Source organism: Winogradskyella sp. KYW1333 (assembly GCF_003335675.1).
In the GTDB taxonomy this organism is placed as follows: domain Bacteria; phylum Bacteroidota; class Bacteroidia; order Flavobacteriales; family Flavobacteriaceae; genus Winogradskyella.
This window is the reverse complement of record NZ_QPHL01000011.1, coordinates 1-115,343: the sequence shown is the minus strand read 5'-3', so window position 1 is coordinate 115,343 and position 115,343 is coordinate 1. Positions and strand designations below refer to the sequence as shown.

Below are 115,343 nucleotides of genomic sequence, written 5' to 3'. Positions count from 1 at the left end.
TAACTATGCAGTTGGACTTAGAAATTCGCTTTCAGCAATTGACATATTTGAGGAAAAGGGTCTTAAGGGTGAATTAAGTTCCGCATACAATAATTTAGCCAAAGCTTATTTTAAAACCAATCAAATCGACAAGGCAATAGATTTTAATTTTAAAGCTCTAGCGGTTAGAAAGCAGATTGATGATTTTGATGGTATTAAAAGTTCAACTAAAAATATAGCAGATTTATATTCACTTAGGAAAGAACATCGCAAAGCCATAGAATATTACGAGAAGGTTCTGGATCTGATTCTCCCTGATTCTGATCAAGAATTAAGAGGAGAAATATTGCCCAAACTAGGTAGCGAGTATTTAAAGTTTAAAGAATATGACAAGGCTTCATCTTTACTTGTAAAAGGTCTACAATACAATCGTAAACAAGGTAATGAAGAAGGGTTACTTAGGACTCTCAATGCTATTGGAAATTTAAACTTACAACGTAGAAAAGTAAAACTAGCAGAATTACAACTCAACGAGGCCTATACTATAGCCCAAAAAATAGACAATAAAACAGAACTTTTAGAGAATTACAAACTGCATATTGCATTAGATTCTACACGAGGTTATTTCCAGAATGCATTTTTTTGGCAGAATAAATATTACGATTTAAAAGACGAACTATCTAAAGAAGAACAACCCGTTTACCCTACAGAATTAGAATTTTTAGATATTGAAGACAATGATCCTTTTGTTGATAGCAAAAATACCATCCAACCTAATGATGGTAAAGACAATTGGTTTAGCAAGAATCCTCTATATTTATATGGAGGAATTCTTGCTTTATTAATACTCTCTGGACTATTAATCTACAGCCTTGTAGAATTATCTAGCTATAAGAAAAAAGTAAATAAACAAAAAGAAGAATTAGAACTTGAGAAAATTAGAAATGATGCAATTCTAGACCAAACGCATCATCTAGAAGAAGTAAATCAAGTTAAGGATAAGTTATTCTCAATTGTATCCCACGATTTAAAAGATTCCATTTCTTCAATTAAAGCATTTTTAGATTTATTGAAGGAAGATAGTATTTCAAAAGAAGAGTTTAACGATCTTATACCTGAGTTAAGCGAGAATGCGAATAATGCTTCAGCACTTCTTTTTAATCTGCTTAATTGGTCTAAATCACAACTACAAAATTTAGAACCAAAACAAGAACACTTCAATATTCAAGAGGTATTCCAAAATAAAATTGCCTTAGTAGAACAAAAATTAGAGGACAAACGCATTGTACTTATTGATGAATCTCAAAGAGATTTTGTTTATGCCGATAGAAGTATGATTGAAATTGTTATTCAAAATTTAATTACCAATGCCGTTAAATTTAGTAGAACAGGTGATATAATTACAGTTTCAAACCAGGATGTTAATGGCAAAGCTCTCATCTGTGTTGAAGACACAGGTGTTGGAATCTCTAGAGAAAATTTAGACAAACTTTTTAAGGCTAATAAAAACTTCACAACTATAGGTACCAAAAACGAAAAAGGTACTGGTCTAGGACTTACAATTGCTAAAGACTTGGTAGAATTGAATAATGGTAGAATTTGGGTAGAAAGCACACTAAATGTTGGTAGTAAATTCTTCATTGAACTGTCAAAACAAGCTCCTAGCACATAACTTTTAATAGATTCAGGAAATTAACTTCAAATTATAAAAGACAATCTATTGCCTAATATTATTTTTTTATTGATTTTGTTTTTAGTTGCAAAAACAAACCTCCGGAAAAACCGAAAGTAGACAAAGCTTTATCGGAATTGTCCATGATGATGCAAGGGTTATTTAACTCTGAAATTCAATCTCAATTGGACTCTACATATTTAAATATATCATTGCACATGTATCCTATCTGGGAAGATAAAGGTGATTTCTGATATGTTGAGTAAGCTTTAAGGAGTATACAGAACAAACCATATCGCCAAAGAATTTATGAGGTAAAAAGAGTTAATGATAGTACATTTAGTTCTGAAGTATATACTTTAAATGCAGACTCACATTAAATAAGCAAATGGAAGAACCCAAAAGCTTTTAGTTATATTTCAATTAATGATATTTCGCTAAAAAGTGGATGTGAAGTTATTTTAAAACATCTGGGACCAAATTATTTTTAATGGCAAAACAAGAGACAAGTCTCGGACCAGTTCATTAAGAGGTGCGTCCTATGCACATAGTGAAGTAGAAATATTAGAGGAAAAAATTATTTTGTGGGATCGTGGTCTTAATGCTGAAGGTAACAGCGTATATGGAGCAGAAAAAGATGGTTACATTTTTAACAAATTAGACTAGTGTTTAGGTAAAAACACCTCAGCCATCATACATCTTGCACTGCCACCTCCACAAGTTTCGATAGTATCTAAGGAACTTGATATAATTGGGCAGTATTTTTCAATTTTTTTAATTTGATCTTTAGACAGACTTTTATGTGCTGTACCGCTCATTACTAAATAACGCTGATCATTTTCGCCTCTTAACTGGAGCATATTACCAGCAAACAGATGCATCTGTTCTTCCGTTATAGAAATTATCTCCTTATTAGTTTGCTTTAAATGTTTAATAACATTTTTTCTCTCCTTTTTATCATCAATAGAGTTTAAACAAATTACAGTAAAGTTTTCGGCCAAGCACATCACAACATTTGTATGATAGATGGGTAAACGCTCTCCATTAACCGTTTGATAGGCATTAAAAATCACTGGGAAATATTCAAAATCTTCACAAAACTCTATAAATAATTCTTCATCTGCTCTCGGAGATAATGCACAATATGCTTTTTGATTAACTCTATCCATTAAAATACTTCCAGTACCCTCTAAAAAAATACCTTCTTCCTCAGCTGAAGTATAATCAACAATATTTTCAATTCTAAAACCTGCTTCTTCTAATTTCATGAAAATTTCATCTCTTCTCTCGAGTCTTCTGTTTTCCGCAAACATAGGATAAATTGCAACATCACCATTACTATGAAAACTAACCCAATTATTAGGAAATATTGAATCTGGTGTATCCATTAACACATCATCACTTACAACGATAACATTAATACCTACCGCTCTCAATTTTTTTACAAACCCATCAAATTCCTCTTGAGCTTTTGTATTAATTTCAGTATTCTTTAATGACATATCCTCCTGAAAATAATTGTTTACAGCAGTTTGTTCATTCTTTCTAAAATTTACTGGACGAACCATCAAAATTGTCTCTGTTGTCTGTTGCATTTTTAGTTTTTTGAAATTGGTATAAAATTACTCTTTTTTATTATTTGAAAATTAGTTTCAAATGAGTTTTTGTGCATTAAAATCTTTATGTTTGATATTGAAACGTTTAACCTTTCATCATTTTTATGAATATGAAAAAACTTCTATTTCTATGTCTAATTATAGTGTCTTGTTCGAGAGATTCCAATAATGATAAATCACAATCTTTTACTACAATATTTGAAGAAAGTAAGGGGATTGAAACTGCTACTTACGATCAGACAATTCAATTCTATTCTGACTTGGCAGAATCCTATAATCAAATAACTATTAAACCTATTGGAGAAACGGATTCGGGAAAACCGTTACACCTTGTTACACTAAACACTAAAGGTACTGGAGATGATTTTAACAAGTTAAGAGATACAAATAGAATTTTATTAATAAACAATGGAATTCATCCTGGTGAGTCAGATGGTATTGATGCTACGATGATGCTCTTCAGAGATATCGTTCAAAATAAAATTGATAAACCAGAAAAAACTATTTTAGTAACAATCCCAATCTATAATGTTGGAGGCAGTCTTAACCGAAATTCCGGAACGCGTACAAACCAAAATGGACCTCAAGAATATGGCTTTAGAGGAAATGCTCGTAACTATGATTTAAATAGAGATTTTATAAAATCCGACAGTAAAAATGCTCGCACATTTGCTCAGATATTTCATTTGGTCAAACCAGATGTTTTTATTGACAATCATGTTAGTAATGGTGCTGATTATCAATACACACTTACACATCTTTTTACACAACACAATAAAATGGGTGGTGTTTTGGGGAATTATATCAATGGTAGAATGATACCTAATCTGGAAGAAAAATTGAAAGAAAAAACTTGGGATGTTACACCTTATGTCAATGTATTTAACAGAACACCAGATTCTGGTTTTACTCAATTTATGGATTCACCGCGTTACTCCACTGGCTATACGACACTATTTAATACACTCGGTATGATGGTTGAAACCCACATGCTAAAACCATATCAAAAAAGGGTTGAAGGTACTTACGAACTTATGGTAAGCATGATTGAAATTATTGAGGAAGAAGGTGATCAAATCAAAGCACTAAGAAATAAACAATCAAAAACTTGGTCCGCTGGTAGGACCTACCCTTTAACCTGGAGTATTGATACTACAAAGTCTTCAACTTTAAATTTTAAAGGTTTTGAAGGTTTTATGATTCGCAGCGATTTAACTGGAAAGCAAAGATTAAAATACGACAGAACAAAACCATTTGAAAAGCCTGTTACATATCGTAATTACTTTAAATCAACTTCAGAAATTGAAATACCCAAAGCTTACATAATTCCACAAGGTTGGCATAATGTAATTGGCCTTGTTAAATTAAATGATGTGGTATTATCACAATTAGAAAAGGATACAATAATAAAAGTAGAATCTTACAAAATTGATGACTACAAAACTCGAAAATCACCTTACGAAGGACACTATTCACATTACGCCACAAAAGTTAAGTCTTTCATTGAGGAAATTAAATTCAGAAAGGGTGATTATCTAATTTACACTGATCAAACTTCAATTAGATATCTTCTAGAAACTTTAGAACCTGAAGCTGTGGATTCTTTCTTTAATTGGAATTTTTTTGATACAATATTACAGCAAAAAGAAGGATTTTCTCCTTATGTATGGGAGGACAGAGCAAATTTAGTCTTAAGAGCAAATCCAAAACTGCAGATTGGTTTTAACCTCAGAAAAACATTTGACAAAGAATTTGCAGATAACTGGTATGCACAGTTAGATTGGATACATAAACAGAGTGGTAATTATGAGAAAGCCCACATGCAATATCCTATATATCGAGTATTAAAAAATTAAAATCAACCAATATTAAACTAATATTTTTATGTTAGCATAACTATTTTTTAATGCTTTTTGAGAATCTTGATCATTAAGCCATTTTACCTTAGTTATACCCTCCTTTTCTTGCGGAAATAGTTTACCATTAAAATTAGTCTTCATTTCAAACCAATAAGTAATTTTTATTTTATGCTTACCATTACGTTTAAAAATATGATATGTTGTAGGCAGTTCTTTAGCAATTTTTAAGCCTTTAACACCTGTTTCCTCTTCTACCTCCCTAATGGCAGTTTCTTGTATAGATTCCTTACCTTCTATTTTGCCCTTAGGAAAATCCCATTTGTTATTTCGATAAATAAACAGGATTTCGTTATTGGCATTGTACACTTTGCCACCACCAGCAATAACATTAGGAAGTAACTTCAAAAATCCAGATAATAATCTGTCAGGGTTTTTATGAATAAGATGAACACCCTTTAGATTTGTAGAATTTAAAGTTTTAATAACCTTTCCTATATTAACTGACTTTAGAAGAAATGACTTGAAATCAGTTTCAGGTTCAATCCTAGTCGTTAATATTATAGGTTTATTACTTACATAAACAGTGTACACACAAAAATTCTTTTAATTACTTGATATGGTAAAAATAAAATTTTTTAAGCGTTCAACTTTAAATTATAATTTATTTAAGTTTAAAATTTTATTACGTCTTAATTTGATTAATTTTACGTCATGATTTTTAACAAGGAAACAGCGAAAAAAACAGCCGAATTTTTATTGCAAATCAATGCAATAAAATTACAACCGAATGAACCTTTTACATGGGCTTCTGGCTGGAAATCACCGATTTATTGTGATAATAGAATTGTTCTTTCTTACCCTCAAATTAGAAATTATGTAAGGGAAACAATGGCAAAACATATAAAGGAATCTTATGGCAAACCAGACGTAATTGCAGGTGTAGCAACTGGTGCGATAGGCATGGGTGTATTAGTGGCTGAATATTTAAATCTTCCCTTCATTTATGTTAGACCAGAGGCAAAAAAACATGGTCGACAAAATCAAATTGAGGGATATATTGAAAAAGAACAGAATGTAGTTGTAGTTGAAGATTTAATTAGTACAGGAAAAAGTAGTTTAAACGCTGTAAAAGCTTTGCATGAAGCTGATATAACTGTTAAGGGTATGGTTGGTATTTTTTCTTATGGATTTGAAATTGCAAAAGTAAATTTTAAAAAAGCCAATGTCGAGTTGCACACCCTTGGTAATTATGAAACCCTTTTAGAACAGGCACTTGATACTAATTATATTACAGCAAAGCAACTTGACATTTTAGCGCAGTGGAATGCAAATCCTAGCGAATGGAACGCAAATTGATATAGTAAAAGACAATTTATGAATTTAGAATCACCAAAAGTAATATTAGATAAAACTTCCAAAGAAGCGTATAATTTTTTATCCCAAGTTGAGAACTTCGAATCCCTTATGCCAGAGAACATTAGTAAATTTGAAGTTTTAGAAAAAGATAAATTTGTATTCGCTTTAAAGGGAATGCCCGAAATTATTTTAAAAAAGAAAGAAGAAATACCACACAGCAAGATTGTGCTTGGGGCAGCAGGTGGCAAATTAGATTTTTCGTTGACTAGTCATATTTCAGAAATCTCTGAAAACCAAAGTGAGATTCAATTATCTTTTCAGGGAGAATTTAACGCTATGATGGCAATGATGATTAAAGGCCCAATTAGTAAATTCATAGAGACTTTAGCGACAAAGATGAAAACCACAATTTAATATAGTAATTTAATTTCCTTTAGATCAAAGGTTCTTAAAATTTCGTCTTCAGTCCAGATAATTAGTTTACCTACATTATCTATTCCCTTAATAATTCCAGAAAGTGTTTCGTCATTATTTAATTTGAATGTAGATGGCTTATTGATTCTGAATAACTGATTTTCATATTTATTTTTAATAAACGACTTTTTACCTGATTCAAGCAAATCAAAGTAAAATTGTATTTGCTTTAATATTTCAGACAAAATTTCTTCTTTACTGTATATAATTCCTGTTAGTAAACTTAACGATGACGCTTGGCTTAAATCATTAAAAAATTTTTGGTTTACATTCAGTCCAATACCAATTATTGAACCAACCATTTTGTTGTTCTTAATTATATTCTCGATTAATATGCCACAAATTTTCTTATTTGCTGACAAAATGTCGTTAGGCCATTTTATACGTAATTGTTTAATTTGAAACTTTCCTAAGGTTTCTGTTATGGCCAAAGAAACACACATACTTATATAAAATTGTTCCTGTATATTAAGCTTCAAAATTTTCTTAAAGACACTAACAGTGAGGTTTTTACCAGCTTCAGTCTCCCATTTTGTCCCCATTTGACCTCTTCCATTTGTTTGATGCTCTGATACAACAACCGTATAATCTTGAGGTATTGACGTTAAGGTCAATTCCTTTAGATAGGCATTTGTAGAGCCAATGGCACCAAGTTTGATTACATACATATCCTAAAAGGGGTTTTATTTTATAGTTTTCTTATGTGAAATACGACTTACAAGAACTAAAAAAATAATAACTTTGCATAAATTTAAATTAAATTAATGACGAAAGAAAAACCTAGTGCAGACCAACTCATTACAACAATGATTAGTGGTATTGAGGAGGTAAAAGGTAAAGAGATCACAATTTTAGATTTACGAGAAATAGAAAATACCGTTTGCGATTATTTTATTGTATGTGAAGGTACTTCAAACACTCAGGTTAACGCAATAGTTAACTCCATCCAAAAACAAGTTAGTAAAATCTTAAAAGATAAACCATGGCATGTCGAAGGAGAAGACAATGCAGAATGGGTATTAATGGATTATGTAAATGTGGTTGTACATGTTTTTCAAAAACAAGTACGTGAATATTACGATATAGAAAGTCTTTGGGGGGATGCTAAAACTACCCAAATTGAAACGAGTTATTAAAAAGAGAAAAGCTACGAATGGCAAAGGATAATAAAAATTTAAAGAAGAAACCAAAAGTAAGCCCGTATTGGGTATATGGCGTGATAATCGCTGTTTTCTTATCAATACAACTATTTTCTGGTGGTTTCGCTAGTTCAGCTGGTATGCAAACTACGCCAGCTCAATTCCTGGAATATTTAGATAAGGGTGATGTTGCTAAGGTTGAAATAGTCAATAAAAGAGAAGCACGTGTTTATTTGACAAAAGAGGCACAACAATTAGAAGTTCATAAAAAATCGAGACCAAAATCAATCCTACCTTCTGTTTCACCTGTTCCTAATTATAAATTTGAATTCGGTGATTTACAAAACTTTGAAAAGGATATAAGGCAAAGTATACAAGACAATAATCTTATTACTGAAGTAAAATATGAAACAGAACAAAATGTCTGGGGAGATTTTCTATTGACTCTATTACCATTTATTCTCATCATAGGTGTATGGATTTTTATAATGCGAAGAATGTCATCTGGTGGTGGCGGAGGCGCTGGTGGCCAAATATTTAATATTGGTAAATCCAAAGCTAAACTGTTTGATGAAAAAACGGATACTAAAACTTCATTTAAGGATGTTGCTGGTCTGGAAGGTGCAAAGGAGGAAGTACAAGAGATTGTAGACTTTTTAAAGTTTCCTGAAAAATATACCGCCTTAGGTGGCAAAATCCCAAAAGGTGCTCTTTTAGTAGGCCCTCCAGGTACTGGTAAAACCTTATTGGCAAAGGCTGTAGCGGGTGAGGCACAAGTACCATTTTTCTCGTTATCAGGATCGGATTTTGTGGAAATGTTTGTGGGTGTTGGTGCATCACGTGTAAGAGACCTATTTAAACAAGCCAAAGAAAAATCACCATCAATAATATTCATAGATGAAATTGATGCCATTGGTAGAGCACGTGGTAAAAGTAATTTTTCGGGCTCTAATGATGAAAGGGAGAACACATTGAATCAGCTCTTAACAGAAATGGATGGTTTTGGTACAAATACAAATGTTATTGTATTAGCAGCAACCAATAGAGCTGACGTGTTAGACAGTGCGTTGATGAGAGCTGGACGATTTGATCGGCAGATTTATGTAGATCTTCCAGATGTTAGAGAACGTAAAGAAATTTTCGAAGTACACCTTAGGCCGCTAAAAAAAGATAATTCATTAGATGTGGATTTCTTGGCTAAACAGACTCCAGGTTTTTCTGGTGCTGATATTGCTAATGTTTGTAATGAGGCTGCGCTTATTGCTGCAAGAAAGGGCAACAAAACTGTGAACAAACAAGACTTCCTAGATGCTGTTGATAGAATTATCGGTGGACTAGAAAAGAAAAACAAAATTATTACACCTGAAGAGAAAAGAGCTGTTGCCTTCCACGAAGCAGGACATGCTACTGTGAGTTGGATATTAGAACATGCAGCACCGCTAGTTAAAGTGACAATTGTACCAAGAGGACGATCACTTGGAGCAGCATGGTATTTACCAGAAGAACGCTTAATCGTGAGACCAGAACAAATGTTAGATGAGATGTGTGCAGCATTAGGTGGCAGAGCTGCTGAACAAGTTATCTTTGGAAAAATATCTACAGGTGCTTTAAGTGATTTAGAAAAGGTCACTAAACAAGCAAGAGCCATGGTGACAATTTATGGATTAAGTGATAAAGTAGGTAACTTAACTTACTATGATTCTTCGGGTCAATCAGAATATGGATTTACAAAGCCTTATAGCGAACAAACCGCAGAATTAATTGATAAAGAAATTTCAGATATCATTGAAAAACAATATGATAGAGCTGTAGAGCTTTTAGATGCAAATAAAGATAAGTTGACTCAACTTGCTGAAGTTTTACTTGATAAAGAGGTGATCTTTAAAGATAATCTCGAGAAAATATTTGGAAAACGTCCTTATGATAAAGAGGACAAACTCAATGAGGAAGAAGAGTAGAGACTCATTACATTATATAAAAAATTTAAATTGATTAAATGTTAATTTAAGTTTTTTTATATTTGATAAATACACTAACTACAGCATTAATAGCGACAATTGAATGAGCTTATTTCGTAAACTCTTCGGAAAAAAAAAGGATCCTTCTGAAGAAACTATACCAAATGAAGAGCGTGGCAAGTATATGCCAGAAATCAAATTGCCTGCTGATGAGAGATTTACAATAAATTTCAAAGCTAATGGTGGTAAGTTTTTGTATTGTGAAAACATGGATGAGATTAAGGATAGCTTCAATTCAATTCTAATTGAAAATAATTGGCATAATAAGAAGGCCTTTATTATTGATGAAAGATTAGAAGAATTGTTTAAAGGATTTGATCTTAAAAAATCTAAAAAAATATCTGAGACATCCTATTTTCTTTCAACTTGTGAGTATTTAATTTCAGATGACGGATCGCTATTAATCTCATCAAATCAGATTGCCGAAAAAAAATTAAAGGAATTACCTCACAACTTCATAATTTATGCAACTACCAGTCAATTTGTAGAGAGCATTGGTGAAGGACTAAAGGGCATTAAGGAAAAAAGTAAAGCTACTATACCAACAAATATTACTACCATCAAACATTTTAAGGTTGCAGAGGATAAAGACTTCTTAACTTACGGTAGCAGCGCCAAAAACTTATACTTACTTCTATTAGAAGATCTATAATGAAAGAGCTATCCATTAGAGCCATTTCTGGGATTATATATGTATTACTATTACTAGGATCGCTGTACTATCAAATAGGTTTAGTATTTGTAATGGCTATTTTCGGCATTTTGAGCCTAGTAGAATTCAGTAGGTTAATAAAACTAAATTCCTATATTCAATATGTCCTATTTCTATTAATCTATTTTGCATTTTGGTATATCTGTTTATGGAAAAACATATCAACCAGTAACGAAGCTATTCAAATATTACTTGTTGTAACCATTTTCGTTAACCTTCTTTTAATCAAAGATTTATTTACAGAAAATAACATTCCGCTTTTTGAATCAAAACGATTTATACTAACCACATTTTATTTAACAAGTGGATTTGTTTTTATGTTATTAATCGCGAATTATAACAACAGCTTTACCCCTCTTCTTTTATTAGGTGGATTTATCCTAGTTTGGTTTAATGATAGTGCCGCATATCTAATAGGTAAGAATTTTGGAAAACAAAAGTTATTCCCAAGTATCTCACCAAAAAAAACTGTTGAAGGATTTTTAGGTGGGCTGTTTTTTGCCTGTGTTTCAAGTTACTTCATTTTCTATTATACTAAAACTCTAACTTCTACCAATTGGCTAATCTTAGCAATAATTGTTAGTGTGATGGGGACATTTGGAGACTTAATTGAATCTAAATTTAAGCGGCAGGCTAGTGTTAAGGACAGTGGTGTAATTATGCCAGGTCATGGTGGTTTACTAGACCGATTAGATAGTCTTATCTTTGCATCACCATTTATTTATTTATTCCTTAGAATTTTAAATTATGTTTCATAAAGAAGGTCATAAAATTATATTTGTTTCTCTAATTATTGTTGTAGGATTATTTTTCTTAATAGATGGTTTTATTACTATTGAATTGCTAAGAAAAAGCTTAATGATTGGGGTCTTAATTTTCTTCATACTTATACTTCAGTTTTTTAGAAATCCAAAACGACATACTCACGCGGATGATAATCATGTCTTATCACCTGTAGATGGAAAAGTTGTTGTAATTGAAGAAGTATTTGAAAAGGAAGTATTTAACGACAAGCGCATACAGGTATCCGTTTTTATGTCTCCATTAAATGTGCATGTAACACGTTATCCTATATCTGGAAATGTTGCATTTTCAAAATATCACCCTGGAAAATATTTAGTAGCATGGCATCCCAAGGCTAGTGAAGAAAATGAACGTACAACTGTTGTACTTGAAAATAAAATATTTGGCAAAGTCCTTTATAGACAAATTGCTGGAGCATTAGCAAAACGGATTGTTAACTATGCAAAACCCAATTCCTTAGTATCGCAAGGTGACGATTCTGGATTTATAAAATTTGGTTCTCGTGTAGATTTATTTTTACCTTTAGATGCCAAAATAAAAGTTGAATTGAATCAAAAAGTCCGTGGTGGTGAGAGTGTTATAGCAGAAATGTAATGACTGCAAAAGAATTAGAAATAGAATTTAGGGATGCTGTAGAGCTTGTAAACGAACACACAGAACCTTTCCCCGCAGATTTTCTGTTACGTCTATATGCTTATTATAAAAAAGCCACAAATGACTATGGAAGGCCAAATAGCAAAAAGCCAATAATAAATGCTTTTAAAACAAACGCATTATTTCAAGTACAGAATATCAGTCAAGACGAAGCAAAACAGAAATATATAAAACTGGTAAACAACTACTTTTTATATAGAGAATAAAGGATTAGTTGTTTAGCATTTTATAGACCGAATATACTACTCTTCAATTTTTGGCAAATTTATTCCATTTTTTAAAATCACGGCACCCATTGCAACCAACCATAATACCTTAACATGAAATAGTGGTTTGTAAATTTCAAAATTATCAGAAATACCCATAATAACAACCATCGCTGCTAATCCTAAAAGAGCAGTAAACCATCCTAACAATTTACTCACCATATGCCATTTAATAAATGTAAATCCTAATAGTACCAATCCTACGCCAGAGAAAACACGCCCAAATCTAATAAAACATGTAACATATTGGTTTGTATATAAAATATCATTAACAAACGCTTCAATTTCCATTGCAGTTTTTCCAGCAGTTTCACCTACACCCCAAGCTCCAAAATTATAGAAATAAGCATTTGCAATAGCCAATGTAAATGTGCCAATTATAACCATTCCTGCTCCAGGTAAAATAACAACTCTATATGGTTTTCGAGTAGTAGCCGCTACCAAGGCAAATAAGGAAATACCCATTGTAACCCAGCCAAAAATATGTATACGGTAAATCCAAATCCAAGTCCAAACACTTTCGCCAATCGCTTCAAAATCCGAGGCAACAATATATTCTCCTATATGATGTGGAGACAATGCCCAACCAAACCACAATAATATTGCGGCCAATATAAAAGCCCAACCAGTAAATCTTGTCTCAAAGTTTTTTTGAATATTGTCCATTTCAATCTAATTTTATGTGAATTTGCTCAATTTACCATTATAGGTGACTTTTTTATGTAACTTGTGTTACTTGGTATTTCAACCAATCAAAGTAACTTTTAGAGTTAAATTGAAGAATCAATTAAAAGCAGTGTTTTGAAAAGAAGAGACTTCGTTAAAAAAACAACTTTATCATCATTTGCAACGTTAATCGGTGCTGAAGTTGTATTCGGTTCAAAATTAATGGAAGGGTATACACCGATTGCATTACAAGATTCAGACCCCTTTAAGCTATTTAACAAGGATAAGGAAATGATTGTACTTAATAATAAACCTTGGAATATTGAGGCACAGGCTCATTTACTTGATGATAAAATCACTCCGAATTCTTCCATGTTTGTTAGGAACAACGGATTGGTTCCAGAAAATATTGATGCTAAAAAATGGACCTTAACTATTGATGGTGAGTCGGTGAAAAATAAAAAAGTTTATACCCTAAACGAATTAAAAACTAAATTCAGTCATCACACCTATCAATTAACTTTAGAATGTGGCGGTAATGGAAGATCAGAGTTTGATCCACCAGCTAAAGGTAACCAATGGACAGTTGGTGCGGTACATTGCGCTTCCTGGACAGGTGTTCGATTACGTGATGTTTTGGAAGATGCCGGAATTAAAAGTAATGCAGTTTACATAGGATTCCATGCTATAGATCAACATTTAAGTATGGATCCTTCAAAGGAAGCAATCTCAAGGGGATGCCCAATATCTAAAGCAGTACAAGATGAAACATTATTAGCTTTTAAAATGAATGGTGAAGATATACCATTTGTACATGGTTATCCACTTAGATTGGTAGCAGGAGGTTGGCCAGCATCAGTTTCTGGCAAATGGGTTAATAGAATTAGTATTAGAGATATAGTACACGATGGAGCAAAAATGACAGGTACTGCGTATAGAGTACCATGTGAGACAGTAGCTCCAGGAGAAAAGGTTAAGGATGAAAACATGTGTATTATTGAATCCATGCCAGTTAAATCCTTAATTACTTATCCGAAATCTGGGGCGATAATTAAAAAAGGAAAAGTTTTAAATATTAGAGGCCATGCTTGGGCAGGAGAATTGGAAGTTACCAAAATGGAATATTCTATAGACTTTGGTTCTACTTGGACTGAATGTAATATTGAAAAACCAGCCAACAGATTAGCGTGGCAACATTTTTCTGCATCAATAGATTTTCCTAAAACTGGATATTATGAAGTTTGGGCAAGAGCGACAGATTCTAATAATAAAGCCCAACCAATGATACTACCAGGTTGGAATCCAAAAGGATACTTAAACAATGCTTGTCATAGAATTGCAGTTAAAGTGAAATAAATGGATAAAGAACCTTCATTCAATTCTCAAGTCAAGAGCATATATCATTTGTTAATGGTATTGTTTCTATTGTTTATAATATCGGGTGGAAGTTTAATTTATTATGCAAATAATCCTGAGGCGTTTAGCTTAAAAAGAGAAACGAGCAATCTCGTTGCTGTTTCACTTGAAGAAGATTCCGACCGCATAGAGAACGGTGTTCATGTAAGAACAGGGTTGGTTGAAGCTGAAGGATTAATGACAGTTGTAAATAATTGTACTAACTGCCATTCAGCAAAGCTGGTTACACAAAATAGAATGGACGCTGATGGTTGGAATACAACAATTAAATGGATGCAAGAAACTCAGAACCTTTGGGATTTAGGTGGTAATCACGAGATTATAGTTAATTATTTGGTTACCAATTATCCACCTGTCAAAAAAGGTAGACGAATGATTTTAACAAATGTGGAATGGTATGAGTTGGAAGAATAGTGTCTTAATTTTTATAATCTTCTTGTCTTGCCAAAAAAACCAAGATAAAGCACTATTTGAGGATAGCCACAATTATTTAATTGAAGCTGTAGAATTAAAACCTTTAATTAATAAATCAAATATTAAAGTTTTAGATTTTAGAAAAAGAGAAGACTATGAAAATAGTCATATAATAGGTGCTTTACATATTACAAGAAATGATATTGAAGATAAAAGCTATCCATATGGCGGCATGATGGCCAAAAAGGAACAAATGGAATCTCTATTAAGCAATCTAGGTATTAATAACGATGATACTATCATAATTTATGATGATAATGGAATGTGCGAAGCTTCAAGATTATGGTGGATATTGCAGAACTATAACTATGATAATGTGAAAATCTTACATGGTGGAATAGTTGGTTGGGAAAACATTAACGGTGAGACGACAATGGAAGGCACTGAAGTTTCGAAATCGAATTTCAGATTTAATGAAACACCCTACATGAAATATTACGTTTCTAAAAATAAAGTTCATGAAGCCCTACAGCGTAATACTGTGTTAATCGATACAAGAAACAATGATGAATTTACTGGCAAATACCATAAAAAAGGTGCTAAAAAACCAGGGAGAATCCCAAATAGCATAAACATCGATTGGGCTAAAAATATCAACTATGATGATAATAAACGCCTTAAATCTATTGAGGAATTAAAAAATATATACGATAAATTAAATATTAATAAAACCGATTCAATAATTTTGTATTGTCATAGTGGTGTGCGCTCAGCAAATACAACTTTTGTACTTACTCAATTATTGGGATATAAAAATGTTATGAACTATGATGGATCGTGGACAGAGTGGAGTCATTTTAATGACCTACCCTCCGTAAGTGATCACATCCAATAAATTAAAATTAAAATGGAAAAGTATTTAGACGCTTTTGTCAATGCATTTAATGGTACGTTAGATTGGACATGGAAATCAATAATTTTTGAAGTACCATGGTATACAAATTATTTTTGGGGACTGATTACCATTTCGCTTTTTGTTTGGGTGTTAGAAATCGCATTCCCTTGGCGAAAAAACCAATTAATATTTAGACGTGATTTTTGGTTAGACGCCTTCTATATGTTCTTTAACTTTTTTATGTTCTCCATTGTCATTAGTGGTGTTTATAAAATAATCGGTTTGCTTTTTGGCGAAATCAATATTACTGCCAAAAGTTTAGCGATAATAGACATATCGCAGTGGTCGCCTGCATTGCAATTATTTGTTTTCTTTATAATTCTAGACTTCGTGCAATGGTTTACACATGTTCTTTTGCACCGTTATAAATTTCTATGGAACTTTCATAAAGTGCATCATAGTGTTAAAGAAATGGGCTTTGCGGCACACCTGAGATACCATTGGATGGAAAACATTTTGTACAAACCTCTCAAAACATTTGGAGTAATGTTGATTGGTGGTTTTGAACCTGAGCAGGCTTTTATAGTACATTTTATTGCAATAGCTATAGGACATCTTAATCACTCAAATATTAAGATAACTTGGGGTCCTTTGAAGTACGTCTTCAATAATCCGGTAATGCATTTATACCATCATGCCTTCCATTTACCAGAAGGTAAACATGGTGTAAATTATGGAATTAGCCTAAGTCTTTGGGACTACATTTTCAAAACCAACTATATTCCTGAAGATAGCGGAACAATAGAAATAGGATTTAAAGGTGACGACAAGTTCCCTCATGATTTCATAGGACAAAACACCTATGGTTTTGTGAATAAAAAGAAGTAAATAAGAGACTTTTATTAGTCTCTTATAAGTGGCATTGTGGAGCATCTTAGTAGACCACCTTGTTTACCAACTTCAGCATAAGAAACTTTTTCTACGGTAATACCTTGTTTTTCAAACCAGGTGTTCAAACGGTCAAAATTAATTTCTGAGATCACTACATCTGGAGCAATAGAAAATATATTGCTTTTCATATTGTACATCTCGTCCTTAGTAATTTCAAAAACATTTTCCTTACCGAAAAAGTTAATCAGCCATTCGTATTCCTCTTCTATAAAAAAGCCGTTCTTATGAAGAATTGCCTTTCCATTACCAATAGGCTGGAAACAGCAATCTAAATGCAAGGCATTGTTTCTTGGGTCTGTATTACTCTTGCGTAACTCAAAAGATTTCACAGTTTTGTGAGGAAAATAGTCTCGAAGCATCTTTACTGCCAAACTATTTGTTCGAGCCGTAATTAAGTTTTTATAATCAGGTCGAGTATAAATACCCACAAAAATATAGTCGTTATGAAGTATTACATCACCACCTTCAATATGGGCTTCATGAGGTAAAGTTATTATATCTCTGCGATCTATTTGGTCAATTACATAACGAATGGCCTCAATCTCTTCCTGTCGGTCTGGTAAGATATTGCAGGCAATAATCTTATTATCAATAACCAAAGCAATATCACGTGCAAAAATTTGATTAATGTCTTCGAGTACCTCAGGACGATATACCTTGACGTCGTACTTTTCAAAGACTTTACAAACGGCATCCATCTCTTTAATCATATCCTCTTCTTTAGGATAGGTTCCAGCCAGTATATGTTCTAAGGATTTTGGGTCGTAAGCCTGCTCAGGAGTTGGAATAGGACCACTTTTTTCTGCAGTACCTAAAACCACAGCTCGTAATCGTGATGTTTCGTTTTGAATATTCAGTTTTAACATGCGTCAAAATTAAAAAAAAGCTTCATATGAGATATGAAGCTTCCATTGCCAAATAATATCATTAGCGTTTATCTATACCTTTAAATTCTCTATAAGTTACACCAGTATATAATTGTCTTGGTCTACCAATAGGCTCTTTGTTTAATCTCATTTCGCGCCATTGTGCAATCCAACCAGGTAAACGCCCAAGTGCAAACATTACTGTGAACATTTCAACAGGAATTCCCATGGCACGATAAATAATTCCTGAATAGAAATCTACATTTGGGTATAATTTTCTTTCAACAAAATATGGATCTTTCAAAGCTTCTTGTTCTAGTCCTTTTGCGATATCTAAAATAGGATCTTCTACACCCAAATCTCCCAAAACCTCATCGGCTGCTTTTTTTATAATTCGAGCTCTTGGGTCAAAGTTTTTATAAACTCTATGACCGAATCCCATTAAACGGAACGGATCATTTTTATCTTTAGCCTTAGCCATATACTTCTTTGTATCTCCACCATCTTCCTTTATTGCTTCAAGCATTTCCAATACGGCCTGATTAGCACCACCATGTAATGGTCCCCATAATGCGGAAATACCAGATGCAAGAGATACAAATAAGCCAGCATGAGAAGAACCAGTGATTCTAACTGTAGACGTAGAACAATTCTGTTCATGGTCTGCATGTAAAATTAATAGCTTATCTAAAGCATCCACCAAAATAGGGTTTTGTTCGTACTCACTATTTGGCTTTTTAAACATCATTTTAAGGATATTTTCTACATATCCTAGTTTGTCATCTCCGTATTCTAAAGGCAGACCGTGCTTCTTTCTCATGGTCCAAGCAACAAGAATTGGGAATTTTCCTAATATCCTAACAATAGAATCATACATTGCCTGTTCTGAGCTAACATCTACTGGCGATGGATAAAAAGCTGTTAATGCACTTGTCAATGAAGATAATACTCCCATTGGATGTGCAGACTTTGGAAAAGCATCTAATATTTTTTTTATGTCATCATCTACTAAGGATTTTGCCTTGATATCTGTATGAAATTTATCTAACTGTTCTTGATTTGGTAATTCTCCAAAAATTAGTAGATAAGCAACTTCAAGGAAATCTGCTTTCTCCGCTAATTCCTCAATTGAATAGCCTCTATATCTTAAAATCCCTTTTTCACCATCTAAAAATGTAATAGCACTTTCACAACTACCTGTATTCTTATATCCAGGGTCTAAAGTAATAACTCCTCCTGTCGCATTTCTTAAGGTTTTTAAATTTATTGCAACTTCATTTTCAGTACCTCTTACCAATGGGAATTCATACTTCTGACCATCAATTTCTAGTGTAGCTTTATTTGCCATTTTTATATTATTGAGTATTAATTTTAAAAGGACTGTAAAATTACAAAATATCAAATGATTTCGCTAGGGGAATTATAACCCTTTTAACAGAAATTTGATTACAAAAAAAGCCGAAATCCTATGTTCGATTTCGGCTTTGAAATTCTAAAAAACTAAGCTATTTTTTAATAACAAGTTTTTTGTCTAGCACATTTCCATCGGCATTAATTCTTAGAAGGTAGACACCACTAGATAGATTAATATTGTTAATATTTATAGTGTTAGAATCAACACCATGTTTTTTATTAAATATTTCTCGTCCTTGGATATCAAATAATTGAATATTAACATCTTGAAATTCCCTATTCATAACGATGTTGAAGTCTCCCTTATTCGGATTAGGGTAAACCAATACATCATTACTATTAAACTCTTCTGTACCTAACACAGGTTGTATATTAAAATTGAATTGTTGATTACCAAGTATTGCACTATTATTTCCTTCTACTGAAAACTTAAAACTATCAGGATCAACATTTGCTCCACCGTGCGAATACGATAGCAAACCATTTTGAATATCAGTTTGTGAAAATGTGTCTCCTATGCTAATAGGCATTGCATTTAATAATAGTACTCCATTAACTGGAACTTGAGTAATAACGTAATTAAGATCATTATTTGTTGCTACAGGTTGAGCTACTTCTAATTCAGTTAAATTAATAACCGTAGAAGTTCCTTCATCTAAAGTAATATCAGTTTTATTGACAATAGTAACATCATTAACAATCTGTAATTTACCACATATAGTAACACTAAATTGATTAAACGTACCTCCTGCTGAATTAGATGTTCTATCAGTAGCTAATAACACCCAAGTTCCTTGCCCACTCGTGCCATTAAATCTAGTAAAAGCTTGACTCGGTAATACATTACCACTTACTTGTGGTGTTCCGGAACATGATAAGGACGATCCAGAATCTGTAAACGTAACATCAAAACTATTTCCGTCAGCACAATCGCGATTATAGACCTCAGCGAATATGCCTGTTGGAGAACTAAATTGCATTTTAATGTCACCTACATCACTGTGTGTGGCATCCATGTAAAAGGTAACTTCATTAACAATAATATCATCTGGCACATCAACTCTTGCACTAACCGCATTATTTGAGAAGGTTTCCCAAGTATTATCCCCATTTTCAAAATACTCATTATCATAGGTGTTGCATACGTCATTAGCCGTCTGGAATACATATATCTCACCAAAGTTACCGGCTAAACAAGTATTTTCTGGCTTAACCCTCCAATAATAAATAGTTCCAGCAAGCAAATTGGTTGTTTGATATTCTGTTGCGTTAACCACAGTAGCGGATTCAATAACTGAAGAGAAATCAGGGGCATCTGAAATCTCAATATCGTATTGTGAAGCACTAGTTAAAGAATCCCATGTAAGCAATAAATCGGAAGATTGATTTTGAGCACCATTAACAGGTGAAAAAAGTGAAACCGCTCCGATGTTATTATCAAAAACATTAAGCAATACCTCGTAAGTTTCAGTAACAAAAGTAGATTGCCCTTTACCTTGCACAGTTATCGGATAATTTCCTGTTGACACTGTTCCAGTGTTAGATATGGTCATGCTAAATGCACCTGCCGTATTCAATGAATTTGGTGTAAAATTAGCAATAGTACCACCAGGTAATCCTATGGCAGAAAACTGCACATTTTCAGAAAATGCTGGTGCAGGATTGTAATTTAAATTAAATACAGCGTCAGCTGGTTGACATACTGATACCGTCGGATTTGAGGCTGTGATTTCAAATGTTCCTGCTTTAATCTCAAAATCCGCATTAGATAAATCAAAGAATATATTACTGGAAGCTTCTATTTTAATTCTATTTGTAACGCCTACATTATCTGGTACTACAATATCTTGAAACCCATCATTACTCACACTAGACGCTAGGGTAACAGGATATGTATAACCACCATCCGTTGATAAAAGAATATTAACATTAGAGGATAAAGAAGCCGTATTATTCACATCCCAAGTGATCGTCTTAGTCTCTCCCACATACCATATTTCGCTTCCTGTATTAGGTGATGTCACTAAGAATGGACCTGCCGATGAAGACACGGTTATAACAGTATCATCTTGATCAGTTTGCCCTCCAAGAATAGAATTATCTCTAACCGTTAATCTAAAGTCTAATTGTCTTCCAACACTTGGTAAAACTTCCCAAGTAGGTGTTTCGTTATTTATAACAGCTTCCAAATTTGGAAACGTTCTTGTTGGATCTGCAACAGGGAAGTTAGTTCTAAAAACTGGACCGCCAGCATTAGTAGACAGTGGTGGTTGTGTGTAAGTACCATCATTATCGTATTGTTCCCAATTATATGTCAATACATCTCCAGCATCTGGATCTGATGAACCACTTGCATCCAAAATAAATGGGGTAGAAATTGGTATCGTATAATTTGAACCAGCATCCGCTGTTGGATCAGCATTTGCGATTATGATTTCTGTTTCACAAGCATCTGCCAAGATAGATGCAGACATTTGTACAATACTACGTGCATGAAAATATCCATCACTATTATCTTGTACATTAGATGCACAAATACCAGCATAACCCATAATAGTTGAGGCACTTCCAGGTTCGTAATCATCACTCACCTTAGAACCAAAACATGCGTTATAATAGGTATGGCCAGCACCATATTGATGACCTATTTCATGCGATACATAATCAATATCAAAAGGATCAAACTCTGGTGTTACAATACCTGTTACGCCTCGTCCCTTTGATGACGTTGCACAAGGGCTTGTTCCGGCAATACCTCCACCACCTGTACTAAATACATGACCAATATCATATCCACCAGATCCTATTATACCTGAAATATTTGAGGTATTAACTCCCAACATCTGGCTACCACTATAATTATCATAAGGCTCAGGGTCTCCTCCTGTTGTAAATCCATTTTCATAAATCAATAAATCATTATTAGCTACCAATTGAAAAGTGACAGCAAAATCTCTTTCAAAAACAGAATTAACACGTGCTACAGTAATAACCATTGCCGCTAAAGCATCAGCCTTTGCATCACCGTTACCATTATCACCATCATCATGGTAGGCTGTATATTCTGATGTACAAGCAATGGCAATCTCATATTGTCTAAGTCTGCCATCCTGTATATTTCGATCTATAATTCTTGAATCGAAATTCTCATTAACTTCATTTTCGACTTCATCAGCATAACATCTCCAATTATCAGATTGAATTCTGGTATAATCCTTTCTATTGTAGACAACGTAATTTTGTACATCTCCTTTTGCGTAAGGATCGATATAAACCGTTCTCTCTCCTGTAATTAAACCTCTAAACCCTTGAGAAGTAATCGTAAAATAAATCTTGTTTAAAGGATTAGAAATACTCTGACCATAGTAAGTAGAAATACCTGGGTACTTTACTGCTAAATCAGGATGCATTACATCGGTTTTTTGGACCCGATAATTCTCCATACTTCCATCTGAATTTGGAAACTTCATTATTGTATTGCTACCAGCTAAGCTATTTGAAATTCTTTTTGGAGCAGCGTTAATACTCGACCTTAACTGATTTAAATTCAAAGAAAAGATTTCGTACTTATTAAGAGTAATTACACGTTCTAAATTTCGTGATTTTTGAGTAAGCTCTGATTCTTGTTTTTTGGTCCAAACATCTTTATGATTTTGGGCAAAAAATGGCAATACCATAATTAATGATAACATCGTGAGTAGTGCACGTTTCATAGTAGGTTGAATTTGTGATTGTAGTTAAAAGTAAATCTAACTTTTAATTTGGCGGTATAAATATTGGAATTTAAATAGTTAAAACCAAGGAAATTTGCGTATTTTTTACGATAAAATGTAATATTTTATCGTTTATCTGTTCTATTTTTCGAAATATTGTAAGAATTTTAAAACAAAAAAGGCAACATTAACATGCTGCCTTTGTCAAAAGTATATAGTATTAATTACTTCACTTTAAATGCCTTTTCTTGTGGAAAATAAGCAACATCGCCAAGTTCTTCTTCAATTCTTAGAAGTTGGTTGTATTTTGCCATACGATCACTACGAGAAGCCGAACCTGTTTTTATCTGACCAGTATTTAATGCTACAGCTAAATCCGCAATAGTATTATCCTCAGTTTCACCCGATCTGTGTGACATTACACAAGTATAACCTGCGTTCTTTGCCATATTAACAGCCGCTATAGTTTCAGTTAAAGAACCTATTTGGTTTACTTTAATAAGGATAGAGTTCGCAATGCCATTATCAATACCACGCGATAAACGTTCTACATTAGTTACGAATAAATCGTCTCCAACCAATTGAACTTTATCACCAATACGGTCTGTTAAGTCTTTCCACCCATCCCAATCATTTTCATCCATACCATCCTCGATTGATATAATTGGATACTTTGCTGCCAACTCTGCTAAATAAGCTGCTTGTTCAGCACTTGTTCTTACAACACCTGTATCACCTTCAAACAATGTGTAATCGTATTTACCATCCTTATAGAATTCTGCAGCAGCACAATCTAAAGCAATCATGACTTCTTCTCCAAACTTATAACCTGCCTTCTCAACAGCCTTAGCTATTGTATCTAAAGCATCTTCTGTACCGTCTAAAGTTGGTGCAAATCCACCTTCATCACCAACGGCAGTACTTAATCCTCTATCGTGTAATACCTTTTTAAGGTTATGGAAAATCTCAGTACCCATTTGCATTGCATGAGTGAAATTTTCTGCTTTTACTGGCATTACCATAAACTCCTGAAATGCAATTGGTGCATCACTATGAGAACCACCGTTAATAATATTCATCATTGGTAATGGTAATGTGTTGGCTGATACACCACCAACATATCTGTATAAAGGCATTCCTAATTCATTTGCTGCCGCTTTAGCTACTGCCAAAGACACACCCAAAATAGCATTAGCCCCTAACTTTGATTTGTTTGGTGTTCCGTCTAGATCTATCATTAATTTATCGATCATGTTTTGTTCGAATACAGATATACCTAATAATTCTTGAGCGATTATAGAATTAACATTCTCTACAGCTTTTAAAACGCCTTTACCCATATAAGTGTCTCCACCATCTCTAAGCTCAACAGCTTCGTGCTCACCAGTTGAAGCTCCAGACGGAACTGCAGCTCTTCCTAAAACACCACTTTCTGTTATTACATCTACTTCTACTGTAGGATTACCTCTAGAATCTAAAATTTGTCTAGCGTGTACATTAATTATAATGCTCATTTCTAAATATTTTTATTATTGATTTGATTCAAAATTACGAAAATCTCCAGCGTTAAACCCAACAAAAATCATATTTGCGATTAATATTTACTATAATGTTTTCGTAACTAAAAAAACGCAATAAAGAATAAGTTTTATTGCGTTTTTTATTTGCTAAGCGTTCTTAATATTCTCTAAAAACTGGTCAAATAGATAAATGGAATCATTTGGACCAGGGCTTGCCTCTGGATGGTATTGTACCGAGAAACAATTCTTATCTTTTACTTTAATGCCAGCAACCGTATTGTCATTTAAATGCAAATGGGTGATCTCTACATTGGGATTCGCCTCTGTCTCCTCTCTATTAATTGCAAATCCATGGTTTTGAGAAGTAATTTCACCCTTACCTGTAATCAAGTTTTTTACTGGGTGATTAATACCTCTATGACCATTATGCATTTTATATGTTGAAATACCGTTGGCTAATGCAATAACTTGATGCCCTAGACAAATACCAAATAATGGTTTATCCCTTTTTATTATCTCTCTCGCAACATCTTGTGCTTCTAACAATGGCTCCGGATCACCTGGTCCATTTGAAATAAAATATCCATCAGGATTAAAAGCTTCTAAATCTTCAAACTTAGAATTGTGAGGAAATACTTTTATATAGGCGTCTCTTGTTGCCAAGTTTACAAGAATGTTCTTTTTAATACCTATATCTAACGCTGAAATTTTATACGTAGCATTTTCATCACCAAAGAAATACGGTTCTTTTGTAGATACCTTTGAAGCCAACTCTAAACCTTCCATGTTTGGTTGCTCTGCCAACTGCTTCTTAAGACCATCGATATTATCTACATCAGTTGAAATCACAGCATTCATAGCACCATTATCTCTTATATAGCTCACAAGAGCTCGCGTATCAACATCAGAGATGGCTAATGTATTATGATTTTCAAAGTAATCTTCTAAAGATACATCACCTCCAGGTCGGGAATATTCGAAACTGAAATTCTTACAAATCAAACCAGCTATCTTAACAGTATCCGATTGGTTTTCATCTTCTTTTGTGCCATAATTTCCAATATGTGCATTGGTCGTCACCATTAACTGACCATAATAAGAAGGATCCGTAAAAATTTCCTGGTAACCTGTTGTACCAGTATTAAAACACACTTCACCAAATGCACTACCTTCTTTACCTATTGATTTTCCATAGAATATTGTGCCGTCAGCCAATAATATCAGTGCTTTTTTTCTCGATTTGTATTTCATTTGCTTTCTTTTTTCTATTTCAATTATTTTAATGTCGAATAATAGTTTAATATTTGTTTTAATTCATCCTCATCTCTTATCGAAAGGTTCTGCTTTTTCATGTGGCTTTTAACCATACTTGCCTTCTCCTTAGAAAAGAGTTTGAAAATATTCTTCTTTGTAGGTTTAAATTCTATCAAATCATCACCTTCCATCAGATGAAGTTTTGATTTAATAGCATATTTATCATTGGTAAGCTTATCCTTTGTCATTGGATCTATTGCACCAGATATAGTCACCAAATAATATGATTTGAAAATATTGATTTCACCTTTTGAAAATTGCTCAAAATACTTATCACCTATAACTTCAAATATTGATGAATTATATTTTATATATTTTACTTTTTCATTGTTGAGCGTGAGCAACTTACCCTCTTCAGATTTTACAACAAAGGTTTCTAGCTTTACGTTATAATTGATCGCCTTTATTGAATAACTTTTATCTTCTGGTGTGATAACTTCAGCAACAGTATCCCAACTTTCGTTAAGATAGACAGAACCTTCAATTCCTAGTTCAGAATTGGCATCGTTGACAATAAAACCAGACTCACTAACTATATCTACAGCAGGCAGGTTTTGCGCTCTTGCGAGAAGTCCAATGAAGAAAATAATAATTAAAGAAATCCTCATAATTTGATTTTCACAAAATTCCAAAAAAAAAGGATAAACCTAAAAAGTTTATCCTTGATATTTATTAATGCTTATTAACATTTATTCTTCTTCGTTTGAAGCATTAGTATCAACTGGTGGAACAGTTGTTGCCTTCTTACCACCTCTTCTACTTCTACGAGTTGTTTTCTTAGCAGGTTTACCAGCGTTGTAAAGCTCATTGTAATCTACTAATTCAATCATTGCCATATCTGCATTATCACCTAGTCTATTACCTAATTTGATAATACGCGTATAACCACCTGGACGATCACCTACCTTTGCAGCAACATCTCTAAACAATTCTGCAACAGCCTCTTTTTGTCTCAATCTAGAAAATACAATACGTCTATTGTGAGTTGTATCTGTTTTAGACTTAGTAATCATTGGTTCAATAAACTGCTTCAAAGCTTTAGCTTTAGCCGTTGTTGTATTAATACGCTTATGTTCAATTAACGAACATGCCATATTTGCCAACATAGCTTTTCTATGCGCAGTCTTTCTGCCTAAATGGTTGAATTTTTTTCCGTGTCTCATGACTCTTGTTTTAAACCTTTATCTTGCTTCAACCCTTTTGAGGAGCAAAATATAAAGGAGTTTATAATTAATCTTTGTCTAATTTGTATTTACTTAAATCCATTCCGAAGTTAAGCCCTTTAACGCTCACTAATTCCTCTAGCTCTGTTAAAGACTTCTTACCGAAGTTTCTGAATTTCATTAAATCGTTTTTGTTGAATGACACCAAATCTCCTAAAGTATCTACTTCAGCTGCTTTTAAACAGTTTAATGCACGTACAGAAAGATCCATATCAACTAATTTAGTTTTCAATAGTTGTCTCATGTGAAGTGATTCTTCATCATAAGTTTCCGTTTGAGCAATTTCATCAGCTTCTAATGTTATACGTTCATCTGAGAATAACATGAAGTGGTGAATTAATATTTTAGCTGCTTCAGTCAAAGCATCTTTCGGGTGAATTGATCCGTCAGTAATGATTTCGAAAATTAGTTTTTCGTAATCTGTCTTTTGCTCTACACGGAAATTCTCAATGCTATACTTAACATTTTTGATCGGTGTGTAGATTGAATCAGTAAAAATAGTACCTACAGGTGCAGATGCTTTTTTGTTTTCTTCAGCAGGAACATAACCTCTACCTTTTTCGATAGTTAGTTCCATGTTGATGTTAACTTTCGGATCTAAGTTACAGATTACTAGATCTGTATTTAAAACTTGGAAACCAGAAATGAACTTTTGAAAATCACCAGCTGTGATTTGCTCTTGTCCAGAGATTGAAATCGTAACAGTTTCGTTATCAATTTCATCAATTTGACGCTTAAAGTTTACTTGCTTTAAGTTCAAAATCATTTCAGTTACATCCTCAACAACACCAGAGATTGTAGAAAATTCGTGATCTACGCCTTCTATTCTTACTGATGTAATTGCGAATCCTTCTAAAGAAGATAATAATACTCTTCTTAATGCATTACCTACTGTTAAACCATAACCTGGTTCTAATGGTCTGAATTCGAATTTACCTTCGAAATCAGTAGAATCAATCATGATTACTTTGTCGGGTTTCTGAAAATTTAATATTGCCATTTTTGTCTTCGTTTTAATTGTTATTTAGTTGCGCGGTATATTAGTTTGAAGACCACTAATAAACCCTTTGGCTAAATACCAATATGATTAGTTTTATTATTTAGAGTAAAGTTCAACGATAAATTGCTCGTTGATTTGCTCTGGTATTTGGATTCTTGCTGGAACAGAAACATAGGTTCCTTCCATTTTATCGTTGTTCCAAGTGATCCATTCGTAAACATTGCTTGAGTTAGCTAATGAATGTTGAATAGCTTCTAGTGATTTTGACTTCTCTCTAACACCAACAACATCTCCTGCTTTTAATTGATAAGAAGGAATATTCACCTTTTCACCATTTACAGTAATGTGTCTATGAGATACTAATTGTCTTGCACCACTTCTCGTTGGAGCAACACCCATTCTATATACCACGTTATCTAAACGAGATTCACAAAATTGAAGTAATACCTCACCAGTAATACCAGGAGCTGCAGTAGCTCTCTTGAACATATTTCTGAACTGCTTTTCTAATATACCGTAAGTATATTTTGCTTTTTGCTTCTCCATTAATTGGATAGCATACTCAGATTTTTTACCTCTTCTTTTGTTTGGGCCGTGTTGACCAGGAGGATAGTTTCTTTTATCGAAGGCTTTATCTTCTCCGAATATAGCTTGACCAAATTTTCTAGCTATTTTAGTTTTAGGACCAGTATATCTTGCCATTTTAAATTTAATTTGAGAGTGATTGTAAAATTAAGGTCTTAAACTTATCCTCTTACAATCGTTAATCTCTCAGTTATACTTGATTAATTTTTCAGTCTGCAAAATTACACATTAAATGTGAATTAGCCTACCTTATACCCTACGTCTTTTAGGTGGACGACAACCGTTATGTGGTAATGGAGTTACATCAATGATTTCTGAAACTTCTATACCTGAATTATGAATTGATCTGATAGCAGATTCTCTACCGTTACCAGGACCTTTTACATAAACCTTTACTTTCTTCAATCCAGCTTCTTTTGCTACTGCCGCTGCATCTTCTGCTGCTAACTGAGCTGCATAAGGAGTATTCTTTTTAGAACCTCTAAAGCCCATTTTACCAGCCGATGACCATGAAATTACGTCACCTTTTTTGTTTGTTAAAGAAACGATGATGTTGTTAAAAGATGCTGTGATATGCGCCTCTCCTATTGCATCAACAATTACTTTACGTTTTTTTGTACTTGACTTTGCCATGTTTTTTAGTTTCTAGTTGTTAGCTTTTAGTTGTTAGAATCCTAAACTTTTACATTTCAGACAGATTCATCTAACTTCTAATTACTAATGACTAATGTCTTTAATTATTACTTAGTTACTTTTTTCTTGTTAGCAACTGTTTTTCTTCTACCTTTTCTAGTACGAGAGTTATTCTTAGTACGTTGACCTCTTAAAGGAAGACCAGCTCTATGACGAATACCTCTGTAACATCCAATATCCATTAAACGCTTAATGTTCAATTGTGTTTCAGAACGTAATTCACCTTCAATCTTATAAGAACCAACCGCTTCCCGGATTGCTCCTATCTGATCATCTGTCCAATCTTGAACTTTAGTGCCTTCATCTACTTTAGCAGTTGCTAAAATTTCTTTCGCTCTACTTCTACCTATTCCATAGATATAAGTCAAAGAGATAACTCCTCTTTTTTGTTTTGGTATGTCTACACCTGCAATTCTTGCCATAATTACCCTTGTCTTTGTTTGAATCTTGGATTCTTTTTGTTAATTACGTAAAGTCTTCCTTTGCGTCGTACTAATTTACAGTCTGCGCTTCTTTTCTTTACTGATGCTCTTACTTTCATCTGTATTAGTTTTTAAATACTAATTATTAGTATCTATAAGTTATACGAGCCTTTGTTAAATCATATGGACTCATTTCTAATTTTACCTTGTCACCTGGTAACAACTTAATGTAATGCATACGCATCTTACCAGAAATATGTGCAGTCACAATGTGACCATTTTCTAATTCCACACGAAACATAGCATTTGATAATGCTTCTATAATTGTTCCGTCTTGTTCTATTGCTGCTTGCTTTGCCATAATATTAATTTATTGTGCAACCGCTTTTCTGTTTTTACCAGTTTTCATCAAGCCGTCATAATGCTTATTTAATAAGTAAGAATTAATCTGTTGCATTGTATCTATAGCTACGCCTACCATAATTAATAGTGATGTACCACCAAAAAACAATGCCCAACCTTGTTGAACACCCATAAGCTTAACAATAAAGGCTGGGAACACAGCTATCAGAGCCAAGAATATAGAGCCTGGTAATGTTATTTGCGACATAATCTTATCTAAATACTCAGATGTTTCAGAACCTGGTCTAATACCTGGTATAAATCCACCACTGCGTTTTAAATCGTCAGCCATTTTATTTGTAGGTACTGTAATCGCAGTATAGAAATATGTAAATACAATAATTAATAATGCAAATACTAGGTTGTACCAAAATCCAAATATATCTGAAAAGTTGGTTTGCATCCATTGTCCAGTAGTAGTCTCTTTCAATAAAGAAGATCCTCCTATTAAACTTGGAACAAACATAATTGCTTGTGCAAAAATGATTGGCATTACACCTGAAGCATTAAGCTTTAATGGTAAGAATTGTCTAGATCCAAACACATTCTTTTCATAGCCTCCTGATGCTGTTCTTCTTGCATATTGCACAGCAATTTTTCTTACTGCCATTACCAAGAATACCGATGCTAAAATGATTAAGAACCAAATTACTAATTCTATAAGGATCATCATAAATCCACCATTACCTTCAGTTCTAGATAATGCATTCTGCATAAACGACTGAGGTAAAGTTGCGATGATACCAACCATTATTAATAAGGAAATACCATTACCTATTCCTTTGTCTGTAATTTTTTCACCCAACCACATTGCAAATACACAACCCGTTACTAGAATGATTACAGATGAGAAATAGAATATGCTCTCATTAAACCCTGGTACTAAAAGCGTACTCATTGAGGGTGCACCAGATAATGCAGGTACACTGGCTAAATAACCAGGTGCTTGTACCAAACAAATACCAATTGTCAACCAACGCGTTATCTGCGTAATCTTCTTTTGACCACTAGCTCCCTCCTTTTGTAGTTTCTGCAAATAAGGAATCGCAATACCCATTAACTGAACAACAATAGATGCAGAGATATAAGGCATAATACCAAGTGCAAATACAGAAGCATTTGCAAACGCACCCCCTGTAAAAGCATTTAATAAACCTAATATTCCACTATCAGTTCCAGCTTGCAAACCACCTAATGCATTAATATTGATGCCAGGTAATACAACCTGAGCACCAAAACGATACACTAACAATAATCCTAAGGTAAGAATTATTCTATCCTTAAGTTCGGTGATTTTCCAAACGTTTTTTAATGTTTCTATTATCTTCATCCGTTATTTCTTATAAAGTTACAGCTTCACCACCAGCAGCCTCTATAGCAGCCTTTGCTGTAGCAGTAAATTTATGAGCGGTAACAGTTAATTTTGCTTTTAACTCTCCCCTTCCTAAGATTTTAACTAGTTCATTCTTACCAGCTAAACCTAACGAAACAAGTGTTTCAAAATTAACAGTTCCTTTTACTTTCTTATCATCAACCAATTGTTGTAAAGTATCAATGTTTACACCTTGGTATTCAACACGGTTAATGTTTTTAAATCCATATTTAGGAACACGTCTTTGTAATGGCATCTGACCACCTTCAAATCCTAATTTCTTAGAATATCCAGATCGCGACTTTGCACCTTTGTGTCCTCTTGTCGCAGTACCGCCTTTACCTGATCCTTGACCACGTCCAACGCGCTTTCCTTGATTTTTTACTGAACCTTCTGCAGGTTTTAAATTACTTAAATCCATTTTTAAGTTTATATTTTTAAGCTTCCTCTACAGAAACTAAATGTTCAACTTTCTTAACCATACCAAGGATATTTGGTGTGGCATCGTGCTCTACAACTTGACCAATCTTTTTTAAACCTAAAGCTTCTAATGTCAGCTTTTGTCTTTTAGTACGATTGATTGCACTTTTTACTTTAGTTACTTTAATCTTTGCCATCTTATCCTTATAGATTATCCGTTAAATACTTTTTCAAGTGAAATACCACGTTCTCTTGCAACAGATTTTGCATCGCGTAATTGTAACAAGGCATCAAAAGTTGCCTTTACAACGTTATGAGGGTTAGATGAACCTTGAGATTTCGATAATACGTCGTGTACACCAACTGCTTCAAGTACTAATCTTACAGCCCCACCAGCAATAACTCCGGTACCTGGTGCAGCAGGAATAATATTTACTCTAGCACCACCATATTTACCTTTTTGCTCATGTGGTAATGTTCCTTTAACAATAGGAATTCTCACAAGATTCTTTTTTGCATCTTCCACTGCCTTTGCAATTGCTGTTGCAACATCCTTAGATTTACCTAATCCGTGACCAACAACACCAGCTTCGTCACCTACTACTACTATAGCAGAAAAACCAAATGCTCTACCACCTTTAGTTACCTTAGTTACACGCTGTACACCAACTAGGCGATCTTTTAATTCTAATCCGCCTGGTTTAACAAGCTCTGCGTTTTTATATTTTTGATACATAATGTCTTAAAATTTAAGTCCTGCTTCTCTAGCTCCTTCTGCTAACGATTTTACTCTACCATGATATAAATAACCACCTCTATCAAAAGAAATAGTTTCAACACCAGCTTTTAAAGCTTTTTCAGCAACAGCCTTACCAACTAACGCGGCAATTTCTGTTTTGTTTCCTTTAGACTTTGCTAAGTCTTTGTCTCTTGAGGATGCAGCAGCTATTGTTTCACCAGTTACATCATTCACGACTTGAGCATAAATCTCTTTATTACTTCTAAAAACAGATAATCTTGGTCTTACTTCAGTACCAGATACTACCTTACGGATTCTGTTTTTGATTCTTGTTCTTCTTTCGTTCTTTGTTAATGCCATAACTCAATTATTAAGCTGATTTACCTGCTTTTCTTCTAATTTCTTCACCAACAAACTTAATACCTTTCCCTTTGTAAGGCTCTGGCTTACGGAAGCTACGGATCTTAGCAGCCACCTGACCAACTAATTGCTTGTCGTGTGATGTTAATTTTACTATTGGGTTTTTCCCTTTTTCAGAAATTGTCTCAACTTTAACTTCAGGTGCAATGTCCATTACTATATTGTGTGAGAAACCAATCGCTAAATCTAATTTCTGTCCTTGATTTGATGCTCTGTAACCAACACCGACTAATTCTAATTCTTTAGTCCAACCGTTAGAAACACCTTCTATCATATTAGCAATTAAGGCTCTATACAAACCGTGCTTTGCTCTGTGATCTTTCTTTTCAGAATTACGTGACAATGTAATTGTACCGTCTTCTATTTTTATTTCAACATCTGAATACTCCTGAGTTAACTCACCTAATTTACCTTTTGCAGTTATTAAGTTGTCTTTTATCTCAATTGTAACGCCTTCAGGAACTGTTATTGGATTATTACCTATTCTTGACATAATTTCCTGTTTTTAGTATACGTAACATAATACCTCTCCACCAACGTTTTCTCTTTCCGCTTGTTTACCTGTCATAACTCCATGAGAAGTAGAAACAATTGCGATACCAAGACCATTTAAGATTCTTGGCATTTCGTTAGCTCCAGCATATTTACGTAAACCTGGTTTACTGATTCTTTGAATTTTTTTGATGACAGACTCTTTTGTGTCTTTGTTATATTTCAAAGCTATTTTTATTGAGCCCTGAACTGAAGAGTCATCGAATTTATAACTTAAAATATAGCCCTGATCGAACAATATTTTAGTTATCTCCTTTTTTAAGTTAGATGCTGGAATCTCCACAACTCTGTGGTTTGCTTTCACTGCATTTCTAACTCGCGTTAAATAATCCGCTATTGGATCTGTGTACATAGTTTTAAATTTTAGGAAGTGGTTTTCGAATTTTTCGAACCTAAATCCCGATTATACAATAATTATATTGATAATTGTACAGAAGCTAATTCGCTTCCTCAATTTTACCAACTTGCTTTTTTCACACCAGGAATTAACCCTTTGTTAGCCATTTCTCTAAACATTACACGAGAGATTCCAAATTGTCTCATATAACCTTTTGGTCTTCCTGTAAGTTTACAACGGTTGTGCATACGTATTGGTGATGCGTTTTTTGGTAACTTTTGCAATGCTTCGTAATCTCCAGCTTCTTTTAAAGCTTTTCTTTTCTCAGCATATTTAGCAACCATTTTTGCACGCTTCACCTCACGAGCTTTCATTGATTCTTTAGCCATATTTAATTCTTTTTAAATGGTAATCCTAGTTCTGTTAATAATGACTTTGCTTCTTTATCTGTTTCCGCAGAAGTCACAAATGTTATATCCATACCTGAAATTTTATTGATTTTATCAATATCAATCTCTGGGAATATAATCTGTTCTGTTACACCTAAGTTATAATTTCCTCTACCATCAAAACCTGTTGCTCTGATACCACTAAAATCTCTAACTCGTGGTAAAGCTGAAGTAACTAAACGATCTAAAAACTCATACATATGCTCGCCTCTTAAAGTTACCTTGGCACCAATTGGCATACCTTTACGTAACTTAAAAGAAGCAACGTCTTTCTTAGAAATCGTCGCTACAGCTTTCTGTCCTGTAATCTTCGTTAATTCATCAACAGCGTGATCAATTAATTTTTTATCTGCAACCGCGGCACCTACACCTCTAGAAAGAACTATCTTTTCTAGTTTAGGTACTTGCATTACATTATTATATCCAAATTCTTCTGTAAGAGCAGGAATTACTTTTTCCTTATACTCTTTTTTTAATCTTGAAACGTAAGCCATAACTAAATTACTTCATTAGATTTTTTAGAAAATCTTACTTTTTTATCACCATCCATTCTTATACCAACTCTAGTTGTTTCACCTTTACCTGTAAGTAAAGACAAATTAGAAATATGGATAGATGCTTCTTTCTCTACAATTCCACCTTGAGGATTCTGTGCACTTGGTTTAGTATGTTTCTTAACCATATTCACACCTTCTACGATGGCTTTGTTCTTATCTTTTAATACTTTAAGGACCTTACCTTCAGACCCTTTGTGGTCTCCAGCAATTACTTGTACCGTATCTCCTGATTTTATTCTAAGCTTTGTCATCTTTTTTATCAATTAAAGCACTTCAGGTGCCAATGATACAATTTTCATGAATTGTTTATCACGAAGTTCTCTAGCTACAGGACCAAATACACGTGTTCCTCTCATTTCTCCTTGCGGATTTAATAGTACACATGCGTTATCATCAAATCTGATGTAAGATCCATCTGGACGTCTTACTTCCTTGGCAGTACGTACAACAACCGCTGTAGAGACAGCTCCTTTCTTAATACTTCCGTTAGGAGTTGCATCTTTAACAGAAACTACTATTTTATCTCCTACTGAAGCGTAACGCTTCTTTGTCCCACCTAATACACGGATAGTTAATACTTCCTTTGCACCAGTGTTATCAGCTACTTTTAATCTTGATTCTTGTTGTACCATAATTACTTCGCTCTTTCAATTATTTCTACTAATCTCCAACACTTTGATTTACTTAAAGGTCTTGTTTCCATGATCTTTACAGTATCTCCTTCGTTGCAGTCGTTTGTTTCATCGTGTGCGACATATTTCTTAGTCTTTAACACGAACTTTCCATACATAGGGTGCTTTACTTTTTTAACTTCAGCAACAACAATAGATTTCTCCATTTTGTTACTAGTAACTACTCCTATACGTTCTTTTCTTAAATTTCTTTTTTCCATCTTTCAGCAGAATACAATTATTGTCCTTCTCTATTAGTTAATTCAGTTGCCAATCTAGCTACTGTACGTCTGACGTTACGTAACTGAATTGGATTTTCTAAAGGAGAAATCGCATGAGCCATTTTTAGGTCTGCATAACTCTTTTTAGTCTCACCAAGTTTTTCTTGTAACTCAGCTTCTGAAAGCTGTTTAATTTCTGATTGCTTCATAATATCTTTCTATTAAGCTTCGTAATCTCTAGCTATGATAAACTTAGTTTTTACAGGAAGTTTTTGTGCTGCTAAACGTAATGCTTCTTGAGCTACGTCTAATGGTACACCACTTACTTCAAATAATACACGTCCTGGTTTTACAACAGCTGCCCAATATTCTACGGCACCTTTACCTTTACCCATACGTACTTCTAGAGGTTTCTTAGTGATAGGCTTGTCTGGAAATATTTTAATCCATAACGATCCTTCCCTCTTCATGTAACGTGTTGCAGCAATACGAGCTGCTTCTATTTGGCGAGCAGTTATAAATTTAGAATCTAATGACTTAATACCGAATGTACCATTTGTTAACAAATGTCCTCTTCCGGAATTACCCTTCATACGACCCTTTTGCTGCTTACGAAATTTTGTTCTTTTAGGCTGTAACATTTTTTCTTTTCTTTAAAAAATTACTTTCTACGACGTTGGTTTTTTCCACCTCGTCCACCTTTTCCTTTTTGCTTTGAAAGACCAACTAATGGAGAAAGTTCTCTTTTTCCATAAACTTCGCCTTTCATAATCCACACCTTAACACCTAATCTACCATAAGTAGTATGTGCTTCAACAAGAGCATAATCAATATCAGCTCTAAATGTAGATAACGGAATTCTTCCTTCTTTGTAGTGTTCTGAACGTGCCATTTCCGCACCGTTTAAACGACCACTAATTTGAATTTTAATTCCTTCAGCATTCATACGCATAGCTGCAGCGATAGCCATTTTAATTGCACGTCTGTAAGAAATTCGGCTTTCTATCTGACGCGCGACACTTGCTGCTACTAAATGTGCATCTAATTCAGGTCTTTTAATCTCAAAGATGTTCAACTGAACTTCTTTACCAGTAATCTTTTTAAGCTCTTCTTTTAACTTATCTACCTCTTGACCACCTTTACCGATAATTATACCAGGTCTGGCAGTAGTGATAGTAACGGTTACAAGTTTAAGCGTACGCTCAATAATTACTCTACTCACACTTGCTTTTGATAAACGAGCATGAACGTATTTTCTAATCTTATCGTCTTCGGCAAGTTTATCACCATAATCGTTTCCTCCGTACCAGTTAGATTCCCATCCTCTGATAATTCCTAAGCGATTTCCGATTGGATTTGTCTTTTGTCCCATATCTCTATCTTAGCTTTGTGTTTTGTTTAATGAATCAATTACCACAGTTACGTGATTTGATCTTTTTCTAATTCTATGTGCTCTACCTTGAGGTGCTGGACGCAATCTTTTTAACATTGTACCACCATCTACTCTGATTTCTTTAATAAATAAATCAGCTTCCTCAACGTCTGCATCTTCGTTCTTTGCTTGCCAATTTGCGATTGCAGACATAACAAGTTTTTCTAATCTACGTGATGCTTCCTTTTGGCTAAATCTAAGAATCTGAAGAGCTTTCTCTGCCTTTTGACCTCTCACTAAATCCGCAACTAGACGCATCTTTCTTGGAGATGTAGGACAGTTATTTAGCTTTGCAAAAGCAACTTGCTTCTTCTCCGCCTTAATAGCTTCAGCCATTTGTTTTTTACGACTTCCCATGATTCTTATTTTTTACCTTTGTTTTTTGCACCTGCATGACCTCTAAATGATCTTGTAGGTGAAAATTCTCCTAATTTATGACCTACCATATTCTCAGTAATATAAACTGGTACAAATTGACGACCGTTGTGAACAGCAATTGTCTGACCCACGAAATCTGGAGAAATCATTGAAGCTCTAGACCAAGTCTTGATTACAGTCTTTTTATTAGAAGCTACATTCTCTGCAACTTTCTTTTCTAATTTATAATGGATATAAGGTCCTTTTTTTAATGAACGTGCCATACTATCTTATCTTATTTCTTTCTACGTTCTACAATATACTTATTACTCGCTTTAGTCTTAGAACGCGTTCTGTAACCTTTAGCAGGTATACCGTTTCTAGATCTTGGATGACCACCTGAAGACTTACCTTCACCACCACCCATTGGATGGTCGACTGGGTTCATTACTACTGGTCTTGTACGTGGACGCCTTCCTAACCATCTACTTCTACCAGCTTTACCTGATACAATTAATTGATGATCTGAGTTTGATACAACTCCAATTGTTGCCATACAAGTTGACAATACCATTCTAGTTTCACCAGATGGTAATTTAATTGTTGCAAACTTTCCGTCTCTTGCCATTAATTGGGCAAATGCACCAGCACTACGTGCCATAACAGCACCTTGACCAGGATGTAACTCAATACAAGAAACTATTGTACCTAATGGAATTTCACTTAAAGGCATCGCATTTCCTATTTCAGGCGCTACACCACTTTTACCAGAAACTATATTTTGCCCTACTTGCAATCCATTTTGTGCGATAACATAACGTTTCTCGCCGTCTTGATAATTAAGTAGTGCAATAAATGCTGTTCTGTTTGGATCGTACTCAATTGACCTAACCTCTGCTGGAACACCAGTTTTATTACGTTTAAAATCGATAATACGATACTTCTTCTTATGACCACCACCTTTATAGCGCATAGTCATTTTTCCTTGACTGTTTCTACCACCAGACCTTTTTTTCGGAGCAAGCAAGCTTTTCTCCGGCTTATCAGTAGTAATGGCGTCAAATCCATTAACTACTCTAAAACGCTGAGCTGATGTGATTGGTTTTAATTTTCTAACTGACATTTTCGTCTAATTACATGTTAGCGTATAAATCTATTGTCTCACCTTCCGCCAGTTGTACAATTGCTTTTTTAACAGCATTTGTTTTACCATGTTGAATACCCGTTTTTGTATAACGTGTTCTTCTTTCTGGACGGACATTTATTGTACGAACTTTTTCCACAGAAACTCCATAAGCAGCTTCAACCGCTTTTTTGATTTCTACCTTGTTCGCCTTTGTACTCACTTCAAATGCATAAGCATTAAGCAACTCACTTTGTGTTGTTGCTTTTTCTGTGATGATAGGTTTTATTAAGATACTCATCGTGCTTCTATTTACTTAAATTCGATTCTATTCCTTCTAACGCACCTTCTAACAATACTACTTTATTCGCATTCATAATCTTATAAGTGCTTAATTCTGAAGTAGTTACAACCTCAGAGCCTTTCAAATTGCGCGACGACAAATATACATTATTATTTGTGTCACCCAATACAAACAAAGATTTTTTGTTTTCTATCTCTAGTGCCTTTAAAACATCAACAAAGTTTTTAGTCTTTGGAGCATCGAAATTAAAATCTTCTAATACTACAATTGACTTGTCACTTGCCTTGATACTTAATGCAGATTTACGAGCTAATCTTTTAACATTTTTGTTTAACTTAAACCCGTAATTTCTTGGTCTTGGTCCAAACATACGACCACCACCTTTGAATACACCAGACTTGATACTACCTGCTCTCGCGGTACCTGTACCTTTTTGTTTCTTTATCTTACGTGTACTTCCAGTAATTTCTGCTCTTTCTTTAGCCTTATGCGTACCCTGCCTTTGATTTGCTAAGTATTGCTTAACATCTAAATAAACAGCATGGTTGTTAGGCTCAATAGCGAACACTTCTTTAGAAAGCTCAGCTTTTCTTCCAGTGTCTTTTCCGTTTATATCTAAAACTGCTACTTTCATTACTTCTCAATAATTACATAAGAGTTTTTGTGTCCTGGAACACAACCTTTAACGACTAGTAAGTTCTTTTCTGGAACTACTTTGTAAACTCTTAAATTTTGAACTTTAACTGTTTCACCACCCATTCTTCCTGCCATTTTCATTCCTTTGAAAACTCTTGCAGGATATGAAGCAGCACCAATAGAACCAGGAGCTCTTAAACGGTTATGTTGACCGTGAGTTGCTTGACCAACACCACCAAAACCATGACGTTTAACAACACCTTGGAATCCTTTACCTTTTGATGTACCTGATACATCAACAAACTCTCCTTCAATGAAATGCTCTACTGTTACAGCATCACCTAATTTGTACTCCTCATCAAAACCTATGAATTCTACGACTTTGCGTTTTACAGAAGTACCCGCTTTTTTGGCATGGCCCAAGGCCGCCTTAGTAGCGCTTTTTTCTGTCGCGTCATCGAAACCTAGTTGAAGTGCATTATAGCCATCAACTTCTTCAGTTCTGACTTGGGTAACGATACATGGACCTGCTTCGATTACTGTACATGGAATGTTCTTTCCATTCTCATCGAAAATGCTGGTCATACCGACTTTTTTTCCAATTAACCCAGACATATTTATTATTTATTAATTATTTACTTTTTGTTATTTAAAACTCAAGGCTGAAAATACGCTTCAGCCTTGAATTGTATTTTTACCGTTTTTCCCTCGACCGCATCGGTGGGACATGTTAATCTTACTTACACCTTAATCTCAACTTCAACTCCACTTGGTAATTCAAGCTTCATTAAAGCATCAATAGTTTTTGAAGAAGAAGAATAGATATCCAATAATCTCTTGTAAGAACTTAATTGAAACTGTTCTCTTGACTTCTTATTAACGTGTGGTGAACGTAATACAGTGAAAATTTTCTTGTGTGTTGGTAATGGGATTGGCCCCGTTACTACAGCACCTGTACTTTTTACTGTCTTTACAATTTTATCAGCAGACTTATCTACTAGATTATGATCGTAAGATTTTAATTTTATTCTAATTTTTTGACTCATTTTCTTAAAATTTAAGCTTCAACTCCTTTCGCTGCCTTTATAACTTCTTCCGAAATATTTGTAGGCGTTTCAGCATAGTGTGAGAATTCCATAGTTGATGTTGCTCTACCAGATGATAACGTTCTTAATGATGTTACATACCCAAACATTTCTGATAATGGCACGTTAGCCTTAACAACTTTAGAACCTGCTCTATCGCTCATGTCGTTTACTTGACCACGACGACGGTTAAGGTCTCCTACAATATCTCCCATACTTTCTTCAGGAGTTAATACTTCTAATTTCATGATTGGCTCCATGATTACCGCTTTAGCTGCTTTAGCCGCTGCTTTAAATCCTAGTTTAGCAGCCAATTCGAATGACAACTGATCAGAATCTACATCATGGTAAGAACCGTCAGTTAAGGTAACTTTCATTGCATCTACTTCGTATCCTGCTAATGGACCATTAACCATTGCCATTTTGAAGCCTTTCTCAACTGAAGGGATAAATTCCTTTGGAACGTTACCACCTTTAATTGAAGAAACAAACTCAAGACCTTGTTTACCTTCTTCGGCAGGCTCAAGAGTAAAAACTATATCCGCAAACTTACCTCGACCACCAGATTGTTTTTTATAAACTTCTCTGTGTTGTGCGGCTTGAGTAATAGCCTCTTTATATTCTACCTGTGGTTGACCTTGGTTAACCTCTACCTTAAACTCACGCTTAAGACGGTCTACAATAATATCTAAGTGAAGCTCACCCATACCAGAAATAATAGTCTGACCTGAGGCTTCGTCCGTTCTTACAGTAAATGTTGGATCTTCTTCTGCTAACTTAGCTAAAGCCATACCCAATTTATCAACATCTGCCTTGGTTTTTGGCTCAACAGCAATACCAATTACTGGGTCTGGGAAATCCATAGATTCCAGAACAATTGGATGTTTCTCAGCTGATAAGGTATCTCCAGTTTTAATATCCTTAAATCCTACGGCTGCTCCAATATCTCCAGCTTCTATATATTCAATTGCATTCTGCTTGTTAGAGTGCATTTGGTAAATACGTGAAATACGCTCTTTTTTGCCTGAACGATTGTTCAACACATAAGAACCTGCATCTAAACGACCTGAATAAGCTCTAAAGAATGCCAAACGACCTACGAAAGGATCAGTAGCAATCTTAAATGCTAATGCAGAAAATGGTTCCTTAACATCTGGCTTACGTGCAATTTCGTTGTCAGTTCCAGGCTCTGTACCGATAATAGCTTCCTTATCTACGGGAGAAGGTAAGTAACGGCAAACTGCATCTAATAAAAATTGAACACCTTTATTTTTAAAAGCTGAACCACAAATCATAGGAATAATAGACATGTCCATTACAGCAGCTCTAAGTGCGGCATGCACTTCATCTTCAGTTATAGAATCCTCATCCTCCATGAATTTCTCAAGTAGATTTTCATCATAACTTGCAACCTCTTCAATAAGCTTAGCTCTTAATTCAGCTGCTTCTTCTTTTAATTCTTCTGGGATATCAATAACATCAAAAGTTGCTCCTTGAGTTTCATCGTGCCATACAATTGCACGGTTCTTAACCAGGTCAACAATACCTTTAAAATCCATTTCATCACCAATGTTCATTACAATTGGTACAGCGTTAGATCCTAACATATCTTTTACCTGTTGGCAAACTCCCATAAAATTAGATCCTTGACGGTCCATTTTATTCACAAATCCAATACGTGGTACTTTGTAATTGTCTGCTAGTCTCCAGTTAGTTTCAGATTGTGGCTCCACACCATCAACTGCACTAAATAAAAATACTAAACCATCTAGTACACGTAATGAACGATTTACCTCAACGGTGAAATCAACGTGACCAGGAGTATCGATGATATTAAAATGATATCCTTTAGTTTCATTAGTTGGCTGTCCATTTTCTAATGGGAAATTCCATGTACAAGTTGTAGCAGCAGAAGTAATAGTAATACCTCTTTCTTGTTCTTGCTCCATCCAGTCCATAGTAGCCGCTCCATCATGTACCTCACCAATTTTATGAGAAACACCAGTGTAATAAAGGATACGTTCTGTAGTAGTGGTTTTACCAGCATCAATATGCGCAGCAATACCTATATTTCTTGTATATTTTAAATCTCTTTGTGCCATTTCAATTAAAATCTAAAGTGTGAGAATGCTTTGTTTGCTTCTGCCATTTTGTGAGTGTCCACTCTTTTCTTAACAGCAGCACCTTCTTCTTTAGAAGCAGCTAAAACCTCAGCAGCTAATCTTTGGGCCATAGACTTTTCATTTCTCTTACGAGCATAACCTATTAACCATTTCATTGCTGTTGAAACTTTACGGTCTGGACGAATTTGCATTGGAATTTGGAATGTAGCACCACCCACACGACGACTACGTACTTCTACGTGAGGCATTACATTAGATAAAGCTTCTTTCCAGATTTCTAAAGCTGTTTTTTCGTCATCATTCTTTTTCTCCTCAACGATATCAATAGCATCGTAGAATACTTTAAACGCCACAGACTTTTTACCGTCCCACATCATCATATTAACGAAACGCGTCACTAACTGATCGTTAAATTTTGGGTCTGGTAAAAGCGGTCTTTTTTTCGCTTGTCTTTTTCTCATGTCTTCTTCTTAAAGTTTAAAATTACTTCTTAGGGCGTTTTGCACCATACTTAGATCTTCGTTGCGTTCTACCTGATACACCTGCTGTATCTAAAGCTCCACGAACAACGTGATATCTAACACCTGGCAAATCTTTTACCCTTCCACCTCTAACCAATACTATCGAATGCTCCTGCAGATTGTGACCTTCTCCACCGATGTATGCATTAACCTCGTTACCGTTTGTTAAACGAACCCTTGCTACCTTGCGCATTGCTGAGTTTGGTTTCTTAGGTGTTGTTGTATAAACACGAGTACATACACCACGTCTTTGCGGACACGAATCTAAAGCAGCCGATTTACTCTTCTTGGTTATTTTGGCTCTTCCTTTTCGTACTAATTGTGAAATTGTTGGCATATATTTCTATAAAAAATTTTATTAACCCTCTCTTTAGAGGGCTGCAAAGGTAGAAATATATATTAATTATTCAAACACTATTGAATTAATTTTGTGAAGAAAATTCAACTTTCGTTTCATACCTACATATTAAGGCCTATTTTTACGTTATTAAATCAAAAATCCTCCGTTTTCTTTAATGAAAAGATTTAATTCAATTGCACTCTTAATTATTGTCACGATTTTAACCAATCAGTTATTTGGACAATCGATTAATTTGAGTGTAATTTCAAAATCTAAATCTGAAACATTCAAAATAGATTCTATAGGTTACAGTAATTCTTTTGCAGATTATAAATCAATGGAAAAGGAAGTTTATGTTTTAAAGAAAAAATTAAATAAAAATGGATTTATAGATACCAAAATAGAAAGTATCACAAAGAAAAGTGATACACTTTTTGAGGCTCTTTTTTATTTAGGTAAAAAAATAAATACGATTAGAATTAACTATGATTCTAATTTTGATGTTCAACTTCTAAATATTATTGAACACAATAAAGACGACAATTATTTTGAGTTAGATGTAGAATCTCTCGAAAATGCACTTGATCGATTAAACTCATTAATCTCAGAACAAGGTGACCCTTTTTCAACTCTACAACTCAATAATATTCAAAAGATTAATACTGATTTAATTGGAGCTGATATAGAAATTATTAAAAACCAAAAAAGACGTATTGATAAAATTATAGTTAAGGGTTACGAAAAATTTCCTAAGTCCTACATTAAGCATTTTTTAAAACTAAAAACAGGACAATCCTTTAAATTGAATGGAATCAAAGATAAAGTAGAGCTTTTGCAAGATTTAAGGTTTGCAAACAAAATAAAAGATCCAGAGGTTTTATTTACAAAAGACTCCACCACATTATACCTTTACATCGATAAAGTTAAAACTAACAATTTTGATGGTTTTTTGGGATTTGGCACAAATGAAAACACGAATAAACTTGAATTTGATGGTTATCTAGATTTAAGATTAATCAATAATTTAAACTTTGGTGAATCTTTAAATCTATTCTACAAAAGCGATGAGATAGATCAGCAGACTTTTAGAGTAGACGCAACATTACCATTTTTATTCAATTCTCCCATTGGATTAGAACTTGGATTAAATATTTTTAGAAAAGACTCAACATTTGTTAACGTAACCCAGCGCGCTAATATTAATTATCAAATAAATGCACTACATAAAATTGGAGTTGGATTAAATGCAATTAACTCTAGTAATCTGCTAGACAACGACACTTCAATTTTAAACGATTACACCTCCAGTTATATAACTGCAAATTATACATTTAACAAACCTCAATTTAATGATCCGTTATTCCCTTATAACTTTTGGTTAGAATTTTCTTCTGGATTCGGAAATAGAAGAAATGATCTAGGTGAAAAAGATCAAAGCTTTTACCAGTTGAACACATTCAAAATATTTAATCTTAATGATAGAAATAGTATCTACACGAGAATCAATAGTGCCATTCTTATTTCTGATGATTATTTAGACAATGAACTTTTCAGATTTGGAGGCATAAATTCAATAAGAGGATTTGAAGAAAATAGTATAGTTGCTAATCTATATGGTGTAATCAATACAGAATATCGCTACAGGCTTAGTAATACCATATATATCCACTCTGTTTTAGACGCGGCCTATTTTGAAAACGACCTAACGGAAAGCAAAGAAAAACTATTTGGTTTTGGATTTGGATTTGGCCTGCTCACTAATGCAGGTCTATTTAGACTAAACTACTCTAGCGGAAAATCTGAGAACAGGCAATTTAGATTTTCTGATTCCAAAGTTCATATTAGCCTCACTGCCACATTCTAAATATATTATGGATTAGTTTATATTTATGCTCAAAAAACTGCTCCTATGCTAAAAAAAATACTTTTACTTTTATTCATAGCACCATTTTATACTTTCGGTCAAAATACGGTTGGAACCATTTCCATTACCAATGACGCGCATGATGGCTATACTCTTTTCAGCGTTCATAACAAGGCATATTTAATTAATAATTGTGGAGAAGTTATTAATGAATGGGAAAGTGCATACAGACCTGGTAGTTCAGTTTATTTATTACCCAACGGAAATTTACTTAGAGCAGGAAGGCTTGACGATGGCAGCAGCGATATTGGCTTTGGTGGGCAAGGTGGTATTATTGAACTATTTGATTGGGACGGCAATATCATATGGTCCTATACCTACAGCACAAACCAGTATAGACAGCACCATGAGGCTCATCCTTTGCCAAATGGAAACATATTGATTTTGGCAGCAACTGTTGTGTCTGGAGCAGACGCAATAGATCTTGGCAGAGACCCTTCCTTATTACCGGACAATGAATTGTACAATGAGCAATTAATTGAAGTACAACCTATTTTAGGCACAACCAATGGAAACATAGTTTGGGAATGGAATATTTTTGATCATTTGATTCAGGATTTTGATAATACAAAACAAAATTTTGGTAACGTTGCTGCAAGTCCAGAAAAATTGGACATCAATTTTATTAATAATGATACTGGCGGAAATAATTGGTTGCATATTAATTCCGTTCAGTATAATGAAGAACGCGATCAAATAACTCTAAGCTCAAGACGATTAAGTGAAATATGGATAATAGACCATTCAACAACAACTGCCGAAGCAGCAACTGGATCGGGTGGTACATACGGTAAAGGAGGGGATCTTTTATACAGATGGGGAAACCCCCAAGCCTATAGACAAGGTACAGAAGCTGAAAGAAAATTATTCGGTCAACATTCTGCATATTTCATACCTGACGGACTACCTAATGAAGATAAAATCATATTATTTAATAATGGTTTTCAGCGATCACCAGAATTCTCGCAAGTAGACATAATATCTCCTCCTGAAACTACTTTAGGCGTCTTTGATTATACTCCAGGAACAGCTTATAGCCCATTGGCAACTGATTACACTTATTCTGAACCTGGTTCTGACCCATCGAGCTTATATTCTGCAATTGTAAGTAATGCCCAGCAATTACCAAATGGAAATATTCTTGTATGTGAAGGTAACCAAGGATATGTTTTTGAATTAGATTCTAACAACGATAAAGTTTGGGAGTATGTAAATCCCGTAAATAACGGCCTTGGGACAATAACTGAACAAGGTGAAGAAGCAGCAGCTAATCTTACTTTTAGAGCTGTTAAATATAATACCGATTATCCTGCTTTTGCAGGTAGAGATTTAACGCCAGGTTTACCAATAGAGATAAATCCAGACCTAACACCTTGTAACAATCTTAGTATCGAGGATTTTGATTTCAACACAGTGACTCTTTACCCAAATCCCACAAAAAATGAGGTATACTTGAATACAAATGATAAAATTCTCAAGCTGGAAGTTTATACTACAAGTGGTCAAAAGATTTTGCAGTCTAAATCAACTAAAATTAGTTTAATAAATTACCCACCAGGACTTTATTTGGTTAAAGTTTATACCTCTAATAGACAATCAGTTAAAAAAATAATTAAGCAATAGATTTCTTTTTAGCTGATTACGGGAAAACCACATATTTTTGATTTTATTCAAATATTTTAAAATTTATTAACAAATAAATTTTGATTCTTAACATATAATTAAGATTTTTGGATTACTAACAATCTAATTTTTTATAATTATGAAAATCAAATTAAGAGGATTCTTAACGTTACTTTTTGCGTTATTTATTCAGATTTCCTTTGCCCAAAACAAAACAATTACGGGTACAATTACTGATGAAGCAGGCCTGCCCTTACCAGGTGTAAACATTATTATTAAAGGTACTTCATCAGGTGTCCAGTCAGATATTGATGGTAAATACTCCATTAGTGCTAATGCAGGAGACACTCTAGTCTTTTCGTATTTAGGATTTGCAACTCAATCTATTGTTGTTAAAGACTCTAATACTATTAACGTGTCTTTGGCTGAGGACGCTTCTGTTTTAGATGAAGTTGTTATTACGGCTTTAGGTCTAGAGAAAAAGAAAGACGATGACTTAAGTTCTACTTCTATTGTAAAAGTAGATCAACTTAAGAAATCTGGTGAAGCTGGTGTTCTACAAGCTTTATCAGGTAAAACATCTGGTGTTAATATTACTAGAAACTCTGGTGATCCAGGTGCTGGTGCCTATATTCAAATTCGTGGACAAAATACCATATTAGGTGATAGTAGCCCACTTATTGTAATTGATGGCGCTATTGTTTCGAACAACTCTATTGGTGGTGGTACTGCTGGTGTTGTACAGCAATCACGTTTAAATGATATTAACCAAGAAGATATTGAATCTATATCTGTTCTAAAAGGCGCCTCTGCCGCTGCTGTTTATGGTACTGGTGCAGCAAATGGTGTTATCGTAATTAAAACAAAAAGAGGAACAAGAGGAGGTAAGAAATGGAAAGTGGATTATAAAAACACTTTCTCTTTTGACCAAATAAACGTGGAGTGGGATAAGCAAGGTATATTTGGACAAGGATTTGGTGGTGTGGATCACCTTACAGGTTCTGGCCAATCCAATACAGGTTTTTCTTATGGGGGCAGAATTGATGCAAGAACTGGTGGAGCAGATACAGTTGACACTTCTGGTGCTTACTTCCAAGCAGACGATGGAACACTTTACTATCCTATTACTCAAAAAAACTCTACAGCAGTTTATAACAAAGCCAATCGAGATGCTGTTTTCCAAACTGGTGTAACGATGGAGAATAACATCAGTTTTAGTCATTCTGGTGAATCCTCAAGAACATTTGTAAGTGTTTCAAATTGGAACCAAGAAGGTATTTATAACGGTGCCTCTGATTATGACAGAACAAGTGTAAGACTTAACTCTGATGTTGATTTTTCGGATAAACTGACATTGAAGTTATCTTCTACTTATGTAAATATTGAATCTAACAGGGTTCAAACAGGTTCTAACCTTAATGGACTTTATCTTGGTTACTTAAGAACATCCCCTGATTTTGATATTAGAGATTACAAGGGAACATATTTTAATGCTGATGGTGTACCAACACCAAATTCTCACAGAGGATATAGACAGCAGTTGGGTTCTTCTAGGGTTTTTAATGCAGAGACTGGGACATTCAGTTACAATTCACCTGCTTATAACAACCCGTTATGGACGACTAGTGAACAAAAGAACTTAAATGATGTAAATCGTTTTATTATTGCGCCAGAAATTAGTTTTAAAGTTAACGACAACATCACATTAATTGGTCGTTATAGTTTAGATTACTACCAAGATAATAGAACTAACTACGAGCCAGCAGGTTCTGCAGGCGATGGAACTAATGGTCTATTTTTCGAAGATAGAATTACAGAGAGCAACCAAAATATTAATGTTTTTGCAACAGGTAATTATAACTTAATCGAAGATTTAAACTTAGGATTTACAGTTGGTACACAATTCTTCCAAAACAAGTATAGAAGATTATCTGGTGAGGAAACCAACTTTACAAATCCAGATGAAGTATTTTTAAATTTTGGTAATGCTACATCACAAAACTCAAATGTGAGTGACTTTACTTCTTTGACTAGAAAAGCTGGTGGGTTTGCAGTTTTAAATTTTGATTACAAAAATGAATTCTTACTTGAACTTACAGGAAGAGGTGAATATGTATCTAGTTTACCGAATGCAGGTATGATATTCTATCCTAGTGCTTCTGCAGGTTGGAATTTTACTAAATATGTGGAAAACTCAAATGCATTTTCTTTCGGTAAATTAAGAGTTTCTTATGGTGAAGTAGGTATTGAACCAGCACCATACTCTACTGAGACTTATATTTCAACAGGAGGTGTGTTCTCTGGTTGGGGTGATGGTTATGAAGGTGCTCTTTATGGAAATCCATTAACTCAATCTGCAACAAGAGGAAATCCTAATTTAAAAGAAGAGCGTATTAAAGAGTTTGAAGTAGGTTTTGATACAAGATTCTTAGATAACAGATTAAGTTTATCTGCAACATATTATGATCGTACTTCTGAAGATGTATTATTAGAATTACCATTACCATCTTCTTCAGGTTTTGCCAACCAATTAGTAAATGCAGCTACAATCAGTAATAAAGGGGTTGAAATAGACTTATCAGGTAAGATTATTGATAACGCAGATTTACAGTGGAATATGAATATTAACTACACTAGAAACGTAAGTTTAGTCGAAGATATGGCTGGTAGTTCTTATTTTATTTTAAATGGATTTACATCAAATTCATCTGGTGTTGCGGAAGGTCAACCATTTGCAGTACTTAGAGGTACAGCATATGACAGAGATGCAAATGGAGATTTTATTTTAAATGCTAATGGATTTCCAACAGCTTCTCCAACAGAGAGTTTCTTAGGAGATCCTAATCCTGATTGGAGAGGTGGTCTCGGAACAACTGTACAGTATAAAGGATTTACTTTATCAGCTTTATTTGAAACATCTCAAGGTAACGATGTTTGGAATGGAACAAGAGGTGTATTAAATTTCTTTGGTATCCATCCAGACACTGCAGTTGAATCAGTGGCTTCTCAGGATTTAGTAAATGCTAATGGCACAGTAATTCCGGCAGGATCAACTTTTAGAGGATTTGAACAAGATTTCGGTGGCGGACCAGTTGCAGTTGATGCAGCATGGTGGACTGGAAACGGTGGTGGATTTGGTGATGTTGGTGAACCTTTCTACGAAGATGCATCTTGGACAAGATTAAGAGAGGTGTCATTATTTTATGATTTACCAAAAGATTTAATATCTAAAATTGGATTAACCAATGCACAAATAGGTATTACTGGTCGTAACTTAATTTTATGGACAGATATTGAAGGATTTGACCCTGATAATAACTTAACAGGTGCGTCAAAAGGTCGTGGATTAGAATATTTTAGTAATCCTGGAACAAAATCATTTATAACTACTATAAGACTTTCATTCTAATAGACTCAAAAAAAAGACAAAATGAAAACAATTTCAAAATTATTTATACTTATTCTGTTTGTGGCTTCGTGTGAGTCATACACTGAAGATATCAATACAGATCCTAATGAATTTACGACTGCGCCACCAGAATTAATTATTGGTCAAGCACAGTTAGGTTGGATGCAACTTGCCACTAGTAACAGCGCAAGATATGCAGGAATATTTATGAACCACTTTACTGGTGAGGATCGTCAATATGTAACGGTAAATCAATATTCAACAACTGCTGCAGATTATGATGATACTTGGGAAGATGCTTATGTACGTGGAATAGAACAAGCACAATTAACTAGAGATTTGGCTTTAGAATCAGGTAACTTACAGTTGGCTGGTATCGCACAGATTTGTGAGGCTGCAATTTTTGGTGAAATGGCTGCTCTTTTTGGAGACATTCCGTTCTTACAAGCAAATAACATTTCCGAGTTCCCGACTCCAGAGTATGATAGCCAAGCAAGCGTGTTATCTGGAATTCAGACAATTTTAGATCAGGCGATAACTAATGTAGGTGATTTATCTGCATCAACTTATGCAGGTAATAGATTATCTAGTGCTGCTACTTGGGCTGAAATAGCTCATTCATTGAAAGCAAGATACTATCTGATTGCTAAGGATTATCCAAATGCATTGATCAGTGCAAGAAATGGAATTGACACTCCAGAAAAAAGTCTAATTACGCAACATACAACTGCTTTAAATTCAGAGAATTTATATTACCAGTTTATGGTTGATGAGCGTGATGGCTATTTAGGAGCGACTGATTCTCACTTAAAAAATCTTTTAGATGGAACCGTAGCAAGAGTTATTGCAACACCTGGTGATGCAGAACGTTTTGATTTCTATTTCACTGGATATAGTGATGGTACAGGTCATGCGCCTAATGTTTCTAACGATGGTGTTTTTGCAGAAACAGCTCCTATGAACATCATTTCATATGAAGAGGTTAAATTAATTGAAGCTGAAGCTGCTAATCGTACTAACGACGCAGGTGACGTAACGGCATTTAACGAAGTAAGAGCATTTTTAGCAACTGAATATGGTAGTAGCTTCCCAGCAACAACATCAGCATCTGGTAGTAACGCATTGTTGATGGAGATAGTTGAAGAGAAGTATATTACTTTAATTGGTGAATTACAACCATTCCATGATATAAGAAGAACAGGTAATATGCTTAATGTACCACCAAAAACTGGTGCTACAATACCGCAAAGGTTTATTTATCCTCAGATAGAAGTAGATGCGAATCCTAATATTCCTTCTCCTTTACCAACGTTATTTGATCCAACACCTATTAATTAATCATATAACAAGTTAGTTTCTTAAAATTGATAAAAGGCCGCTTTTCTAAGTGGCCTTTTTAATACCAATAATATGAAAAGAATATTTCAAATATTATTTAGTTTACTGATTATTTATAACTGTGGAAACACGAAACATGCGAGTTTTGAGAATTATATTGACACAACTGATAAACTTATTAATGAACAAAAGAAACAAACCTTTTATTCAGAAGATCAAAAAGTTTTTGTAAGTAATGAATTCAGTGGAGCTAGGATTAATGATTTTGAAAAAATTAATGATTCTACGGTTAGAGTATTCATTAATCCTGAGAACGAACCTATCAATAATAGCGCCTATTACGCTTTCAAAATTTGGTCTAGATCCCCCAAGACCTATTATATTAATTTTGACTATCCTGAAGAATACAATCATAGGTATGTCCCGAAGATTTATAAGGACAATTCTTGGACTATTTTAGACTCAGTAAATATCATTGAACAAAATGACAAGACCTCAATAAAATTAAGCCTAAATAATTCACCTCAAATTGTTGCTGCGCAGCAAATCGAAGACTACAATAGCGTAATTAGTTGGAGTAAAACTTTGGATGCTAAAAACTCAAATCTAGTTCATTTTGACTACTATGGAGAATCCTCAGAGAAAAGAAATTTACCTATACTAAAATTAAACAATGGTGAAACAAAAAATAAAGACGTAATTGTATTATTAACGCGTCAACATCCTCCAGAAGTTACTGGTTATTACGCATTTCAGCATTTCATCAATTCATTAATTAAGGAAAACAATCTTTCAAAACAATTTTTTGATAAATATCAAATCTTGGCCTTCCCAATACTTAATCCTGACGGTGTTGAAAAAGGTCATTGGAGACACAATGCCAATGGAGTAGACACAAATAGGGACTGGTCAAGGTACAATCAAAAAGAAATTAAACAAACAGTAAAGTATATTAATAAATATGTTAAAAAGAATAATTCAAGAGTAATAATAGGCTTAGATTTTCATTCTACTTGGTATGATGTTTTTTATACAAATAAAGAACGTGCTAGTACAACATTACCAAATTTTGTTAGTGATTGGTTTGAAGGTATTGAAGCTAATTATCCTAATTATAAAGTAAAAGAAGCCTCTGGAAATTCATTAAAACCTGTATCTAAAGGTTGGTTCTTAAAGGCACACAATGCTGTAGGCATAACTTTTGAAATTGGCGACAAAACTCCTAAAGAAAATATAGAATTAATTGGGAATATAGCCGCGACACAAATGATGGAACTATTATTGGACACTAAAAATTAGGATATTATTTTATTTCAATGAATTCACAATAACAAATAGCTTTACTTACCTTTACCGCATGAAAAATGAAACAACCATATTTGGTATAAGAGCAATTATTGAAGCCGTAAAATCAGGTAAAAACATTGATAAGGTTTTTCTTCAAAAAGGCAGTAGAGGCGAGTTGTTCCAAGAATTAGAATACTTATTAAGATCAGAAGGTATTAGTTCCTCATATGTACCTGTAGAAAAACTAAATCGTTTGTCTATGGGAAATCACCAAGGTGCAATTGCACAAATTTCTCCAATAGAATTTCATGATATTGATGACTTGGTATTAAATGTAATCGAATCTGGTAATACACCTTTATTTTTACTATTAGACCAACTGAGTGATGTTAGAAATTTTGGTGCAATTGTCCGTACGGCAGAATGTACTGGAGTTTCAGGTATTATAATCCAAAAAAAAGGCGGTGCTCCAATAAATGGCGATACAATTAAAACTAGTGCTGGTGCAATTTTTAAAATACCTATTTGCAAAGTAGATCATATTAAAGATGCTGTTTATCATTTACAATCATCTGGTATAAAAGTAATTGCCGCCACTGAAAAAGCAGATGATTTGCTCTATGACATTTCATTTAAAGATCCATGTGCAATAATTATGGGGTCTGAAGGTAGAGGAATAAATCCTTCTGTTCTAAAAGCGGTAGATGCCAAGGCAAAATTACCAATACTAGGAGAGATTGAATCACTTAATGTCTCTGTAGCTTGTGGTGCATTTTTATATGAAGCAGTAAGACAGCGCATTTAGTCCTTATTTTCTTTATAGTCATACCTTATTTCAACCCCTTCATTAGATTCTAAATTAGAATCTTGATCAACTTCAGGTTCTAATTCGATGAAATTTCCATTGTCATCAAAATGCTTCATAAATGGATCACTCTCTTCATCATAATCAGGATCTTCCCATTTATAGCGCTCACGTTTCGCAATTTGTTTTCTAAAGATTAAAGCAAAAATAAATCCTGATATTAAACCGCCTAAATGCCCTTGCCAAGACATACCAACTTTTATCGGAAACACATACCAGATTAAACTTCCATATAAAAATACAACCATTAGGGACAGAGCAATTAACCTGTAATGTTTTGCGAAAATACCCTTAAAAAATATAAAGCTTACCAAGACATAAATTAAACCACTAGCACCTATATGATTGCCAGATTTTGCAATAGTCCATGTCAAAAGCCCAGAGAGTAAAATACCATATACTATAACTTTCCATGCAATTCTTTTATAGAAATAAAATAGTGCTAAGGACAATACAAACAGTGGTATTGAATTATTATATAAATGATTAATGTCTCCGTGCAGAAACGGACTAGTTAAAATACCCATTAGCCCTTCAACTTTTTGCGGTCTTATACCAAAGGATTTAATACTATGATCTATTCTTACCTGATACCAAAAAACCAACCAAACAGTAAATAGCATAACTAAGGGGTATAAAATTACACCTGTAGAATATTTAAATTGTTGGTCTTTTACCATGTATGGTTTCTTATCAGTACACCAAATTTAAAACCAAATTTCACTATCATGAAATATTGTCATAACTGATATGTTTATCACCATGTCCTTTTCAAAGTCATTTTGTACTTTTAAGGTATGAATACACCTCTTGCGGAACGACTTCGACCAAAGACACTAAATGACTATCTAAGTCAACAACACTTAGTGGGTAAAGAGGGCATGTTGTATCAGCAAATTAAAAGTGGAGTAATTCCTTCTTTAATACTTTGGGGACCACCAGGAATTGGTAAAACCACATTAGCAAACATAATCGCAAATGAATCTGATCGTCCTTTTTTTAAGCTCAGTGCTATAAATTCTGGTGTAAAAGATATTAGAGAAGTTATAGATAAAGCAAAAAAAAGCGGTGGTCTATTTACTGCAAAAAACCCTATCCTATTTATTGATGAAATTCATAGGTTTAGTAAATCCCAACAAGATTCTTTATTAGAAGCAGTTGAAAAAGGTTGGGTGACTTTAATAGGAGCAACTACTGAAAATCCGAGTTTTGAAGTTATTTCTGCCTTGTTATCTCGATGTCAAGTTTATACACTTAATGCTTTCAATAAATCAGATTTGGAAGCCTTAATTAAACGAGCTATTGAAAAAGACAAAATATTATCTAAACTAAATATTGAATTAAAAGAAACTGAAGCTTTATTGAGACTATCAGGTGGTGATGCTAGAAAATTACTTAACATATTCGAACTTATTGTTTCATCTATTAATGAGGACACAATTACCATTACTAATGAATTGGTAATGAAGCAAGTTCAAAATAAGGCCGTTAGATATGACAAAGCGGGTGATCAACATTATGATATTATTTCGGCATTTATTAAATCTATAAGAGGCAGCGATCCTAACGCTGCAGTCTATTATTTGGCACGCATGATAGAAGGTGGTGAAGACGTTAAATTTATAGCAAGACGATTACTCATCTTGGCAAGTGAAGATATTGGAAATGCAAATCCGACGGCTTTGGTAATAGCCAATAACACATTTCAAGCCGTTTCTGCAATTGGGAATCCTGAATCACGAATTATTTTGAGCCAATGTGCTACTTATTTGGCAAGTTCACCGAAAAGCATTGCCGCTTATGACGCTATAAACAAGGCACAACAAATAGTTATAGAAACTGGAGATTTACCAATACCGCTATCTATTAGAAATGCACCAACAAAATTGATGAAAGAATTAGGATATGGTGACGAATACAAATATGCCCATAGTTACGAGAATAATTTTACTGAACACGAATTCTTACCAGAAGAAATTAAAAACACAAAGCTATATAACCCCGGCAATAATGCAAGAGAAGAAGCTCAACGGAAATACCTTAGAGGTTTGTGGAATAAAAAATATGGATATTAAAACTTAATGTTTAAAGGTTTTAGTTTCACCCCATTCTCTTTATTTTCGGAATACATCCAATCACCATCTTTCTTGAATATAATCGCATCGTTGCCTTTTACATTAAAAACATCATCCAATCCAGTCTTTAAAAGAACCATCACAACTTTTGATTCTGAATTAACCAATTGATATCCATTATCAACTTCTTGCGCATACAAAATTTCATTATCACTTGCTTCTTCAACCGTTTCCTGCTCACCAGCTGTTATTTCAGTAGTACTCTCGGCTTCCTTTTCATTAGTGTCTTTGGTTTCTACAACCTTCTTTGAATTTTCATAGACATCTAGGGTGACATCTGATTTTACTAATGGTTTATCACTAGTTTTGTTATCCACAACTTTTTCTTCAGTACTAGTTGATTTCGCTGTCTCTTGATAGAAAAGCCTATCACTAAAAGTATCATAAGCATTTCTTAATGCAGTTGTAAATCTCTTCTCATGATTATTGATGCCTGACCTACCTATGTCAGATTTTAAAATTAATTCTCCTTTACAGTCACGTAATTCAATCTCTAAATTAGTTATTCTAAATCCACGATCAATCTCGTTCACATCTGCATACATTGCCAAACATCTGTCTTCAAACAAATCAGCTGGAATTAACTGCTTATCGTAATACACCTCATAACCACTCTTTAAGAACAAATGCTTAGTCAAAGTATTTAGGCGGTATTTATTTTCACCTTTTAAAAACTTATACTGAAGTGGTACAATTATATACTTATATGAATTAACTTCTGTTTGCGAATTAACTTTAAGTAATGCAAAACAGCATATTATGAGTATGGAGACTATTTTTTTCATTGAAGTAATTATGTATTTAATCTTATGCAGTTTTAAACAAAAATAAGTATTAAAGCCTTTTATTCATATTACAAATGATTAATTAATGCCTTTAACTGTTTTACTCTAACATTGCCATCACCGTTATGTACATCCTTGTAGTCAAAATGAATAGTTCGCATCCCAACCTTTTGAGCACCAGCTATATCAGCCTCTAAACTATCGCCAATCATTATACTTTCATTAGGGTTAGCTTCAGCACTATTTAGAGCATAATTGAATATTTTCGGATTGGGCTTTTTTACACCAACCATCTCAGAGTTAGTTACAGTTTTAAAGTATGATCTTATTTTTGAATTTTGCATCTTCCTTTCCTGGGCCTCTTCAAACCCATTAGTTATGATGTGCAAATGATATTTATATTGTAAATATTCAAGTATCTCAATAGCTCCTTCAAATAAATGATTAAATGTCGTCAAGTAGTCTATATATGCCTCAGACAGATGGTTAATCATATCATCTTTAACCGAAACTCCTAAAGTATCAAAAGCTTCCTTTAATCTCCCATAGCGCAAATCAGGTTTACTGACACGTTCCTCTCTATACAATTTCCAATATTTGAGGTTGATAGGTTCATAAACTTTCAAAAAAGTACCCAATTCAATATTTATATTGTTGAGTTCAAATATTTTTTTAAACGTTAGACCAGAATTTTTATCAAAATCCCAAAGAGTATGATCTAAATCAAAAAAGACATGTTTTATTCCGTTATTCATTCAGCTGATTCTAGTATTAAATTAAATAATGATCTAAACCCTTCCCATCGCTCAGAATCACTAAAAGTATAATTATGAAATATTGGAGTAAAGGTACCATTTACGGCTTTTATTTCATCAATAAGTTTTTGAAGATGTTCTGTTTTATCTAATAGGGATTGATATTTTATAAGTGCAAAATCCATACAGTGATATGGATTAATTTTTAATGGTGTTTGTACTTCGTAATCTAAATCATAAAACTGAAACGGCGTACAAGTACCAGCCCTAAAACCTAAAGTATCTACATAACCCATTGAATAATCTTGATGAATTTCGAGCTCAACAAAATTTCTATAAGACGTAGGTAGGTTTAATTTAGAAAACGAATTTCTTACCGCTTCTAAAACTTTATTAGTAATAACTTCTATTTTCAGCTTTTCCTTTTTTAGTATTGAAAGATCATCTAGAGCAAAATAAGAGGCCTTAATACCAACATCACAATAGTCCGCTACAGATTTAATTAATGAAATAAACTCCTTTTTGTTTGTGTTTATGTTTTTATCATAGGTAGAATAATCCCCTAATAAAAACAAAACCATAAATTTTTTCTTAAACTGTTTTTGTTTGGTAATTATCCATTTAAAGGTGTCGTAAGGGTCTCTCTTAAAACCCATTAAAACTGAATATCTCTGATAAAATTGCTTTAGTTTAAAACGGCCTATATCACTTAAGGATCCTCCAATTGTCCTTAACAATCCCTTTTGTCTAAAATAGTAGGCCATTGGCACATCTATTACTGGACTTACTTCATAATACCGTTCATGAAATTTATATTCTGGAAATTTCTGCTGTAGTACGTCTCTTAATTTATAGGCCCAAATATCTACGACAGGTTGATTTAAGAACCGATTTGTAAAGGCTATACTCTCTTTGGCCATAAAACGTCCATACTCATCCTTTACATGAGGAAGATATTCTTCATATCTGCTTAATAAATAGAAAGATGCTGCAAAAATATCATACGGTAAATCACTACGTTCACCAGCAAGAAAAAATCCTTTTGTATTATCCCATGATTGTACGTTTATATCTAAGTCAGATAATCCTTGTTCAAAAAGTAAAGAATGGCTTCTCACAAATAACTCATTACTTAATGGTTGTTTTGTATAAGACATCTTTAAACTGTCATGAGCTATAAAATCTTCAACTTTGGAAGTGAATTTCACCTCTAGACCTAATATACGCTTACAAATATGCTTAAAGGTATATTTTAAGCGTGGTGTAATTTTATGTGTGTAAACTAATAGCATTATAATAAGTCTTCGTCTGCAAAGCTAAAGTAAGACTGTTCAGTTATAATTAAGTGGTCTAAAACTTTAATATCTAAGCTCTGTGCTCCTTTCTTCAATTTTTGTGTTATGTCTTTGTCTGCTTGACTAGGTTTTAATGCGCCTGAAGGGTGATTATGGCACAAAATTAATGACGTTGCTCCATATTCCAATGCAGTCTTCAGCACCAGTCGCACATCAACTAAAGTACCTGTAATTCCTCCCTTACTTAATTGATTTTTCTTAATGATCTTATTAGAATTATTTAAGTAGAGAATCCAAAATTCCTCATGTGATAATTCGCCAACAATTGGTTGCATGGTCTCAAAAACTGTCTTACTAGAAGTTATTTTGTCTAAGGAAATAGCATCCTCTAATCTACGTCGCCTTCCTATCTCCAGAGCTCCAACTATACTTATTGCTTTTGCCTCACCAATTCCTTTAAAGGACATTAATTGCTTAATGGTTAACTTACCAAGAGCATTTAAATTGTTATCTACACTTGCTAAAATACGTTTACAAAGATCAACTGCACTTTCTTCCCTGTTTCCTGACCCAATCAAAATTGCCAATAACTCCGCATCACTCAATACAGTTTTTCCCTTTTCTCTTAATTTTTCACGTGGTTGATCATCTTGCGACCAATTTTTGATTGAAAACGAACTCGGTTTTTCTGACATGGACTAAAGATAAAAAATTGTAATTTTCAGAATAATAAAATTACAAGAATTATGAAATCATTTTTCGAAGATGGTGTTTATGAAGAAATTACCTCAAGATTAAATAAGATAAATGAGGAAACACAACCAAAATGGGGAAAAATGCAATATAAGCACTTAGATCATCACTTTAGTCAATTTGGCGTTTAATGAAGTATCCTCCAAAACACCACCAAGACAATAACATCAATAATATGGTTGATGTTATCAAGACTTACCCATTGGCCACTGTTATTTCAGTTAGTAACAACTCTCCATTAATCACACACTTACCTTTGATTTTTGACAATAACAAGCTCATTGGCCATATTGACATCTATAATCCACAAGCTAAGCTACTGAAAGACAATAATGAAGTTACCGTATTATTTTCTGGACCAGAATGTTATATCTCACCTAGTGTTTATGGCACAACCCAATTACCAACCTGGAATTATATTAAGGTACATTTAAAAGGTACTGTAGAGGCTATTGAAAGTAAAGAAGCCTTAAAGCAATCCTTAATTTCCATGACAGAATTTTTGGAAGCACCTGACCATAAGTATGTATTAGAACCAGACAACCCACGTCTTGACAGGAATCTCAATTACATTGAAATGTTCGAGATAACAATTACACAATGGGAAGGTAAATTTAAACTGTCACAAGACAAAAAACCTAGCGATACTAAGTTTGCAAGAGAAGAATTAATCAGAGTAAATCAAGAAAGTATTAGACAATTTTTGGATAAGGTGTTTTGACCTTTTAATACCCTAAAGCATGAAACAAATTACTCTTAAAGTCATAAAAATACTAACACTAACTATAGTTTGCCTTTCAGTCCTAACTGTTTTACTTTTTGGATATAATGATATTCCTTTAGAAGAATTAAAAAGAAAATACACCAATGATTCATCAAAATTTACTTCAGTTAACAATATGAATGTTCATTATCGTGATGAAGGTTTAAGAAACGACTCTATCCCAATAATCTTAATTCATGGCACAGGGTCTAGTCTTCATACCTTCGATAATTGGTCTTCTAAATTGAGTAAAACCAAACGTGTCGTTAGAATGGATTTACCAGGTTATGGACTTACAGGTCCTTTTCTAAACAGGAATTATTCAAAGAATAATTATGTAAGCTTCATAAAATCCTTTTTAGATACATTGAAAATTAAAAAATGTATTTTAGCAGGTAACTCTCTAGGAGGCAATATTGCTTGGCTTTTTACTACTAAATTTCCATCCAAAGTAAAAAAATTGATTCTTATTGATGCTTCAGGATATCCTAATAAATCTAAAGATATTCCTATAGCTTTTAAACTCGCTCAAATACCCATAATTAATAATGCGTTTACATATATTACACCTCGCTTTATAGCTAAAAAGAGTGTAGAAAACGTTTATGCAGATAAGAGCAAAGTGAACGCGGAGCTTGTTAACCGCTATTTTGAACTCACTTTAAGAAAAGGTAATAGACAAGCCTTTGTAGATAGACTCGCAATTGAACCTGATCCTAACCAATACAAAAAAATTAAAATCATTAAACAACCTGTACTTATACTTTGGGGTGAAGAAGATATGTTAACACCTGTTGAAATGGCTAATCGGTTTAATAAAGATCTAAATAACAGCACATTAAATATTTTAAAAAGTGTTGGTCATGTACCTATGGAAGAGAGTCCAGATAAGAGTTTGGATTATGTTCTTAAATTTTTAAAATGAATTAATGAAAACACCAATAAAAAATAATTTATACCATCCTAAACTATTGTAACTAACGTATCTTTATCTTTCTAAAGACTTAAAAATGCAAAATAAAAAGGTCCTTAATTACCTGAGTAAATTATTAGATGGTTTACCTCCGGATTGGCTTAATCTTACGACACATCGTTTAGATATTTATACCGAACCATTAGCAAAAACCCAATTTTTAGAACAGTTTGAGCAATTATTTGAAGCCAATAACACCAATACTTCTGCACTACAAATTCTGCCAACAGCTTATGATTATATTCGATTAGGACATCCTTTATCTTGCGTTTTAGAATGGACAATTGCTAAGCTCAACGGAAATCATTCAGAACAAGTAATCAGTTTTTCATCGCAGACTATGCCAATTCTAGCTGTTTTAAGGAGCAATTTATTAAACAGAAAAAAAACCCGTATCATTTACACAGGTGCAATCCCAAAAGGGTTAAATCCAAAAACTATAAAGCGGGTTTATGGATATAATTTTGACTTAATTCAAATCGAGGATATTAATCTAATCTCTGAATTTGAGGGCAGTACGATTTTAGTTGTAGACCAGAACCAATCGAATCAATTAATTACAAGCAAAAACATTGATTTCACAGTTAAAATTTATAAAAAAACAGGTAGTGTTATTGTAATTCATAGTGACGACAAGACCGACTACGCTAAAGAAATTCAGCATGTAAGACGAAGAGAATCCATAGCTATGACACCAGCTAACTGTGTTACAGTTTTACAATCCATAGCATCGCAATCAGATCTTTATTATTTAGATTACAATTTAGAAGATTCTAAAAATCGCGTTCTTAATACTATTAGTACTATTAACAATGTAAATTCTAAAGCAATAATTGGTTCTAGTGGTTTATCTATTCAATATGCTATTATGATGGGATTAGTAGACCACGCTTTAGAACAACATAATGGTAAACCAATTAAATTTATAGTGCCAACAAACTGTTATGGAGGTACTAATGATCAAGCTAGACGCGTAGCTGCAACGCTTGATAATGTTGATATTGTGGATCTACAAGTGGATGGAGATAATGATATGGTAGCGAGTCTTGAAGTTGTTTTGATTACCATAGCGAAAGAAGATGCTGTTCCTTACATCATTGCTGAAATACCTACCAACCCAAGGGTAGAAGTCCCAGACATGCAAGCTTTAAAAGCTGTATTAACTAAAGAACGAAGTAGTTCTAATGGAAATATAGCGATTGCACCTATATTAATTTTAGATCAAACATTTTGTCCAAACCTTCAATTTTTAAGTGACGCTAGCTTACTAGCATCAATTCAAACCATAGCATATATTAGCGGGTCCAAGTTTCCAAGTGGTGGTAAATGTACGGCAGGTTATTGTCTAGCAAACGATTCTGCTAAACATTTGATATCTAAGATTGAGACTCATCTTTCCCTCTGCGATAATGAAGCTACAGATTTACAATATCAAATTCTAGCAAATCAAATGCCATCCATGCTTCAACGTATTTCTGATGCGTATAAGAATACAAGGGACTTTGTGAGCTTTATTGAAGAAACGCTACCCTGCGCTAAAATCAATTTTGTTTCTGAAGACTTAGCGCAACAGGGATTTACTCCTTCAGTATTCTCTTTAGACTTACCAACCAAAGGCAATACCCCAGAAGAAAAGGAAAAGTATAAACGCACTTTAAACCATAAGTTGATTAACCTAATGATTACTGAAATACCTGATGAAAGTAAATACTGTGTGAGTTATGGGCAATTAAAAGGTTGTTATTGGACCATACCTGCGACCTCAACACAAGGCACTACTAAAGAAGGCGATAAAGATTATATAGCACGTATTGCAGTATCCCCTAATTTGGATTTAAACAAGCACAAATCTGTGTTTCAAGATTTTGCTGACAATATCTAGTTTGCGGTTTTCAAAATTTTCGCTGAAATTCGCTAGGTGTCGTACTACCATTAAAAAATGTTTGACACCTATAAAATAGATTACTTACAACCTTAAATCAGTTCTTTAACATAATACCTAAAGTCAAAACCGTACCTCCTAAAAGTGAAAAGTTGTTACAGTGGGAAAATTATTAAAAGATACATCCTTCTAAATAAATTATTTCGTTTGTATCAAGAAACTCTTCTGTATAATTTCTTTCAGATGGAGTGAAAATAAATGTTTGACCATCAGTAGTTGAAAAATGAAGTAAACCATCAATTACTTCATATTTATGAGTTACAGTGTATTCAATTTCTTCACTAGATCCATAATATTCATAAGCAAACCAAAACCTATCCACTTCATCTTTTTGGGTTCTTATATTCCATTTTATTCCATTGTTAGTTGTTTCACCTAATTTCCAACCATCACAATATGAAGTAATACTATCAAGATTAAAAAAGGATATGAAATATTCATTGCCTGAAAAGTTTGAAAGTTTTATATCTGAAAAGTCGCTATAATAATTTCCTGCATCTGTCCAGATTGTACCATCATATTTAGATAAAAATCGACAAAATTTTCGTCCCCAACCCGGACCACAGTATTGATGTGAAGGTGGATCCAAAGAAGGATACTGTACTCCACTTGCACTTGTTACAATATCTTGATTTTCGGATTGTTCAGACTGTTCAGTATAAGTAGGTTCAAATGAATCTCCACAGCTTTTCAAAAAACAAAACAAAACAAAGGATAATAATAGTGAAAGTGTTTTTTTCATTTCTTATATGATTATAACATGTCAATATAAAAAATTAATTACTTTATCAAGGAAATAATAATATACTGAGGCGTTTACTAACTCTTAAAAAGTCCCTTCACCTCATCAAAATCTAAGCCTCCATAATTACCAGAACTCATTAGTAGCAATGATTTATTTTCAAAATTTTGTGAGAACAAGGAGTTTTTAAAATCCTCAGGATTAGTATATATTATTAAATCATCTCGCTCAAAAGCATTTGCAACTTGCTCGTGAGTAACTTCTTCCAACTTTTTAATTTCAACCGCATGTGGTGAATAAAATACTACTGCAACATCTGCAGCATCAAGGGCACCTTTGTATTCTTTTAAAAATTCTGCATTTAAACTACTATAGGTATGAAGTTCTAGGCAGGCTATTAATTCTCTATCGCTATATTGACTTTTAACAGCTTTAGTTGTAGCCTCTACCTTACTTGGTGAATGTGCAAAATCTTTGTATACCACACTATTTGAGCTTTCAGCAATTTTCTCTAAGCGTTTACTCGCACCTTTGAAAGTAGATATGGCTTCATAAAAGTCATCTTCATCTATACCCATATGCTGGCAAATCCATTTGGCACCTGCAAGGTTGTTTAGGTTATGTGCACCAAAGACTTCAATTGGCATTGGCCCTTCTGGTGTTTCTAATAAAGTAACACCGTCTTCCACAGAATAATCTGGTGTTCTATACGGTAACTTGCGTATTTGATTTTCTGATGCCAATACAACACGCTTTACTTCTTCATCTTCTTCATTATAATTGATACTTCCACCCGTTACAATGGAGTCTACAAAAATGCTAAACTGCTCCACGTAATTCTCATATGTTGGAAATACATTGATATGATCCCAAGCTATACCGCTTAGCAATGCAATGTTAGGTTTATACAAATGAAATTTCGATCGCCTGTCTATTGGAGAACTCAGATATTCATCACCTTCTAGAACAATAAAGTCATTGTCTTCTGTGAGTTTAACCATTACATCAAAACCTTCTAACTGCGCGCCAACCATGTAATCTACATCTCTATCATGATAGTTCATAACATGCAAAATCATGGATGTAATCGTCGTTTTACCATGGCTTCCACCAATCACTACTCGTGTTTTGTGTTTGGATTGCTCGTATAAAAATTCTGGATAACTGTAAATTTTAAGGCCTAACTCTTGAGCTTTTAGAAGTTCAGGGTTATCTGCTTTTGCATGCATTCCCAGTACAATCGCATCCAAGTTAGAGGATACTTTCTCCGGAAACCAACCAAATTCTTCAGGTAATAATCCCTTCGCCTCTAACCTAGATCTAGAGGGATCAAAAATTGTATCGTCACTACCTGTGACATTATAACCTTTATTGTGCAAGGCTAAGGCCAAGTTATGCATAGCAGCACCACCAATAGCAATAAAATGTACATTCATGTAACAAATATCAAACTACAAGGTGCAATTTCCAAATAACCAAGTAGTTAATTACAAACTAACTTTTTTATAAGTCTGGGTTGAATGCCAGACTATTAAATAACTTGGCTTTTGTATTAAAAAACTTATTTTGTATTGATACGGCTTTTAACTGCCCATCTATCAATTTAGATTCACGAGAATTTACCAAAAACAGTGAACTTTCTCCCAACTGAAATTTAAGTTCTTCTGCTTCTAGCATTCTTTCATAATCAGTTACCATTTGATTGGTAATTTCAATCTTTACTGCATAAGAATTGAGCTCTTGCTTTAAGGCATCATTTTTATTCTGAATATTTACACGAGTTGCATCTCTCTCAAATTCAGTATCAGATAGTTTAATCCTTGTGAGTTTTAAATCTAAAGTATTGATATTAAATATTTTTCTTCCTTAAACACATCAATTTTTGGTAAGCCGGTGATGGCTTTATTGATCCAGAGTAATGCTTTTGATTTTTCATTTTTATGCCTGTATATCTGTGCTAAACGATAATAGGCCCATTCTTTGGGTACACCATCTTTGGCTGAATAATTCGCCAAATAAGCATTAAGACACTTTTCCCCTTTTTCTAATTGAAAATTATAATCCGCACAAACCTTTCCAATTTGATAATGGATAGCATTACGTTGATGCTTTTGTTGAGAAGCTTCTAATGTCCCTATAGCCTTATCAGGTTGCTTTTGCTTGTCATAAAAGTTAGTGAGTTTTTCATAACAGGTTACAGAGCCACCAACTTTTATTGCCAATCTATAATATTTTTCGGCTAATTCTGGTTCGTCATCATATTCGTACACATAGCCTTTGGCCAAATAACCATCTACTTTAGACAATTTTTCAAGTTCATCAGCATACTTTAAGGCCTTAGAATAACTTCCGCCTACTATACCAGGTAATGACACATATAGATCAACTAAAGCCCAACGCGTATCTATATGTTTAGGATCTAACTGAGCTGCAGTTAAAAAAGAACGTTTAACATCTCCAATAATCCCAAGTGCTTTAATCTTGCTAATACTTCTGGCCTTCATACCAAGGGCTCCACCATATTTATAATGATAATTCGCATTATTGGGATTTTTCTCCTTTAAAGTTTTGTATTGTTCAATGGCTTTATCCCATTTTCTTTGATGACCATAAGCATCACCTAAAAGTTCATTCGCCTTAACATGATCTGGGTTAGTCGCAAGATAATTTTGCATTTCGCTTTGGGCACTAACAAACTTTTTTGATGAAATATACATTTCTGCTTTGTCAATAGAACTTTGTGAAAAGCATATTGAAGAAATGAAAAGTATCCATATATATTTTAACATAGCAAACTGGCTTTCAATAACAAAAATACAATTAAAGTATCAGTCGTAAAATCATATAAACTTAACGTTTCGTTTCACTAGCAAATTGCTTAACTTCCCTCAATGAAAAGGTAGTTTTACTCTATTCACTTAATTTTTGAAATAACTTTTGAAGGTATTTTCATTGAAAGGTCAACCTTATCTATAAAATTATATAAAGATTATAATGCCATTATACTAAGCTACATTTACAAATACTCAAATTAATAATATCTAGGTAAATTAAAGTATCTTATTTTCTCTGTTTATACTAAAAAGAACAATGTAATAATGTGTTTTAATCATTCTCCCCCTCTTTTAAATTAATCACTTTTGTAAGAGAAGAAGATATTATACCTGTTGGAATTGCCACAATTCCCAAACCAATTAAAAGTATAAAAAAAGTGAAGATTCGCCCACCCATAGTTATAGGATAAACATCACCATAACCAACTGTTGTGAGCGTAATTATTGACCACCATAGACTATCAAAAATGGAGGAGAAATACTCTGGCTGTGCTTCATTTTCAAAATAATATATCCCTACAGCAGCAAAATAGATTAGCACCAATGTTATGGCCATAAAAAGGATGATTTGCTCTTTTGCCATTAGCATTGCTTTTGTAAAATGGCGCATAGCATTATTATACCTTACTAATTTTAATAGTCTAAATAATCTGAACATTCTCAAAACTCTAAGTGATCTTAAATCCACACCAAAGGATAAATAAAATGGAAGTATGGCAAAGAGGTCAATTAAACCAAAAAAACTAAAGATGAATTTGAATTTTCTATCAGCTACAAAAATTCTCAGTAAGTATTCTATTGTAAATATGGCAACACAAAAAATCTCTATTGAATTTAGTATATATCTAGTTTGAGACTTAAGATTTGGAATCGTTTCAATGGAAAACGTAATTACTGATAGAACAATTAAAAATTGTATAAAAAATGCAAAGCTTCTACTTAATTTGTTGTTATTATATTCGACAATACTTTTTATCCAAGCCTTCATAATAATTAACAATTATTCATTTAGCATTTGCCAGAGTTTGTCTTTCAATTCTGTAAGACCTTGTTGAGCTACTGAAGAAATAAAAATATAATCAGCCTCAAGATCTTCATCTAAAATAGCAGAAATTTCAGACTTCAATTCATCATCTAACATATCAGATTTTGAAATTACAACAAATCTTTCCTTGTCTAACATTTCGGGATTATATCTTCTTAATTCATCTATCAATATATTATACTGCTCTACAATATCTTTAGCGTCAGCCGGAATTAAAAACAACAATATCGAATTTCGCTCTATATGTCTCAAAAAATAATATCCAAGGCCTTTACCTTCTGCTGCTCCTTCAATTATACCAGGAATATCAGCAATAACAAATGATTGATAATCGCGATATTTTACAATACCTAAGTTAGGTTTTAATGTGGTAAACTCATAATCAGCAATTTTTGGTTTTGCTGAAGTTAATACAGACAATAGCGTAGATTTACCGGCATTAGGAAACCCCACTAACCCAACATCTGCCAGGACCTTCAACTCTAAAGTAATATCCTTTTCTTCTAATGGAATTCCGGGTTGTGCGTAACGTGGTGTTTGATTTGTAGAGCTCTTAAAATGCCAGTTTCCGCGTCCACCTTTACCTCCTTCTGCGACAATCTTTTCTTCGCCATCTTCAGTAATTTCAAAAAGCACGTCGTTCGTTTCAGTATCACGAACAACAGTTCCTAATGGCACTTCTATTATTGCATCTTCACCGTCTGCTCCAGTACTTCTACCTGAACTACCATGAGCCCCATGTCCTGCTTTTATATGACGTTTGAATTTTAAGTGAATTAATGTCCAAAGATTGGAATTACCTTTTATAATTATATGACCACCACGACCACCATCACCTCCATCAGGACCACCTTTTTGAATATATTTTTCGCGGTGTAAATGTACTGATCCTTTACCTCCATTTCCCGATGTAACATGCATTTTTACGTAGTCTACAAAATTTCCTTCGGTCATGGCATAAAATCAATAAGTATTTAGTACAATACTTGTTTTATTATAAATTATCAATTACAGCACTCAAACGAATTGTAATTTCTTCAATACTTCCTACACCATCAACACCAAAATATTTATCCTGTTCTGAGTAATAATCTTTTAAAATTGCTGTTTTGTCGTAGTATTCCTTTATTCTATTTCTTATAATACTTTCATCAGCATCATCAGCTCTTCCACTTGTTTTACCACGCTCTAACAATCTACCAACTAATACTTCATCCTCTACCTCTAGTGCTACCATTGCATTAATTTGACAATCTTTAGATTGCATTAAGTTATCCAATGCTTTCGCTTGTGCATTGGTTCTTGGAAAACCATCGAAAATAAAACCTTTTGCATCGGCATTTTTTTCAACTTCCTTATTAAGCATATCAATGGTAACTTGGTCTGGCACCAATTCTCCTTTATCTATGTAAGACTTAGCTAACATTCCAAGAGCAGTCTCATTCTTAATATTATATCTAAAGACATCTCCTGTTGAGATGTGCACTAAATCATATTTTTCCTTTAAAAAATTCGCTTGAGTTCCTTTACCTGCACCCGGAGGGCCAAATAGAACAAGATTGGTCATATGTTGAGTTGTTTTTAATTGATATACAGCTGGTATGTCTCTTCCAAGTCCTCTATAGTCTAATCCGTAACCAACAATAAACTTATTAGGAATCTCCATACCAACATAATGGAGTTTATAATCTTTTTTGTAAGCTTCTGGTTTATGGAATAATGTAGCAATAACTAGCTGTTTTACATTCTCATTTCTAAAAATTCTATGCACTTCTTCCAACGTATTACCAGAATCTATAATATCTTCCAGTATTACAACAGTTCTGCCTGTTAAATCTTGGGTTAATCCAATTAATCTTTGTATATCCTCAGTAGACTTTACACCTTCATAAGATGCTAACTTAATAAAAGTTACTTCACAAGGTTTTGGATATAATTTTACAAAGTCGCTCACAAACATAAATGAGCCATTGAGTATGCCAACAAAAACAGGCATCTCATCTCCAAGATCCGAAGCGATTTCTTCGACCATTTTTTCAACTGAAGATTGAATTTGTTCTTCAGAGATAAAAGGTTTGAAACATAAATCGTGAAGCTTTATCAATGTACACTAAAATTTAGAAATGCAAAGATAATCATTTGATTAACCAATGACTATTTTTTGATTTATGATTTTAGAATTTTGTACTATAATTAGCGTATTTTTGTCTCTTTAACGCAATTTAAGTTGGTGTCTAGATAGATATTTAAAATGAATTACTTTTCTTCAAAATTTAAACTTGGCATTTTAGGTGGTGGACAATTAGGTAAAATGATATTGTATTCCACACGGAAATTTGATATTTATACCTGTGTATTAGATCCTAGTAGGGATGCTCCAGCAAGATTAGCTTGCGATGAATTTAATGTTGGTGACTTGTTAGATTACGATACAGTCATTGATTTTGGCAAAAAAGTAGACATTTTAACTATTGAAATTGAAAATGTCAATGTTAACGCCTTAGAAAAACTTGAAAATAATGGTATCAAGGTCTATCCTTCGGCTAAAACTTTAAAAACCATTCAAAACAAAGCACACCAAAAACTATTTTATAGAGATCATAATATACCAACTGCAGATTTCTCAAGATTTGCCTATACATCAGAAATTGATGAGGCTGTAGAGAATGGCGGGTTGAGTTACCCATTTGTTTGGAAAAGTGCCAAATTTGGATATGATGGTCAAGGGGTTAAAATAGTGAAACGACATGCAGATTTAATTGATTTACCCAATGTTGAATGTATTGCAGAAAATCTAATTCCATTTAAAAATGAATTAGCCGTTATTGTTGCACGAAATACAAAAGGCGACTTAAAAACCTACCCTGTAGTTGAAATGGAATTTCATCCAGAGGCGAATCAAGTGGAATATGTGATTTGTCCTGCAAGAATATCAGATCATATAGCTAAAAAAGCTGAACTAGTAGCCTTAAAAACTGCAGCTGCCTTTGAGCATATTGGTCTATTAGCAGTCGAAATGTTTCAGACGGAAGATGATGATATTTTAGTCAATGAAGTTGCTCCAAGACCACACAATTCTGGCCATTATAGCATTGAAGCAAGTTATACTGATCAATTTGAACAACATCTCAGAGCTATATTAGGTTTACCGTTAGGTAAAACAGAAAGTACAGTTGCAGGCGTTATGGTTAATCTTGTTGGTGCAGAAGATTACGTAGGCAATGTACTTTACAAAAACATTGAAAAAATTATTGCGATGGATGGTGTTACACCACATATTTATGGCAAAAAACAGACAAGACCTTTCAGAAAAATGGGCCATGTCACCATTGTAAATGAAGATGTTGACAAAGCTAGAGTGATAGCAGAAAAAGTAAAAAAAACAATCCAAGTTATAAGTGAATAAATTATGAGTAAAGTAGGTGTAATTATGGGAAGCAAAAGCGATTTGCCAGTTATGCAAGACGCTATTGATATTTTAAAAGGATTTGATATTGAAGTAGAGGTTGATATTGTCTCTGCACATAGAACACCAGAGAAGTTATTCTATTATGGTAAAAATGCTCATGTACGTGGTATAAAAGTTATTGTTGCAGGTGCTGGAGGCGCTGCGCATTTACCTGGCATGGTGGCTTCTTTATCTCCATTACCTGTCATTGGTGTGCCAGTAAAAAGTAGCAACTCCATTGATGGTTGGGATTCTGTATTATCCATCTTGCAAATGCCCGGAGGAGTACCAGTAGCAACTGTTGCTTTAAACGGTGCTAAAAATGCAGGAATTTTAGCCGCACAAATTTTAGGATGCACAGACCAATGTATTTTAGATAAAATTGTAGTCTACAAAGAAGGTTTAAAGGCGAAGGTTATAGAATCTGCTAAAGATTTATAAAAAAAGCCTTGACTATCTGCCAAGGCTTCTAGCTATTAACCAATCCTTTTTGAACAATAGATTTTGTTCTAAAAGATTCACAAAAATAAACAAAAGATAAATACTAAATTGATTTTTACGAACTTAAAATTGAGTTAAAGTTCACAATATCAGCAATATAGTAAGAAAATTAAGACGGCGTAAAATGACAATTCTCAATAAACCCTTTGATACACAGTACAATACAGCTCCATTTTCAAAATTAAAAACCGAAGAATTTTTATCCGCTTTTAAGACAGCAATTAAAAAAGCTAAATCAGAAATTGATACCATTGTCAATAACAAAGAAAAGCCAACATTTCAAAATACCATTGAGGCACTTGACTATTCAGGTGAAGAGTTAGATAGAATATCTAGTATTTTCTTCAATCTTAATTCTGCAGAAACCAATGATGAAATACAAAAGATTGCTCAGGAAGTGTCACCACTACTTTCAGAATTTAGTAATGACATTGCCCTGAATGAAGATTTATTTAATCGTGTTAAATCAGTATTTGATTCTAAATCAGATTTAAAATTAAATACAGAACAAGCAACGCTACTAGATAAAAAATATAAAAGTTTTGCTAGAAACGGGGCTAATTTACCTGAAGATAAAAAAGAAAGACTGAGAGCCATTGATAAAGAATTAAGTCAACTTAAACTAAAGTTTGGTGAGCACATATTAGCCGAAACCAATAAGTTTGAAATGCACTTAACTCATATAGACAATTTAGATGGTTTGCCAGAAGGTGCCAAAGAAGCAGCGAAACAGTTGGCAGAAAGTAAAGGTAGAAAAGGTTGGCTAATAACTTTAGATTATCCAAGTTATATTCCATTTATGACCCACGCTAAAAGCAGAAGTCTAAGAAAAAAATTATCTAAAGCTTTTGGGAGTAAAGGTTTCAAAAGTGATGAGCTAGATAACAAGGCAATTGTTTTAAAAATATCCAATCTCAGATATGAACGGGCTCAATTATTAGGTTATCAGACCCATGCACATTTTGTTCTTGAAGAACGTATGGCCGAATCTCCTGTAAAAGTAAATCACTTTCTAGAAGACCTATTAGAAAAAGCCAAACCTGCAGCCATAAAAGAATTTAAAAAACTCCAAGATTTTGCTAAGGAATTTGATGGAATTGACCAGTTACAAAAATGGGATTCTGCCTACTATTCCGAAAAATTGAAACAGAAGCTGTTCGATTTAGATGACGAAAAGTTGAAGCCTTATTTTAAACTCGAAAATGTCATTGAAGGCGCATTTACTGTGGCCAACAAATTATTTGGATTAGAGTTTAATGAGATGGATACTATAGACAAGTATCATAAAGATGTAATGACCTACAAAGTTGAAGATGCAGATGGAGAATTAGTATCTATTTTCTACGCGGACTTTTTTCCTAGAGCAGGAAAACGAAATGGTGCATGGATGACATCATTTAAACCACAGATGATAAAAAATGGCACTAATGAAAGACCTCACGTGTCAATTGTTTGCAATTTTACAAAGCCAACAAAGAGTAAACCTTCATTATTAACTTTTAACGAGGTTACCACACTTTTTCATGAGTTTGGACACGCACTACATGGCATGTTGGCCAATACAACCTACCCAAGCCTTTCAGGCACAAGTGTGTATTGGGATTTTGTGGAGCTACCAAGTCAGATTTTAGAGAATTGGTGTTATGAAGAAGAAACGTTGAAGCTATTTGCCAAGCATTATAAAACTGATCAGGTAATTCCGATGGAATTAATAGAAAAGATTAAAAAATCAGCAAACTTTAATGAAGGAATGCAAACCCTAAGACAATTGAGTTTTGGTATGCTAGATATGGCATGGCATGGTGTTGACCCGTCAGAAATAAAGGATATAAAAACTTATGAGCTCAAGGCATTTGGCGAAACACAACTTTATCCAGATGTTAAAGCCAACTGTATGAGTACTGCATTTGCTCATATATTCCAAGGTGGATACTCATCAGGTTATTATAGTTATAAATGGGCCGAAGTATTAGATGCAGATGCTTTTGAGTATTTTAAGGAAGAAGGTATATTTAATAAAACAGTTGCTAATAAGTTTAAAACCTATGTCTTGTCTCAAGGTGGTACCGAAAATCCAATGACCTTATACAAAAAATTTAGAGGACAAGAACCCAAACCAGAAGCCTTATTACGACGAGCTGGGTTGATAAAATAAGTAGGACGTGTTTTACTAAAATTTGTTTTGAAATAGGACGTTTTAATTAAGGCTTAATAAACTTATTACATAAAACTAAATTTAAATAAAATTTTCATTTACAAACTCCTTAAAATAATTATAAATTGAAGTAAATCCATTCTAACCTCTTTCAGTTTTTTAATTAATTATTCTATTTTTGAGATAGCAATGAAAAACAAAAATGTCTAGACATCAAATAGATCCCAATAACTGGATTTCACAATATTCAGATTACCTTTTTAATTACACAATTACAAGAGTAAGTGACCGCGCAATTGCTCAAGATTTAGTCTCTGAAACATTCTTAGCTGGACTAAAATCAATGGTAAATTTTAAGGGTGATGCAAGTGAAAGAACATGGTTGGTATCTATTCTCAAGCGAAAAATTATTGATCACTATAGAAAAATAAACTCTAAAAAAGGGAGAGCAGAAGTTAGAATGGGTTATAGTAATTACTCCGATGCAGAAGGTGATTGGTTAGAAGAAAAAATTGCAGATCCATTTGACAAGACTGCCGAAGACAAACTGGAAAATTCTGAGTTAGGTGATGCTATTTATGACTGTTTAGATAAATTACCTCAAAAACAAGCAGAGGTTTTTAAAATGAAAACAATTTTAGGTTATGATACACAAACTATTTGTAATGAATTAGATATTACTGCGTCTAACCTTTGGGTAATCATCCATAGAGCACGTGCTGCCTTGGCTGATTGCATTGGAAAAAACTGGTTTTAAAGACATGAAAAAAAGTTTTTTATTTATTTCCTGCGAAGAAGCAAAGTACATTTGTGATAAAAGCCAATATGGTGAGGCCTCAACCTGGGAACGATTCAAATTAAGTTTAAGACTTTCGTGGTGTCACATTACGAGATATTATTCCAGAAAGAACAATAAGCTTACTGATGCCGTGCAAAAGGCAGAAGTAAATTGTTTGAAAACTGATGAAAGAACCAAAATCAAGGAGCAGTTCGAAAAAGAACTAGCTAAGTATCAAAAATAAAACCAGCCAAAATATAGGTAAACTTTCTACCCAGAAAGCACTATAATACTTCGATTGATTTTTATTGGAAAAAGCTAAAAATAAAGCTGTAACAAATGTTATTATCAATAAAATAGTTAATGATTTAGTATCAATTTCATTTTTAAAATATTCCAAGAAAAAGAAAAGTATCAAAAGAAATATTCCAATAATTTTTGTTCGTTTAACTCCAATTCGTTGCGGTATTGTCCCAAGTTTTAAACTGTCATAGTTTAAATCTCTAATTTCAAATGGTAGCATTAATACAATTATATAGAAAAACCTCTGAAAACATGTAACAACAGCATCTGCACCAATTTCTATTTCATTTTGAATTAGTGGTAAAACAACCGTTGATAAAGACCAAACTATTGCGATTACATATACCTTAAGACCGCTAATTTGTCGTAGGTTGCTTTGATCATCAACAAAATATTTCTTTGGTAACAAGGGAATGGCATACAAAAATGTTATTACACCTAAAAGTACAATCAAAATTTTTGAATTCACTAAAAGTTGAAAGGCATAATATGCCAATATTATAAACGCAATAAGCGAAAACAGCTGTATAGCTTTTAACCAATCTGCCAATCTTCGATGATGAAATTTTGCAACACCAAAATACTTAACAAAATTGTATCCTGTAATGGTTGCAAAAAAGACGAAATAGAGGCTATTTTTATCATATTTCAAATTATATTCTAAAAGAGTAACCCATGTTAATGCATATGCTGCTATCGCTACATGAATACTACTATTGACATAGAAATAAAAAAGTTGTTTAATAAACCTCACATTACAAAAATAGTTAATGTGTTAATAACCGAGTGAATCCGTTAAAAACTTTAGTTTTCCTTAACTAATAAAAGAGGGTATTTACGTATTTTTGCTTATCAAAAAAATAGCATTAAAAAAGAATGGATACTACCTCTTTTGCACTAAGGCATATTGGCCCAAATTCTCACGAACAAAAAGTTATGCTTAATACAATTGGCGTAACAAGTATTGAACAATTAGTTTCCGAAACTATCCCCTCTGGGATTCGTCTTGATAAGGATTTAGAATTAGATCCGGCAATGAGCGAACAAGAATATTTAAGCCACATTTATAAACTTTCTCAATTAAATAAAGTTTATAAATCATATATTGGCTTAGGGTATCACCCAGCTAATTTACCAGCAGTCATTCAGCGTAACATTTTAGAAAATCCAGGATGGTATACTGCTTATACTCCTTATCAAGCAGAAATTGCTCAAGGACGTTTAGAAGCATTATTAAACTTTCAAACAATGGTTATCGATTTGACTGGAATGGAAATTGCCAACGCTTCATTACTAGATGAAAGTACTGCAGCAGCCGAAGCAATGGGATTGTTGTTTGCTGTGAGAGAAAGAGCGCAAAAGAAAGCTGGAGTCAATAAATTTTTTGTTTCTGATTTAGTTTTACCACAGACAATAGCATTATTGGAAACAAGGGCTGTCCCAATTGGGATTGAATTAGTTATTGGAAATGAGGCAGAATTTAATTTAAGTGATGAGTTTTTTGGTGCCTTATTACAGTACCCTGGTAAAAATGGGCAAATTACAGATATAAAAGCTTTTATTGAAAAAGCTAAAACCTCTAATATTAAAGTGGCTGTTGCCGCAGACATTTTAAGCCTCGTTAAATTAGAAGCCCCTGGAAAATTTGGTGCAGATGTTGTTGTTGGTACAACACAACGTTTTGGTATCCCGATGGGATATGGTGGACCTCACGCCGCTTATTTCGCAACTAAAGAGGCATACAAACGTGATGTCCCTGGAAGAATTATTGGAGTTACCAAAGACACAAACGGTAACAGAGCCTTAAGAATGGCTTTGCAAACTCGAGAGCAACACATTAAAAGGGATAAAGCAACTTCTAACATTTGTACCGCTCAGGTATTACTAGCTGTGATGGCTGGCATGTATGCCGTTTATCACGGTCCAAAGGGTTTAACTTTTATAGCTGATAAAGTAAAAAACTCAACCTCAACCTTAGCGAAAGCACTTGAACAACTAGGATTAGACCAAATAAACTCTCACTATTTTGATACACTTCAAATTAAAGCTGATCCATTGAAGGTGATGTACGAAGCAGAAAAACAAGAAGTAAATTTTTATTATCCTGATAACAATACTGTAACCATCTCAATCAATGAGACTACAACCATAGCAGATTTAAATGAAATAATCTCAATTTTTGAAAAAGTTACAGGCAAAAGAACAGACAAAATTACCTCTATAACTGAAGAGGATACATTACCTAATAACCTAAAACGCAAGTCAGATTTTTTAAGCTATGAAGTTTTTAATTCATTTCATTCTGAGACTGAACTAATGCGTTATATCAAAAAGTTAGAACGTAAAGATTTAGCACTAAATCATTCTATGATTTCACTAGGGTCTTGTACGATGAAACTTAATGCTGCTTCTGAAATGTTGCCATTAAGTTGGGGAAGTTGGGGGAATATGCATCCTTTTACTCCAATTAATCAGGCTACAGGATATCACCTTATGCTTAATTCTTTAGAAAATCAATTAACTGAAATAACTGGTTTTGCGGCAACATCGCTACAACCAAATTCAGGGGCTCAAGGAGAATTTGCAGGTCTGATGGTAATTAAAGCGTATCATGAGTCGCGAGGTGACCATCATAGAAATATATGCTTAATCCCATCATCTGCACATGGTACAAATCCAGCTAGTGCCGTTATGGCTGGAATGAAAGTTGTTGTAACGAAGGCATCGGAAGATGGCAACATAGACGTCAATGATTTAAGGGAAAAAGCAGAATTGCACAAGGACAATCTATCTGCATTAATGATCACTTATCCTTCTACCCATGGAGTATTTGAATCTGCAATTAAAGATATTACCCAGATTATACATGATAATGGCGGTCAAGTGTATATGGATGGTGCCAATATGAACGCACAAGTAGGATTAACACACCCAGGCAATATAGGTGCAGATGTATGTCATTTAAACCTTCATAAAACTTTTGCTATTCCACATGGTGGTGGTGGCCCAGGAGTTGGACCAATTTGTGTTGCTGAACAACTAGTTCCTTTTTTACCTGGGAATCCAATTATTAAAACTGGTGGACATCAGGCTATTTCTGCTATTTCAGCCGCACCATTTGGTTCATCATTGGCTTGTATTATATCATATGGGTATATTAAAATGCTAGGTACTAAAGGACTAAAAGAAGCCACTGAAATTGCTATCTTAAATGCTAATTACATTAAAGAACGACTAGAAGGTTACTATGATACACTTTATACAGGTGAAAATGGTAGGGCAGCACACGAAATGATAATAGATTGCCGTGAATTCAAATCTAGAGGAATTGAGGTTACAGACATAGCTAAAAGACTCATGGACTATGGTTTTCACGCTCCAACAGTTTCATTTCCGGTTGCAGGTACAATGATGATAGAACCGACTGAAAGTGAAAGTAAAGCGGAAATGGATCGTTTCTGTGACGCAATGATATCTATTAGAAAAGAAATTGATAAAACTTCCAAGGAGGAACCTAATAACGTTTTAAAAAATGCACCGCACACATTAGAAATGTTGACTGCAGATGAGTGGTTGTTGCCATATACTAGAGAAATTGCCGCTTTTCCATTAGACTACGTAAAGGATAATAAGTTTTGGCCAACTGTTAGACGTGTTGACGAAGCCTTTGGTGATAGAAATTTAGTATGTAGTTGCGCACCGATTGAAGCTTATATAGAAGCCTAATTTTAGTGTTTGAACATCGTAAAAATGAATATGTTTTATTTTTGTTTTAACTTAATATAATTACTTTGCTTTTTTACTTTAAATGAAAATTTTAGAATACAGATTATGAGTATTAAAATAACTGGAACAGGTAGTTACATACCAAAGAAAATTGAAAAAAATGAAGATTTTCATCAACATGAGTTTTTAAATGCAGATGGCTCTTCAATCAATTATCCAAATGAAGTGATCGTTCAAAAATTTAAAGAAATTACGGGCATTGCTGAAAGGCGTTATGCTGATGACAATCTCACATCCTCAGACTTGGGATTTTTGGCTGCACAAAAAGCCATAGACGATGCAGATATTGATCAAGAAGAGATTGACTATATAATATGTGCCCACAACTTTGGCGATGTTAGAGCTAATACAGTTCAAAGTGATATTTTACCTTGTTTAGCATCAAGAATTAAACATCGCTTAAAAATTAAGAATCCTAAGTGTGTGGCATATGATATCCTGTTTGGATGTCCAGGTTGGGTAGAAGGTGTTATACAAGCACAGGCCTTTATTAAAGCCGGAATGGCAAAAAAATGTCTGGTAATTGGTACTGAAACATTATCACGTGTTGTTGACAAACATGATAGGGATTCTATGATTTATTCAGATGGAGCTGGTGCAAGTATCGTAGAAGCTACAAACGAAGAAGGTGGCATTCTAGCTCATGAATCAGCATCATTTACGTATGACGAAGCCTATTATCTGTTCTTTGGGAATTCAAACAACAAAGCATTGTGTCCAGACACACGTTATATAAAAATGCATGGTCGTAAAATCTATGAATTTGCATTAACAAATGTCGCACAGGCGATGAAGGATTGTTTGGATAAAAGTGGTGTAGATATAGTTGACGTAAAAAAGGTATTGATTCATCAAGCCAATGAAAAAATGGATGAAGCAATTATTAAACGTTTTTACAGATTATTTAAATCTCAAGCACCAGAGGATATTATGCCTATGAGCATTCATAAACTTGGTAATAGCTCAGTTGCTACTGTCCCAACACTTTTCGATTTAATAAGAAACAATAAATTAGACAATCACAAAATCAATAAAGGTGATGTAATCATATTTGCTAGTGTAGGTGCTGGCATGCACATTAATGCAGTTGTATATAAACATTAATACCACTCACATTTTATACATTTTTTGCAACCCTTTATGTACCAAAAAACCTTTCCAAATAAACGCTTTAAACATACACTTCAGTTTTTAAAAAAACACGTTGACACATCTCAATCAATTTTAGATTTAGGCGTTAAAAACCCATTTTCAGATATAATGATTTCTGAAGGTTATAATGTAACAAATACTTCTGGTGAAGATTTAGACGAAGACCATAAAAGTATCCTTAACTCAGAAACAGATGTTGTTACCGCCTTTGAGATTTTTGAACACTTGCTTTCACCTTACGAAGTTTTGAAATCTATAAAATCCAAAAAAATTTTAATCAGTGTACCTCTTAGACTTTGGTTTTCTTCGGCTTATAGAAGTAAAACCGACGAACGTGACAGACACTATCATGAATTTGAAGACTGGCAATTAGATTGGTTACTTGAAAAAACAGGTTGGAAAATTAAAGACAGGGCAAAATGGACTAATCCTGTGAATAAAATTGGTATTCGGCCAATTCTAAGGCGGTTTACACCGAGATATTATATAGTATATGCTGAAAGAGTTTAACTTTGAGTTTATATAATTAATATTATTGGATTTTTACATAGTCATACCAGCACACAACGAAGAAAAATTTATTGCACAAACACTTGAATCACTTTCAACACAGACACTTCTACCAAAAAAACTAATTGTTGTTAATGATAATTCTTCTGATGGTACTGAAGAAATTTTGAAATCATATTCAAATAATTTCCCTTGGATTACTTATATAAATTCCACATCTAGTAATAAACACTTACCTGGTTCTAAAATTATAAATGCATTTTACAAAGGGTTTGAACAATTAGATGCGAATTACGATGTGATTTGCAAATTTGATGCTGATCTTTTTTTTCCTTTTAACTATCTAGAAGAATTATCAAAGCATTTTAAATCTAATCCTAAATTAGGTATGGCGTCTGGCTTTTGCTATATAGAAAAAAACGGTAACTGGATTTTAGAAAACCTCACCAATAAAGACCACATTAGAGGTGCATTGAAAGCTTACAGAAAAGAATGCTTTTCGCAAATAGGCAAATTAAAACAATCTATGGGCTGGGATACCGTTGACGAGTTATTAGCAAGTTTTCATAGTTGGGAAATACTAACAGACGAATCATTGCACGTAAAGCATTTAAAGCCTACAGGACAATCCTACAATAAAGCATCAAAGTATCTTCAAGGTGAGGCCATGTATAAATTACGCTATGGATTTTGGATTACCATAATATCTGCAATAAAATTAGCATACAAAAAACGTAGTGTAAAGCTATTTTGGTATTACATTTCAGGTTACCTAAAAGCTAAATCCAACAAGGTTCCTTTTCTAGTAAACAAAGCAGAGGGTAATTTTATAAGAAAAATGCGATGGAAAGGTATTTGGAAAAAAATTACCTAATCAAAAACAAATCCTAACGGCTTACCGGTAGAACCATTCGGAAAACTAATTCCTAATAAGGCAGATATGGTAGGAGCAATATCAGGTATCACCGTTTTATCAAAAGTTTCACCTTGTTTAATACCTGCACCAAAAAATAATAATGGCACATGAGTATCATAATTTAAACCGCTACCATGCGTAGATCCTTTTTTGCTGTAAGAAATATGAGCAATATCGTCTACAACAATAACATCACCAGAACGCTTTTGGTTGTATCCATTCTGCAATAACACCTCAATGCCTGTAGTAAAATTAGTGCTGTTCATTGTAGTCGCTGTATACACCTTTGCAATATTAGGATAGCTAATTTGTTCGTCAACTAAGGCTTGCTCAACATCATGAATATTAAGATCTAATTCCTTCAATTTGACCTTATTTAAGAATATCTGATTGTTGCTCACATTCTCTACCAACTCTGTAGTTCCATACGTATCCATTAAAAACTTTTGAAAGAGTGCTTTCCTTGAATTATAATCTAAATATCCTGCTGGAATATTGACAGACTCTAAATAAGCTGGCACCTCCACTGCTCCATGGTCTGATGTTAGAAATACCGTGTATTCTCCTTTACCTATATTATTATCTAAATAAATAAATAATCGTTCCAAATCCTTGTCCAATCTGATATAAGTATCTTCTACTTCTTTTGAGTTTACTCCAAAATTGTGACCTACATAATCTGTACTAGAAAAGCTGATGGCTAAAACATCAGTATCATCATCCTGTCCTAAGGCCTCACCCTTTAAAGCAGCTAAAGCAAAATCCATAGTTATACTATTTCCAAAAGGTGTTGTCTTTAAGATATCAAACCCACCATTTTGAGTGCTTAATGTAGCTAAGTCATAAGGAAATGTCGCAGTAGTCTTTCCTTTAAACCCACGCTCAAAGTCATTTTGATCTTCACCACTTTCAACATACGTATCGACTGGAAGCAAAGTATTCCAGACCTTCAGATAGGATTCAACAGCATCCGAAGAATTAAAATCACTTACCCATTTTGGTAAATCATTTCTGTAATAACTACTTGTTATCCAAACACCTTCATCTTTCCCATGAAACCAATACGCTGTGTTAGCAGTATGGCCAGCAGGCAATATTGCACCTCTATCTTTAAGGGCAATTCCAATGGTCTTACCACGCATTTGTGTAAATAATCGGTTTTCATCGGCAAAGCTAGTTGTTAGCATGCGCTGTGGAGACATTTTCCCAGCTGAACTCTCAGTACCTACTGAATTTACCTCATCATCCTGTGCGCAATAAACAGATGATTTAATCTCTTTGTCATACCAATTATTAGAAATTATGCCGTGGTATTTTGGTGTTGTTCCTGTATACACTGACGCATGACCTGGTCCAGTGTAGGTTGGCACATAATTAAAGTGGTTATTTTTACAATTAAATCCCTCATTGATTAAGCGCATAAAACCTCCTTCACCAAACTTTGACGCAAAACGCGTTAAATAATCATATCGCATTTGATCTACAACTATACCGACCACTAATTTTGGTCTAGAATCAGTCAGAGATGAATTAACGGTATGAGCTACACATGAGCCAGAAATTAACAAAAACAGAAACAAAGGAAGTGTTTTTTTCATACAGAAATGTCTTTTTTTTGTATTTCAAAAATACGGATTTTAGCCTATCTTAATTTAAATTAACATTAATAAACTAATCATTTTTTATACTTTAGCGATAAGAAATTCTTTCATGAAGTACCTTCATAATATTGGCACTTACTTTATAATGATTAAAGATATGTTTCGCAAACCAACTAAATGGTCTGTGATGAAAACACTTATCTTAAAAGATATAGATGATCTTATCATTAACTCTTTGGGTATTGTAGCATTTATTTCATTTTTTGTTGGAGGAGTTGTTGCTATACAAACGTCGCTGAACATAAGTAATCCACTAATTCCAAAATATTTAGTTGGTTTTGCAACAAGGCAATCAATTATTTTAGAGTTTGCACCTACTTTTATTTCAATTATTATGGCCGGTAAAGTAGGTTCATTTATAACCTCTAGTATTGGCACGATGCGAGTGACAGAGCAAATTGACGCACTAGAAGTAATGGGAATTAACGCAATTAACTATTTAGTATTTCCAAAATTTATTGCTCTTACATTATATCCATTTATTATATCCATAGCTATGTTCCTGGGCATAGTTGGCGGATTGGCAGCTTGCGTTTATGGAGGATATGGCACAATGGAAAATTATATTGATGGTGTTCAAAATGATTTTATTCCATTCCACATGACATATGCGTTCATTAAAACTATGGTTTTTGCTTTTATTTTGGCTACAATACCATCTTTTTACGGTTATTTTATGAAAGGTGGAGCGTTAGAGGTTGGTAAAGCGAGTACGACTTCATTTGTTTGGACAAGTGTGGTAATAATACTCGTAAATTATTTAATAACAAGTTTACTCTTAGGCTAATGATTGAAGTTAAAGACTTACATAAATCATTTGGAGATGCCCATATTCTTAAGGGCATAACGACCTCTTTCGAAAAGGGTAAAACTAATCTCATCATTGGACAAAGCGGTTCGGGTAAAACTGTATTTTTGAAATGTTTACTTGGCTTGTTTGATTATGAAAAAGGAACAATTTCTTATGATGGCAAAATTATAAGTGATTTAAGTCCAGACGCAAAAAGAGACTTACGTGCAAAAATAGGAATGGTATTTCAAGGAAGTGCCTTATTTGATTCAATGACGATTGCTGAAAATGTAATGTTCCCACTACGTATGTTCACAAAACAAAGTTTTAGTGAAATGGAAGATAGAGTTAATGTGGTATTAAACCGTGTTAATTTACCTGATGCTCATAAGAAAATGCCAAGTGAGGCTTCGGGTGGAATGCAAAAACGTGTCGCCATTGCAAGAGCTATTGTTAATAATCCTAAGTATTTATTTTGTGATGAACCAAATTCTGGATTGGACCCAAAAACTGCAATAGTAATTGATAACCTTATTCAAGAAATTACTAATGAGTTTAGCATTACCACGGTAATTAACTCGCACGATATGAATTCTGTAATGGAAATTGGTGAGAAAATAGTTTTTCTTAAAAATGGTTTTAAGGAATGGGAGGGGTCTAAAGAAACCATTTTTAGAACCGACAATAAAGCAGTAACAGACTTCGTTTATTCTTCTGAATTATTCAAAAAAGTTCGTAGAATGTACCAGGAAGAGAATCAATAGTGATTTTATTTTAATTGCTTTATTACAATCGTATCCTTATCCAATTTTACTTTTAACCACTCACCTAATTTCTTCGAATCTTTTTGGATCGACTCTGGAGTAGATAATGAATCAATCCATTTGAATGAAAATACAGATAACGTATCAATTTTTGAAAAGTTAGATTTTATCTCCTTTGCATAGGTTATAGCTTCTAATTTTTCATAATTTATCTTTACTTCTTCTGCCACTTCTTGAAATGGTATTTGATCCTTTTCTAATCGAGATAAACTTTTAACCCTATTCTCCAAGTAAGAAATTTTCTGGCTTTGTGAAAGTAAGTCCAATGAGTCCCTTGTTCTTAACTCCTCCATATAGTCTAGATTATTTACAGCTCTATTTTTAACTTGGTTAATAGCTAACTTAGTATTCCTTAAAGGCACATAATCCTTATCATTAAATCTAGCTTCCAATAATTTTCTGGTATCCTCAGATATTTCATCTGTTCCAAATGGTATTATTTCAATAATAGATTCTCCTTCTGGATCATATATGGGATTGGCATTCTTTTTAATATAATTACTATTTGGTAGTGTTTCTAATTCGTTACTAATAAATGTTTTTGCTGCAGATTCAAATCTACTCTTCTTAAGTACATCAACAAATGTAAACGAGGCAGGTATCATTACAATTATAGCCAAAATTGAAGCTATTTGAGCTATACGTTTTCTTTTAGCAGAGTTCGCATATTTAAGCATAGGAAATCGTAAAACCTTAAGAACCATAAAGGTTGCTAATGCAATAAAAATTGTATTAATGGTAAACAAATACATTGCCCCTAAGGCATAATCCCAACCTGTAACAACGTTACCTTGCATATTAATCGCAGTTTCTCTGCTTAAAGCTTTAGCCAATCCATAACCGGCTGTACAAAGCGGTGGCATTAACGCTGTGGCAATAGCTACTCCAAAAATAACCGAAGCAATAGTTCCCTTTTTAGTTCTAGCTATAATTAATGCAAGTCCACCAAAGAAGGCAATTAAAACATCTCGGATATCTGGACTTGTTCTACCAAGAAGTTCTGAGGTATCTTCACTTAATGGAAAAAGGTAAAAAAACAGGAATGCTGTAATCAAACTTAGCACAATCATTGTTGCTAAATTGATCAAGGAACGTCGTAAAGTATCAATATCATTTATTGCAATTGACATTCCTACTCCCAATATAGGACCCATTAAAGGAGAAATTAACATGGCTCCTATCACAACTGCCGTGGAGTTCGCATTAAGACCGACTGACGCAACAAAAATTGAACATATCAATATCCATGCTGTCGCTCCTTTAAAGGCAATATCACCCTTTATAGCTGCTATTGTAGCATCTCTATCTGTGTCTTCTCTAAAATCAAGTAATTCACTTAGGAATGTCCTTACACTAGCAAAAAGACCTTTTGCATCTTGTTTGACTGCTTCTTTTTTATCTTCTACAGTCTTGTCCTTTTCTAATTTTTGCCTCTCGTCTTCTTCAGAAAAATTAAATTTATTTTCTTCCATTAATTATTAACCATATTCTTCTCCAAATTTAGCTTTCACATTTTGGAGTACTTTTTTAATATCTTGTTCCTTTTCTTTAGGAAAGATAAGTAAAACTTCGTCTTTGTCAACAATTATGTAGTCATTTAGTCCATCAACAACAACAATTTTATCTTTTTTTGAACGTATCATATTACCATTAGAATCCTCTAAAAGAACTTTAGAGTTAACAACGGCATTTGCATTTTTGTCCTTATCTAATTTATCGTAAAGACTTCCCCATGTACCAAGGTCATTCCAATCGAAAGTGGCTGGGATGACATAGACATTACCACTTTTTTCCATAATAGCATAATCAACAGAGATATTCTCTGCTTTGCCATAATTATCTCTTATAAAATCATCCTCAAACTCAGTATTGTACACATTGAAACCGCTTTCAAAGAGCTCAAATAATTCAGGCTGATTAGATTTAAATGTATTAATAACAGTTTTTACACTCCACATGAAAATACCAGCGTTCCAAAGAAAATTACCTTGATCTAAAAACGTTTTAGCAGTTTCATAATCTGGTTTTTCTCTGAACTGATTTACTGATTTTATCTCATTGGTAGAGGTTTTATCATATTCTATATATCCATATCCAGTATTAGGAAAAGTTGGTGTTATACCAAGAGTCATTAATGCATCATTAGATTCACAAAAATCAAATGCCGTCTTGACATTTTCTGAAAATGTATCTTCATCTTCAATCCAATGATCACTTGGTGCCACAATCATTACAGCATCTTTATTCTCCTTCTGAATTTTCAAGGAGGCATATAAAATACATGGAGCTGTATTCCTCATTGCTGGTTCTAATACAACCTGTCGTTTGGTTACGCCTTGTAACTGTTCGAATACCAAATCGTTATAGCGTTCATTAGTTAGAATAAAAATATTCTCAGATGGTATTAATCTTGCCAACCTATTAAATGTTTTTTGTATCAAAGTTTCACCTGTACCCAACATATCATGAAACTGTTTTGGGAAATGTTGAGTGCTAACTGGCCAAAATCTAGATCCAACTCCACCTGCCATAAGTATGGCGTAATAATTCTTGTTTTTCATTAATCAATTATTTCTATTTCTGCATTAGGATTAAACAAATATAGCTTTCCTGTTTTTACCTCAAGACATTCAAAGCGTTTTCTGCGTTTACTTCCTTTTTTAAAAACTCTACCGTTATAAAGTTTAAAATTATTACCCAAAGGTACTTGAAAAACAAATGTCTTAGGTGGACCTTCGTTGAATCGCTTTAATGCTAAGGCAAGATGCGAATCTGTATCACTAGATGCTTTTGGATTCTTAAAATGTTTTGCTAATAATGGCAACAATTCTATCGGAAATATTTCTGGTCTCAAAAAAGGTAACATTAAATGCTGAAAGGTTAATTTCCATTCCTTACCATGTGGTCTAATTCTTCTACCATATTTTTTATAAGCCTCAAAATGAGCAATCTCATGAATTAAGGTAATTAGAAATCTAAAAGGATTAAGGTTAGAATTAATCGTTATTTGATGTTTTCCATTAGGCAATTCGCGATAATCTCCATGCTTGGTCTTTCTTTCGTTCTTTACTTTAACAACCAAATTATCACTAGCCAAAATGATTTGTACCATATCCATTGCATCTTCAGGAAGATAATCGGAAAGATTTTTTTGCATAGTTAGAAAGTTATAAGTAATTTTTCATTACTAATCTTTAATAACAATCATTTTTGAATTTCTATTAACACTAAGCATATACAATCCTGGTGTCGCCGAATTTAGATTAATACTAGTTGTATTATTTAATTCATCATATCTTCTATTATCAATACTAATTTCCCTACCTCTGATATCAAATAACTCAATAGTATCTAAACTATCTGTGTTTGTAATAAACAATCTCTTATTGAGCGTCGGATTAGGATACACCGTAAACTCAATATCATCAAATTGATCAATAGTCAAACTACTATTAAAATAAGGTACGGCAAATTCAAATGTATCCTCAGCTACCTGTTGGCCAATGAACCTGCCTGGTATATCATCGGCTGGCGGATGGATTCCTCCCCAAATTCTGCTTAGACTTGTCTGGTCCGATGCATCCCTGTAAGTTGCCCACTGCAGCACAACATCAACTGATGGTCCTTCCTCAAATACCAAAAACTCGTTTTTCTTGGCAACAAACTCTCCCAGTCCTCCTGGAAAGAACTCGCTTCCAGTCATCATAGTAAGAAGTTCTGCAGCTGCTCTTGAGTATGTGGAGTGTCCAGAAACATAACCTGCAAAAGGAGGTGTAACAAACGTTGGCCTCTGATAAGGGTACCAATCTGATGCTCTTATCCACCCTACTCCTGCCTGGTCTACTTCTGTATCATCGATAAAGTCGTGGCCCCTCCAGGTATAAAGCTTAATCTGGCCGACATATTGGTTCACAAAACCAGCTAAAGGATCGCCTGCTTCTATTACCTCGATATATCCATCAATTAAAGGTATACCTGACACATCGTAATTATCCAATGAAGGGTCCGTGCTCTGACCACGCTCAGCCATAGAACGAATTGCCGATATCGGTCTTATATAATCGTACCAACCTTTTACACTCCATGCTGCTATTGCAGAATCGTGCATACCGCCTCCCAGTATGAAATACGACTTCACGTCCCACTCCAACACATCGAGTATTTCTCCCTCTCCTTGCAACCGCTTTTCGAATTCCGGGTGGTCATTTACATAGTTCAATATCGTGAACCAGTGTCCTGGTGGTGTCTCCGAGTCAGGACCGTCCGCCCAAAATTCTGCAAGTACCCTTCCATAATCTCCCCTTGGCACCATATTGGTCTCGTAAGGATTGCCCGTAAACGGATTTATATTATGCCCTGCACTGGTACTTCCGCCTTCAAAGAAGTCGTAAAAGTTCGGGTAGTCCGAAAAGTCCGTCGGGAAGGTGCTAATATCTACATTACCTATAGAATTCGGTGAGATGTCCCACATCACGCCATCTGAAGGGTCGAGATGCGACTGCCATACGGAGACCATCGAGAAGCCCCATTTATAGGCATCGCTCATTTCATTATCTTCTGTCAAGCTTATATACGGTGGATCAGATGGGTCATGGAACACATGATATGGGTTGCCATCCCTTTGGTAGGTTACCTTATCCTCTTCTTTTAACGCGAAGGAATAAACGTTGCCCCATTCTGGACTCAAAAACGGTGGTACATTGCCATCTACCAAATTACCGCCTTGGTCAATAAAAATATCTAATCCAAGTGGCTGCCACCGATTTGGATCATTAATTGGTGGGTTATCATTTACATCTAACGCATATGGCGCATTAACTGGTTGGTAATAGGCATTATCGTATCCTGTTGCTTCTCTTGATCCGTCTTGCAGGCCATAATCAATGATGGTCTGTGCCACATAGTTTCCTAAAGCTGCTGCATTACCAAATTCGTATAACATCGATGTATAACTGGTATCATAGCCCAGTCTATTCATGATCAGATCAAATCGTTCCTGCGAAGATTCAAAACCTGGCGAGTTTTGGAAACGTTGCGTCAACAAACGGTACATCGCGTAGCTGATAGCGCGTTTCAAGGACTCCTCCTTGCTTTCTATCAAAACAAAATCTTCAAGCTCACTAGTAAAACTATTTACTTCGTTACCAATTAAATAAGGTTCTGCAACCTCATCATATATAGCCCAAATATCGTACATGGCAACACTGGTATGGAACAGATTGCGTGCATGGACTGTCGGTCTGGCAAAGTCACCTCTAATGGCATCCAATAAAGCCTCGTTCCATAGTCTTGCGATAGAAATATCTTCAGGCAGATCATCTGCACTTAATTCCACGTTGATAGAAGCTTGAAGGCTAGAACACTGATCATCAGATTCTATTACTGAAACAAAACCTGATTCTTCAATTCCCCAATTTACCATTATCGTATCTGTTCCCTGACCACTCAATAGTTCACCTCCCATTACCTGCCATTGTGCTGTTGAACCATTTGCAGTGGCATAACTATAGGTTTCTGTTCTCAAAAATGAGGATGTAATTGGACCAACAATACTCTGCGGATCCAAATACGTACAGGACCCATCATCCAAGGTGGCATCCGGATTGTAATTACAAGAAACAGGATCTGTGCAGCCATAAACTTTTTGGCTTGGTTCTATATCCAAAACCTCATAGCCTTGGCCTTCAGTAGCCTTTATCTCAATATTGATTGAAATGGTATTGTAGGTCTCCACAAGGCCAGATGGCCATTTGATCTCCAACTCCATTATCTCGGTGGCATCGTCCAGACCAAAATGGACCGCTTGCAAGCTTTGACTTAAAAAGCCAATTCCTGAATAATAACGCTTCAATGTACCGTTGGAGGTTGTTAGGCTTATCGTTGTGCCAATAGCGTCCCTATTGGAAACAGTCCCCTCGAGGTGAACCTTGAACCAATTGTAGGCCGGTGAAACGTCGTCGAAGTTGAGAAGCTTGTTCTCGTAAAATAACACAGGTCCATCTCCATTTGTCACAATTATATCTAAATCACCATCATTATCGTAATCAAAATCCAGTGCTTCAACGCTTTCAGTTTCTTCATTTAACCCAGTCTCAATTGTAGCTTCTTCAAAAAATGGCTGTCCTTGACCAAACGAACTTCTATAATATACATTAAATTCTGGTCCTCTTTGTTCAAAATCATAACCATTAACAATGAATAGATCTTCATCACCGTCCAAATCAAAATCTGCAAAGCGTGCTCCCCAAGACCAGCCCGTTGGATTAACACCATAGATAGTCGAAGATTCTGTAAAATTGTTCATGCCATCATTCTCCAATAATGCATTTTCGTCAATTCCTGTAATAAAGAAGTCAAAGTCTTGATCTAAATCAAAATCACTAATGGCCAATGCCATATCGTCTATTTCATTATCCAATCCATAGGTTGATGCATCTTCGACAAAAGAAGTACCTGATTGATTTACGTACAAATAATTTGCATCTTCTAAATCATTGGTAACAATAATATCCATCCAACCATCATCATTAATATCAATCGGCATTGTGGTATAACTATAATTAGAGTCAACTTCTGTAAGGCCCAATTCTTCGGTAGCATTAGTAAAGGTTCCATTACCATTATTTCTATAAAACGAATTGGAAGCACATCGATTCCAATCACTAAAATAAATATCTAGAAAACCATCATTATTGTAATCTAACCATGTTGCTCCGGTATTAATACAATCATTAGTTGTATCAAATCCAGAAATACCTGTAACATTGGCAAAAGTGCCGTTTCCAAGGTTTCTCCATAGTTCTATTTTGTATGAATAGGTTAAGAATAAATCAGGAAAGCCATCATTATTGTAGTCACCCCAAGAAGCACCGAATTTAAACCCTTGCTGTGCAAAAGTTTCTTGAGCATCGTCTTCCTCTGTAAATAATTCAGTTAAACCTGAAAATTCAGTAACGTCCGTAAAGGAACCATCATTATTGTTTCTATACAATTTACTGTAAGATGATGGGTTCTCAGAATTTTCCACAGCATTAGCTACTACAAATATGTCAAGATCATTATCATTGTCATAATCTGCAACCGCAACTCCGTTATTCTCTTGCAACACACTCAACCCAACTGTGTTTTCTACCCTATCAAAAGATTGACTGACAATTTCTTGTGAAAGAAAACATGTTATGATTAAGATGAAAGAAGATAATTTTAGGGGTAATTTTCTTCTCATTTTCTGAATTTTTTATAAATATAAAAATAAGAAACAAAATTAGAGTAACTCTGGTAGAATTAACATTTCCGAGAAGGTTTTTGTCGCCATTTTACGCAATTCATCATGATAATCATGGGCGGTGTAACCGAATACATCAAATCCACCATTTAATGCTGCCTCAACTCCAATTAAACTATCTTCAATAATTAAACATTCGTTAGGATTGTAACCCATAGTTTTAGCTGCCCAATTAAAAACTGATGGATCTGGTTTCCATTTACCAATCGTATAACAACTAAATATATTCTCTTGAAAGTATTCCATTAAACCTATTAACTCTAAATTGAGTTTAATTTTACTTTCTGGCCCACTAGATGCCACACAAAACGGAAGCTTTAAGTCATCCAAAACATTCTTAATTCCGTTAATAGGTTTAATCTCATTTCTAAATTTCTCAAATGATCTTTCTCTATAAATCTCTTCAAGATTGTTAGGAACTGCCTTACCTATCAAATCTGAAATCTGTTGTGCACAGTTATTAAATGAGTTTCCTTTAAAATTTCTGAGTGCATATTTTAGATTGATATTGGCACCTAATTCATTTGCAATATCAACCATAACTTGATTGCTTAATGGCTCACTATCCACTAGGACACCATCACAATCAAAAATGATACACTTGTATTTACTCATCTAAGGTGTAGAATTAGAAACCTGAAGAACTTTACCGTTGAAGTATTTATTACCTGATAGTGCAAAGTCCTTTATATAGGTTGCCATTTCTAAAGCAGTTGTTGGAGCTTCATAATCAGGAAATGCTTCTTTTAACATTTCTGTTTGAACCGCTCCCAATGCCAGAACATTAAATTGAGGACCAGTTTCTTTAAATTCCTCTGCTAATAATTCGCTTAATGTAATAACAGCACCTTTACTAGAACTATAAGCCGCTAATCCAGGAAATTTCATGCTTCCTTGGATTCCACCCATAGAACTTATTGTTACCACATGTCCATTACTAGGCATATAGGGCATTAAAATTCTAGACAGTTCAGAAACACCAAATACATTAGTTTCATAAACTTTTTGGAATTCTTGGAATGTAGTTTCAGCGAAAGGTTTATTGAGAAGCAAACCAGCATTATTTATTAATATATCAACATGGCTCCATTGATTTTTTATCAATTCTTCGACATTTATATAATCGTCTAGGTTACTTAAATCGAATGGTAAAGCAAACACATTCTTAAGTTTCAATTCTGTTACAGGATTAGCATTTCGAGATAATGCTAGCACATTATGGCCTTCTTTTGCAAATAGCTTAACCAACTCAAATCCAATACCTCTGCTGGTACCAGTTATAACAATATTCTTATTTTTCATTTAATACAACTTCTTTATTTGGTGAATTTAATATGCCCTCAAAAGCTTTTGTCATTTTACTTGTAAAGCTAGCCATATGCTCATAATCCATTTTATCAGCCTCGTCATCTACATGATGATAATATTCATAATTTGTGAAATCGAAAGTTGATATCGCATGTGCAGGTATATTGAATTCTTTGTAGAATGGAAAATTGTCAGATCTAAAAAACAATTGGAATTCTTTTGCCTTTGGGAAAAATCCAATAACTTCTTCTCCTGCATATTCATTAAGTTTTGGTGCAAAATTAGATCTTTCAAATCCACTCATGTACGCCATTGATTTACCCTCTGCTCTTGGCACTCCCACCATTTCAAAGTTTATCATTGTATAGACATTGAGCCCTTGTGATTTTAATCGTTCTGCTAGATGAGCTGACCCTTTCAGCCCCATTTCTTCAGCCGCATACAAGGTAATCAATAAGCTCCTTTTGTTGGTTTTTGTTTTAGAAAAATATTTTCCTAATTCCATAGCAGTTATAGTACCTGAAGCATCATCATTTGCACCATTAGCAATACTATCACCCTCTACTTCTCTACCTTGACCAATATGATCATAATGACCACCAAGTATTACAAATTCATTCTTAAGTTTTGCATCATTTCCTTCTATAAATCCAACAATATTATAACCCTTTATTTCAATAACTTCACTACTACCCTCACCACCTATTTTTCTTATAACTGTAAAATTATCTCGATAGTTATCAAAAAAAGGTTGAATATCATTTTCTTTAAAATAACTCTCAATAAAAACAGCTGCTTTTTCTATACCTTCACTGCCTGTGGCTCTGCCATTGAGTTCATCTGAGGCCAAATAATCCATACTAGTTTTTATGGAAGAAGCTGTGATTTCCACCTTTGATTTCACTCCATCAATTCCTGGTTTCCCTTCAAGACCTTTTTGTCTCACTGAACAAGAAAAAATCAAAAAAAGACTAAAAGTTGATATTATTATTTTCATACCTATATGTTTAAATAAAAAATCCTGATTCAATTCAATGAAACAGGATTTGAAATTATTAATAAGTGTGATTTAATTTCATTAAACCAACATTGTTACTGGGTTCTCAATGTATCCCTTAAGTGTCTGTAGAAATTGAGCGCCTGTTGCACCATCAACAGTTCGGTGATCACAAGCCATTGTTAATTTCATAGTATTACCAGGCACAACTTGTCCCTCTTTTACAACTGGTTTAGACACAATTGCACCTACTGACAAAATTGCTGAATTTGGTTGATTTATTATTGAAGTGAAACTTTCAATACCAAACATTCCAAGATTTGAAATAGTAAAGGTACTACCTTCCATCTCATCTAGTGTAAGCTTTTTATTTCTTGCTTTACCAGCATATTCCTTAACCTCTGAACCAATCTGCGTTAAACTCTGTTCATTAGCAAACTTTACTACAGGAACAACTAATCCATCTGGTACAGCAACAGCAACGCCTATATGTACATGATTGTTTAATTGCATTCTATCATCAAACCATTGTGAATTTACCTGTGGATGTTGTTTCAATGCTAAAGCACACGCTTTAACTATCATATCATTGAATGATATTTTAGTATCAGGAATTGAATTGTACTGGGCTCTAAATGCAATTGCATTATCCATGTCAAACTCAACATTTAAGTAATAATGCGGTGCTGTAAATTTAGATTTAGCCAAATTTTTAGCAATGGCCTTACGCATATTAGAATTAGGAACCTCATCAAAATCTTCTTGCCCAATTGGCACAAACTTACCAACTGTTGCGCCTTGTGCCGAAGGTGTGAAGTTTTCTATATCACGTTTTACAATTCTACCATTCTCACCTGTTCCCGAAACTTGAGAAAGATTTATTCCCTTTTCTGCTGCCATTTTCTTAGCTAGAGGAGAAGCAAACACTCTTCCACCTGAAGTGGTTGAAGTTATCGATGCAGAAGTTGAATGCTTGGTTTCTGTCTTTTTAGGTTCTGCAGTCTTTGGTGCTTCTTTTTTAACTTCTTCTTTCTTAGGAGCGTCTTTTTTATCCGACCTACCAATTGTGAAGTTCTTAGCAATGCTAGAAACATCAGTACCAGCAGGTCCAATTATAGCCAACAATGCATCTACTTTTGCTGATTCCCCTTCTTCTAGTCCTACATGAAGTAAACTTCCTGCTTGAAAGGATTCAAACTCCATAGTTGCTTTATCAGTCTCAATTTCTGCAAGAATATCTCCTTCCTCAACCTCATCCCCAATTTTCTTTAACCATGTAGCCACGGTACCTTCCTCCATTGTATCACTCAATCTAGGCATGGTAACCACTGTAACACCTTCCGGAATATCTGGCGTTTCTAAACTTGTATCTTTTTCAGTGACATCTTCAGAAGGTTCAGAGCTTTCGCCTCCTGATTCCTCTTTCACTGTTAAACTTCCATTTAATAATTCAGAAATATCCTCACCTTCATCACCAATGATTGCAAGTAGTTCATCTACTTTAGTGGTCTGGCCTTCCTCAACACCAATATGAAGTAATGTACCCTCATGAAAAGACTCAAACTCCATAGTTGCCTTGTCAGTTTCTATTTCAGCTAGGATATCTCCTTCTTCAACTTTATCACCAACTTTTTTCAACCAAGAGGCAACCGTACCTTCTTCCATTGTATCGCTTAAACGCGGCATGTTTATTACTTCTGCCATAGCTTATATTTTATGTGGTATAAATGGATAATCTTCTTGTTCGTAAACAGCGTCGTACATTACATTAATATCTGGGTATGGAGAATCTTCAGCAAATTTTTCACATTCTGAAACTCTAGCCTTAACGCTTTTATCTATTTCTTTTATCTCCTCTTCAGAAGCAAACTTTTTTTCTAAAAGCACCTCCTTCACCTGCGTAATAGGATCTATCTTCTTATATTCTTCTACCTCATCTTTGGTTCTGTAGTGTTGTGCATCTGACATAGAGTGTCCTCTGTATCTGTAGGTTTTAATTTCTAAGAATGATGGGCCTCCTCCTTTTCTTGCTCTTTGTATCGCTTCATCAAATGCTTCTGCTACCTTTACAGGATTCATTCCGTCAACCGGTCCAGAAGGCATTTCATATCCCAATCCAAGTTTCCAGAAATCAGAGTGGTTAGCAGTTCTCTCAACTGAAGTCCCCATTGCATAACCATTGTTCTCACAAACAAAAACAACTGGTAAATTCCAAAGCATAGCTAAATTAAAAGTCTCATGCAAGGATCCCTGTCTTGCAGCTCCGTCTCCAAAACAACATAAAGTTACAGCGTCACTTCCATGATATTTATCACCAAATGCAATTCCTGCTCCTAATGGAATCTGACCACCAACAATACCATGACCACCAAAAAAACGATGTTCTTTAGAAAAAATATGCATAGAACCACCAAGGCCTTGAGAGGTACCTGTCGCTTTACCATAAAGCTCTGCCATAACACGTTTTGGGTCTACACCCATACCAATAGGTTGCACATGATTACGATATGCTGTAATCATCTTGTCTTTTGTTAGATCCATTGCATGTAAAGCTCCTGCCAATACAGCTTCTTGCCCATTATACAGGTGAAGAAATCCTCTTACTTTTTGTTGAATATAAACTGCGGCTAATTTGTCCTCAAACTTTCGCCAAAACAGCATGTCTTCATACCATTTTAAGTAAACCTCTTTAGTTATTTTTTGCATTTTATAATGAATTCTTTTAAAACGAAAAACAAAAATAACACTTTAGACAATAATTGAGAAACAGTATTCCGTAAAAAATAGCGATGAAAACCGATTTTAATTTAAAGAATCCTTTATAAAACTGAACTTTCGAAAATAAAGGGCAACAAATTAGATAGTGAATCAGATTTTGCAACTCTACCAGTTGCTCCCATAAAATATATTTCTATGTCTTGATCTTGTTTTAATTCATATTCGGCTATAGCCTGCCTACATGCGCCACAAGGCGGAATGGGCTTATCAGTGAGCTTATTTTTAGAAGATGCCGTTAAGGCCATTTTCAAAATCTTGGCATTAGGGTATTTGGCGCCAGCATAATATATCGCGGTCCTTTCAGCACAAAGCCCAGAAGGATAAGATGCATTCTCCTGATTATTACCTGTTATAACCTTTTCATTATCTAATAAAATAGAAGCTCCAACATTAAAATTAGAATAAGGCGCATAAGCATTTTCCCTTGCTTCAATAGCTGAGGACATTAAGGATTGAATATCTTTAGGAAGTTCACTAATATCCTCAAATAGTTGTAGTGTAGTTTCTATTTTAACTTCCTTCATATCAGTATTTATTTAAGACAAAAAAACTATTGTCTTTCACAAAACAATAGTTTAAATATCTAATTAATATTGTATTCTAGTATTCATCGTACTCTCCATCTCCAAAATTAAATGTCAATGAGAACCTCAACGTATTTTCTAATGGACTTTGTACTTGAGAGGCAGAGAATAAATAAGATAAATCGATATTTATTGTGGTGTATTTAAACCCAGCACCTAAGGCAAAAAACTTTCTTGCTCCTTTATCTTCAGCTTCATTAAAATATCCAGCTCTAAAAGCAAAACTATCTTGATACGTATATTCAGCTCCTATGGACCAAACAAATTCCCTTAATTCTTCACTGAATCCTCCTGGTGCATCACCAAAGGATTGAAATACACCTTTCATGAAACTTACATCATTATCTTTTCCGTCAACAATATATGAGCCATCTGTAATTGAGGCTTCTTCTTGTTCAGGAGTTTGAGTATCAATAGCCGGATCATATATTCCATCTCCATCAACATCAGTAAAAACAATTCGATTACCTCTAATCGGCGGTGTTGGCACCAAAAGTTTACCTACTTCTGCCGTCAATGCTAATTTGTTGTACTCATCAAATATAAAATCAAAACCAGCACCCAATCTTAAATTAGTAGGTTGAAAAACCTCTTCACCTCCATCGTCATATGTAAATTTTGGACCTAAGTTCTGAATAGCAAACCCTAATCTCCATCTTCCATTAAAATCATTATACGCTTCCTCTTCACTTTGATAATACCCAGTAATATCAGCACCAAAAGTACTACCAGCATTAGCATTTGGATCTACTGTATCAATACGTAATGCGGAACGCATATAACGTAATGCAATTGCCATTGAAAACTGCTCTCCTAATCTTAGAGCATATGCAACATCAATTGCATATTCATTGGGCTTAACAGCAACTCCAGGATCATTAGCATCTTGTGTTAATACGATTTCACCAAGTGAAAAATACTTGACACTTGCTGATACCGCACTGTATTCATTTAACCTATTGAAATAAGTCGCATAGCTTAATGAAATATCATTAACTAATCTTGATAGGTATGGTGTAAAGCTCACACCCAAACCAGATTTAGCTTCGGAAAATGCAAATTTTGCAGGATTATACTGTTGTGAAAACCCATCAACAGAAGTGGCAACTCCCATGTCTCCCATGGATGCAGATCTCGCATCTGGTGCGACAAGCATAAAAGGAAGGCCTGTGGTAATAACTCTAGAATCATTTTCATTAGGAATGATCTGAACTGTTTCTTGTCCAAAAGTTAGGTTAAGCGTTGCAAAAGCAATTAGGGTAATTACATAATTCTTCATGGTCATATTGGTTATTAGTACTGATATACAGTGACTAATTCGTTAGCAAATATAAATTTTTATTATAGTATAACAAGTTTTTGAATTTTTTCAACTTGCTTATTTAAACGGTCAGATTTAACTTTTAGTTTATAAACATACACTCCTTTTCCAATTTTATCTCCAAAATCATCTTTCCCGTCCCAAACAATATCTTTAGAAAGTGAGCTTACACCTTTACTACCTCCAGTAGTTTGGCCATTTAATGTTCTTACCAATTTACCAGACACTGTAAATATTTGAACAGAGATATCTAATGGCTCCACACTATTATGATTAAACCAAAACTCAGTGTAGTTAACAAAAGGGTTTGGGTAATTTAAAACATTATCAATAACAAGTTCTTCATCTTTATCAAATACGTTGAAAAGAATTTCTGCAGTAGACGAATTATTATAGACATCCCAGGCTTTTAGCGTCAAGGTATGCAACCCTGGTTCTAAATCTCTATATGCATAAGACACAATACCATTGGTATAATCATCTACATTGGCCTGATAATAATCATTTAAAACTACAGGATTAGTTTCATCACCATCAATTATAGCCGTTATGTCATGTCCTATACCGCTAGCAGTATTGATTCCGTTTTCATCCTGTAACTTCACTAAAAGTGTAGGTGACTCGTTGGTTATTCCTCCTGATACAAAATTTTCATCATTCATAAAAAGATTGATAACAGGTCCTATATTATCTTCTGGAGCGTTCTCGTTAATACCCCCTATTTTAATGTCAAAATTTGCTCCAGCCTGATCAGATAAAGGTGATGTAGTTTGGGCATAAAAACTAACTTTTCCATTACCCACAGGTATGCCAATATCTCTAGGCACGATAAAATCGAATTCAAATTGACCATTTTCAACACTAGCCTGTCCTTTAAATAAAACTTCCCCTAGTGTAGTGAAATCTAATTTAATTCGCTGGCCATTTTCAGCTATTCCATCATTAGCCAATGTTTGGCGTTCAATGGGTTTGTCATAAACTGTAGCGGTTAATGTTCCATTGTAATTAGATAGTATATTCCCATTAGCGTCAACTACTTCTCCTGCTAACTTGGTATAACTAAGTGCCTTTAAAGTATCTATTTGCTGTGTAATATCAACGTCATTCACTTTTGTTAAACGAATATCTGGTTCTGGAAATGCCAACTTCATAGCCGGATCACCAATTAAGAATACCAATCTTTTTTGACTTATTCCTGAAATATTATCATCAATTTTAGTCAATCTTAAGGCCTCACCTACAGTTGGGTAGTCATTTGACCCAAAGGCAAATAGGTAATCATCCAGTACTTCATTATATGAAACACCAACCGTAACAAAAATTTGCCTTGTTGTTGTAATTAAAGAAGATGCACCTCCATTTTTATTCCAAAATGTATACTCGCCAGCAGTAGGCCTGCCTGGATCATCGAACTTTGTATATTCACAAGTTACAGTAACAAAAAGATTGAATTTGCAAACATTATTTATTTCTTGAGCATCTATTTTATCAAAAATTCGCTCCTTGGCCAATCCATCCTCACCTCCATGCCCAAAATAGTTAACAACCAATGCGCCAACTTCAATAGCATCTTTAATAGCTTTATTTACCTGAGGATATCTATTACCAGCAGATGATGCCTCTTGCTGGAACGCATCTGTGTGTATCTTAACCACATTCATAAAAGGCTTTTCAGCTTCAACTGTTGTACCAATTCCATCTGTAGTTTCTTGCAATATTTTTTCCCAAGCAATATCCACATCATCAGATATTAACAATAAATTATTTCTCCAACTGCCATAGGCTTCTGGCTGATAATAAGCTTCAATTTTATCAACCATCTCCTTTGCTCTTTGAACATCTTCTGCCAATATTCTTCCAACAGCAATATCCATTCTATCTCCACCACCCATTGTTCCTTCGTTATCATCCATCATACAATAAAAATCATCTGAAACGAAAGAACTAGTTAAACTAAAACTACTATTTGTATACCATGATGGCACAAGATTGGTGTTGTTGTTTAGTCTATCCTTATAATCGTATGATCCATCACCAAATAGACATAAGTATTTTAACCTATTTGCTGGTGCACTTGCATTATCATAGACATACTTTATGAAATTTCTTATTGCGGCAATATCTTGGCTACCTGTGCTGAATTCGTTATAAATCTTACTCAATTCAACAACTTTTACGCTTAAACCATACTGCGCTCTATTAATTTCAGCAAGTCGTTCAGCCTGAGTTGTAAACTGCGAGGGTGTTAAGATGAGATAATCAACATCTTCAAATTCGCCTTGATCATTATTAAATATGGTTCCTTTTAAATCTTGATTTGCCACTGTAGAAATGGCATCTCTAATTGGTTCGAGTAAGTCACCGTAAGAAAATGCTATATAACTTCGCAATTCTCCAGCAGGTGCTTTAAAACTATAGCTTCCTTGTGCATCTGCATTCACTTTATTTTGTACATTGAACCTATCTGTGATATCCCAGATCTCTCTTATTGATCCTGCATTAGACAGATTATATTGCACAATACCAGCTGAATTTGCAACAGATTTATTTATAAACCTCAATTGACCTCCTGCATATGACAATTGTCTTGTAGCTTCGATATTGATGAAGTCTAAATATCCATTTGCAGATGGATTACCATTATTTACATAATCCAATACGACAGTTATATTATCTGAAGACACATTTATAGCATCTGAAAAATTCGCGGAGGAACCTAGAATGGAACCCTCAGTTATAGCATTTAAATTTAGAGTTGTTAACGGATTGCTATTGACTGTAACAATCATAGAAGTAGCTGTTTCAGAAACTGCACCAACAGCGACATCAAAATTAATTGGCTCATTTGCAACCAAATTTGGGAAAGTAAAATTATAGGTTTGCTGGTTTTCTATATCAAAACGATCTCCAAACCAGCGTCTTCCCAATTTCGCAAGATTATACTCATCAACTTCATAAAATTGATAATCTTGAAACGTACTTACTTCAAAATCTGAAGGTAGATCAATTTCTGGCATAGACTGAATTCTTTTACCATTACCAGAACTAATATTCACATAATAATACGTTTTGTCCGTATACAGATTTAAATTAGTATTACTCTCTTCACTATAGGTTGTTGGTCCTTCACCATAAAAAAGAATAAAATCATCATTATCAAAACTTCCATCCTCCTCACCTACAAATTTTACAGCATTTTCTACTACATCGAAAGGATGATCCTCAGCATTAGATAATGGTAACATTCTACCACCATTTCCAAAAATCTTAATGGTTCTAGGATCTACAGAATTAGTATTAATTCCTAAACTACTTAAAAAATTCTTGGTTAACTGAAAAACTCCAGACTCATCAATATAAAACCTGTACCATTCTCCATTGGCCAAAACTGAATTTGTAATATCGTTGCCATCCTTTGCCAAACCACTTGTTTGAGTATTAGTGGTATTATAGTTAATGGTTAAGGACGTAATTTTTTTAATCACACCATTTTGCTTTACTATAGGTGATATTTCAAAATAGGTTGATTTCTTTCCTCTTGCATTGGTATTGAATATATTAAATACTGGCTCTTCTGGAATCAACTCTTCATTCAAATCAAATAAATCGTTTTTAGTAATGGTCTGATATGAAATATTTGAAAGGTTAACTGATTTTTCATTTATACGCTTTGCATTATTACTCCATTGAGCAAAATACACAAGCCCTTTTTCTGTTGAATAACTAAAATGTTTTGAGCTAAAACCTGGAACCCTCATCTTGCCAAAGTCATTTTCTAAAACTTTGGCGTCTTCCCATTCTATATTAATTTGCTTTTGTTGACTGAAGCTTAATAGAAAAAAGCAAAAAAATATAACTGTATAAAATTGTTTCATTTATCTTTTTCTGATGAGGTCAAGCATTTCACCTTAATACCTACAATTTTTAGTAAAATAACGACTTGTATTAAGACTTATTATGAGCTCTAAATTTTTATTTCAAAAATACAACAATAATTTATTTTTGACGTCGTTATTAAAGAGCAAAATACACTCGATAAACGGCCAAAAATCCGATATCTTGTTAAAAAAAAGGGATGAAATGCACTTTTTTTTGCATTTTGTCGGAAAAAAAAGTTGTCAGTTTACCTTTAATTGTTATATTGCGAATCTAAATTTTAAACGAGCTTACTTAAACATATGGATATGAAAAATGTCTTAAACCTCAAATTTATACTAGCATTAGTAGTTTGCACTTCAATTGTTGGTTGTAAAAGATCATCTAGTTCTGGTAATGTAGATAGTGCCACTGGTTGGAAAATCAACGATAAACAAGGTGGTTTTCAGTACAACACCAATTACAAGGAGCAAGAAACGCCTCAAGGAACATCGTTTATTGAAGGTGGAACCTTTACAATGGGTAAAGTACAAGACGACCCAATGCATGATTGGAACAACTCCCCAAATCAACAGCATGTACAATCATTCTACATGGACGAAACAGAAGTTACTAACCTAAATTATCTATTTTACTTAGATTATTTAAAAGGAGTATATCCTCCTGACGACCCAAACTACTCATTAATATACAAAGGAGCATTACCAGATACCCTTGTATGGAGAAATCGTTTAGGGTATAATGAAATGATGACTGAAAATTACTTACGTCATCCTGGTTACGCTAATTATCCTGTAGTAGGTGTTAGTTGGATACAAGCAGTAGAATATGCAAATTGGAGAACAGATCGTGTTGCAGAATTAGCGCTACAAGAAGCTGGATATCTGAAGAGAGATGCACAATATACTGATGTAAATGCAGAAAGTACATTTAGTACTGATACGTATATTAATGCACCTTCACAAACATATGGAGGAAATGAAGACGTGTTACAAGGAGGTCGACGTAAACAACAAACTGATATTGACGGAAACCCAATCAATGTTTATGCAAAAAGAGAATCAGGAGTTATTCCTGTTAAATATAGACTCCCAACTGAAGCAGAGTGGGAATACGCTGCTTTAGGTATGAGTGAATTACGTAGCTATAATATATATAGAGGACGTAAAAAGTATCCATGGGATGGACAATACACAAGATCTGGAAAGCGTGTAAATCGCGGTGACCAAATGGCTAACTTTAAGCAAGGAAAAGGTGACTACGGTGGAATCGCTGGATGGTCTGATGATGGAGCTGATATTACGGCTGAAGTTAAATCTTACCAACCTAATGATTATGGTTTATATGATATGTCAGGTAACGTTGCAGAATGGGTGGCTGATGTTTATAGACCAATTGTTGATGATGAGTTTAACGATTTCAATTACTATAGAGGTAATGTATACACTAAGAATGCTCTTAATGAAGATGGAACTGTAAAAATAGTTACAGTTGAGGAAATAGTTTATGATACTTTAAGCAATGGTAAAATTATAGCAAGAAATCTACCTGGAGAAATCGCTAAAATACCTGTTGATGAAGAAGAAACTTATTTAAGAACTCAGTTTGATGATAGTGATAACAGAAACTTTAGAGATGGAGACAAACGCTCTTCACGTTACTACAGAGAGAACTTTGATGAGAAAAGAGATGAAAATAAGGACTTAACAAGAAAGATGTATAACTCACCAAAGCATTCTGTTGAAATAGATTCTGCAGATGGTAAACTGCTGAGAGAATACGATAAATCTGATAGCAGAACATCTTTAATCAATGATGAAGTAAGAGTTTACAAAGGCGGATCTTGGAGAGATAGAGCATATTGGATTGATCCTGCTCAACGCCGTTACTTCCCTCAAGATATGGCAACAGACTATATTGGATTCAGATGTGCAGTATCAAGGGTAGGTTCTAAATCTCAGAAAAATAGTAAAAGAAGAAACTAATTTAATAAGTTAAATAAATAAAAAAGTCCTGATGAACTTCGTCAGGACTTTTTTATTTTTAGACCAATGGAAATAGAAGCATTATATCAAAGATTTAAAGCCTGTAATAAGCTAACTACTGATACAAGAAAATTGACCAAAGGATCGATATATTTTGCACTAAAAGGTGAAAATTTTAATGGTAATAAATTTGTAAATGAAGCTTTTAAAAAGGGAGCAAAGTACTGTGTTGTTGACGAAACTTCGGCATGTATTAACAACAATTGCTTTTTAGTTGATGATACATTGACAAGTTTACAAGAGCTGGCCAAACACCATAGGAATCAATTTAATTTTCCAATCATTGGGCTAACAGGAAGCAATGGTAAAACTACAACCAAGGAGCTCATTTACTCTGTATTATCTACCACTTGTAAAGTAAACGCAACACAAGGTAATCTTAACAATCATATAGGTGTACCATTAACGTTGTTAGACTTTGCTGATGACCTAGATTTTGGGATTGTAGAAATGGGCGCGAACCACCAGAAAGAAATTGAGTTTTTGAGCAGTATTTCTCAACCAGATTATGCTCTGATTACAAATTTTGGAAAGGCCCATTTGGAGGGATTTGAAGGAATTGAAGGGGTCATTAAAGGTAAGTCAGAATTATATGATTATGTAAAAGCAAATAATAAAACTGCTTTTATAAATACAGAAGACAATAAGCAAATTGAACAAATATTAGGGTACAACAAAATAGTAACATTTGGATCTAAACCTGAAAATGATTGCATAATCGATTTTGTGAATGCAGATCCTTTTGTTAAAGTAAAATTTAATAATACCGAAATACAGAGCCACCTAATTGGTACATACAATTTCAGTAATATTTCGGTGGCAATAGCTATTGGAAATCATTTTAAAATATCAACCGAAAACATTAAAAAAGGGATTGAAAATTATCAGCCAAAAAATAACCGATCCGAAATTATAGAAAAAGACTCAACTAAGATTATACTAGATGCATACAATGCTAATCCGACAAGTATGCTAAGTGCCCTAAAAAACTTGAAGCAATTAAGCGCAAAACGTAAATTCTTGTTTTTAGGAGATATGTTTGAGCTCGGAGAGGAAGCTCATATTGAACATCAAAACATTGTAGATTTCGCAGAAGAAAATTTTGAAGATAATATTTACCTAATTGGTGAAAATTTCCACGAGTGTGACTCGCGTTCTTCAATCCATAAGTTTAGATCGTTTGACGATTTAGTCTTAACCTTAAAATTTATTGACCTAAGTAACTCAACAATTTTGATAAAGGGATCTCGTGGTATGGCCTTAGAAAGAATTTTAGACCATATCTAATCATATTTGTGGGTCATACTGGATTCGAACCAGTGACTTCTACCCTGTCAAGGTAACACTCTAAACCAACTGAGTTAATGACCCATTGTTAAAAACCAAAAAAGTCCACATTTCTGTGAACTTTTGTGGGCGCGAAGGGATTCGAACCCCTGACCCCTTGGGTGTAAACCAAGTGCTCTGAACCAACTGAGCTACGCGCCCAATAATTGGACTGCAAATATAGATTAGTTTTTAAAATCTCAAAAGAATTTTATTAAAAAAATTAAATAATTTCAGCCACTACAAAAGTACTTCCACCAATAAAAATTAGATCATTATAATCAGCTTTTGCCTTAGCTTCATTATATGCTTCAGCAACAGTATTAAATGCAATTGAGTTAAGATCATACTTGTTAAAACTAGACTTTAATTCCGTAGCATCGAGGCCTCTCATTACATTTGGTTTGCATAAAAAGTACAATGCTGATTTTGGTAATAATGGTAAGATAGTAGTTAAGTCTTTATCATTAACTACACCGAAAACAATATGTAATTTTTCAAAGGATTCTGATAAAAGTTGTTCAATAACATAACTGAGTCCTTCCTTATTATGAGCAGTATCACAAATGATTTTTGGTTTATTTCCAATAACCTGCCAACGGCCCATCATGCCAGTATTAGCTACAACATTTAATAATCCATTTTTTAAATGATTTTTTGAAATATTATAATCCTCATGGTTAAGAACTTCAACAGATTTCATTACTGTTTTAATATTCTTTAATTGATATGAGCCCTTTAAATCACTATTAAAGACTTTATTAATTTCTTTGTCAGCAAAGTAAATCTCTGAATTATTTTTTGTTGCTAAATTCATGAAAACAGGTGCCGTACCTACTTGTGTCTCTCCAATTACAACCGGAATATTTGGTTTTATAATCCCGGCTTTCTCTTTCGCTATGGCTTCAAGTGTATTACCTAAAAACTGCATATGGTCAAATCCGATATTAGTGATTATAGAAAGTTCTGGTAATATAATATTAGTAGAATCTAATCGACCTCCCAAACCAACTTCAATTACTGCGATATCAACCTTTTTCTTGGCAAAATAATCGAAAGCCATTCCAACAGTCATTTCAAAAAAAGAAAAATGGTTGTTTTGAAAAAACTTCCGATTTCTCTTGATAAATCCCATTACAAATTGTTTACTTATCGGATTACCATTTATCCTAATACGCTCTCTAAAGTCTTTTAAATGTGGAGAGGTGTACAAGCCAACATTGTAACCAGCTTCTTGTAGCACAGATGCGAGCATATGGCTAGTTGAGCCTTTTCCGTTTGTACCAGCTACATGAATAGATTTAAATTTCGCCTCGGGATTATTAAGATGGCTTGCTAATTTTATCGTATTATTTAGGTCTCCTTTATAAGCACTATTACCTTTATTTTGATACATAGGTAATTGCTTAAACATCCATGAAACTGTGTCCTTATAATTCATAGATTATTGACCTAAGTCAAAATTAATACTTACAAAACCAATCTGTCTTGCAGGTGCATCGGGATCTGATGGCCATTTATGCGATTCTGCAATTTTTTTAGCAGGTTCTAAGAGACAAGGATGTGTATTTGTTGTGCCCTTGATTCCTGGTATAGCCTTAATGACATTTCCCTGTAGGTTAACTTCAATTTTAACGACTACCAGACCATATTCATTACAGTCTTGTTTATAAATTTCTCTAGATGGTTTACCTCTTCCACCTAAACCGTAACCTACATTACCTTTACCAGGTCCTGAACCGCCAAAATAACTTGGTGCATATGGATTACCATTAGACTGCCCTTTATTTTCTCCTTGATTATCTGGACCTTTACCTCCATCAGTTTTACCATCAGAATTTTTCACACCACCTATAAGGTTGTCAAGTTTCTTCCTCTTTTCTTCTTCCTCTCTTCTTTTTCGTTCTTCAGCTTCCCGTTTTTGCCTTTCAACACGTTCTGCTTCTGCCTTTGCACGTGCCTCTGCTTCCTTTTGCTTTTTAATGGCAATTTCTTCAGTGTTTTCTTCAGTAATAATTTCTTCTGTTTTGGTCTGAGAATTTGTAGGTTCAACCTTTGGAGTTTCAGGTTGAGATTCTTCAATTTGTTCTTTTATAGCTTTTCTAGGTTTACTTAATGGTCTGTTACCATTACCAAAGTCGGTAGTGCCAAAATTTACAGTCACGCCATATTCTTCAGGAGGATCTAAATATTGAGGACCAACTACAAATAGTAATAACAACAAAATAATTGAAATTAAGGTTGTTATTCGCGCCGCATTACGCTCATGTTTAGTCTCTAAATACTTCATTACTAAAGTTTCTTAGTATAAATTCAAAAATAATGCCGCTTATTTTGGTTTCACTGCCAAAATCACCTTGAATTTATTTCTATTAGCGATATCCATTACTTTTACTACATTCTCAACAGGAACCGATTTTTCTGCCCTTAAAACAATTGTTGGCTTTTCTTGATCGGATAATGCCGTAATAAGTTCATTTTCTAAAATACTCTCTCCTACTCTTCTTTGGTCAATATAATAAGTCAAGTCTTTTTTAATACTAACTGCAATGGATTTTTTATTCTCAGTTTTACCACTTGCCTTTGGTAAAATAATATCGATTGCATTGGTGGTTACAAGAGTTGATGCTATCATAAAAAATATGAGCAACAAGAACACAATATCGGTCATTGAGGCCATATTGAATTCTGGAGTAACTTTATTTCTTCCTCTGATATTCACGTTAGATAGGCTCGTTTAAATGGTCTAAGAACTCTACTGAATTAGCCTCCATCTGATAGACAACCTTATTTGTTCTAACAACAATATGGTTATAGGCAACATAGGCAATTATACCTACTATTAAACCACCAACTGTTGTAGTCATGGCTGTATACAAACCACTTGCTAAAACATCCATTTGAATTGTTCCTCCAGCATTTGCAAGTTCAAAAATTGATAGAATCATACCTATAACTGTACCCAAGAATCCGATCATCGGTGCCACACCAGAAATCGTAGCCAAAACGCTTACGTGTTTTTCTAAACTATAAATCTCTAATCTACCTGCATTTTCAATTGCTGTATTTATATCTTCTAATGGTTTACCAATTCTAGTTATGCCTTTTGATATTAATCTTGAAACCGGTGAATTAATTTGTGCACAGAGCATTTGTGCAGAATCAATTTTCCCATTACTGACATGGTCTTTAATCTGATTCATAAAATTTGAATCAACTTTGGACGCTACTTTAATTGCAAATATTCGTTCAAAATAAATATATGTAGCTACAATAAGTAGTAAGAAAAGAATAAGTATAATAACCATACCAGATGTTCCACCACTGGTAATTAACTCTATTATAGAAAGTGTTTTTTCAACTGATTCACCATCAGTTAATCGTTCAGATTCATCCTGAATATTACTTAGTAATATCATATGATAAGTTTAAATTTAAAAGTTCTTGTAAGTTATAACGCTTAGTTTCTCACTTAAGTATGTTAGAAAAGAGCTCTTGTGGCCATAAATGCAACTGCGCCAGCAATAAAACCAACTAGTGCTAACCAAGAAATTTTTCTTAGATACCAGAAGAAATCTATTTTTTCCATACCCATTGCAACAACCCCTGCTGCTGAGCCAATAATTAACATACTTCCACCAGTACCAGCTGAATATGCAACAAAATGCCATAACTGATTATCTAAAGGTTCTGAGAACATTCCTAAGCTAGCTGCAACTAGTGGTACATTATCAATAACAGCAGAACCAACTCCTAGTAATAGTACAACTAAATCTGATACTACCGTTCCTTTTGGTTCAGTGCCCAATAAACCAATATTTTCTTTTAAGCCATCAGCAAAGCCAAACAATATTCCTAATGATTCTAAGGCCGCAACGGCCATTAAAATACCTAAAAAGAATAGGATACTTGGTAATTCTATTTTTGATAAAGAATAATGGACTGGACTATGACTTGCATGTTCATGGTGCTCCTCCGAAGTAATTGTTGATATAGCGAACTTAGAATTACTATATATTTCTGCAAAAATTGCAACAACACCCAATGATAACATCATACCAACATAAGGTGGTAAGTGTGTGATTACTTTAAAAACAGGAACAAATACGATTGCACCTAAACCTAAAAACAACATCGTGGAGCTAAACTTATTTTTTGGCTTATTATCATCTGCTTGTAATTCTAGTTCTCCTTGAAACGAAGGAAGTAGCGAGGCTATAAAAGTTGGCACTACCATACATAGCAATGATGGGATGAATAAATATACAAACAATCTACCTGTCGAGACCTTATCTCCAATCCATAGCATTGTAGTTGTAACATCTCCAATTGGAGACCAAGCTCCACCTGCGTTTGCTGCTATAATTATTAAACCTGCATACCAAATTCTGATGTTTCTATCTTTAACAATTTTCTGAAGAATAGAAATTAATACAATTGTTGCAGTTAAGTTGTCAATAATTGCTGATAAAATAAATGCTAATCCAGAAAACATCCATAATAATTTCTTTCTACTATTAAAATTTACCGCTGCTTTAATTGTAGAAAATCCATCAAAATAATCTATAATTTCAACGATTGTCATTGCACCAAGTAAGAAAACCAAGATCTCTGCAGTTTTGCCCAAATGATGTAATAAAGTCTCCTCCATTAAATGCATTTTATCTTCGTGACCTAGCATACCAAAATTCTCCATCAAACTATGCTTACCAGAGTCAAACCATTGAGAGAAATCATCAATCCCTAAGGAAATTAAGGCCCAACTTATAGCCATCATGACTAAAGCAGGAATCAATTTGTCTATTTTAATATTATGCTCTAATGTTATGGCTAAATAACCACCGATAAAAACGAGAATTATTACTGTTTCCATATTATGGGGTGTTTTATATTAATTGTCTCAATGCTATTTCAAATGCAGTTTCACTAATACCTACTCTGTTAGGATTCTTTTTCTTTACTTCTCTTAATGCTTTTCTTATGACTTTAGAGGTATCCTTAAAAATTGCTTCATCAGTCATTTGAACTTTCCTTTCCATAAAGTAAGCAAATACTCTTGCCATTCCACAATTTGAAATAAAATCTGGAATTAAACTAACTTTTTGGTCTGTATGTTCCATTATTGGACCGAAAAATATCTCCTTATCAGCAAATGGAACATTAGCTCCGCAAGATATAACCTCTAAACCAGTATTAATCATTTGATCTATTTGGTCTTTGGTAATCAAGCGAGAGGCCGCGCATGGAGCAAAAACTTCAGTTTTTAAGGACCAAATCAAACTATTAATTTCCTCAAAAGGTATCAAATTTTCTGCTACTAAAGTATTACCACTTTTATTAAGATATAATTCTATAATTTCATTAAATGAAAACCCTTCAGGATTAATAAGCCCTCCTACTTTGTCAATGATACCAACTATTTTTGCGCCCATTTGTGCAAAATAGAAAGCTGCCGATGCGCCAACGTTACCAAACCCTTGCACAATAACTCTTTTACCTTTTATAGAATCATCATTTAGATCATAAAAATGTTTTGTTGCAATTGCGACCCCATATCCAGTAATCATATCTGCAACAGTGTATTTTCTTAAAACATCCGGAGAATATTTTGGGTTTTCAATTACCTTAATAACACCATGTCTCAATTGACCTATTCTATTTATTTTATCTGCTTGTGTTGGCCTGAAATGACCTTCAAAAACTCCTTCTTGTGGATGCCAAACGCCACTCGCCTCAGTAATTGGTATCACTTCTTGAATTTCATCTACATTTAAATCACCACCTGTACCATAATAACTTTTAAGCAAAGGCGAAACAGCTTTATACCAACGTTCAAGCACACCCCTTTTTCTTGGATCTTTTGGGTCAAAGTTTATACCAGATTTAGCACCACCAATTAATGGCCCAGAAACAGTAAACTTTACTTCCATAGTTTTAGCAAGAGAGAGTACTTCGTTCATGTCTAGACCTTTGCGCATACGTGTACCACCACCAGCTGCACCCCCTCTTAAGGAGTTGATGACAGTCCAACCTTCTGCATTTGTCTCGGGATCGTTCCAATGAAATACGATTTCTGGAGATTTATTTTCGTATTTCTGAAGTAATTCCTTTATCAAGAGTTGTGATTTAGTTAGTTACAACAAATATAAAAAACTAAAAAAGCTACAATGTGAATTAACTACTTAATTTATACTCTCGGTAGTAAAATTTTTCCAGATGAGTGATTCTTTTTAGCGCCAGTTACACTTGCCAAACAATTTGTATCATTTCTATCCTTCAAAATACCTAATAGAGCGAAAATCAAAGCCTCTTTAAATTCAATTATATCTTTCGATGGAATTATAATAATTGAATCAACATGGTATTGTATTCTGGAGATTAGATATTTGTTATAAGCACCACCTCCAGTAATCAATACCTTTTCACCCTTTTTCATAATAACCTCTGAAATCTGAATTGCTATATGCTCAATAAAAGTGGATAATATATCTGTAAGTTTTAAAGTATAGTTGTCAATAATTGGAAATATATGCTCATTAACCCATTCTAAACCCAACGATTTTGGATTTGATAGATTATAGAATGCCAAGTCGTTTAATTCATCTAATAATTTTCTATTTACTTCACCTTTGGATGCAATTTTGCCACTTTCATCAAACTCTAATCCTATATCATGAACATAATGATTCAGTACAATATTAACTGGGCATATATCAAAAGCTATTCTTTCATCTTCAAAATCAAATGAAATATTGGCAAAACCACCAAGATTAATACAATATTGGTAATCTGAAAACAAAAGCTGATCACCAATTGGAACTAAGGGTGCACCTTGGCCACCTAATTCTATATCTTGTAATCTAAAATCACATATTATTTTTTGACCTAATGTATCCGCAAGAATTTGTTTATTCCCAATTTGATATGTAAAACCTAAGTCAGGTCTATGTAAAGCTGTATGTCCATGTGACGAAATAAAGTCAATTTCTTTTATTTCGTTCCGTTTAATAAACTCATTTATAATATGGGCTAATAATTTGGAGTATAATAAATCTAACCCTATTAATTGCTCTTTTGAACTACGAGTCAGTAACTTTAATTTTTCTTTCCATTCTTTAGAATAAGAGACTGTTTCAGAATATTTTATCTTAAAATTCCAATTAGCATTATAATCAAATTGAGCATAAATTATGTCTACACCATCCAATGATGTTCCAGACATTACTCCAATTACATTATAAGAAGATTTTATCATATTAGTAAAAATACTATTAGTTATTGAAAATACAGCAAATAAGAGTTATCTTTGCACCAAAATTTTATCAAATCAATAATTAATTTGTTATATGGACTTTAGCTTAACCGAAGAGCATTTAATGATACGTGACGCTGCACGTGATTTTGCAAAAATAGAACTACTTCCTGGTGTTATAGAAAGAGATGAAAAACAAGAATTTCCAGATGAATTGGTGAAGAAAATGGGAGAACTTGGATTCTTGGGAATTATGGTAGATCCAAAATACGGTGGAAGTGGAATGGATACAATTTCATATGTTTTAATTATGGAAGAACTTTCTAAAATTGATGCTTCTGCCTCCGTCATTGTATCTGTGAACAATTCTTTGGTTTGTTATGGTCTTGAGAATTATGGTACTGAAGAACAAAAACAAAAATATCTTACTAAACTTGCTACCGGAGAATATATAGGTGCTTTTTGTTTGAGCGAACCTGAAGCTGGAAGTGATGCAACCTCACAAAAGACTACAGCCATTGATATGGGTGACCATTACGTGATTAATGGTACTAAGAACTGGATTACAAATGGTGGCAGATCTGATGTATATCTTGTTATTGCCCAGACTGATAGAGAAAAAGGGCACAAAGGAATTAATGCTTTTATTGTAGAGAAAGGCACACCAGGATTTGATATTGGACCAAAGGAAGATAAATTGGGTATTAGAGGTAGTGATACACACACTTTGCAGTTTAATGATGTAAAAGTGCCAAAGGAAAATAGAATCGGAGAAGATGGCTTTGGGTTTAAGTTTGCTATGAAAACTTTATCTGGTGGTCGTATTGGTATCGCTTCACAGGCACTTGGAATCGCATCTGGTGCTTACGAATTAGCTCTTGAATATTCTAAAGTTAGAAAAGCATTTGGCACAGAGATATGTAACCATCAAGCAATTGCATTTAAACTGGCAGATATGTATACCGAGATTGAAGCTGCTAGACACTTAGTGATGAAATCAGCTTGGGAAAAAGACAAAGGTGTTAATCATGATATGTCAAGTGCAATGGCAAAACTATATGCTTCTAAAGTTGCAATGGAACAAACCGTTGAGGCAGTTCAAATCCATGGCGGAAATGGTTTTGTTAAGGAATACCATGTAGAACGTTTAATGCGTGATGCAAAAATTACCCAGATTTATGAAGGTACATCGGAAATTCAAAAAATAGTAATTTCTAGAGGAGTTATTAAAGGATAACCAATAACAACATAATATTTTTCCACAATTAAAAAACCGAGTAATTATTAACTCGGTTTTTTAATACCTATTCTTTATTGAATAGATTAAATATTTGTCTGGCAATCTCTAATTCTTCATTTGTAGGTATTATTAATATTTTCACTTTTGTGTTTTCTTGCTTATATCTGAAACACCTCTTGAATAAGAACTACAGGTAAATTCGTTCAATTCAATACCAAAAACATCCATTTCAACGCATACTAATTTTAGAGGTGCATTTTTCTCTGGTTTTAAGAGTGGGGAGGTACAATTAAAAAAGGGTATAAAAAAAGCCCTTTGCTGTTTAGCAAAGGGCCTTC

116 protein-coding genes and 2 tRNA genes (1 of these 118 running past the window's edge) are annotated in these 115,343 nt (G+C 33.9%); 40 read left to right on the top strand and 78 right to left on the bottom strand.

What is annotated here, in order from left to right; translation table 11 throughout:
- Both DUZ96_RS02340 and DUZ96_RS13225 read left to right on the top strand, forming a co-directional pair.
- On the top strand, positions 1-1,651 hold the 3' portion of the coding sequence (locus tag DUZ96_RS02340; RefSeq protein ID WP_114300156.1) for a tetratricopeptide repeat-containing sensor histidine kinase. It extends 401 nt beyond the left edge of the window; the window shows 1,651 of its 2,052 coding nt (coding positions 402-2,052); the start codon falls outside the window, past its left edge; its stop codon occupies positions 1,649-1,651.
- Positions 1,652-2,119: 468 nt separating this feature from the next.
- Positions 2,120-2,317 (top strand): CpcT/CpeT family chromophore lyase, encoded by a 198-nt coding sequence (locus DUZ96_RS13225; RefSeq protein ID WP_114300154.1) that lies wholly within the window; start codon positions 2,120-2,122, stop codon positions 2,315-2,317.
- On the opposite strand, the gene ctlX is transcribed toward DUZ96_RS13225, so the two are convergent.
- Positions 2,314-3,246 (bottom strand): citrulline utilization hydrolase CtlX, encoded by a 933-nt coding sequence (ctlX, locus tag DUZ96_RS02325; protein WP_114300152.1) that lies wholly within the window; start codon positions 3,244-3,246, stop codon positions 2,314-2,316. The genes DUZ96_RS13225 and ctlX overlap by 4 nt on opposite strands.
- A 131-nt stretch (positions 3,247-3,377) precedes the next feature.
- Between ctlX and DUZ96_RS02320 the strand changes: the two genes are divergently transcribed.
- Positions 3,378-5,123 carry a M14 family metallopeptidase gene (locus DUZ96_RS02320; RefSeq protein ID WP_114300150.1) on the top strand — a complete coding sequence of 582 codons (1,746 nt, stop codon included), beginning with the start codon at positions 3,378-3,380 and terminating at the stop codon, positions 5,121-5,123.
- 12 nt (positions 5,124-5,135) lie between these two features.
- On the opposite strand, the gene DUZ96_RS02315 is transcribed toward DUZ96_RS02320, so the two are convergent.
- Positions 5,136-5,717 carry an NUDIX hydrolase gene (locus DUZ96_RS02315; RefSeq protein WP_114300148.1) on the bottom strand — a complete coding sequence of 194 codons (582 nt, stop codon included), beginning with the start codon at positions 5,715-5,717 and terminating at the stop codon, positions 5,136-5,138.
- A gap of 120 nt (positions 5,718-5,837) precedes the next feature.
- Here DUZ96_RS02315 and pyrE point away from each other — a divergent pair, with 120 nt between their 5' ends.
- On the top strand, positions 5,838-6,482 hold the full coding sequence (pyrE, locus tag DUZ96_RS02310) for an orotate phosphoribosyltransferase (RefSeq protein WP_114300146.1): 645 nt from the start codon (positions 5,838-5,840) through the stop codon (positions 6,480-6,482).
- A gap of 18 nt (positions 6,483-6,500) precedes the next feature.
- Positions 6,501-6,896 (top strand): SRPBCC family protein, encoded by a 396-nt coding sequence (locus tag DUZ96_RS02305; protein ID WP_114300144.1) that lies wholly within the window; start codon positions 6,501-6,503, stop codon positions 6,894-6,896.
- Here DUZ96_RS02305 and DUZ96_RS02300 read toward each other — a convergent pair.
- Positions 6,893-7,624: a biotin--[acetyl-CoA-carboxylase] ligase gene (locus DUZ96_RS02300; protein ID WP_114300143.1), complete on the bottom strand. Its 732-nt coding sequence runs from the start codon at positions 7,622-7,624 to the stop codon at positions 6,893-6,895. The genes DUZ96_RS02305 and DUZ96_RS02300 overlap by 4 nt on opposite strands.
- Before the next feature lie 96 nt (positions 7,625-7,720).
- Here DUZ96_RS02300 and rsfS point away from each other — a divergent pair, with 96 nt between their 5' ends.
- From rsfS to DUZ96_RS02270, 6 genes are all read left to right on the top strand, one after another.
- A complete protein-coding gene (gene rsfS / locus DUZ96_RS02295; RefSeq protein WP_114300141.1) occupies positions 7,721-8,092 on the top strand; it encodes a ribosome silencing factor in 372 nt (123 codons plus the stop codon).
- Positions 8,093-8,109: 17 nt separating this feature from the next.
- Positions 8,110-10,053 (top strand): ATP-dependent zinc metalloprotease FtsH, encoded by a 1,944-nt coding sequence (ftsH, locus tag DUZ96_RS02290; protein ID WP_114300139.1) that lies wholly within the window; start codon positions 8,110-8,112, stop codon positions 10,051-10,053.
- Positions 10,054-10,156: 103 nt separating this feature from the next.
- The gene (locus DUZ96_RS02285; protein ID WP_114300073.1) at positions 10,157-10,765 is read left to right on the top strand and encodes an LUD domain-containing protein; all 609 of its coding nucleotides are present in this window, start codon (positions 10,157-10,159) and stop codon (positions 10,763-10,765) included.
- The gene (locus tag DUZ96_RS02280) at positions 10,765-11,583 is read left to right on the top strand and encodes a phosphatidate cytidylyltransferase (RefSeq protein ID WP_114300071.1); all 819 of its coding nucleotides are present in this window, start codon (positions 10,765-10,767) and stop codon (positions 11,581-11,583) included. Before DUZ96_RS02285 ends, DUZ96_RS02280 begins: the two co-directional genes overlap by 1 nt.
- The gene (locus DUZ96_RS02275) at positions 11,573-12,223 is read left to right on the top strand and encodes a phosphatidylserine decarboxylase family protein (protein ID WP_114300069.1); all 651 of its coding nucleotides are present in this window, start codon (positions 11,573-11,575) and stop codon (positions 12,221-12,223) included. Before DUZ96_RS02280 ends, DUZ96_RS02275 begins: the two co-directional genes overlap by 11 nt.
- Positions 12,223-12,489, top strand: a complete 267-nt coding sequence (locus tag DUZ96_RS02270; protein ID WP_114300067.1) for an acyl-CoA-binding protein — start codon at positions 12,223-12,225, stop codon at positions 12,487-12,489. Before DUZ96_RS02275 ends, DUZ96_RS02270 begins: the two co-directional genes overlap by 1 nt.
- A 36-nt stretch (positions 12,490-12,525) precedes the next feature.
- On the opposite strand, the gene DUZ96_RS02265 is transcribed toward DUZ96_RS02270, so the two are convergent.
- On the bottom strand, positions 12,526-13,215 hold the full coding sequence (locus DUZ96_RS02265; protein WP_258774291.1) for a hypothetical protein: 690 nt from the start codon (positions 13,213-13,215) through the stop codon (positions 12,526-12,528).
- A gap of 135 nt (positions 13,216-13,350) precedes the next feature.
- Between DUZ96_RS02265 and DUZ96_RS02260 the strand changes: the two genes are divergently transcribed.
- Genes DUZ96_RS02260 through DUZ96_RS02245 form a run of 4 tightly spaced genes read left to right on the top strand, consistent with a single transcriptional unit; the run spans position 13,351 to position 16,828 of the window.
- Positions 13,351-14,571 carry a sulfite oxidase gene (locus DUZ96_RS02260; RefSeq protein WP_114300065.1) on the top strand — a complete coding sequence of 407 codons (1,221 nt, stop codon included), beginning with the start codon at positions 13,351-13,353 and terminating at the stop codon, positions 14,569-14,571.
- Positions 14,572-15,045 (top strand): monoheme cytochrome C, encoded by a 474-nt coding sequence (locus tag DUZ96_RS02255; protein WP_114300063.1) that lies wholly within the window; start codon positions 14,572-14,574, stop codon positions 15,043-15,045.
- Positions 15,029-15,940 (top strand): sulfurtransferase, encoded by a 912-nt coding sequence (locus DUZ96_RS02250; protein WP_181855215.1) that lies wholly within the window; start codon positions 15,029-15,031, stop codon positions 15,938-15,940. The genes DUZ96_RS02255 and DUZ96_RS02250 overlap by 17 nt, the downstream gene beginning before the upstream one ends.
- 12 nt (positions 15,941-15,952) lie before the next feature.
- On the top strand, positions 15,953-16,828 hold the full coding sequence (locus DUZ96_RS02245) for a sterol desaturase family protein (protein ID WP_114300060.1): 876 nt from the start codon (positions 15,953-15,955) through the stop codon (positions 16,826-16,828).
- 14 nt (positions 16,829-16,842) lie between these two features.
- On the opposite strand, the gene DUZ96_RS02240 is transcribed toward DUZ96_RS02245, so the two are convergent.
- The 38 genes from DUZ96_RS02240 to rpsL all read right to left on the bottom strand — a co-directional run bounded on the left by DUZ96_RS02240 (position 16,843) and on the right by rpsL (position 43,698).
- Positions 16,843-17,757: a dimethylarginine dimethylaminohydrolase family protein gene (locus DUZ96_RS02240; protein ID WP_114300058.1), complete on the bottom strand. Its 915-nt coding sequence runs from the start codon at positions 17,755-17,757 to the stop codon at positions 16,843-16,845.
- A gap of 61 nt (positions 17,758-17,818) precedes the next feature.
- Positions 17,819-19,105, bottom strand: a complete 1,287-nt coding sequence (locus tag DUZ96_RS02235; protein ID WP_114300056.1) for a citrate synthase — start codon at positions 19,103-19,105, stop codon at positions 17,819-17,821.
- Between the two features lie 157 nt (positions 19,106-19,262).
- Positions 19,263-22,883: a reprolysin-like metallopeptidase gene (locus DUZ96_RS02230; protein ID WP_114300054.1), complete on the bottom strand. Its 3,621-nt coding sequence runs from the start codon at positions 22,881-22,883 to the stop codon at positions 19,263-19,265.
- A 224-nt stretch (positions 22,884-23,107) separates the two neighbouring features.
- The gene (gene eno / locus DUZ96_RS02225; RefSeq protein WP_114300051.1) at positions 23,108-24,397 is read right to left on the bottom strand and encodes a phosphopyruvate hydratase; all 1,290 of its coding nucleotides are present in this window, start codon (positions 24,395-24,397) and stop codon (positions 23,108-23,110) included.
- Between the two features lie 153 nt (positions 24,398-24,550).
- Complete coding sequence (gene carA, locus DUZ96_RS02220; protein ID WP_114300049.1) at positions 24,551-25,654, bottom strand: glutamine-hydrolyzing carbamoyl-phosphate synthase small subunit; 1,104 nt, start codon at positions 25,652-25,654, stop codon at positions 24,551-24,553.
- A 23-nt stretch (positions 25,655-25,677) separates the two neighbouring features.
- Positions 25,678-26,325 carry a hypothetical protein gene (locus DUZ96_RS02215; protein ID WP_114300047.1) on the bottom strand — a complete coding sequence of 216 codons (648 nt, stop codon included), beginning with the start codon at positions 26,323-26,325 and terminating at the stop codon, positions 25,678-25,680.
- 81 nt (positions 26,326-26,406) lie between these two features.
- Positions 26,407-26,880 carry a 50S ribosomal protein L17 gene (gene rplQ / locus DUZ96_RS02210; protein ID WP_114300045.1) on the bottom strand — a complete coding sequence of 158 codons (474 nt, stop codon included), beginning with the start codon at positions 26,878-26,880 and terminating at the stop codon, positions 26,407-26,409.
- Positions 26,881-26,947: 67 nt separating this feature from the next.
- Entirely contained in the window at positions 26,948-27,940 is a 993-nt protein-coding gene (locus tag DUZ96_RS02205; protein ID WP_114300043.1) for a DNA-directed RNA polymerase subunit alpha, read from the bottom strand.
- Between the two features lie 96 nt (positions 27,941-28,036).
- Complete coding sequence (gene rpsD, locus DUZ96_RS02200) at positions 28,037-28,642, bottom strand: 30S ribosomal protein S4 (protein ID WP_114300041.1); 606 nt, start codon at positions 28,640-28,642, stop codon at positions 28,037-28,039.
- Positions 28,643-28,774: 132 nt separating this feature from the next.
- Positions 28,775-29,158 (bottom strand): 30S ribosomal protein S11, encoded by a 384-nt coding sequence (rpsK, locus tag DUZ96_RS02195; protein ID WP_114300039.1) that lies wholly within the window; start codon positions 29,156-29,158, stop codon positions 28,775-28,777.
- 107 nt (positions 29,159-29,265) lie between these two features.
- On the bottom strand, positions 29,266-29,640 hold the full coding sequence (gene rpsM, locus DUZ96_RS02190) for a 30S ribosomal protein S13 (protein WP_114300037.1): 375 nt from the start codon (positions 29,638-29,640) through the stop codon (positions 29,266-29,268).
- 2 nt (positions 29,641-29,642) lie between these two features.
- Positions 29,643-29,759: a type B 50S ribosomal protein L36 gene (gene ykgO / locus DUZ96_RS02185; protein ID WP_008269159.1), complete on the bottom strand. Its 117-nt coding sequence runs from the start codon at positions 29,757-29,759 to the stop codon at positions 29,643-29,645.
- A gap of 26 nt (positions 29,760-29,785) precedes the next feature.
- Positions 29,786-30,001, bottom strand: a complete 216-nt coding sequence (infA, locus tag DUZ96_RS02180; RefSeq protein ID WP_007094967.1) for a translation initiation factor IF-1 — start codon at positions 29,999-30,001, stop codon at positions 29,786-29,788.
- Between the two features lie 9 nt (positions 30,002-30,010).
- Entirely contained in the window at positions 30,011-31,372 is a 1,362-nt protein-coding gene (secY, locus tag DUZ96_RS02175; protein ID WP_114300035.1) for a preprotein translocase subunit SecY, read from the bottom strand.
- A gap of 10 nt (positions 31,373-31,382) precedes the next feature.
- Positions 31,383-31,835, bottom strand: coding sequence for a 50S ribosomal protein L15 (gene rplO / locus DUZ96_RS02170; RefSeq protein WP_114300033.1), 453 nt, complete (start codon positions 31,833-31,835; stop codon positions 31,383-31,385).
- A 16-nt stretch (positions 31,836-31,851) separates the two neighbouring features.
- A complete protein-coding gene (gene rpmD, locus DUZ96_RS02165; protein WP_114300031.1) occupies positions 31,852-32,031 on the bottom strand; it encodes a 50S ribosomal protein L30 in 180 nt (59 codons plus the stop codon).
- Positions 32,032-32,045: 14 nt separating this feature from the next.
- Positions 32,046-32,570: a 30S ribosomal protein S5 gene (gene rpsE, locus DUZ96_RS02160; RefSeq protein WP_114300029.1), complete on the bottom strand. Its 525-nt coding sequence runs from the start codon at positions 32,568-32,570 to the stop codon at positions 32,046-32,048.
- A 6-nt stretch (positions 32,571-32,576) separates the two neighbouring features.
- Entirely contained in the window at positions 32,577-32,933 is a 357-nt protein-coding gene (gene rplR, locus DUZ96_RS02155; protein WP_114300027.1) for a 50S ribosomal protein L18, read from the bottom strand.
- Positions 32,934-32,943: 10 nt separating this feature from the next.
- Positions 32,944-33,486, bottom strand: a complete 543-nt coding sequence (gene rplF / locus DUZ96_RS02150) for a 50S ribosomal protein L6 (RefSeq protein ID WP_114300025.1) — start codon at positions 33,484-33,486, stop codon at positions 32,944-32,946.
- Between the two features lie 12 nt (positions 33,487-33,498).
- Entirely contained in the window at positions 33,499-33,897 is a 399-nt protein-coding gene (gene rpsH / locus DUZ96_RS02145) for a 30S ribosomal protein S8 (protein ID WP_114300023.1), read from the bottom strand.
- A 104-nt stretch (positions 33,898-34,001) separates the two neighbouring features.
- Positions 34,002-34,271, bottom strand: coding sequence for a 30S ribosomal protein S14 (gene rpsN / locus DUZ96_RS02140; protein ID WP_114300021.1), 270 nt, complete (start codon positions 34,269-34,271; stop codon positions 34,002-34,004).
- 2 nt (positions 34,272-34,273) lie between these two features.
- Positions 34,274-34,825: a 50S ribosomal protein L5 gene (gene rplE / locus DUZ96_RS02135; RefSeq protein ID WP_114300019.1), complete on the bottom strand. Its 552-nt coding sequence runs from the start codon at positions 34,823-34,825 to the stop codon at positions 34,274-34,276.
- A 2-nt stretch (positions 34,826-34,827) separates the two neighbouring features.
- Positions 34,828-35,139: a 50S ribosomal protein L24 gene (gene rplX, locus DUZ96_RS02130; RefSeq protein ID WP_114300017.1), complete on the bottom strand. Its 312-nt coding sequence runs from the start codon at positions 35,137-35,139 to the stop codon at positions 34,828-34,830.
- Positions 35,140-35,151: 12 nt separating this feature from the next.
- A complete protein-coding gene (rplN, locus tag DUZ96_RS02125; RefSeq protein ID WP_094969253.1) occupies positions 35,152-35,520 on the bottom strand; it encodes a 50S ribosomal protein L14 in 369 nt (122 codons plus the stop codon).
- Between the two features lie 2 nt (positions 35,521-35,522).
- Entirely contained in the window at positions 35,523-35,780 is a 258-nt protein-coding gene (gene rpsQ / locus DUZ96_RS02120; RefSeq protein WP_114300015.1) for a 30S ribosomal protein S17, read from the bottom strand.
- 17 nt (positions 35,781-35,797) lie between these two features.
- On the bottom strand, positions 35,798-35,989 hold the full coding sequence (gene rpmC / locus DUZ96_RS02115) for a 50S ribosomal protein L29 (RefSeq protein WP_114300014.1): 192 nt from the start codon (positions 35,987-35,989) through the stop codon (positions 35,798-35,800).
- 12 nt (positions 35,990-36,001) lie between these two features.
- Positions 36,002-36,421: a 50S ribosomal protein L16 gene (gene rplP / locus DUZ96_RS02110; protein WP_114300012.1), complete on the bottom strand. Its 420-nt coding sequence runs from the start codon at positions 36,419-36,421 to the stop codon at positions 36,002-36,004.
- Between the two features lie 20 nt (positions 36,422-36,441).
- Positions 36,442-37,152 (bottom strand): 30S ribosomal protein S3, encoded by a 711-nt coding sequence (gene rpsC / locus DUZ96_RS02105; RefSeq protein ID WP_114300010.1) that lies wholly within the window; start codon positions 37,150-37,152, stop codon positions 36,442-36,444.
- A 9-nt stretch (positions 37,153-37,161) separates the two neighbouring features.
- Positions 37,162-37,569: a 50S ribosomal protein L22 gene (gene rplV / locus DUZ96_RS02100; protein WP_114300008.1), complete on the bottom strand. Its 408-nt coding sequence runs from the start codon at positions 37,567-37,569 to the stop codon at positions 37,162-37,164.
- 5 nt (positions 37,570-37,574) lie between these two features.
- Positions 37,575-37,853 carry a 30S ribosomal protein S19 gene (rpsS, locus tag DUZ96_RS02095; protein WP_111685493.1) on the bottom strand — a complete coding sequence of 93 codons (279 nt, stop codon included), beginning with the start codon at positions 37,851-37,853 and terminating at the stop codon, positions 37,575-37,577.
- 11 nt (positions 37,854-37,864) lie between these two features.
- Positions 37,865-38,692: a 50S ribosomal protein L2 gene (gene rplB, locus DUZ96_RS02090; protein WP_114300006.1), complete on the bottom strand. Its 828-nt coding sequence runs from the start codon at positions 38,690-38,692 to the stop codon at positions 37,865-37,867.
- Between the two features lie 10 nt (positions 38,693-38,702).
- A complete protein-coding gene (gene rplW / locus DUZ96_RS02085; protein ID WP_114300004.1) occupies positions 38,703-38,993 on the bottom strand; it encodes a 50S ribosomal protein L23 in 291 nt (96 codons plus the stop codon).
- Between the two features lie 7 nt (positions 38,994-39,000).
- Complete coding sequence (rplD, locus tag DUZ96_RS02080; protein WP_114300002.1) at positions 39,001-39,630, bottom strand: 50S ribosomal protein L4; 630 nt, start codon at positions 39,628-39,630, stop codon at positions 39,001-39,003.
- Positions 39,630-40,247, bottom strand: coding sequence for a 50S ribosomal protein L3 (gene rplC, locus DUZ96_RS02075; protein ID WP_114300000.1), 618 nt, complete (start codon positions 40,245-40,247; stop codon positions 39,630-39,632). The genes rplD and rplC overlap by 1 nt, the downstream gene beginning before the upstream one ends.
- Positions 40,248-40,372: 125 nt before the next feature.
- Positions 40,373-40,678: a 30S ribosomal protein S10 gene (gene rpsJ, locus DUZ96_RS02070; protein WP_007650482.1), complete on the bottom strand. Its 306-nt coding sequence runs from the start codon at positions 40,676-40,678 to the stop codon at positions 40,373-40,375.
- Positions 40,679-40,689: 11 nt separating this feature from the next.
- Entirely contained in the window at positions 40,690-42,819 is a 2,130-nt protein-coding gene (gene fusA, locus DUZ96_RS02065; RefSeq protein ID WP_114299999.1) for an elongation factor G, read from the bottom strand.
- Positions 42,820-42,824: 5 nt separating this feature from the next.
- Positions 42,825-43,301 (bottom strand): 30S ribosomal protein S7, encoded by a 477-nt coding sequence (gene rpsG / locus DUZ96_RS02060; RefSeq protein WP_114299997.1) that lies wholly within the window; start codon positions 43,299-43,301, stop codon positions 42,825-42,827.
- 22 nt (positions 43,302-43,323) lie between these two features.
- Positions 43,324-43,698 (bottom strand): 30S ribosomal protein S12, encoded by a 375-nt coding sequence (rpsL, locus tag DUZ96_RS02055; RefSeq protein ID WP_114299995.1) that lies wholly within the window; start codon positions 43,696-43,698, stop codon positions 43,324-43,326.
- 178 nt (positions 43,699-43,876) lie between these two features.
- Here rpsL and DUZ96_RS02050 point away from each other — a divergent pair, with 178 nt between their 5' ends.
- The 6 genes from DUZ96_RS02050 (at position 43,877) to rlmB (ending at position 54,087) form a co-directional block, all read left to right on the top strand.
- A complete protein-coding gene (locus DUZ96_RS02050) occupies positions 43,877-45,565 on the top strand; it encodes a POTRA domain-containing protein (RefSeq protein ID WP_258774290.1) in 1,689 nt (562 codons plus the stop codon).
- A 45-nt stretch (positions 45,566-45,610) separates the two neighbouring features.
- Positions 45,611-47,248, top strand: coding sequence for an aryl-sulfate sulfotransferase (locus tag DUZ96_RS02045; RefSeq protein ID WP_114299993.1), 1,638 nt, complete (start codon positions 45,611-45,613; stop codon positions 47,246-47,248).
- Positions 47,249-47,387: 139 nt separating this feature from the next.
- On the top strand, positions 47,388-50,657 hold the full coding sequence (locus DUZ96_RS02040; protein WP_114299991.1) for a SusC/RagA family TonB-linked outer membrane protein: 3,270 nt from the start codon (positions 47,388-47,390) through the stop codon (positions 50,655-50,657).
- Positions 50,658-50,678: 21 nt separating this feature from the next.
- On the top strand, positions 50,679-51,995 hold the full coding sequence (locus DUZ96_RS02035) for a SusD/RagB family nutrient-binding outer membrane lipoprotein (RefSeq protein ID WP_114299989.1): 1,317 nt from the start codon (positions 50,679-50,681) through the stop codon (positions 51,993-51,995).
- A gap of 72 nt (positions 51,996-52,067) precedes the next feature.
- Complete coding sequence (locus DUZ96_RS02030) at positions 52,068-53,294, top strand: M14 family metallopeptidase (protein ID WP_114299988.1); 1,227 nt, start codon at positions 52,068-52,070, stop codon at positions 53,292-53,294.
- 58 nt (positions 53,295-53,352) lie between these two features.
- A complete protein-coding gene (rlmB, locus tag DUZ96_RS02025) occupies positions 53,353-54,087 on the top strand; it encodes a 23S rRNA (guanosine(2251)-2'-O)-methyltransferase RlmB (protein WP_114299986.1) in 735 nt (244 codons plus the stop codon).
- On the opposite strand, the gene DUZ96_RS02020 is transcribed toward rlmB, so the two are convergent.
- On the bottom strand, positions 54,084-54,827 hold the full coding sequence (locus DUZ96_RS02020; RefSeq protein WP_114299984.1) for a rhomboid family intramembrane serine protease: 744 nt from the start codon (positions 54,825-54,827) through the stop codon (positions 54,084-54,086). The genes rlmB and DUZ96_RS02020 overlap by 4 nt on opposite strands.
- A gap of 117 nt (positions 54,828-54,944) precedes the next feature.
- Here DUZ96_RS02020 and DUZ96_RS02015 point away from each other — a divergent pair, with 117 nt between their 5' ends.
- Positions 54,945-56,222 carry a replication-associated recombination protein A gene (locus DUZ96_RS02015; RefSeq protein ID WP_114299982.1) on the top strand — a complete coding sequence of 426 codons (1,278 nt, stop codon included), beginning with the start codon at positions 54,945-54,947 and terminating at the stop codon, positions 56,220-56,222.
- On the opposite strand, the gene DUZ96_RS02010 is transcribed toward DUZ96_RS02015, so the two are convergent.
- The 4 genes from DUZ96_RS02010 to radC form a co-directional block, all read right to left on the bottom strand.
- Positions 56,219-57,067, bottom strand: coding sequence for a hypothetical protein (locus tag DUZ96_RS02010; RefSeq protein ID WP_114299980.1), 849 nt, complete (start codon positions 57,065-57,067; stop codon positions 56,219-56,221). The two genes, DUZ96_RS02015 and DUZ96_RS02010, sit on opposite strands and share 4 nt — an antisense overlap.
- Positions 57,068-57,135: 68 nt before the next feature.
- Positions 57,136-57,822, bottom strand: a complete 687-nt coding sequence (locus DUZ96_RS02005; RefSeq protein WP_114299978.1) for a YjjG family noncanonical pyrimidine nucleotidase — start codon at positions 57,820-57,822, stop codon at positions 57,136-57,138.
- A complete protein-coding gene (locus tag DUZ96_RS02000; protein WP_114299976.1) occupies positions 57,819-59,114 on the bottom strand; it encodes a polysaccharide deacetylase family protein in 1,296 nt (431 codons plus the stop codon). Before DUZ96_RS02000 ends, DUZ96_RS02005 begins: the two co-directional genes overlap by 4 nt.
- Positions 59,114-59,812, bottom strand: a complete 699-nt coding sequence (gene radC / locus DUZ96_RS01995) for a RadC family protein (RefSeq protein ID WP_114299974.1) — start codon at positions 59,810-59,812, stop codon at positions 59,114-59,116. The genes DUZ96_RS02000 and radC overlap by 1 nt, the downstream gene beginning before the upstream one ends.
- Positions 59,813-59,863: 51 nt before the next feature.
- Between radC and DUZ96_RS12870 the strand changes: the two genes are divergently transcribed.
- The 4 genes from DUZ96_RS12870 to DUZ96_RS01980 all read left to right on the top strand — a co-directional run bounded on the left by DUZ96_RS12870 (position 59,864) and on the right by DUZ96_RS01980 (position 63,488).
- Positions 59,864-60,001 carry a hypothetical protein gene (locus DUZ96_RS12870; protein ID WP_181855214.1) on the top strand — a complete coding sequence of 46 codons (138 nt, stop codon included), beginning with the start codon at positions 59,864-59,866 and terminating at the stop codon, positions 59,999-60,001.
- Entirely contained in the window at positions 60,001-60,591 is a 591-nt protein-coding gene (locus DUZ96_RS01990; RefSeq protein ID WP_114299972.1) for an FMN-binding negative transcriptional regulator, read from the top strand. Before DUZ96_RS12870 ends, DUZ96_RS01990 begins: the two co-directional genes overlap by 1 nt.
- Before the next feature lie 19 nt (positions 60,592-60,610).
- Positions 60,611-61,558 carry an alpha/beta fold hydrolase gene (locus tag DUZ96_RS01985; RefSeq protein ID WP_114299970.1) on the top strand — a complete coding sequence of 316 codons (948 nt, stop codon included), beginning with the start codon at positions 60,611-60,613 and terminating at the stop codon, positions 61,556-61,558.
- A gap of 85 nt (positions 61,559-61,643) precedes the next feature.
- Positions 61,644-63,488, top strand: coding sequence for a PLP-dependent transferase (locus DUZ96_RS01980; RefSeq protein WP_114299968.1), 1,845 nt, complete (start codon positions 61,644-61,646; stop codon positions 63,486-63,488).
- A gap of 172 nt (positions 63,489-63,660) precedes the next feature.
- Here DUZ96_RS01980 and DUZ96_RS01975 read toward each other — a convergent pair whose 3' ends face one another.
- The 7 genes from DUZ96_RS01975 to DUZ96_RS01945 form a co-directional block, all read right to left on the bottom strand.
- Positions 63,661-64,290, bottom strand: coding sequence for a hypothetical protein (locus DUZ96_RS01975; protein WP_114299966.1), 630 nt, complete (start codon positions 64,288-64,290; stop codon positions 63,661-63,663).
- Between the two features lie 77 nt (positions 64,291-64,367).
- Positions 64,368-65,726, bottom strand: coding sequence for a UDP-N-acetylmuramate--L-alanine ligase (gene murC, locus DUZ96_RS01970; protein ID WP_114299964.1), 1,359 nt, complete (start codon positions 65,724-65,726; stop codon positions 64,368-64,370).
- Between the two features lie 67 nt (positions 65,727-65,793).
- Positions 65,794-66,108 (bottom strand): TolC family protein, encoded by a 315-nt coding sequence (locus DUZ96_RS13220; protein ID WP_409010756.1) that lies wholly within the window; start codon positions 66,106-66,108, stop codon positions 65,794-65,796.
- Between the two features lie 17 nt (positions 66,109-66,125).
- Complete coding sequence (locus DUZ96_RS01960) at positions 66,126-67,079, bottom strand: lipopolysaccharide assembly protein LapB (RefSeq protein WP_114299962.1); 954 nt, start codon at positions 67,077-67,079, stop codon at positions 66,126-66,128.
- A 316-nt stretch (positions 67,080-67,395) separates the two neighbouring features.
- Positions 67,396-68,112, bottom strand: a complete 717-nt coding sequence (locus tag DUZ96_RS01955; protein WP_114299960.1) for an ion transporter — start codon at positions 68,110-68,112, stop codon at positions 67,396-67,398.
- Positions 68,113-68,124: 12 nt separating this feature from the next.
- The gene (gene obgE, locus DUZ96_RS01950) at positions 68,125-69,123 is read right to left on the bottom strand and encodes a GTPase ObgE (protein ID WP_114299958.1); all 999 of its coding nucleotides are present in this window, start codon (positions 69,121-69,123) and stop codon (positions 68,125-68,127) included.
- A gap of 40 nt (positions 69,124-69,163) precedes the next feature.
- Complete coding sequence (locus DUZ96_RS01945) at positions 69,164-70,273, bottom strand: adenylate kinase (RefSeq protein WP_114299956.1); 1,110 nt, start codon at positions 70,271-70,273, stop codon at positions 69,164-69,166.
- A 147-nt stretch (positions 70,274-70,420) separates the two neighbouring features.
- Between DUZ96_RS01945 and DUZ96_RS01940 the strand changes: the two genes are divergently transcribed.
- From DUZ96_RS01940 to DUZ96_RS01920, 5 genes are all read left to right on the top strand, one after another.
- Positions 70,421-71,575 (top strand): 5-(carboxyamino)imidazole ribonucleotide synthase, encoded by a 1,155-nt coding sequence (locus DUZ96_RS01940; RefSeq protein WP_114299954.1) that lies wholly within the window; start codon positions 70,421-70,423, stop codon positions 71,573-71,575.
- Positions 71,576-71,578: 3 nt separating this feature from the next.
- Complete coding sequence (gene purE, locus DUZ96_RS01935) at positions 71,579-72,058, top strand: 5-(carboxyamino)imidazole ribonucleotide mutase (RefSeq protein WP_114299952.1); 480 nt, start codon at positions 71,579-71,581, stop codon at positions 72,056-72,058.
- A gap of 184 nt (positions 72,059-72,242) precedes the next feature.
- Positions 72,243-74,273 carry a M3 family metallopeptidase gene (locus DUZ96_RS01930; RefSeq protein WP_114299950.1) on the top strand — a complete coding sequence of 677 codons (2,031 nt, stop codon included), beginning with the start codon at positions 72,243-72,245 and terminating at the stop codon, positions 74,271-74,273.
- Between the two features lie 202 nt (positions 74,274-74,475).
- The gene (locus DUZ96_RS01925) at positions 74,476-75,030 is read left to right on the top strand and encodes a sigma-70 family RNA polymerase sigma factor (protein WP_114299948.1); all 555 of its coding nucleotides are present in this window, start codon (positions 74,476-74,478) and stop codon (positions 75,028-75,030) included.
- 4 nt (positions 75,031-75,034) lie between these two features.
- Complete coding sequence (locus tag DUZ96_RS01920; RefSeq protein ID WP_114299946.1) at positions 75,035-75,295, top strand: hypothetical protein; 261 nt, start codon at positions 75,035-75,037, stop codon at positions 75,293-75,295.
- Here the strand turns inward: DUZ96_RS01920 and DUZ96_RS01915 are convergent.
- On the bottom strand, positions 75,275-76,108 hold the full coding sequence (locus tag DUZ96_RS01915; RefSeq protein WP_114299944.1) for a hypothetical protein: 834 nt from the start codon (positions 76,106-76,108) through the stop codon (positions 75,275-75,277). The genes DUZ96_RS01920 and DUZ96_RS01915 overlap by 21 nt on opposite strands.
- 122 nt (positions 76,109-76,230) lie before the next feature.
- On the opposite strand from DUZ96_RS01915, the gene gcvP reads away from it, so the two are divergent.
- The 4 genes from gcvP (at position 76,231) to DUZ96_RS01895 (ending at position 81,676) form a co-directional block, all read left to right on the top strand.
- Positions 76,231-79,080 (top strand): aminomethyl-transferring glycine dehydrogenase, encoded by a 2,850-nt coding sequence (gene gcvP, locus DUZ96_RS01910; RefSeq protein WP_114299942.1) that lies wholly within the window; start codon positions 76,231-76,233, stop codon positions 79,078-79,080.
- A 105-nt stretch (positions 79,081-79,185) separates the two neighbouring features.
- Entirely contained in the window at positions 79,186-80,244 is a 1,059-nt protein-coding gene (locus DUZ96_RS01905; protein WP_114299940.1) for a 3-oxoacyl-ACP synthase III family protein, read from the top strand.
- 36 nt (positions 80,245-80,280) lie between these two features.
- Positions 80,281-80,802, top strand: coding sequence for a methyltransferase domain-containing protein (locus tag DUZ96_RS01900; RefSeq protein WP_114299939.1), 522 nt, complete (start codon positions 80,281-80,283; stop codon positions 80,800-80,802).
- Between the two features lie 25 nt (positions 80,803-80,827).
- Positions 80,828-81,676: a glycosyltransferase family 2 protein gene (locus DUZ96_RS01895; protein WP_114299937.1), complete on the top strand. Its 849-nt coding sequence runs from the start codon at positions 80,828-80,830 to the stop codon at positions 81,674-81,676.
- Here the strand turns inward: DUZ96_RS01895 and pafA are convergent.
- Positions 81,673-83,316 (bottom strand): alkaline phosphatase PafA, encoded by a 1,644-nt coding sequence (pafA, locus tag DUZ96_RS01890; RefSeq protein WP_114299936.1) that lies wholly within the window; start codon positions 83,314-83,316, stop codon positions 81,673-81,675. The two genes, DUZ96_RS01895 and pafA, sit on opposite strands and share 4 nt — an antisense overlap.
- Positions 83,317-83,428: 112 nt before the next feature.
- On the opposite strand from pafA, the gene DUZ96_RS01885 reads away from it, so the two are divergent.
- The gene (locus DUZ96_RS01885) at positions 83,429-84,166 is read left to right on the top strand and encodes an ABC transporter permease (protein ID WP_114299934.1); all 738 of its coding nucleotides are present in this window, start codon (positions 83,429-83,431) and stop codon (positions 84,164-84,166) included.
- Positions 84,166-84,933: an ABC transporter ATP-binding protein gene (locus tag DUZ96_RS01880; RefSeq protein ID WP_114299932.1), complete on the top strand. Its 768-nt coding sequence runs from the start codon at positions 84,166-84,168 to the stop codon at positions 84,931-84,933. The genes DUZ96_RS01885 and DUZ96_RS01880 overlap by 1 nt, the downstream gene beginning before the upstream one ends.
- A 5-nt stretch (positions 84,934-84,938) precedes the next feature.
- On the opposite strand, the gene DUZ96_RS01875 is transcribed toward DUZ96_RS01880, so the two are convergent.
- From DUZ96_RS01875 to porU, 12 genes are all read right to left on the bottom strand, one after another.
- Positions 84,939-86,465 carry a DUF389 domain-containing protein gene (locus DUZ96_RS01875; protein WP_114299930.1) on the bottom strand — a complete coding sequence of 509 codons (1,527 nt, stop codon included), beginning with the start codon at positions 86,463-86,465 and terminating at the stop codon, positions 84,939-84,941.
- Positions 86,466-86,471: 6 nt separating this feature from the next.
- The gene (locus DUZ96_RS01870; RefSeq protein WP_114299928.1) at positions 86,472-87,554 is read right to left on the bottom strand and encodes a mannose-1-phosphate guanylyltransferase; all 1,083 of its coding nucleotides are present in this window, start codon (positions 87,552-87,554) and stop codon (positions 86,472-86,474) included.
- The gene (locus DUZ96_RS01865) at positions 87,554-88,150 is read right to left on the bottom strand and encodes a SprT-like domain-containing protein (protein WP_114299926.1); all 597 of its coding nucleotides are present in this window, start codon (positions 88,148-88,150) and stop codon (positions 87,554-87,556) included. Before DUZ96_RS01865 ends, DUZ96_RS01870 begins: the two co-directional genes overlap by 1 nt.
- A gap of 30 nt (positions 88,151-88,180) precedes the next feature.
- Positions 88,181-92,218, bottom strand: coding sequence for an FG-GAP-like repeat-containing protein (locus DUZ96_RS01860; protein ID WP_114299924.1), 4,038 nt, complete (start codon positions 92,216-92,218; stop codon positions 88,181-88,183).
- Between the two features lie 39 nt (positions 92,219-92,257).
- On the bottom strand, positions 92,258-92,893 hold the full coding sequence (locus DUZ96_RS01855; RefSeq protein ID WP_114299922.1) for an HAD family phosphatase: 636 nt from the start codon (positions 92,891-92,893) through the stop codon (positions 92,258-92,260).
- Positions 92,894-93,580: an SDR family oxidoreductase gene (locus tag DUZ96_RS01850; protein ID WP_114299920.1), complete on the bottom strand. Its 687-nt coding sequence runs from the start codon at positions 93,578-93,580 to the stop codon at positions 92,894-92,896.
- Positions 93,570-94,583: a M28 family peptidase gene (locus tag DUZ96_RS01845; protein WP_114299918.1), complete on the bottom strand. Its 1,014-nt coding sequence runs from the start codon at positions 94,581-94,583 to the stop codon at positions 93,570-93,572. The genes DUZ96_RS01850 and DUZ96_RS01845 overlap by 11 nt, the downstream gene beginning before the upstream one ends.
- Positions 94,584-94,664: 81 nt before the next feature.
- Complete coding sequence (locus DUZ96_RS01840) at positions 94,665-96,287, bottom strand: pyruvate dehydrogenase complex dihydrolipoamide acetyltransferase (RefSeq protein ID WP_114299916.1); 1,623 nt, start codon at positions 96,285-96,287, stop codon at positions 94,665-94,667.
- Positions 96,288-96,290: 3 nt separating this feature from the next.
- Positions 96,291-97,289, bottom strand: coding sequence for a pyruvate dehydrogenase (acetyl-transferring) E1 component subunit alpha (gene pdhA / locus DUZ96_RS01835; protein ID WP_114299914.1), 999 nt, complete (start codon positions 97,287-97,289; stop codon positions 96,291-96,293).
- A gap of 113 nt (positions 97,290-97,402) precedes the next feature.
- Positions 97,403-97,885 carry a cytidine deaminase gene (gene cdd / locus DUZ96_RS01830; protein WP_114299912.1) on the bottom strand — a complete coding sequence of 161 codons (483 nt, stop codon included), beginning with the start codon at positions 97,883-97,885 and terminating at the stop codon, positions 97,403-97,405.
- 76 nt (positions 97,886-97,961) lie between these two features.
- Positions 97,962-99,224 (bottom strand): type IX secretion system outer membrane channel protein PorV, encoded by a 1,263-nt coding sequence (porV, locus tag DUZ96_RS01825; RefSeq protein WP_114300223.1) that lies wholly within the window; start codon positions 99,222-99,224, stop codon positions 97,962-97,964.
- A 62-nt stretch (positions 99,225-99,286) separates the two neighbouring features.
- Entirely contained in the window at positions 99,287-103,141 is a 3,855-nt protein-coding gene (porU, locus tag DUZ96_RS01820; protein WP_114299910.1) for a type IX secretion system sortase PorU, read from the bottom strand.
- A gap of 303 nt (positions 103,142-103,444) precedes the next feature.
- On the opposite strand from porU, the gene gldJ reads away from it, so the two are divergent.
- Together gldJ and murF are read left to right on the top strand one after the other, a co-directional pair.
- Positions 103,445-105,127, top strand: a complete 1,683-nt coding sequence (gldJ, locus tag DUZ96_RS01815; RefSeq protein WP_114299908.1) for a gliding motility lipoprotein GldJ — start codon at positions 103,445-103,447, stop codon at positions 105,125-105,127.
- A gap of 66 nt (positions 105,128-105,193) precedes the next feature.
- Positions 105,194-106,474, top strand: coding sequence for a UDP-N-acetylmuramoyl-tripeptide--D-alanyl-D-alanine ligase (gene murF / locus DUZ96_RS01810; RefSeq protein WP_114299906.1), 1,281 nt, complete (start codon positions 105,194-105,196; stop codon positions 106,472-106,474).
- 9 nt (positions 106,475-106,483) lie between these two features.
- On the opposite strand, the gene DUZ96_RS01805 is transcribed toward murF, so the two are convergent.
- The 9 genes from DUZ96_RS01805 to DUZ96_RS01765 all read right to left on the bottom strand — a co-directional run bounded on the left by DUZ96_RS01805 (position 106,484) and on the right by DUZ96_RS01765 (position 113,768).
- Positions 106,484-106,558 (bottom strand) — tRNA-Val (locus tag DUZ96_RS01805).
- A gap of 42 nt (positions 106,559-106,600) precedes the next feature.
- Positions 106,601-106,675 (bottom strand) — tRNA-Val (locus DUZ96_RS01800).
- A gap of 61 nt (positions 106,676-106,736) precedes the next feature.
- Positions 106,737-107,954, bottom strand: a complete 1,218-nt coding sequence (locus DUZ96_RS01795; RefSeq protein WP_114299904.1) for a folylpolyglutamate synthase/dihydrofolate synthase family protein — start codon at positions 107,952-107,954, stop codon at positions 106,737-106,739.
- 3 nt (positions 107,955-107,957) lie between these two features.
- Positions 107,958-108,803, bottom strand: a complete 846-nt coding sequence (locus DUZ96_RS01790; protein ID WP_114299902.1) for an energy transducer TonB — start codon at positions 108,801-108,803, stop codon at positions 107,958-107,960.
- A 39-nt stretch (positions 108,804-108,842) separates the two neighbouring features.
- Positions 108,843-109,235 (bottom strand): biopolymer transporter ExbD, encoded by a 393-nt coding sequence (locus tag DUZ96_RS01785; protein ID WP_114299900.1) that lies wholly within the window; start codon positions 109,233-109,235, stop codon positions 108,843-108,845.
- 1 nt (position 109,236) lies between these two features.
- A complete protein-coding gene (locus DUZ96_RS01780; RefSeq protein WP_114299898.1) occupies positions 109,237-109,932 on the bottom strand; it encodes a MotA/TolQ/ExbB proton channel family protein in 696 nt (231 codons plus the stop codon).
- Positions 109,933-109,994: 62 nt separating this feature from the next.
- Positions 109,995-111,386 (bottom strand): sodium:proton antiporter NhaD, encoded by a 1,392-nt coding sequence (nhaD, locus tag DUZ96_RS01775; RefSeq protein WP_114299896.1) that lies wholly within the window; start codon positions 111,384-111,386, stop codon positions 109,995-109,997.
- 13 nt (positions 111,387-111,399) lie between these two features.
- A complete protein-coding gene (locus tag DUZ96_RS01770) occupies positions 111,400-112,626 on the bottom strand; it encodes a Glu/Leu/Phe/Val dehydrogenase dimerization domain-containing protein (RefSeq protein ID WP_114300222.1) in 1,227 nt (408 codons plus the stop codon).
- Between the two features lie 74 nt (positions 112,627-112,700).
- Entirely contained in the window at positions 112,701-113,768 is a 1,068-nt protein-coding gene (locus DUZ96_RS01765; protein ID WP_114299894.1) for an anhydro-N-acetylmuramic acid kinase, read from the bottom strand.
- Positions 113,769-113,859: 91 nt separating this feature from the next.
- Between DUZ96_RS01765 and DUZ96_RS01760 the strand changes: the two genes are divergently transcribed.
- Complete coding sequence (locus DUZ96_RS01760; RefSeq protein ID WP_114299892.1) at positions 113,860-115,002, top strand: acyl-CoA dehydrogenase; 1,143 nt, start codon at positions 113,860-113,862, stop codon at positions 115,000-115,002.
- A 141-nt stretch (positions 115,003-115,143) separates the two neighbouring features.
- Here DUZ96_RS01760 and DUZ96_RS12975 read toward each other — a convergent pair.
- A partial coding sequence (locus tag DUZ96_RS12975; protein WP_220222681.1) for a hypothetical protein occupies positions 115,144-115,343 on the bottom strand: 200 nt, incomplete at its 5' end.

What these genes read in the sequence shown, in the direction of transcription:
- DUZ96_RS02300 (WP_114300143.1), bottom strand. Translation starts at nt 7,624, where the DNA reads ATGTATGTAATCAAACTTGGTGCCATTGGCTCTACAAATGCCTATCTA.
- rplN (WP_094969253.1), bottom strand. Translation starts at nt 35,520, where the DNA reads ATGGTACAACAAGAATCAAGATTAAAAGTAGCTGATAACACTGGTGCA.
- rplD (WP_114300002.1), bottom strand. Translation starts at nt 39,630, where the DNA reads ATGAAAGTAGCAGTTTTAGATATAAACGGAAAAGACACTGGAAGAAAA.
- pafA (WP_114299936.1), bottom strand. Translation starts at nt 83,316, where the DNA reads ATGAAAAAAACACTTCCTTTGTTTCTGTTTTTGTTAATTTCTGGCTCA.
- rplC (WP_114300000.1), bottom strand. Translation starts at nt 40,247, where the DNA reads ATGTCTGGGTTAATTGGAAAAAAAGTCGGTATGACCAGCATTTTCGAT.
- DUZ96_RS02255 (WP_114300063.1), top strand. Translation starts at nt 14,572, where the DNA reads ATGGATAAAGAACCTTCATTCAATTCTCAAGTCAAGAGCATATATCAT.
- DUZ96_RS02050 (WP_258774290.1), top strand. Translation starts at nt 43,877, where the DNA reads ATGAAAAGATTTAATTCAATTGCACTCTTAATTATTGTCACGATTTTA.
- rpmD (WP_114300031.1), bottom strand. Translation starts at nt 32,031, where the DNA reads ATGGCAAAGATTAAAGTAACTAAAGTAAAAAGTGCAATCAATCGTACT.
- rplQ (WP_114300045.1), bottom strand. Translation starts at nt 26,880, where the DNA reads ATGAGACACGGAAAAAAATTCAACCATTTAGGCAGAAAGACTGCGCAT.
- DUZ96_RS02280 (WP_114300071.1), top strand. Translation starts at nt 10,765, where the DNA reads ATGAAAGAGCTATCCATTAGAGCCATTTCTGGGATTATATATGTATTA.
- rpsH (WP_114300023.1), bottom strand. Translation starts at nt 33,897, where the DNA reads ATGTACACAGATCCAATAGCGGATTATTTAACGCGAGTTAGAAATGCA.
- DUZ96_RS01845 (WP_114299918.1), bottom strand. Translation starts at nt 94,583, where the DNA reads ATGAAAATAATAATATCAACTTTTAGTCTTTTTTTGATTTTTTCTTGT.
- DUZ96_RS01930 (WP_114299950.1), top strand. Translation starts at nt 72,243, where the DNA reads ATGACAATTCTCAATAAACCCTTTGATACACAGTACAATACAGCTCCA.
- rpsN (WP_114300021.1), bottom strand. Translation starts at nt 34,271, where the DNA reads ATGGCTAAAGAATCAATGAAAGCTCGTGAGGTGAAGCGTGCAAAAATG.
- DUZ96_RS02305 (WP_114300144.1), top strand. Translation starts at nt 6,501, where the DNA reads ATGAATTTAGAATCACCAAAAGTAATATTAGATAAAACTTCCAAAGAA.
- porV (WP_114300223.1), bottom strand. Translation starts at nt 99,224, where the DNA reads ATGAAGAATTATGTAATTACCCTAATTGCTTTTGCAACGCTTAACCTA.
- eno (WP_114300051.1), bottom strand. Translation starts at nt 24,397, where the DNA reads ATGAGCATTATAATTAATGTACACGCTAGACAAATTTTAGATTCTAGA.
- infA (WP_007094967.1), bottom strand. Translation starts at nt 30,001, where the DNA reads ATGGCAAAGCAAGCAGCAATAGAACAAGACGGAACAATTATAGAAGCA.
- DUZ96_RS02265 (WP_258774291.1), bottom strand. Translation starts at nt 13,215, where the DNA reads ATGGACAATATTCAAAAAAACTTTGAGACAAGATTTACTGGTTGGGCT.
- rpsL (WP_114299995.1), bottom strand. Translation starts at nt 43,698, where the DNA reads ATGCCAACAATTTCACAATTAGTACGAAAAGGAAGAGCCAAAATAACC.
- DUZ96_RS01925 (WP_114299948.1), top strand. Translation starts at nt 74,476, where the DNA reads ATGTCTAGACATCAAATAGATCCCAATAACTGGATTTCACAATATTCA.
- rpsG (WP_114299997.1), bottom strand. Translation starts at nt 43,301, where the DNA reads ATGAGAAAAAGACAAGCGAAAAAAAGACCGCTTTTACCAGACCCAAAA.
- DUZ96_RS02275 (WP_114300069.1), top strand. Translation starts at nt 11,573, where the DNA reads ATGTTTCATAAAGAAGGTCATAAAATTATATTTGTTTCTCTAATTATT.
- DUZ96_RS02035 (WP_114299989.1), top strand. Translation starts at nt 50,679, where the DNA reads ATGAAAACAATTTCAAAATTATTTATACTTATTCTGTTTGTGGCTTCG.
- fusA (WP_114299999.1), bottom strand. Translation starts at nt 42,819, where the DNA reads ATGGCACAAAGAGATTTAAAATATACAAGAAATATAGGTATTGCTGCG.
- DUZ96_RS02235 (WP_114300056.1), bottom strand. Translation starts at nt 19,105, where the DNA reads ATGGCAAATAAAGCTACACTAGAAATTGATGGTCAGAAGTATGAATTC.
- gcvP (WP_114299942.1), top strand. Translation starts at nt 76,231, where the DNA reads ATGGATACTACCTCTTTTGCACTAAGGCATATTGGCCCAAATTCTCAC.
- DUZ96_RS01795 (WP_114299904.1), bottom strand. Translation starts at nt 107,954, where the DNA reads ATGAATTATAAGGACACAGTTTCATGGATGTTTAAGCAATTACCTATG.
- ykgO (WP_008269159.1), bottom strand. Translation starts at nt 29,759, where the DNA reads ATGAAAGTAAGAGCATCAGTAAAGAAAAGAAGCGCAGACTGTAAATTA.
- rplO (WP_114300033.1), bottom strand. Translation starts at nt 31,835, where the DNA reads ATGGATTTAAGTAATTTAAAACCTGCAGAAGGTTCAGTAAAAAATCAA.
- rplV (WP_114300008.1), bottom strand. Translation starts at nt 37,569, where the DNA reads ATGGGAAGTCGTAAAAAACAAATGGCTGAAGCTATTAAGGCGGAGAAG.
- rplW (WP_114300004.1), bottom strand. Translation starts at nt 38,993, where the DNA reads ATGAGTATCTTAATAAAACCTATCATCACAGAAAAAGCAACAACACAA.
- rsfS (WP_114300141.1), top strand. Translation starts at nt 7,721, where the DNA reads ATGACGAAAGAAAAACCTAGTGCAGACCAACTCATTACAACAATGATT.
- DUZ96_RS01975 (WP_114299966.1), bottom strand. Translation starts at nt 64,290, where the DNA reads ATGAAAAAAACACTTTCACTATTATTATCCTTTGTTTTGTTTTGTTTT.
- DUZ96_RS01920 (WP_114299946.1), top strand. Translation starts at nt 75,035, where the DNA reads ATGAAAAAAAGTTTTTTATTTATTTCCTGCGAAGAAGCAAAGTACATT.
- DUZ96_RS01885 (WP_114299934.1), top strand. Translation starts at nt 83,429, where the DNA reads ATGAAGTACCTTCATAATATTGGCACTTACTTTATAATGATTAAAGAT.
- porU (WP_114299910.1), bottom strand. Translation starts at nt 103,141, where the DNA reads ATGAAACAATTTTATACAGTTATATTTTTTTGCTTTTTTCTATTAAGC.
- DUZ96_RS01790 (WP_114299902.1), bottom strand. Translation starts at nt 108,803, where the DNA reads ATGAAGTATTTAGAGACTAAACATGAGCGTAATGCGGCGCGAATAACA.
- DUZ96_RS02030 (WP_114299988.1), top strand. Translation starts at nt 52,068, where the DNA reads ATGAAAAGAATATTTCAAATATTATTTAGTTTACTGATTATTTATAAC.
- rplE (WP_114300019.1), bottom strand. Translation starts at nt 34,825, where the DNA reads ATGGCTTACGTTTCAAGATTAAAAAAAGAGTATAAGGAAAAAGTAATT.
- DUZ96_RS02045 (WP_114299993.1), top strand. Translation starts at nt 45,611, where the DNA reads ATGCTAAAAAAAATACTTTTACTTTTATTCATAGCACCATTTTATACT.
- DUZ96_RS01980 (WP_114299968.1), top strand. Translation starts at nt 61,644, where the DNA reads ATGCAAAATAAAAAGGTCCTTAATTACCTGAGTAAATTATTAGATGGT.
- DUZ96_RS02320 (WP_114300150.1), top strand. Translation starts at nt 3,378, where the DNA reads ATGAAAAAACTTCTATTTCTATGTCTAATTATAGTGTCTTGTTCGAGA.
- obgE (WP_114299958.1), bottom strand. Translation starts at nt 69,123, where the DNA reads ATGACCGAAGGAAATTTTGTAGACTACGTAAAAATGCATGTTACATCG.
- secY (WP_114300035.1), bottom strand. Translation starts at nt 31,372, where the DNA reads ATGAAGATAATAGAAACATTAAAAAACGTTTGGAAAATCACCGAACTT.
- radC (WP_114299974.1), bottom strand. Translation starts at nt 59,812, where the DNA reads ATGTCAGAAAAACCGAGTTCGTTTTCAATCAAAAATTGGTCGCAAGAT.
- DUZ96_RS01760 (WP_114299892.1), top strand. Translation starts at nt 113,860, where the DNA reads ATGGACTTTAGCTTAACCGAAGAGCATTTAATGATACGTGACGCTGCA.
- rplX (WP_114300017.1), bottom strand. Translation starts at nt 35,139, where the DNA reads ATGACAAAGCTTAGAATAAAATCAGGAGATACGGTACAAGTAATTGCT.
- rpsD (WP_114300041.1), bottom strand. Translation starts at nt 28,642, where the DNA reads ATGGCAAGATATACTGGTCCTAAAACTAAAATAGCTAGAAAATTTGGT.
- ctlX (WP_114300152.1), bottom strand. Translation starts at nt 3,246, where the DNA reads ATGCAACAGACAACAGAGACAATTTTGATGGTTCGTCCAGTAAATTTT.
- DUZ96_RS01990 (WP_114299972.1), top strand. Translation starts at nt 60,001, where the DNA reads ATGAAGTATCCTCCAAAACACCACCAAGACAATAACATCAATAATATG.
- DUZ96_RS02020 (WP_114299984.1), bottom strand. Translation starts at nt 54,827, where the DNA reads ATGGTAAAAGACCAACAATTTAAATATTCTACAGGTGTAATTTTATAC.
- DUZ96_RS01880 (WP_114299932.1), top strand. Translation starts at nt 84,166, where the DNA reads ATGATTGAAGTTAAAGACTTACATAAATCATTTGGAGATGCCCATATT.
- pyrE (WP_114300146.1), top strand. Translation starts at nt 5,838, where the DNA reads ATGATTTTTAACAAGGAAACAGCGAAAAAAACAGCCGAATTTTTATTG.
- DUZ96_RS02015 (WP_114299982.1), top strand. Translation starts at nt 54,945, where the DNA reads ATGAATACACCTCTTGCGGAACGACTTCGACCAAAGACACTAAATGAC.
- DUZ96_RS01905 (WP_114299940.1), top strand. Translation starts at nt 79,186, where the DNA reads ATGAGTATTAAAATAACTGGAACAGGTAGTTACATACCAAAGAAAATT.
- rpsC (WP_114300010.1), bottom strand. Translation starts at nt 37,152, where the DNA reads ATGGGACAAAAGACAAATCCAATCGGAAATCGCTTAGGAATTATCAGA.
- DUZ96_RS01875 (WP_114299930.1), bottom strand. Translation starts at nt 86,465, where the DNA reads ATGGAAGAAAATAAATTTAATTTTTCTGAAGAAGACGAGAGGCAAAAA.
- rpsK (WP_114300039.1), bottom strand. Translation starts at nt 29,158, where the DNA reads ATGGCAAAGTCAAGTACAAAAAAACGTAAAGTAATTGTTGATGCAATA.
- DUZ96_RS01900 (WP_114299939.1), top strand. Translation starts at nt 80,281, where the DNA reads ATGTACCAAAAAACCTTTCCAAATAAACGCTTTAAACATACACTTCAG.
- rpsM (WP_114300037.1), bottom strand. Translation starts at nt 29,640, where the DNA reads ATGGCAAGAATTGCAGGTGTAGACATACCAAAACAAAAAAGAGGAGTT.
- rplF (WP_114300025.1), bottom strand. Translation starts at nt 33,486, where the DNA reads ATGTCAAGAATAGGTAATAATCCAATAACAGTTCCTGAAGGCGTTACA.
- DUZ96_RS01960 (WP_114299962.1), bottom strand. Translation starts at nt 67,079, where the DNA reads ATGTTAAAATATATATGGATACTTTTCATTTCTTCAATATGCTTTTCA.
- gldJ (WP_114299908.1), top strand. Translation starts at nt 103,445, where the DNA reads ATGGATATGAAAAATGTCTTAAACCTCAAATTTATACTAGCATTAGTA.
- DUZ96_RS02010 (WP_114299980.1), bottom strand. Translation starts at nt 57,067, where the DNA reads ATGAAAAAAATAGTCTCCATACTCATAATATGCTGTTTTGCATTACTT.
- DUZ96_RS02000 (WP_114299976.1), bottom strand. Translation starts at nt 59,114, where the DNA reads ATGCTATTAGTTTACACACATAAAATTACACCACGCTTAAAATATACC.
- rpmC (WP_114300014.1), bottom strand. Translation starts at nt 35,989, where the DNA reads ATGAAGCAATCAGAAATTAAACAGCTTTCAGAAGCTGAGTTACAAGAA.
- rpsJ (WP_007650482.1), bottom strand. Translation starts at nt 40,678, where the DNA reads ATGAGTCAAAAAATTAGAATAAAATTAAAATCTTACGATCATAATCTA.
- rplB (WP_114300006.1), bottom strand. Translation starts at nt 38,692, where the DNA reads ATGTCAGTTAGAAAATTAAAACCAATCACATCAGCTCAGCGTTTTAGA.
- DUZ96_RS01860 (WP_114299924.1), bottom strand. Translation starts at nt 92,218, where the DNA reads ATGAGAAGAAAATTACCCCTAAAATTATCTTCTTTCATCTTAATCATA.
- DUZ96_RS12870 (WP_181855214.1), top strand. Translation starts at nt 59,864, where the DNA reads ATGAAATCATTTTTCGAAGATGGTGTTTATGAAGAAATTACCTCAAGA.
- DUZ96_RS01840 (WP_114299916.1), bottom strand. Translation starts at nt 96,287, where the DNA reads ATGGCAGAAGTAATAAACATGCCGCGTTTAAGCGATACAATGGAAGAA.
- DUZ96_RS01765 (WP_114299894.1), bottom strand. Translation starts at nt 113,768, where the DNA reads ATGATAAAATCTTCTTATAATGTAATTGGAGTAATGTCTGGAACATCA.
- rpsE (WP_114300029.1), bottom strand. Translation starts at nt 32,570, where the DNA reads ATGTATCAAAAATATAAAAACGCAGAGCTTGTTAAACCAGGCGGATTA.
- purE (WP_114299952.1), top strand. Translation starts at nt 71,579, where the DNA reads ATGAGTAAAGTAGGTGTAATTATGGGAAGCAAAAGCGATTTGCCAGTT.
- DUZ96_RS01855 (WP_114299922.1), bottom strand. Translation starts at nt 92,893, where the DNA reads ATGAGTAAATACAAGTGTATCATTTTTGATTGTGATGGTGTCCTAGTG.
- DUZ96_RS01780 (WP_114299898.1), bottom strand. Translation starts at nt 109,932, where the DNA reads ATGATATTACTAAGTAATATTCAGGATGAATCTGAACGATTAACTGAT.
- DUZ96_RS01870 (WP_114299928.1), bottom strand. Translation starts at nt 87,554, where the DNA reads ATGAAAAACAAGAATTATTACGCCATACTTATGGCAGGTGGAGTTGGA.
- DUZ96_RS02205 (WP_114300043.1), bottom strand. Translation starts at nt 27,940, where the DNA reads ATGGCAATATTAAATTTTCAGAAACCCGACAAAGTAATCATGATTGAT.
- murF (WP_114299906.1), top strand. Translation starts at nt 105,194, where the DNA reads ATGGAAATAGAAGCATTATATCAAAGATTTAAAGCCTGTAATAAGCTA.
- DUZ96_RS02270 (WP_114300067.1), top strand. Translation starts at nt 12,223, where the DNA reads ATGACTGCAAAAGAATTAGAAATAGAATTTAGGGATGCTGTAGAGCTT.
- DUZ96_RS01955 (WP_114299960.1), bottom strand. Translation starts at nt 68,112, where the DNA reads ATGAAGGCTTGGATAAAAAGTATTGTCGAATATAATAACAACAAATTA.
- murC (WP_114299964.1), bottom strand. Translation starts at nt 65,726, where the DNA reads ATGAATGTACATTTTATTGCTATTGGTGGTGCTGCTATGCATAACTTG.
- rlmB (WP_114299986.1), top strand. Translation starts at nt 53,353, where the DNA reads ATGAAAAATGAAACAACCATATTTGGTATAAGAGCAATTATTGAAGCC.
- DUZ96_RS01850 (WP_114299920.1), bottom strand. Translation starts at nt 93,580, where the DNA reads ATGAAAAATAAGAATATTGTTATAACTGGTACCAGCAGAGGTATTGGA.
- nhaD (WP_114299896.1), bottom strand. Translation starts at nt 111,386, where the DNA reads ATGGAAACAGTAATAATTCTCGTTTTTATCGGTGGTTATTTAGCCATA.
- DUZ96_RS02230 (WP_114300054.1), bottom strand. Translation starts at nt 22,883, where the DNA reads ATGAAACGTGCACTACTCACGATGTTATCATTAATTATGGTATTGCCA.
- pdhA (WP_114299914.1), bottom strand. Translation starts at nt 97,289, where the DNA reads ATGCAAAAAATAACTAAAGAGGTTTACTTAAAATGGTATGAAGACATG.
- DUZ96_RS02215 (WP_114300047.1), bottom strand. Translation starts at nt 26,325, where the DNA reads ATGAGGATTTCTTTAATTATTATTTTCTTCATTGGACTTCTCGCAAGA.
- DUZ96_RS02005 (WP_114299978.1), bottom strand. Translation starts at nt 57,822, where the DNA reads ATGAATAACGGAATAAAACATGTCTTTTTTGATTTAGATCATACTCTT.
- rplP (WP_114300012.1), bottom strand. Translation starts at nt 36,421, where the DNA reads ATGTTACAGCCTAAAAGAACAAAATTTCGTAAGCAGCAAAAGGGTCGT.
- rpsQ (WP_114300015.1), bottom strand. Translation starts at nt 35,780, where the DNA reads ATGGAAAAAAGAAATTTAAGAAAAGAACGTATAGGAGTAGTTACTAGT.
- DUZ96_RS02250 (WP_181855215.1), top strand. Translation starts at nt 15,029, where the DNA reads ATGAGTTGGAAGAATAGTGTCTTAATTTTTATAATCTTCTTGTCTTGC.
- DUZ96_RS01940 (WP_114299954.1), top strand. Translation starts at nt 70,421, where the DNA reads ATGAATTACTTTTCTTCAAAATTTAAACTTGGCATTTTAGGTGGTGGA.
- ftsH (WP_114300139.1), top strand. Translation starts at nt 8,110, where the DNA reads ATGGCAAAGGATAATAAAAATTTAAAGAAGAAACCAAAAGTAAGCCCG.
- DUZ96_RS02240 (WP_114300058.1), bottom strand. Translation starts at nt 17,757, where the DNA reads ATGTTAAAACTGAATATTCAAAACGAAACATCACGATTACGAGCTGTG.
- DUZ96_RS02245 (WP_114300060.1), top strand. Translation starts at nt 15,953, where the DNA reads ATGGAAAAGTATTTAGACGCTTTTGTCAATGCATTTAATGGTACGTTA.
- rpsS (WP_111685493.1), bottom strand. Translation starts at nt 37,853, where the DNA reads ATGGCACGTTCATTAAAAAAAGGACCTTATATCCATTATAAATTAGAA.
- carA (WP_114300049.1), bottom strand. Translation starts at nt 25,654, where the DNA reads ATGAAATACAAATCGAGAAAAAAAGCACTGATATTATTGGCTGACGGC.
- DUZ96_RS02040 (WP_114299991.1), top strand. Translation starts at nt 47,388, where the DNA reads ATGAAAATCAAATTAAGAGGATTCTTAACGTTACTTTTTGCGTTATTT.
- cdd (WP_114299912.1), bottom strand. Translation starts at nt 97,885, where the DNA reads ATGAAGGAAGTTAAAATAGAAACTACACTACAACTATTTGAGGATATT.
- DUZ96_RS01985 (WP_114299970.1), top strand. Translation starts at nt 60,611, where the DNA reads ATGAAACAAATTACTCTTAAAGTCATAAAAATACTAACACTAACTATA.
- rplR (WP_114300027.1), bottom strand. Translation starts at nt 32,933, where the DNA reads ATGGCATTAACAAAGAACGAAAGAAGAACAAGAATCAAAAACAGAATC.
- DUZ96_RS02285 (WP_114300073.1), top strand. Translation starts at nt 10,157, where the DNA reads ATGAGCTTATTTCGTAAACTCTTCGGAAAAAAAAAGGATCCTTCTGAA.
- DUZ96_RS01865 (WP_114299926.1), bottom strand. Translation starts at nt 88,150, where the DNA reads ATGCAAAAAAATCTTTCCGATTATCTTCCTGAAGATGCAATGGATATG.